An 89173-nucleotide genomic window follows, 5' to 3' on the forward strand; every position below is an offset into this window, starting at 1 on the left:
ATGCACATAACCTAGACTTACGACATAAGCCCGGTCTTGGCTTGTGAGTAAGACGTAGTTATGTAAATTGTCAGTAACTTGGAACGCGTTTAAGAAGAGCGGGAAAGCCTCGAACATAACCTAGACTTACACCACAACTTTTAAAATAGAGCATCAACCGACTTGGTTGATGCTCTATTTTGCTTTTATCATTGACAATTTTTGAACACTATTACATGATTGAGTTACTAAGTTTTTAGAGAGGTAGTTCATGAGAATTTTTCTAGAGATTTTAATTGTCATTATTATTATCAATACTGTTATTGCTACGATTACCGTCTTCCATCGACCCAGAAATATCACTTCTACCTTAGCTTGGTTATTGGCCTTATTCATGTTACCAGTAGTCGGCTTCATTCTTTATGCCTTCTTAGGCCGGGGAATCGCTGAAGAGAATATTTTTGATATTTCCCACCAAGAGCATATCGGTTTAGCGCGAATTAAGCATATGATTTTAAGTGATAATCGTCGAGAAAAACATCAGTATGACCCTAATAGCACCACTCATCGAGCTAAGCTTTTAATTCATTACTTTAACAGTGCCGAAGATGCCCCACTATCCAAACGCAACCGTGTTAAGATTTTTACCGATGGCAAAGAGAAATTTGCAGCACTTTTTGATGATATTCAACGTGCTCAAGAAACGGTACACGTTGAATATTATTCTTTTTTTAACGATGATATTGGTAATGAATTTTTGAATTTATTAACTGAAAAAGCTAAAGAAGGTTTAGAAGTACGCTTAGTTTACGATCCTTGGGGCTCGCCTAAAGCGAATAAACGCTGGTTCAAAGACTTTGAAGCGGCCGGTGGACAAGTTACTTCTTTCATCACTTCCCAAAACCTTATCGCCAAAACGCGACTGAATTATCACTTGCACCGTAAAGTAGTCGTCATTGATGGTTTAATCAGCTGGACTGGTGGCTTTAACGTGGGCGATCAATACTTAGGTCGCAGCGAAAAATTTGGTTATTGGCGTGATACCCACATTCGTATCATTGGCACAGCCTCTTCTTCTCTGCAGGAAAGATTTATTATGGATTGGAATGCATCGATCCGTAACGAAGCTAAAAAAGTGGCTTATAACGACAAATACTTTAAAACGGCAACTTCTGAACTGTCAGAGACAGATAGCGATACTTGCGGCAATAGCAGTATTCAAGTTGTTTCTGATGGTCCAGATACACAAGAAGAAATTTTAAAAGGCGGTACCGTTCGAGCCATCCTCGCCGCTAAAAAATCAATTCTGATCCAAACACCTTACTTAATTCCCGATGAATCCATTATCAACGCTTTAATGGTTGCAGCACGCTCTGGAATCACTATTAAAATTATGATCCCACAGATGCCTGATCATCCCTTCATTTATCGGGCAACACAATATTATGCTAATTTCTTACATCAATTTGGGATTGAACTTTATATTTATAATAACGGCTTTCTTCATGCTAAAACTTTAGTCATTGATGATGAGTTTTGCTCCGTTGGTTCAATGAATCAAGATTTTCGCAGTTATGGCCTAAACTTTGAATGTAATACTTATATTTATGATCGTTCTGTGAGTCATGAATTAACTGAAATTTTCTATCAAGATATGGCTGTTTCCACACTGCTAACAGACGAAATCATTGAAAACCAAGGCCATTGGTTAAAGTTCAAACAATATTTTTCTAGATTACTGTCTCCAATTTTGTAGAAAACATTATAGGATTCATAGTATCTCAATTAATATGAGACGCTATGAATCCTATTTTTAGATCTATTCTAAATCAAACACAATATCCATATCTTTAACAATCGGCGATTCATCCGGGTTTGTTTCCATAATATCAGCCATATAGTGCCACCATTTTTGATTGATCTCAGTTTTAGAGCTTTCCTGCCACTTTTCTGGATCTTTCACTTCTAAATAAGCAATCAATTCGTTTTTATCTTTATCTAAATATATCGAATAGCTGCAAACACCATAATCTTTTAACATCGTTCTCATTTCCGGCCACAATTGACTATGCCGCTTTTTATACTCATCATGCTTGTCTGGATAAATAAACATTTTAAACATTTGCTTCATCATCAACACCACCTTATTTAACCTCTACGGTTTCGATATCTAACATATAACCTACTTTTTTAAAAATATCTGTATTCTTCCCTATAGACATGGCACAGTGATGCGTTGGTGCCAATGCAAACCATTTTTCAAAATACGTATCTGGATCAACCGTAAATTTTACTGGTGTTTGTGTATTCCCAATTTTCATAATTGGACCATCTGTCGAGATGCCTTCACTGATAATTAATTTAAGTTTGCCATCAATAGTTTGTGTTAAACCGAGTGTCGTTATCGGACCTGTTTTGACTTTTGCTTCAACAGATACCCCAGTTCCTTGTTTACCATGATAGACACCTAATCCTCTTAATTTAGGCTTGCCTTCCGCAATATCTAAATGAAATGGTCCATCATGCCCCAACAAAATTGTGCCATCGTTATAATCGGCTACAACAATTTCGCAGAAACTACCCCCTAAACCTAAAATATCACAAATTTTCATCGAAATATCTGTTTTAAGGTCACCTTCACCAGCACAAGGAACATGCTTAGAAGTCAGTAACGAATTTCCTACGATAAAGCCGCTCTGTACTTGTTCGAAATGACTACCCGCTGAACCATGATAATAATAAGTTAGACCGTTTAAATTAAATTTATTGATCAATTTGTCTTGTGCCGAGGCAACCGTGGCAGACCAATCTAATTGTGATTGCGTTGGTTTTTTAGCCAGTTTTTCAGATGGCGAGTCTTCGCTAATCTCAAACATGTCTTGTATTTCATCTAGAGTTTTATTTTTATTATCCTCTGTCACAGATTGCAGTTGCGCATCCAGATCATCCATCTCAAGAACTTCGACATGAACGCCTGTCTGCGCTTGAATCATTGCAAAATCGCTATACATATCTAACATGCCATTATAAGTATTTCCTAAAAATCCTATTCGACTTGCCATCAATGTGCGCTTTACAGTTGCTGCCTTGACCCAATTTTCTATTTCTTGCCATGCTCGCCGAGCCTCCGGACTATCTTTTGTAATTTCATTAGACATAGAAAACTCTGGGTTAGCCGCTAATCCAAGCAGTCCACTAACAACTTTGTAATCTATCCCTGCTCGATTAAAAGCATTACAATATTCCGGTACAGGGCATGCACCACAGTGTGCCAGCCATTCTTCAATCGTCGCTTTTTCGTAATTCACATTAACCGCTGGTTGAAGATTTAAAATAACTACTTTTGCATTACACCGTTGATGTATTGGCAGAATTGAAGCACTGTTACAATATGTTGCTGCGTGGCAAAAGATTAAATCTACTTTATTTTCGTTGAAATAATCACCTGCTTTTTTACCAGCCTCGGGGTTATCAACAATTCCAAAGTTATAGACTTCACCCCATTGTGAAATTTTATCTTCGATAAACGTGCCATAGCCTTTTAATCTGTCATGCAACGTTGGAAATTGACTCCAATAAGCCTCTAACCCGGTTGAATATAAGCCTATTCTTGGTTTTTCATTTTTTTCAAATGCTTTCATCTCTAATTCGCCCCTTCTGCTAACCCGCTTGTCTACTTTCTGATGAATTATATCGTTCTGCTTCAATCTCTTGGATTGACTTCCCTCTTGTTTCCGGTGTCAAAATGGCCCCAATTATTAGTTGAATAACTAAGAAACCTATTAAGATGATACCTGTAAACATAAAGCCCATTGAATCTAGCATTATTGGGAAGACAAGAGAAATTAAGCCTACGCCTGCTCTTACTAGGAAGAAAATAATACCTTGAACTTCTCCTCTATATTCCGTTTTAAATAATTCCACACTCCATAAAGCAAAGAAACATTGCGCACTGAATCCTGCTGAAATACCCCATAAAACGTCAAATATGATTAAAGATGCCCAACCCATTGGCGCAAAGATAAGAACTAACCATGCTGCTACTTGTAGAACACAACCTATTGTAAAAACAATCTTTCTATTCCATACATCCCCTTTTCTAATGAAGATGATATAAGTAAATATTATTGTTAAGAACCAGATCAAAGCATTTAGTAAGTTTGACTCTGTATTGGATAAATGTCCTATTTTCTCAAAAACAAAAGGTAAGAAATAGCCTTGTAAACCGGCAACTAAGGCCCAAGTGACATAAATTCCAGAGCTTAAAATAAAAGCATTACGGTTGGCTTTAATGGTAAAAATCTCGCGTATCGGTGCTCTTTTAAAACCCGCAGCTTTCTCTTTTTCTTTTTGTGCTTCCCAAGCTTTAGATTCCTCTACTCGTTGCTGTAATATCCAAGTGATCAAAGCTACAACAAACAACAAACCAAACATAATTCTGCTACCAAGCAGCCCCAACTGATTCAAGAAAATAGCTAATAAGAAAATCATCATCGGCGCAAACCCCCACGAGAATTGACCCCATCCGATATTGGCACATCGTTTTCCAGCAGGTGCTTGTTCACCGAGATAACTCCAAGACGCAGGTACAACAGCGCCAACTGCTATCCCCGTCAAAATATATCCGCCTAATAACATCTGAAAATTAAGCGATACCGCCACTAGTGCAACCCCAATCATATAGAGGATTAAGTCATATTTGTAAATGAATTTTCTACCATACTTATCCGATAATCGACCACCTATTAAGGCACCAACAGCGGCACCAAAACCGTTCGCACTAACAGCCCCTAATAAACCTAGTGCACTATTATCCAATTGCAAATACTTCTCCCATAAAGTTAAGCCACTAGCACCTGCTACGATAGCTCCTGCATCTAGAAAATTAGATAACGAAATTGCTAAAGTTTCCACTCGCTTACTCGTTTTTACTTCACCCATGCTTCAACACTCCCTTCTATACTAAAAATTGTAACCGCTTCCCAAAAAGAACTCATTAGATGATATGATATATAAATATAACAATATTGTTTTTAAGTCTAATTCTTAAATAGTCAAATCAAATAGTTTTTTCTAACTAAACACTGATCTATTGAGATAATCATCTGATTTTCGATATGATAATAGTGTTGATATTGATGTAAATAATACCTTTATATAATAATCGTGTTTTTAATGGTAATTTAGTGTATTTTTTAATAGATCATGGTAAATATCATTTGAGGAGTTATGATCATGAAAAATTATTGGCAAAAAGCAAGTATGACCGTCAACGATAATTCAATACTTAATTTTGGAACACCTAGTTATGAAGTTGTTAAAAATCTCTTATATATTCAAGAATGTGGCTTTTTTTCAAAAAAAGACAGTTACTTCACTGAACGAAAAGACCTAGACTCTTATTTAATTTTGGTTACTGTCGCTGGTACCGGACAATTGATTTATGATGATGTTAAATATACATTATCAAGAAATACAATTTTCTTTCTCGACTGTCATAAGTATCAGTTCTATAAACCCCTAAAAGACTGGCAATTTTACTTTGTACATATTAATGGCTCCAATCTCCATTATTATTTTGATAGATATTATTATGACAAAACGCCAATAGCCTATATTGAATCTGATGCCTTCATCAATACTTTAAAACTAATCATTAACGATAACTCCTCTGATAACGAAAATGCTTTTATTACAACTTTGATGATTTATGAACTGTTAACCGATTTAATACTGGCTAAACTAAAAACCAAAGCGATTGCAACACCTAAAACCTTGAAGAAGATCCGATATTATTTAGATAATCATTATGCTGAAAAAATTTCATTAGCTGATCTCGTGATCCATTTCAACGTTAGTAAATCCTACATAGAAAAAGGATTTCAAGAATACTTTGAAATCTCTCCGATTAGTTATTTAAATAAAGTTAGGGTTAATAAAGCAAAGGCATTGTTACGAAATACAGATTCACAATTAGATATAATCTCTGAAATTATTGGTGTTAACGATACGAGTTATTTTGTAAAAATATTCAAACGATATACAGGATTAACACCTGCGAAATATCGAAGAAAATGGCGATAAAGTTAATTCCCCCCAAAATTCACCAAGCCAAAATTCTTTCAAAATAAACCATAAGCGTTTATATTAAGGGTCACCATAAGGATCTTGTTTGCAATATTGTCCTCAAACTAGAGGTGCCCTAAAATGAAAAATAAAATTGGCAAGCGGCTCTATAACAGTCTTGTTTTTGTGGATATTAGTTTTTTAGTGGTCATGACTTGGGGCTTATTAATGCGTCCTGATTTTCGTCCCTACCTTAGCCAGCATGCGCCACTAATGATGGTGACTGGCGGTTTTATACTTTTGGCACTTGGCCTATCTTATTTCCAAAACTATTTTTATCCGGATAAAATTATTGAACCCCATCAAAACAAAAGAACCTTCATTGTTCTCAAAGATCACAGCATTAACTACACCTTGAATCCTCAAAGTCTCGGTGGAAAAATAATTTATTTAAGCCTTTTAATTTTAATTTCAATTATTATTATTAAGGAGATACGCTAAACAAAAAGAGCCCAGTCAAAAGTGATTATCCTTTTGACTTAGCTCTTTTTAGATTAGTTTTTTAGCCGTGTTCACTAGAACAAAGCGTGCATCCACGCTATATACTGTCTATAACGCTCCAGGTAAGTTGGCCGACGTATTTATCCGCGTTTGTTTTGGGATCAACACTCAATAAGACGCCGGTGCTACTATTCCATTTTTGGGCAACATTCGTCACTTGCATCTGGTCACTGCTCGTCACGCCGGAATCAATGATCTGTGGTGTACTTAAATCATATTGTTGCCCCACAGCGTTCACATAGATCATTCCATCATCAAAGATAGCGCCTAGATTTGTCCCGAGTAACGGCTGAGTTTCTTGAACTTGAAGCGTCCAAGTGCTATCTTTGCCCCGGCTATCTAAAACTTGAACATCCCAGTCTCCTTGGCGCTGCACAATTTGGGGACTTGCCTTAGACTGAATGGTCCTAAAACTAACATCCTCTGCGGATACATGTAGCGTCCCCCTCAAAGTAATGGTTACCGTTAGTTCATTAGATTTATTATCATTAGTGTCTTTAACGTAGAAAGTCAACGTATTGATGCGTTGAGTTAGCTGTTGCGCCGTTAAATTAATCTGAAAATGTCCTGCAGCATCCGTGGTCAACAAAGTCGCTGGTTCCAGATCTGTCCCGTTTAAATTGGCATAAACCGTGGTGGCCGTATTATTAATAGGATTGCCATTACCATAAGTGGCAACGCCATTGATTGTTGTTCCATTGCCTTCATCCAAAGTGATATCTGTCTTATCTGAAGTGATATTCAAAGATGGCGCAGGTTTAATAATGAAGTCTTGCAGTGTCGTGTCCAAAATATTGGTTGAGCCATCAAAGGCTACATGGGTTTTATCAATAATGATGTCCGACGTTGTATTATTTTTAGCTCGGCCATATAAACGAATTTTAGCCGTAGAGAAGTTTTGGCCGGATATTGGCCCGAGATCCCGTAATGTGCGCGTGAATGCGGTTCCGGCTAATTCTGAAGCTCTAATTGTATCAGTAGTCGTGCTGCCATTATATAAATTGGTATAAATAATCTCGCCGCCAGTGTAAGACATATTCATCGGTAAGGCAATTTTGGCTTTATTATCTAGCCACAAGTCCGAACCACTATCATAAGTTAAGTTATAATCAAAGGCCAACTGATCGCCAGAATTGACGGTCTTATCCGTATCCGTTAACACCTGATTGCCTTGAGACTGATTGGTAATGCTTGTTTTCACTGAGGCCTGTACCATTGATGGAATCGATTCAAAAATCACCATATTCTGTCCCACATAGTTCCCGGTAGACCCCGTAAAGCCCCAAAGTACATTGTTTTCGTTGTCGCTTAAACCAAAGTCTGCTTTATCTAGTTTTGTTGAACGGTTCTTAATACCTGTCTTAGATTCACCCGTGGCCGGATCTTTATCATCCAAATTATAAGTTATTTCAGAAGTTGTTGGATCCCAAACAACCGTTAAATGCGTCCACTTATTACCATTTATAATCGGATTTGTATAGCTGAATTCTTCAAAATTTTTATGCTCCATCGTGTAATAGTATCGTTTTAAAAAAATCAACTCTGTTTCAACATACTGCTTATAAGTCGATGCTTTGCCTGGAAAAGCATCGGCAATATGCTTTCGTACATCATACTGAACATTATCTGCATCAAAAGAGCTATTAAGTGCTTCAGTGAAGCTAAAATAATCTGCTGGTCTGTATATATTAGCAAACGTATCAAATTCAATGGCCCAGCTATTTTGAATTGCCATCCCCGCAATCGTTGCCGGTGAACTCACGCTATTATCCACATCTGCCCCCCAAACCCCCAATGTCTGTCCAGCTTGGGCAATTCCAGCGGCATTTTGACTGATAGCATTAGTTTTGTGCCGATCATTTTGCAGAACAAAGGCTATCCCATCACCGGGAAGTTCTTGGACCGCACTATAGATCCACATGGTCATTGTTTGCTTTTTAGAAAGATCCACATAGTTATTCACACTAGGATTAGACCAAATAGCGCTTAATTGATTTTGAACCGCATCAGTCACTTGAATTACACTGACATTTCTTTCTGCATCATGAATAATTTTACCACTATTGACAGCCTGTCCTGACACATTAGGAAACTGCGCTAATCTAAACAAATCAGAATCTTTAAAATACAAACCCGGTGGTGCAGTGCCTAAAGGATCCGATACGACTGCTGTTTGTGCTGGTTTAGGTTGGGCAAACAGCCCTAAGCCGATAAATAAACAACTAACCATAATAGTTATAACCCTCAAGCCAGAGCGCTGCATAATCCATCCCTCCCAAATAATAATTAAATTACCATAAATAATCAAAATTAACCGTTATAATAATGCATAATGAATTTGTTATAGCATCTATACATAAGTTCAATTACTAAAAAAATGGCCTAGTTTTTAACTTTATTATACTATATATTTTCACAAAGTGCGACTGCAAAAACATCATCATATCATATATATAATTATTTTTAATATAAAATGACAATTAAACAAAGATGTTAATATTGGACTTCATCAAAAAAGGCTAGGCCAAAATGAATTCTTCTGGTCTAGCCGCTTTGGTTCTCTGATAATTATCAATCACTTTTTAAGACATTCACTTAGTCTTTTCTATACTATATGCTGTCGATGACACTCCAAGTGAGCTGTCCTTCATATTTATCCGCATTTGTTTGGGGATGAACACTTAACAATATCCCACTATCATTGGTCCATTTTTGAGAAACGTTGGTCACTTCCAGTAAATCACTACTTGTGGTTTCAGAATCAATAGTTTGTGGTGTGTTCAGATCATATTGCTGGCCCGCAGCGTTAACATAAACCATCCCGTTATCAAGAATAGCCCCTGAAGTTAGTCCGGTTAATGGCTTGGTTTCTTGAACTTGCAGTGTCCAAGTGCTGTCTTTGCCTCGACTGTCCAAAACTTGAACATTCCAATCATCTTGACGTTGAACAATTTGCGTCGTAGGTCTAGATTGAATTGACTTGAAGCTTACATTGTCCCCAGCAGCTACGTGCAACGTTCCCTTTAAAGTGATCGTCGCTGTTAGTTCATTGGATTTATTCTCATTATTATCTTCAACATAAAATGTTAAGGTATTGGTCCGCTGGGTCAACTGCTGCGCCGTTAAATTAATTTGAAAATGACCTGCAGCATCTGTCGTTAAAAGCGTCGCTGAATCCAAATCAGTCCCATTTAAATTCGCATGAACTTTGGTTGTGGCATTATCAACTGTGCTACCGTCCGCATAAGTGGCCGTGCCGGTGATGGTTGTCCCTTCGCCTTCATCTAAAGTAATATCTGTTGTATCTGACGTAATGCTCAAAGCGGGTGCCGCTGTGACAATAAAATCTTGTAACGTCGTATCTAAGATATTTGTTGGTCCAGAAAAATTAGCATGGGTATCATCAACCGTAACGCTGCTTGTTGTATTATTTATAGCTCGACCATATAATTGGATTTTAGCCGTAGAGAAGTTTTGCCCAGAAATCGGGCCAAGATCGCGTAAAGTTCTGGTGAACGTTGATCCGGTGAGCTCTGAGGCATCAATCGTATCGGTGGTGGTATTGCCGTTATAAACGTTAGTATAAATAATTTTGCCACCGGTATATATCATATTTTCTGGCAGTTCAATGGTCGCATCATTGTCATACCACAAGTCAGAACCGCTATCATAGGTTAAGTCGTAGTCAAATGCCAACTGATCCCCTGCATTAACGGTCTTATTTTTAGAAGTTAATACTTGATTGCCTTGAGATTGGTTCGTAATGCTTGTTACAGCACTCGCCTGTACCATGGATGGAATTGATTCAAAAATTACCATTGACTGAGACACACTTTCCCCGGTAGAACCGGTAAAACCCCAAAGTAGGTTATTTTCATTTGTGCCTAACCCAAAGTCGCTCTTAGAAAGCGTCGTTGACCGATTCCCAATCCCTGATTGAGATTCCCCGGTAGCTGCGTCTTTATCGTCCACATTATACGTTACTTTAGAAGTTGTTGGGTCCCAAACAACCGTTAAATGTACCCAGCGGCCGCCATTCATAATCGTACTTGAAGCTGGTATCGTTTGTAAGTTGGTATGGTTCATCGTGTAGAAGAACCGCCGCAGTGGCCAAAGCCCAGTAGATTTCTGGTTATAGGTTGCACCTTTAGCCGGAAAGCCATCCGCAATATGTCTCAATGAAATCCCAGTGTCATAAGAGCTGTTTGGAGAAGCATCTGAAGTTAGTTCTTGATAACCAGGATTCGCATTATTAATATAGCTATCAAATTCAATGGCCCAGCTATTTTGAATCGCTGTAGTGGCTAAGTCCGCTGTAGAACCAACCGACCCATTTGTATCTGACGCCCAAACCCCTAATGTCTGTCCCGCTTGGGCCACACCGCTGGAGTTTTGACTAATCGCACTCATCCCATGACGGTCATTTTGCAGCACAAAGGCCATCCCATCACCGGGATTTTTTTGGCTACCACTGTAAATCCACATCGTCATTGTTTGCTTTTTAGAAAGATCCACATAATTATTCACACTGGGATTAGACCAAACTGCACTTAATTGGTTCTTAACTGCGTCCGTGATTTTGATAACGCTAACTTCCTTATCCGCATCATGAATAATTTCACCACTATTGGTGGCTTGTCCTGAAACGGAAGGAAACTGTGCTAATCTGAATAAATCAGAGTCTTTAAAATATAACCCCTGGGGTGCAGATTCCAAAGCTTGGGTGATACTCGCGCCCTGAATTAGCTTTGGACTGATCACTATTGCTAAGCCTACTAGCAGGCAGCTCATTACAAGTCCCATTAATTTTAATCTAAAACGTTTCATACCTATTCCCCTCATTTAATCATTTAATTTCCATTAAATAACTAAAGCCAACCATATTTGAATCTACAATAACTATATTATAGAATTAATTTGCCTATTTCCTGCCCAATTATACAATATTATTTCAAAGATTACGAACCTTTAGTACCACTTTATTATAGATATTATTATTTATTCAATAAAGTGCACTCACTTTTCTAAATTTGACTTTAATAACCCACACAAAAAGGCTCAACCAAGATGAACACGCTTTGGCTGAGCCTTTTTGTGCGCTATAAATATTAATCCGTTCTCATTACATTTGATTAATATTTTCTACGTTAATTGAAACAGTCTCTGGAATATATTTTTCTAATTCCGCTTGCAAGTTTTCGACTGTCTGATTGAATGTTAATTGCATTTTTTGATGTGTCAGTGTCATAAACACCGCAATGACCCGGCTTTTGCCATCTGGCAAATCAATTGGAATTAACGTAATCTCTGAAAAATTACGATAAGGGACAACTCTTGAGAAAAAGCCCGTACTAATTAGACGTTTTGTGCCAATCCCACCGACACCGTCCATAATCATCACTAAAATAAATGATGACACTGCAATGACGTATGGCCAGTTACTAGCCGCCGGTGTAGCTAAAATCCAAACACTAAAGACAATCCCTAGAATTGGTGTTGATAAGTTATACCGAGCACGAATTGTCAACTGTGACTGCCAATACACACTGTAGATGGCACTGGCAATCATTCCAATATCTAAGATAATAATAAAAACCATAGGGCACCTCCAGTTATCTGTGGCATATTATTAATTACATTATATACTACTATAGCTGATATTACTAAAAAGCAAAGTTTTTATTTATTAACTTAGATTAATTTTTATAATAATCTTTGAATGAGCTTACTTAAGCTGTTTTGGAAGATTTCGTAGCATCTTTAACCTTCGCCGCTAGCTGACTATGTTGTGCCCGTTTTACAAAATCATCAAAAAGCGCTTGATCTTCTTTTTGCTGTGCCGCTAAATTTTCTGGGTGCCATTGCACCGCCACAATTTGATTACCCTGGCTGCTTTCAATCGCTTCGATTATACCATCCGGTGCTTTGGCCGAGATTTTTAACCCTTGGCCCAAAGTCCGCACCGCTTGATGATGTCTAGAATTTACATAAGGATGCTGTCCGACCACAGCTGCTAAGTGGCTGTCCGCTTTGACTTGAACATCGTGGGCGGGTAAATCGCCGGCCAGCGCCTGTGCATGTTGAATATAAGCCGTACTGATTTGCGTATCAATATCTTGATACAAATCGCCGCCCAATCCGATATTGATTAACTGCATCCCTCGACACATTCCAAAAATGGCTTTATTCATTTTTAAAGCTGCTTTAAACATCATCAGCTCAAACGCGTCCCGATTATAAACGGTCAATCCGGTATGGCTATTTTTAGTTTCATTATATAGACTGGGCGTGATATCAAATCCACCAAGAAAGACAACCCCATCTCCCATAGTCATATAATTAGCCACATCATCTTCATCTAAAGTATAAGGAATCGCCATTGGTAGACCACCTGCACGTTGGATGGCATCCACCACCGGCCGCGGTACGAAATCGGCACGTTTAAAATTAATATAATGTGCCGCTTCCATATTAATATCAGCTGGAATTAATATTCTTGGCTTCATCATTAACCATCCTCTCTTCGAAAAATAACGATATAACGTCAATTTACTACAGAACGCTTTAAAATACAATAAGGGTTTCTTACAAAAGGTCAAGCCCTCGCAATCTTCAAAAAATTTTGCTACATTAATGGTTAGTGTTCTTCTTTAGAAAATGTTTTAGCCATTAATGTAACGGTACTTAAGCTCGTTTGCTTGGAAGTACCTGCTAAATAGGTACAAACTTGATAAACTAAGATCTGCTGCCCTAAACGAATTGGCGTTGCTTCTGCGATCAATACCCCTGTTGAAACAGCTGCTAAGTGATGGGTCTGAATATCCAAGCCTACAGCCACACGTTTTGTTTTGCCCAAATAAGCATTGGCCGCCAAGCTCGCTGCCGTTTCTGCCAGCACACAGTTCAGGCCACCATGTAAAATGCCAAAGGGCTGTTTTGTTTTGTCACTAATTGGTAAAGTAATCAAAGTTCGGGCTTCGGTCACTTCAGTTACTTGAATGTCTAAAGCTTCTAAAAGATCCACTAAAATCACTCCTAAAGAGGTTAAAATTATGTCAACTACTGAGTTTAATTGGATAAATGTCAAAGATTATCAAGAAATTATCTTTGAACGCATGGATAAAATTGCCAAAATTACGATGAATCGCCCAGAACATCTTAATGCCTTCACCCCGGTCACCGTACAAGAAATGATTGATGCGTTTAACATCTGCCGCGATGACGCTTCCATTGGCGTTATCATCTTAACTGGTGCCGGCGACAAGGCCTTTTCTTCCGGCGGTGATCAAAGCATTCGTGGTAATGGCGGCTATGTGGGCCCTGATCATATTGCCCGGTTGAACGTTTTAGACTTGCAACACCTTATTCGGATCATTCCTAAGCCAATCATTGCCATGGTTAAAGGCTGGTCTGTTGGTGGCGGTAATATTTTACAACTCGTTTGTGATCTAACCATCGCTGCTGATAATGCCCAATTTGGCCAAACCGGTCCTAAAGTTGGCAGTTTTGACGCCGGCTACGGTTCTGGCTATCTCGCCCGCGTCATCGGTCATAAACGCGCCAAAGAAGTTTGGTTCTTAAATGAATTTTACACCGCCGAAGAAGCTTATAACATGAATTGGATCAATAAAGTTGTCCCATTAGCCGATGTTGAAAAAGTTACTATCGACTGGTGCCGCACTATCTTAAAACGCTCACCAACCGCACTCCGACTCATCAAAGCCGCCATGAACGCCGACACCGATGGCCTAGCCGGCTTACAACAACTAGGCGGAGACGCCACCATGCTCTTTTACACTAGCGACGAAGGTAAGGAAGGCCGGGACGCCTTTAACGAAAAACGCGACCCTAACTTTGACCAATTCCCAAAATTCCCATAAAAATCAGAGCGTGACAAAAGACGGGTTGATTTTGAGCATAGCCTAGACTAACGCCGTGAGCGGTTTTCGCTTACAAGTTAGACGTAGCTAAGCGCAGAAATCAGTCTTTTGGAGCGCGTTTAATAAGAGCGTGAACTAGAGCGGGAAAGCCTCGAGCACTAACCTAGAATCTTGCAGGGTGTCGCCAGACACACAAAAGATTCGTAGTTAGGTAAGAGCTTTGCTCTAGTGAGCGCGTTTAATCAGAGCGTGACAAAAGACGGGTTGATTTTGAGCATAGCCTAGGCTAACGCCGTGAGCGGTTTTCGCTTACAAGTTAGACGTAGCTAGGCGCAGAAATCAGTCTTTTGGAACGCGTTTAATCAGAGCGTGAAAGGACACGGTTTGACAATGCACATAACCTAGACTTTCACCACACTTAACCTTAACAAATACCAATACTGAAAGAAGGGATATTTTGGAAAATTGGCTATTAAAACGCGCCCAATTATCCAGTGACCAACCTGCCCTTTATTTTCAAGATCACACATTAACTTTTAAAGCTCTAGCTAATGAAGTTCAAGAATGGGCTGAAAAACTCAATAATTTAACATTGCAGCCCAAAAGTCCGATTGGTTTAATCGGCACCAACACTAAAACAACTTACTGCCTGATCTTAGCAATTCAACAGCTGGGGCATCCCGTTGCCCTATTCAATTTTAGATTAAGTCCTGCCGAGCTGCTGCAACAAGTCCAAGATGCCCAACCTAGTATTTTATTAGTTGATGATACTTTACCGCAATGGCAAAAATTACCTGGAAGCCTAAGTTATCAAGCTTTGAATCAACAACAGCGGCAAAGCTATCCGCCCATCGCTGAATTTGATAACGAAACCATTGCGGACATTATGTATACTTCAGGTTCCACCGGCCGACCAAAAGGCGTCTTGCAAACCTTTGGCAATCACTTTTATTCCGCCATTGGTACTGGTCTAAACTTCAAATTATCCAGTGACGATGCCTGGATTTGTGCAGTACCGTTATTTCATATCAGCGGACTTTCCATTTTAATGCGCAGTTTGATCTATGGCCTAACCGTTTACTTAGAACCAAAATTTGATGCCCAAAGAATTAATTACCTATTGCAACAAGCTCCCACCACCATCGTTTCCGTTGTCCCTTACATGCTAAAACAACTGCTGGCAACCCTTCCTGAAAGCGCCCACTATCAATCAAAATTTAAAGGACTCTTCTTAGGCGGCGGTCCCATTGATCGCAAAACGCTGGAAATCTGTGAAGCCCGCCAAATTCCAGTAGTGCAATCTTACGGTATGACAGAAACCGCTTCAAACGTCGTGGCCTTAAATTTCAAAGATGCCCCGCAAAAAATTGGTGCTTCAGGTCAAGCATTGTTTCCTGTACAGCTGCGCATCAGCCCTCAAGGTGAAATCCAGCTAAAAAGCCCCACCTTAGCAAAAGGCTATCTCCATCAAACCGCCGCTTTTGAACAAAAATTCACCGCAGATCACTGGTTCAAAACCGGTGATATTGGTGAATTAGACACACAAGGTTTTTTATACGTCAAAGGCCGAGTAGATACGATGTTTATCTCCGGTGGTGAAAATATTTTTCCGAATGAAATTGAAGCAATCTACAGTCATTACCCGGGCATTCAAGAAATTGTCGTCACCCATCAAAAAGACCCAAAATGGGGGGCCATCCCGATCGCATTAATTATTCCTGAAAAAGGCGCCTCGTTAACCGCAAAGGCATTAACTGATTTTGGCCGAGAACAGCTGACCCATTACAAAGTGCCAAAAGCCTTTTATCAATTGACACAATTACCTAAAACCGGTAATGGCAAATTGAATTATGCCGCTTTAAATACACTAGAACTTGTCAAAAGTCAACAATTAAGTTAGCCATCGACTTTCAAAAAAGATAGGAAGATTTAAAAATTTTGACGGTTTTTTAATCTTATTTATGGCATAATAGAATTACAGAGATGTATAGACCCACTAATCTTAATACTTCCTCCCAATATTGTATATAAAGATAAATACATCTCTCCCCCTATTCCCCATAGAGCCAAGGCAGACCCGCCTTGACTCATTTTTTTTTTGTAAAAGAGCGCGAACTGGAGCGGGAAAGCCTCGAGCGTAACCTAGACTTACGACATAAGCCCGGTCTTGGCTTGTGAATAAGGCGTAGTTATGTGAGAGCTTTGCTCCAGTGAGCGCGTTTAAACCAGAGCGTGACCAAAGACGGGTTGATTTTGAGCATAGCCTAGACTAACGCCGTGAGCGGTTTTCGCTCACAAGTTAGACGTAGCTAAGCGCAAAAATCAGTCTTTGGGAACGCGTTTAGAGCGTGAACTAGAGTGGGAAAGCCTCGAGCACTAACCTAGAATCTTGCAGGGTGTCGTTAGACACACAAGAGATTCGTAGTTAGGTGAGAGCTTTGCTCTAGTGAACGCGTTTTAGAACCAGAGCGAGAAACCCACGAGTACTAATCTAAAAAACAACAAAACTTGACGGATCCAATTAATTATGATTTAATGAGAATATTAAATTACGGAAAGGGATTTTAACTATGACTTCATTAAACCTTCATACAACAATGACTCGATTTAGCTTTAACAGCTTTAGATAGCGTCCGTATTGAAGTTTAGATACGGGCGACGTTCAGTTTGTCCGTGTCTGAAGCCATAAGCCAAATCCCATGGCCGACTAGACATGAGCTGTCTAGTTGTGAAGCGCCCAAGGTGCCAACTAGACTCAGTGCTAGTTGGCTTTTTTATTCCCTTAATCGTCTACCTTAGAAAGGACGCCTCGCCATGATGAAACAATCCCTACTCAACCAAACCGATACCGACTATGAAGATACCATCCAAGTTTTGCATACATTAGGTCCTAGCTCCACAGACAGCAGTGCCGCCGCTGAATATTATGTTAAAAATCAAGCACCTGATGCAGAAATCCAACTCCATCACAGTTACGAAGAAATTTTAGCCCATCTTTCAGACTATAGCGGTGAACATCTATTAATTCCGGCCGCTTTCCAATCTCGACAACTCCACGAAACTTGGGGTGACATTCATTACTGCGAATTAAGCACATTAAACCTTTTGACCAGCTTCACAACCCAATTAGACGAATTGCTACTTGTGGAAAATCAAAACGCCACAAATCACATTGCCTACACGCATGCAGCAACAGCGAAGTTATTAACCCAAAATCTTGAAACAGTGACCATCAAAACAGCGGTCAGTAAATATCAAGCCTATCAAAATTACCGTCAAAACCAAGCCCGCTATGTTTTAACCAATGCTAAGAATCTTGAAATGCAGGCCAATGATCAGATCTTAAGAACTTGGCATCCTAAAATGGTCTGGTGCCTTTACGAAATTCTATAAACTTTGTTGTAAAATTGAGCCCAACATATCCTCAAAAACCATCCTGTTATATAATTAAGCTTAACTATCGTTCAGGAGGGAACTATGACACAACTTTATAGCATCTTGATTGGGTATGCTTTTGGGAATCTGATCTCCGCGTACCTTATCTCTCGTTTAAAAACTGGTAAAAGCCCCGCCGAAATCGGTTCTGGCAATCCCGGCACCGCTAATATTGGCGCTCAGTTAGGTAAAAGTTACGGTATCTTAGTTTTAGCCTTAGATCTCTTAAAAACAATTCTCGCTATTATTTTATGCCATTATTTATTTCCAGAATTGGGCCGCTTAGTAATTCTAACTACCGGCTTAGGCGTGACTTTGGGCCACAACTTTCCATTTTGGTTAAAGTTCAAGGGCGGTAAGGGCGTTGCCGTCGCCGTAATTTTAGTCCTACTCTACAACCCACTTTGGGGCCTAGTCGCCCTATTAATCGCCCTAGCCCTGCTGCTCTGGTGCCAATATCTCGCCCTTGGCGGCATCATGATCTTACTTGCGGACACTATTTTAGGCATCTTCTTTTATCCTTTAGAAGCCTGGTTAATCTTATTCGTATTACTGCTCATAATGGTCATTCGCTTTTATAAAGACCTAAAAGACATCAAAAACGGCACCGCAAAAAAAGTCGACCTACTTAAACGATTTAAAAATAGAGCGTAACAAGAGACGGGTGATTTTGAGCATAGCCTAGACTAACGCCGTAAGTGGGCTTCGCTTACAAGTTAGACGTAGCTAAGCGCAGAAATCAGTCTTTTGGAACGCGTTTTAGAGCCAGAGCGTGACAAGCTACGGTTTTGACAATGCACATAACCTAGACTTACGACATAAGCCCGAACTTGGCTTGTGAGTAAGGCGTAGTTATGTAAATTGTCAGTAGCTTGGAACGCGTTTAAGCCAAAACGGGAAAGCTTAACTACAGAAACATATAGAATAATAACAATTATATAAAAAATCGAATAAAGCAAATTAAATAAGTCAATTGAAATTCATTATCAATTGGCTTATTTTTTTGTTATAATCGTTTGTATAAACTACATCCAGGAGGCGATAAAATGTCAAAAACCGTCATTGATCTAAATAAAAGCGTTTACGACCTTGTCACAAATCATCCCGAAGTAGGCGATGTTTTATATAATATAGGACTAGAGGATATTAAAAAGCCTGGTATTTTGAATACAATGGGCCGCTTTATGACAATTCCAAAAGGTGCCGCCATGAAACATGTTGATTTAACTGAAATTGTAACCGCATTAAATAATTTAGGATTCGAGGTCATTAATGATGCCAAATAACGAAGAAATTCATAACAGCGCTTACCGTCAAAAGAAAATCGTTGAAATTTTAAAGATGCTTCATGAAGGTGGTCAATTCGAAGACGCTAAAAAAGTTTTTGATGACACCTTTTCTAGTGTAGACGTCTCTGAAATTACCTCTGCCGAACGCGAACTAATCGCTTCTGGCCTTAATCCAATGGAAATTCAAAATTTGTGTAACGTTCATGCCTCTGTTTTCAAAGGCGCTATTAAAAATGAAGAAAACGGCTCCAAAGCCCAAGAAGCGCCAGGTCATCCTGTTGCAACGATGAAATTAGAAAACATGGTCCTCACTTCTTTGTTGGATAATGAATTACTCCCTGTTCTAAAACGTTGGCAACAGAGTAGCAGCGCTGCTGACGACAACAAAGATATTTTGAATGGTCATGATAAAGCACAAGCAGACCGAGACGATGATTATTTAAAGCGGATTCAAAATGCCTTAAAAGACTTAACAACTATCAAAAACCACTATGCCCGTAAAGAGAATTTGATTTTCCCATTAATGGACAAATATGGCATTACTGCACCACCAAAAGTAATGTGGGGCGTAGATGACGATATTCGTGGCTATATCAAACAAGCTTATGAACTGTCAATGCAAACACCGCCGCCTGATAAATATGAGTTGGAAGCCCTTGTCGAAAAGGCTGATAAAGAAATTAAAGAAATGATCTTCAAGGAAGAAGATATCATGTTGCCAATGGTAGATGAAGTCTTTACGCCTGATGATTGGGGCATGATCGCTAAGGAAAGTAAAGAAACCGGCTATACTTTAATCTCAGAACCTTTACCTTGGCAACCATCCGAAGCCGATCGCGCCGAAGCAGCCAAACGTAAACCTTCAAAAATGGCACAAGAACTTAACGAAATGGCTAAAGCAATGGCCGCAGAAACAATGCCTAAACCCGCTGCCAAACCTGTTGCACAGCGGCCTCAAAAGCCAGTGAACCCCTCAGAAAACCACGTTAAAGATCCTCAAGCAAAAGAACAATTGAGTGCAAAAACCACATTACAAATCGACGAAGACAGTACCGCACAAATTCATTTCCCAACAGGTACTTTGGATTTAACCGAGCTAACCCAAATCCTATCTATTTTACCTGTCGATATCACCTTTGTGGACGATCAAGATATTGTGCGCTGGTTCTCTGACAACGGTGATCGGGTCTTCCCAAGAACTACCGCCGTTATCGGTCGGGCTGTCGTCAACTGCCACCCACCAAAGAGCATGGGTAAAGTCCAAGAAATTCTAGATGACTTCAGAAGTCACAAACGCGATGATGCTGAATTTTGGATCAATCTCCATGGCACACAATTCACCTATATCCGTTACTATGCCATCCGGGACAAAGCTGAAAATTACCTTGGTTGTCTTGAAGTAACCCAAGATGTCACTGGCATTCGAGCTTTGGAAGGTCAAAAAACACTATAGTCTCATCCCTCCCTTTGATTAGCCCCATCTAATCAAAGGGTTTTTATTAATCTCTACAAAATAACCCCACAAAGATTGCAGGCGTTTCACAACTAGCCTAAACTAAAGTTACCTATAATTTAAACGAAAGTTGTGATCTTATCTTATCTATTTTGATTGGCTTAGCCATTGGTGTGGGCTTAACAACCCAGACGAGCATTAACGCCCGGCTGCGGGCAGCTTTTGGGTCCCCTTTTTTGGCATCAACGATCTCCTTTGCCATAGGCACCCTCTTTTTAGCCGGTATCACATTAGGCATGACCCACCATCTACTCTTTGACCCAGCCCTATTCACCACCCAACCGCTTTGGCTCTGGTTAGGCGGCGTTTTAGGTATCATTTATTTAACCGGCAATATTTTATTGTTTCCAAAAATCGGGAGTGTGCAAACTGTCATTTTCCCGATTCTCGGCCAAGTTTTAATGGGCTTATTAATTGATAACTTCGGCTGGTTCAGCGCAACTATGACGCCTTTGACCATCACCCGAGTATTAGGTGCTCTGGGTGTCATTTTAGGTATTTTGATTACCGTTGTTGGCCCCAGCTGGTTTGAACATCGACTGCCTACCCAGACAACCCCAGCAACTAATCTTTGGTTATGGCGCTGTTTTGGAATTTTCACGGGTATGTTAAGTGCGAGTCAGACAGCGATTAATGGCCATTTGGGTAAAATTTTAAACTCACCTTTTCAATCAGCTTTTATTTCATTTTTGGTAGGTACTTTAGCCTTGTGCCTGATATTACTTGTTTTACGACCAAAATTTAATTGGCAGACGGTTAAACAAAAGAATACTTGGTGGATGTGGTTAGGTGGCTGTTTTGGGGCATTATATGTCCTGGGAAATACTTACTTAGCACCAATTATTGGGACGGGCCTGACCGTGGTGGTTGTCTTGACCGGGATGATTGCCGGCAGTCTATTAATTGATAATTTCGGCTGGCTAAACACCCCTAAACGTCCGGTTTCTATCATCCAAATATTAGGATTATTAGTAATGGGATTAGGTATTGTGGCTATTCGTTTATTTTAAGTTAGCGCTAAAAAGCGACTGAATCAAAGTTAATTTTACGGGTTACCCCCTAAAGTTAATTTGATTCAGTCGCTTTTAATTTGGTCGTTTTTTGAAATGCATTCACTAGAGCAAAGCTCTCACGCTCTGGCTTAAACGCGTTCACCAACACTGATTTCTACATATAACTACGTCTTGTTGCTAGTCGCAAGCGACTACCTGCCAAGTCTAGGTTATATTGCGAAATCACCCGTGCTGGTTCACGCTCTGGCTGTTAAACGCGTTCCAAAAGACTGATTTCTGCGCTTAGCTACGTCTAACTCGTAAGCGAAGCCGCTCACAGCGTTAGCCTAGGCTATGCTCAAAATCAACCCGTCTTTTGTCACGCTCTGGCTCATAAACGCGTTCGAGCTTACTGACAACTTACATAACTACGTCTTACTCACAAGCCAAGACCGGGCTTATATCGTAAGTCTAGGTTATGTGCATTGTCACCCGTAAGCTCTCACGCTCTGGCTGTTTCATAGGCTTTTTTGGTTGTTTCATCAAATGCGACTAGTCGGATGGTTTGAACAAATTTTGCTGTTTTTAAAAAATCTGTCATTGCTTGTAAGGCGATGGGGGCGGCTTGGTCTAGTGGGTAGCCGTAAACGCCGGTGCTGATGGATGGGAAATCTACTGAGTTGCAGTGGTGGTTTTCGGCTTCTTCCAAACTATGCCAGTAGCTGTTATACAGTAGCTTGGCTTCGTCTTTATGCCCACCGTACCAGATGGGGCCTGGTGTATGAATGATATACTTCGCTGGTAGCTCAAAGCCTAAAGTTGTTTTAGCTTCACCAGTGGCACAGCCCCCTAATTGATGACAAGCCACATTCAACTTGGGCCCGGCCGCACGATGAATGGCCCCATCTACGCCACCGCCGCCCATTAAAGATGGATTGGCTGCGTTGACGATGGCATCTACTTCACTTTTGGTAATGTCGCCTTGAATAATTTCAATTTTTCCCATGAAAAACCCTCCTATCGACTGGAACTACTTGTACTGCTGCTGCTACTAGATGTGGCACTGCTTGTAGTCGTGGTACCGTTAATCGTGATGTCTGGTGCACTGCCGCCGTAACTTCGGATTTGGTTCATAATATCAATTAACTTCTGTCGCTGGGTTTCTTTATCCGCGTCATTATTTTGATAAGCCGACTTAGTTTTGGTTAATTGCGTATTATATTGGGTCCGTAAATCTGCCAAAATATCAGCTTTTTCACTATTTCGTTCAGATTCAATTTCAGCTTTTTTCTGATTAAATTCAGACTGCCGTTTATTTTCTTTTTCCAAATCCAAAGTTGCTTTTTGGACGTTTAAATCTTTTTGAAGTTGCAAGATCTGCTGGTCAAAATCCCGTTTGGCCGCCATGTGTCGTACTTTTTGATTCTTATAACGAATCCGTTGTAATTGATTCATATAAGTCGTATATTCACTAGCTTTGGCCATCTGACTGGCATCAAACAAGGCAATGGCGTCTTTAACCGCTTGTTCGCGATTTTGTTCTTCTGTCTTAGATAAATGATACACCAATCGGTAGTCTAAGTTATCAATCCGCGTGTCATTTTTTTCAATTTGTGTATTAATGAAATCTTTATTGTCCGCTGCGATAATATCTGCAGGGGTCATTTTTTTAGATTCTTTAGTGGCCACTAAATTATCCCCAGTTTTTTTGATCGTACTAGGCATTTCAAAATCAGTATCGGCTTCCTTTAAATAATCTACCAAGTAAGTCCCGACATTTTTGAATACGGCCATTGGTATTGCTGCTTCCGCACTCGTTAAAGTTTCACTTTTATCGTGGCCAACCCAGGTTGCTACTGTAAAGCTTGGGGTCATCCCTACAAAATACGAATCTTTTGTATTATCTGTTGTCCCAGTTTTGCCCGCGGTATGGCTGTAGTTATCTAATGCGGCGGCTTTACCGGTCCCTTCCGTAATAACGGTCTGCATCGTATTTAACATCATATAACTGGCATTGGCGCTATAAATTGGGACTTTTGTATGGGAGTTTTGATAGATCATCTGCTGATTACTCGTATCATAAATTTCTGTAATATTGGTTGGATGGACAAACTCGCCCGACCGGCTGAAACTGCTGTACGCTGAGGCCATTTCGGTTGTCGTGACACCGTTGGTAAAGCCCCCAATGGCAATGATTGGATTCTTATCTGCTGGTGTTAGCCCAGAAAATTCCATCTTCTGCAATAATTTATAATAACCCGCATCTGGATCACTGGCTGCTAATTTATAAGCCACCGTATTAATAGACTGTGATAACGCTTCACGTAGTGTCACAACCCCTTTATAGCCACTATACCAGTTGGTGATGCTTGAACCTGAAATTGGACTATCTTCAATGGTACTTTGTGGCGTATAACCACGCTCAAAAGCTGGTGCATACGCAATTAATGGCTTCGCCGCTGAACCCGGCTGCCGGTTAGAATAGTAAGCCCGATTGACATAATCATTTTCAGTCGTTCTACCGCCGACCACCGCTAAAATATTGCCGGTGTTATTATCAATGATTGTCATGGATAGCTGCGGCTGTAATTTACCCTCTGCATCCCGGGTTTGATACCCTGTAAAAGCCTTTTCTGCTTGGGCTTGAACTTCATTTTGCAGTTCTTGATTGATGGTGGTTTTAATGGTATAACCCCCATTTAAAATTTGCCCTTGATACGTGCTGTAAGCTTGATTGTAGCTTTGCGTATAAGCTTGTTGGGCTTCATCGGTGTCGAAACCATATTTAAAGACAAATCCGTGGGCCCGCATTAATTCTTCAGTGGCATCATTAATTGCGGACCTCAGCGCATAGTTACCGCTGATATCATTGTTATAAGTAAAATTATGAATCTTTAAACCTAATGTCGTTTTGACACTATCTTTAAATTGTTTTTTTGTGATTAAATTCTGTTGATACAATACCATCAATACCGTGTCTCGCCGTTGTTTGGCAGCTTGGGGATGTAGTAATGGGTCATATAAAACTTGGTTATTAGGTACCCCAATTAATAACGCCAGTTCCGGCAAGGTCAAATCTTTTTGATCTTTAGAAAAATAATACTGGGCAGCACTGCCAATCCCATAACACCCATGACCCAAATAAACATCATTTAAATAGAATTCCAATAATTGATGTTTAGTGAATTTCTTTTCTAACTGCTGGGCAATGACCATCTCTTTTACCTTCCGAGTTGGGGATTGGGTTTGATCCTTTAAGACAACGTTTTTGACCAATTGCTGGGTTAAAGTAGAGCCCCCCTGCACTTGCCGGTAACGTATGAATTGATAAATCCCCCGCAAAATCCCATAAGGATCCACCCCATGATGTTCATAAAAGCGTTTGTCTTCCACCGCTATTAAACCTTTAGTTAAGAGCGGATTAATCTTTTTATAACTAATATACGTCGACTGTGTATGGGTTAGTGTCTTCATAACCGTGCCCGATTGGTCTAAAACTTTTGTCGGCTGTTTTGGATAAAAAGTAGCCTTGGATACGGTCTTGCTTAGGGCAAAACCATCCCCGATCGCCTGTTTATAAGCCGCACCATTAGTATGCCAAAACCAGCCTACGGATAAGACAATTGCCGCATAAATAACGGCTAAAACGATCCAAAAATTCCGCCAGCCATGGTGTTGTTTAACCGGAGGCTGCGTGTTTGCTGTGGTCGGCGCTTTACGTGGTTGTTCTTTTTTCTTACGCAAACAAAAATCCTCCTAAATAACCCCTAGTGTCATACTTTGACTAACGGTGTTTAATAAATTCGTTAATGTCGTACTAGAAACACGGATAATATTTTCACTGCTGATATTGCCGCTAGTAATGAACCCTAACGACTGCCCAGAAGTGACTAAAATTGAATTGTTTAACGCTGGCTGATTTTTGAGCCAGAAGACTGGATCAGCTTCATTAAAGTCTGTTTCCGTATTTGTCTCATCCGCATAAGCCGCAGGTGGGGTCGTAAAGTACGTCCCAAAGTCACTCCCGCTGGTAATAACCCCTGCGTTGGTACTTGAATTTTGAATCAACGCCCGAATGCGATAAGCACCGGTGCTCAAACTATTTGCCAAAACAGTATATTGACTGCCAGAAACCCGGTAAGTTCCATTACTACGTTGGGCTATAAAGAGCGTATCGTTAGCTGTATCCAACACTAAAACACGGCTGGCAGTAATATTTAAGTCCGCCAAAGCATCCGTTAAAGTATCACTGTCGGTGGTCGTCCCGCTGGTTTGCCGGCTACTGCTGGTGCGACTATCTTCTATCGTTACCTTAGCGGGTGTATAGCTTTGGGTTAAAGCCGAGTTCTTTAAGTCTTCTAAAGCTTTTTGATCTGCTTGAGCCTGACTTTCATTTTTTTCTTTTTGCAAGGCACTATAGCCGGCAGTCATTTTTTCAATAGGTTGCCGCCATTTTGCTTTAGTTCGCCGATTTTTTAAAAGCTTATAATAAACATTAGCTTCAGAAACTTGTTCTTGTGTCAGTTGGTCTTTTTCATGCTGAAACGTATAATAAGTATCATTAATAAAGGTACTGCCATCTGTTGTTTGAGCATACCAGACTTGTACCGTATCCAATTTATTTTTCGCTTTTTGATAAACTGTTGGATTTTTTTCTTTCAACAGCGTCTGATCCAGATGGGTCAGCTGCTGGCCGGTAACCGTATCACGATAATAATGCGTTCCGTCCATCAACGCCGCAATGGCTTGTGTCCGCTTTGTGCGCGCTTGATAATCTGCTATAAAATCCGCGGCTTGTTTAGCAGTCGCTGCACTAAATAGCCAATGCCAGCGCGCTTGTTTGGTAATAATCGTTTGTGCGGTCTGTTTTGAAACAGTCGTCTTTAAATAACGTTGCTGATCAACGGTTTTGTATTGCTGATTGATTTGATGGGTGGTGGCTTTGTTGGCGTAAACCCAACCGCCTAAACTTCCCAAGCTAATAATTAGGATGGCAAGCAATATCCAAAAGATAATTTTCTTTTGGTGTTTTAATTTCTGCTGACGCGAGGCACTCTTTTCTTGACGTGTCAGACTTTTAGCTTTGGTTTCCATTATAAAGCAAACTCACTTTCCCAAAGTTCTTGCTGTTATTTATTGTAGTAATTATACCATTTTACAACCAATCTTTTAGATCTACACCGATTTGGCATCAGCGCAAGGTAGATTTTTTACTTGCTTTCCGTTATTAATTATAATACCGTTTATTTTAGAGATATGCGGTCAACTTTTATAAACTTTTGAGGTCTATTTTGAAAAAACATCGTAAACTGATTCTGATATTGAGTACTATCTTTTTGAGCCTAGTCCTTATTTTAAGCTTAGGCTATGCTTTTCGTCGACCAATTTTAAAACAAGCCCAGCACTTTTTAACAGCGCAAACAATTCCATTTAATTGGGTCGTTGATCCAGATAAAGTTGAGAATGGTCTAGAAGTCCCTGCCGTTGATTTAAGTGTATCGCAAATGGATACAGTTAAAAAGAATGCGCTGAAGCTGGTCACGAATCTAAATGACAACTTCAGCGGTAAACAATCAGACTATCTTTTTTTAACCACTAAGCAAGCCAAGCAGTTGGATGATTGGGTCCATGATAAACCCCATCAGTATATTTATAGCATTACACCGGTTTCTTTTGGTAAAAACGCCCGGGGTAACTACGTTTTAGTCAGCGCTAACCGCTACGATGACACTAAAACAATCGTTTCCTATCGTTATCGGGTTTTTTATACTAAAAATCTAATTGTTAAGCCGAACAAAACACAATATGTCGCAACGGTCAAAAATAATGTGCCGCCGAAGTTTTTATTTGAGGATGCTTCTGTTGGGACAGATGGCATTTCAACCGCCACCAACTTCACAGAGCGAATCAAAAATGCCCTCGGCGATGGCAATACTTATACAGCCAACAGCAGCTTAAAGCAATTTAAAGGTTTGGCTCAAGAAATGAACTTGTCCGTTGCCAGTGCCCAAGCATTGCAAAAATATTTAAAAGTTAGCGATACTGACTTTCAAAACACCGTCATTACAGGTTATGAACTCACAGATGTTCCCCGGGTAACCCGATTTTTTATCGTATCCGGCACGAATAAACAAAAAGCTTACTTTACATTAACTTACGATCGAACACAAGAAGGCTTTATTAGCTTTGAAGAAGGTATCCAAGATGCCACTACTCAAAAATAGTGAAAGGACGTACACTATGGCTGAAAAAATCGCTGCAGCTATTAATCAACTGGCCCAATTTTGTGGCCCTAAAGATCTGCCCGCACTGACACAAACCGCTTTACAACAAACTTATGGCTACACCCAAGCCGATGTTTTTGTCTTGTTTGGTGGCAGTATTTTAGCTGGTGGTGATTTATTAGCTCAGGCCATCCAAGCTAAAGTTGCCAAAAAATATATCATTGTAGGCGGTGCCGGTCATACAACGCCTCGGTTGCGGCAACAAATGGCGCCTTATTTACCAAATCAATCACTTGAACAGCTGAGTGAGGCTGAATTATTTTCAGCTTATCTGCAGCAAAAATATCAATTAACTGTGGACTATTTAGAAACAAAGTCTACAAATTGTGGTAATAATATTACTTATTTATTAGCCTTGTTAGCCCAACAGCAACTGCCCCATCAAACGATGATTCTTGCACAAGACGCCAGCATGCAACGGCGTATGGCTGCGGGCTTGCACAAATATGCGCCTGAGGTTCAAATTATAAATTATGCCACTTATCAAGTTCAGGTTCAGACAAAAGCAGATCAGCTCGTTTTTGATCAAATGCCGCTGGGCCTATGGTCTATGTCCGAATACATTACCCTACTCTTAGGTGAAATTCCCCGGTTGCGCAATGATCCTAATGGCTACGGTCCTAAAGGGCAGAACTTCATTGCCCCTGTATCTGTTCCTGCCGCTGTCCAAACTGCTTTTGAAACTTTAGCGGCCGAATTTCCTGATCGTATTCGTCAGGCGAATTCAGCTTATGCCAGTGATTCGAATTAAAAAAACTGTATTGGTCTAAATATTAGACTGATACAGTTTTTTAATTTATAGTTAATGGCTTATCGATCTTCAACAAAGTCTTGAACAATTGACACAAAATTTTGAATCGACTCGTTATATTCATTTTTCCAAACACAATTAATCTTGAAGAAATCTTCGTAGCCTTCTAATTTTACAAATGACAAATTCTTACCATAATAATGTGCTAGATGACCCGCAAATATTGAGATACCTAAACCGCTTTCAACTTTCAGAATAACATTATTTAATGATTCTGTTTCTTCAATGATTGTCGGTGAAATATGATGCGCCTCAAAAATATCTCTAATCGGTTTAAAATCCGGAATAATCAATGTCTGGTCTGCCAATTCTTCTACTTTAACACTTTGCTTTAACCCCAAAGGATTATGATGATCTGTCACCAAATACATATCATCTGTTAAAAAATTAATATTCTTAAATTCCGACATATCTTTCGCAACATATTTCGGTACTAAAGCAATATCAATATTATTATCTTTTAAATTCTTTTTGATTTCAGCTAATGGGTAGTCGGTAATACTGATAGGTACATTCGGATAATTATCCGTAAATTGATGAATGATAATGGGTAACTCGTTTAAAACAGCCGTCCCTAACATCGCAATATTTAACGGTGGCTTATGATTCGTACTAATCGCCTTTGTATCTAAGATTGCTCCTAAAAAACTTTCCGTATAATTACCTAGACGCTGCTGAAAATATTTCCCAGCACTCGTTAACCTTACTGAACGACGATTACGAATAAATAATTTAACTTCCAATTCATCTTCCAAACGAACAATCATTTTACTAAGATTAGGTTGTGTTGTATGCAGTGCCACCGCTGCTTTTGTGAAATTTAAGGTTGAGGCCAAAGTTAAAAACGCCTCAATTTGAACAGTGCTGATATTTGGCAGTTGATTTAATGTACTCATATTTTCATCTTCCTTACTCCAATCAGTAATAGCATAACTTTAAGTTTTACTAAGATTATCGGCTAACACAAAAAGGGGAACGATAGTAATGTACTTGTACTATCGTCCTCCCATTCATAATTCTATCAAACGGTGCAGCGTAAGATATAAAGCCCATCCATGAAGGTATCTACATAAATATAGCCTCGATCATCCACTAGAACATCTTCGGTTACAGCTACTTCCGGCCCAGGTAACAAGGTATGATCTTTGTTATCAAATAATAATTTAGTTGGATCAGGTGGTAAGAAATAGGCAATTTCTTTAGGGATAAATGGATCTGAAACATCATAGATCCGTAACCCCGCCCCAAAATAGCAGCAATAAACTCGATTTGGATCTTGTCCATAAACGTCTTGATTAAAGGCATCAAATAAATTATGTGGCCCAAAAGGTATTCTGACACCATCGACAATGTTAAAATTCTGTCCATGCGTGTAGCCTTCAGGTACTTCAGGATATGGGAAAGTAGAAATTAAACTTGGATGTGCTGGATCTGTAATCTCAGCAATGCCTAATGTATTCATAGGTTGCGTCTTAATTTTTTTGAATAAACCTTCAGTGGCCTCATTAGAGAAATAACGTGGCCGTTCTCCTTCTGTAGAAACAACGACATAAGGCCGGTCTCCCAAAGGTAAAGTAGTGTGTACTGGTGCCCCAGCTGCGCCGCCACCAAATGGTGGATTTAAAGAAAGTTTTCCAATAAGTTTGGGTTGCGTCTTATCCTTAACATCCAGCATAATAAACCCTTTATTTGCGTAAGCGCAATATAAAACATCATCTTTTACAACACAGGCATGTAAGAATGGTGAGGATAGTGCTTCTGCAGAACCATAACGGGCTACTTTACCACCTTTGTCTCCTAAATATTGTTCAGATGACCACCAACGGCCCACTTCTTTAGGGGCAGTAGGCTCACTAATATCGACAATTCTCAAAATAAAGCCATTGTAGCCTTCACAAGCACCGACAACGTAAACAAAGTTACCACCATTATAACAAAAGCGATGAACCCCAGCGCCGCCCTTGCATTCAAATTTAGATAATAATTTAGGGTTCTCTGGATCTGTTTTAACATCCCAGATCATAATGCCCCCCCAAAATGGCAGCCCCGGCTCAGTACCATGAAGTTCTTTCATCGTACCGCCATGGGCTGTGATCATTAGGCCATCTGCAATTTGAATTTTAGGTGTACTTTGCCCATCATGTAATTCTGCATTTAACCAAGGTCCATCCAACCATTTAACATTTCTAGGATGCTTTGGATCGGTAACTTCTACAATGTTCCAACCATTGTGTCTAAATGAGGCTGTATATAAATAATACCGTTCCCCAGATTTTTGCATTGCCATTTGAAATCCTGGCTTATTATTTAGATCATTAAATCCTATTAATTCCGTATTTTTAAAAAGCGGTTCTGTTCTTTGTGTCATTGTTTTGACCTCCTTGCTTATGATTTCAGTATACGTTAAGATTAAAAATACGGAAGAATCGATACAGTTAAGTGCGTCTTAACCTGCAGGTTAAGACGCTGCTGTCATAAGAAGGTAATTCACATAAATCCATTACAAATTGACTATTTTTTATCGGTTGCTCGAACTAAAAGTGTTGCTAAAAGTGCAGAAGAACTCTTTGTTTCAGCCCCGGCCATCAGTAAACAGCTTAATGCCTTAGAACAAAGCTTAGGTGTTACGCTTTTAAACCGATCTAATCGAGGTATGACTTTAACAGCCTCTGGTGCAGAATACTATGAATTTTTCACCAGAATCATGGCCGAATTAGCCGATATTAAACAACGTAACAACTTGGACGAAGCCAATAAACTCACATTTACATTAGGTATTCTGAAGGACTGGGCAATCTACCCACAGCTACAACAGATGGATCAACAGTTACAAGCGATCTATCCAACGATTTCAATTCGCATTCAACCAATGACCCCCAATGAGTTGATGGAAGCTTTAGCCAATAACAAACTTGACGCTGCTTTATGCATCTCTAATGGTATGGTTCAGCGTATCGGTACTAAAAACTACATTCGAGAGATTCGCTTAGGTAGTGTTCAAAAAGGTATTCTTTATGCAGACAGTCTATTTATGCGTGTTCCCACAACGTTTCAAGACTTCTCTGAACAAACAATGTACAGTGTTTCCAATCATTTTAAGGCGATGGCTGTTGAAGAAAACAGTTTGATTTGTAACCATTATGGCTTTCAGCCCGAACTCATCTCCTATGATGATCTAACCCAAGTATTGGCCATGGTCGCGATGGGCAAGGGCTTCACTATCTTAGATGAATGGTCTATCTATCGTTTTGTGCCTGATCTTTGTTACTTGCCGTTAAATTATCATCATGATGTCAGCTTATTTTTGCCTGACCAAATTAATAACGATCTGCTAAATAGTGTCATTTCTATTTTAAAAAAGCAATTTACTTAAAACTGAAACTGGTGTCTTTAGTTGTTTGAATTAACAAAGTACTGTCAGCTGAATACTGCAGTTTTAAATTTCACTAGCGCATAGACTTAATAAGAATTTTCAACCTCAAAAACTAATTACGAAGCAATGCTCATTTTAGATATTAATGGGCACTGCTTTTTTTGATTATATTGTGAAATAATTCTCAAAAAGAATAACTATGATGCTAAAAATGAATTTCTCTTTTATATCAAGCAATGTTACCTTAAATATGCAAGGTGATAAATAGTTTTCTAGCATCTTAAAATTTAATAAATGTCATGTTTGTGAATTAAAACACTTATTTAATAAAAATAATTTACTTTTATTTCGTCGATGGCCATCGCTTTATTAAATAAGTTAATTTTAAAAAACTATTGTCGAATTTGTTTTAAATAACTCTTATTTAGAAAGCGAGCGTTATAAAATGAAAATTTTAGGTCTATCTTTTGGCACAAAAAATGGCACAAACGATTCTTTATGTATTGAAGCCTTAATGGGCGCTAAGGAAACCGGCGCTGACATTGAATTTATTCGCATGTCTACACTAAATATTTTACATTGCACAGGTTGCTGCACCTGTTCCAGAATGCTAACTTCCGGCAAGGGCAATATGTGTATCTTAAATGATGATTTTGATTGGTTACTAGATAAAATGTTGGATGCTGATGGCATTATTATCAGTGACCCTATCTTTGAAGAAGGTGCCTCTGGTTTATTCCATACTTTGATGGATCGCTTTGGACCACGCCTTGATCGTGGCAATAACATTATTAATGATAAGATTGCTGAACAAATTGGCGGTCAAAAAACAGACGATCGTATTTTCCAAGATAAAGTTATTTCTTATATGGGTGTCGGTGGTTCTGATTGGGGGACACGTGTCCAATGTGAGCATGCTATGCATGCACTTGTAGATATGTGGCAAATCATTGATAACAAATGGTTCCCTTGGTCCAAGAGTATCATTATGGACGATGAACACTTAGCTGAAGTCCATCAAGTTGGGGTTAATATTGCCAATGCTGCTGCTGATATCTCCGAAGCCACTTATCAAGGTGAGGCTGGTGTCTGCCCACATTGTCATAACAAACTATTTTATTTGACACCTGGCACAAATGAAGCTGTCTGTGCGCAATGTGGTATCGTTGGTGAACTTAAAATTGAAAACGGTGTCACAAATTTTGTCTTTGCAGATGACCAACTAGATAAAGCGCACGACACATTACCTGGAAAATTCATTCATGGTAACGACATTAAAGACCGTATCGAAGGTGAATTTGTCAAAACGATGAAAACACCGGAGTTCAAAGCCCGTAAAAAAGCTTATAGCCATTTTATTAAAGCCTCTAAACCTGAAAAATCAACCGCAACGATGACTGTATAGGAGGAAGAAAATGAAGTTAAGCAGAAAACAGATTCTTACAATCAATTTGGTCAATAATATTCCACTTGCCGTGGTTATTTCTACAGTTGCACCGCTTGTTGCGCATATCAAAACAAGTCCCGTGAACTGGTTAACAAATGTATTACTTGCTTTCGTGTTTGCATGCTTAATTAGTTTAACGATTCCTATTCCTAGAATAGCTTTTAAAATCCCCTCGCTATTTCATGTTAATCCTAAAAATATTGCTGGTAGACTCATTGCCAACATCCCGATTAACTTCATCTATGTCGTTATTATTGGTTTAGTTTTAAATTTCTATAACGTTCGTGCTGTACCTGATTTCTTATTTGCATTCATCGGTACATTTTTACCACTTTACGTTATTGCTTATATCGTATCTTTAATTACAAATATAATTGCTGAGAAATTAGCTTTTGGTTCTGCAAAACAAACACGTTCCACTGATTTACGCTCTTAATTTAATGAGAATTAGAGAAAAGAGGAAATTACATTGAGTTTTGAATTTCGCCCCATGAGAAGTGTCATTTATGTTGATGTTATTAAAGAAAAATATCGTCCGAAACTATTACATTGGTTATATGGACACCATATTCAAGATAGTATCTCCAAATTTGGACCCTACGTCACAAAATATGCCTTTTATAATGCATTCCCTGTCCCTCCTGAAGGTGAACGCTTCGGCACTCGTCGAATGCAAATGACCGAGCACTATTGGTTGATTAATGAAATGACACCTGAGATGAAAAATAATGCTATCACAGAATACATGCCTAAAGACGTCCTTCGTTGGCAGGGTAATATTCCTGATACAGATGCCGCAGCTGCTGGTAATGTAGATGGTGATACCGGTAGAAGTGCTGGTGGCGCTAATGGCTGTCAACCATTTGTTTTTGCCCATGTTCCGATCAATTGGGAAGAAGATTATAAAGGCGATGGTCGTATGGTTGCAGATGGTCCAAACTATCGTTGGCAATTTGTTATCAAATACCCTGAAAATTTAACTGAAGCAGCTGGTGAAGCTTGGTTCCATGACGAAGTCGTCCCTTATTTTAAAGGTCGGCCTGAAGTTCATCGATTTATGTCTAGTCGAATTATGCAAGATGTTGTCGGCTGTGAATTTGAGCGCTTGGTTGAAATGTGGTTTGACTCTGAAGATGAGTGGTACACCGCGGCAGTGGCCGGTACAACAGCGTTGAAAAAGCCTAGCTGGGCGCAACAAAATCAATTTCCATTTCTAACACCGCAATTTAATATCGTTGGCATGTTCTTACCAGATATCCCAACCAGTGATAATTTAGCTCAGTACCGTGGCTATATTACCATGAGATAAGTTCCGCTTATATAGAGACGGTTGTAATTTTAATTTTAAAACATTAATAATTCACTCGATTCAATACCATAAAGAAATAAGCCGTCAACGCTGGGATTTCCTAATGATCCTAGCCATGCGGCTTATTTATATGAACCTTAAAAGGAGGTTTAAAATGAGAACAAATAGATGGTTTTATACCGCATTAGGTGTCTTTATCTTACTATTCGCCGGTCTTGTTTATGCTTGGAGTGTTTTTGCCAGTTCTTTGAAAGGCTATTTCACACAATGGTCAGCTGCACAGCTTTCCTTAACCTTTACAATTTGTATGATCACTTATTGCATCGCCGGTTTAATTTGTGGTTGGCTAAAGATTAGTGCCCGCGCTAAATTAATCATTTCTGGTCTACTATTCTTCATTGGCTTTTATATGGCAAGTCAGGCCAATAGTTTAATAACGCTTTATATCGGTTATGGTGTTTTAGCAGCTAGTGCTTCTGGCTTTGCTTTTAATACTGTTATGAGTAGCGTCACTAAATTTTTCCCGGATAAACCGGGGTTGATCTCTGGGATTCTATTAATGGGTTTTGGTTTTGGTAGTTTTTTCATTGGTAAAATTTATCAGGCTGTCACACCTGGTGGCGATGGCTTTCGTCAAACCTTTTTCGGTTTTGGTATTTTACTTTTAATTGTAATGGTACTGTGTAGCTTCTTTATCCGAGAACCAAAGCTTGCAGAAATTGACCGTTATCGTTTAACCATCAAAACAACTGCAAAAATAGACACACACGATGTTACACCAAAAGCGATGCTTAAAAATCGCTCATTCCAGTTCTTCTTTGTCTGGGCTACGGTTTTAAGTATGTCCGGTTTAATTCTAATTTCTCAGGCAAGCGCGATTGCCACAGAAGCTAAACCAACTACTAGCGCAGCAGCACTAGCAACAGCTGTTGGTCTAATTTCAATTTTTAATGGTATTGGCCGAGTTTTATCGGGAATTTTATTTGATAAAATAGGCCGATTAAAAACAATGCTTTTGATCAATACCACATTTATGATTGCTGTTACTTTAATCTTCTTAGCTATTTCTAAACACTTATATCCGATCTTAATTGTCAGTTATATTTTTGCCGGTCTGGCCTATGGTGGTATTACACCAACAAATTCTGCTTTTATGAAAGCTAATTTCGGTGAAAAATACTATGCCATCAATCTTTCGATCATAAATATGAACTTGGTTATTTCATCTTTTGGTAGTACTATTTCTGGCTTACTCTATGACAAAACAAATTCTTACTACAGTACTTTGATTTTAATGGCAGGCATTGTCGTTATTGGTTATATCATGAGTTTCCTGAGTAAATCACGTAACCAGCAGTCAACAATATCAGATTCAGAAACTGATTTAGAAACATTCAAAGCAGCTAATCAATCATCATTTTAGGAGGCAATATTATGGTAAGTAAAGTTGGTATTATTGGTCTAGGTAATGTCGGTTCCGCCGTCGCTTTAGCTTTAGTATTGAGAGGCAGCGTTTCTGAATTAGTTTTAATTGATAAAGATGACAAAAAAGCTCGCGCAGAACAATACGATCTCACTGACCAGCAGGCTCTATTAACATCTAATACAAAAATTCTTCGCCAAAATTATAATGATTCGTGGACATTATTAAAAGACTGTGACGTACTTGTCTTTTCACCTGGCGACATTTCAATCTTACAAGCACAATTACAAACAGATAATCCCGACCGCCTCAATGAGTTACGTAGCAGTGCCCAGATCGTTCAAGAAGTAGCACCCAAAATTAATGCTTCAAAATTTAACGGTATTATCCTGAGCATTACAAATCCTTGTGACGTTGTCGTAACTTATCTGCAAGAACTCGTTGATCTACCTAAAAATCATATTTTTGGAACTGGTACAACGTTAGATACAACACGTATGAAGCACGCTGTTAGTGCTTATCTAGATTGTAGTATTCATGACATTGACGGTTATGTCTTGGGAGAACACGGTGAAAGTCAGTTTACTGCTTGGTCTACAGTTCGTGTGGGTGGTATCCCCATGAATGATTTAGCAGCTACTCATCGGATTGATTTAAAAGTGATAGAAGAAAATTCTAGTAAAGGGGCTTGGTATATCATTTCAGGTAAAGGCTTCACTTCTCATGGTATTGGACTCACTGGTGCCACACTTGTAGAAGCTATCTTAAACAATGCCCGTCAAGTTTTCCCACTATCCTCTTATAATACAGATTATCAAACTTACATTGGTCAGCCGACAAGAATTGGTGCTGGTGGTGTTCTTGAAGTCTTACCGCTAACATTATCAGATACGGAACAAGAATTATTTGACCATTCCGCAAAAATCGTCCGTGAGAATCGGTTAAAAATCCCAAGTCTCTTAGCGGTGGATCCTGTATTATGACATCAAAAGTCAGCCTAAAACAAGACATCATCATAAATCTCATCAATAATGTACCTACAGCGTTGGCGATTCCAACCGTAGCGTTTATTGTTTCCAATACCAAAGCAACTGTAACTAATTGGTTCATCAACGTTTTGCTCGCGTTTGTAGTATCTTGTATTGTTTATTTTATTTTTCCTCTAGGTAAAATTGCCATTGCCGTACCTAGTTATTTTCATATCGCACCTAAAAATATTCTAGGTCGGTTAATTGGCAATATTCCAGTAAACTTTATCAATGTCTTAATCATAGGTACCACACTAAATTACTATAATTTACGTCAATTTCCAGAATTCATCTTCTCACTTCTTGCAACAATAGCCCCAATTTATCTCGTTTCTTATTTACTTTCAACCATTACTAATATCTTTGCAGATAAATTGGCCTTTGGAACGACTAATTCTATAACCTAACCCATTCAAAAAACCGATACCCATTTTACAGGTATCGGTTTTTTGATATTTTAATCGCCATTAATTTGATGCATCAATTGCACCATGGATTGTGGCAATTGATAGCGATAATCATGCACATATTTTGAAACTTCCGTATTCAGTCCTTGGCAAACATAGCCATAGGTTTTACCGGTTTGTAAAGCAACACTATATTTTAATAGTATCCCCCGCAAAGCTGGTGTTGCTTTAATCTCCGGATCTCTATACGCGGCACTGACCAGCGCAAAAGTCTCATCCACTTGATTTTTCAATAGTAACGCCCCCGGTGATAGATTCTGGCATATCCCAAAGGCTACTACGTTCTTAAAATAATTACAAGTACTCTTTTTAATTCAATTTTATTAGCCGAAGAACGCTAATAAAACACCGGCAGCGACTGCTGAACCGATCACCCCAGCCACGTTTGGCCCCATCGCATGCATCAACAAATAATTGCTTGGATTAGCCCGCTGTCCTTCTTTTTGAACAACTCGAGCGGCCATTGGTACTGCAGATACCCCAGCAGCCCCGATCATTGGATTAATTTTACCACCGGAGAGTTTGTACATCAGCTTGCCTAATAATACACCAGATGCCGTCCCGATAATAAAGGCTAATAACCCAAGGAAAATAATTTTTAAGGTGACCACGGATAAGAACAAGTCGCCGTCAGCTTTAGCGCCTACGGTGATCCCTAAGAGAATTGTCACAATATACATCAACGTATTTTGCAACGTCTCAGCTAGTCTCGGTACCAATTTTGATTCTCGAATCAAATTGCCTAACATCAAACAACCAATTAACGTTGTGGCACTGGGCACTAACAAGCTGACAAAGATAGTGACTGCAATTGGGAAAATAATTTTTTCTTTATGCTGAACTTCTCGATTGGCCTTCATCTCTACTTTACGTTCTTTTTCTGTCGTTAATAAACGAATAATTGGCGGTTGAATAATCGGTACTAAGGCCATATACGAATACGCCGCCAAGGCAATTGCGGATAATAATTGCGGTGCTAATCGCGTTGTCAAAAAGATTGCAGTTGGCCCATCGGCACCGCCGATAATACCGACAGAAGCGGCTTCTTCTGGTGTCATCCCCAGCACAACCGCTAGGAAAAAGGCTGCAAAGATACCAAATTGTGCGGCACCACCTAAAAGAATTGTTTTCGGATTAGCCAATAAAGGCCCAAAATCCGTGGAAGCTCCTAAACATAAGAAGATTAATGGCGGATATATCCCTAGGTTTGTCCCTTGATATAAATAATATAATAGTCCCCCAGGATTACCATGGGCTGCGGCCCCCATTAAACCAGCCAGTGGCAAGTTAACCAGTAACATCCCAAACGCAATCGGGATCATTAAGTAAGGTTCATAACGTTTACGAATACCTAAATATAAAAACACACAGGCTAGTATGATCATAAAAAAATTGTTAAATGATAAATTCGCTAGGCCTGAGGTTTCTATCATTTGTCCTACAATATCACTCATCAGCGGCCTCCTTAAAGCTTAAGTAACAGCTGGTCAGATTCTACCGATTGTCCTACAGCAACTTGAATGGCCTGCACGACGCCATCTGCAGGTGCCACAATTTCGTTTTCCATTTTCATTGCTTCTAAGACAAGTAAAATTTCACCTTGCTTCACAGCCTGCCCCTCAGTAACTTTAATCGCCAAAACAGTCCCCGCTAATGGGGCATTAACCGCCGTACCGCCTGCTGTTGGCGCTGGTGTTGGCGCTTTAGCCGGAGATGCGTCAGGTTTAGGTGCTGATGCTGGTGTTGGTGCTGGCATCGGTGTATCTGCTGGCAGTTCTTTTAAACTTACTTGATAAACTTGTCCATTCACTTCAATCTCATATCTTTTCATACAAAACGCCTCACAATCTGTCTAAAATTTAATTATTTAATTCGTTTAACGGCAGCGACTTCAAAGCGGCGGCCATCTTTTGCCTCACTGGCTTCTGCTAGAGCTGCTAATACGGCTACTTTCGCCAATGGATCCGTTTCAATCAGTGCTGTATCAGCAGCTGAGTCATTTTTAGCTGGCGGTTCAATCACTGTATTTGATGTTGTTTTTGAGACTTTTGTTCCACCGAACAACTTACCTAATAGCATCATCATCAACATAATGCCTAACAAAATGATAAATACAATTAACATTGAAACCACCGTTAACACGAGCACTTCACTAAGGGAATACTGCATTATAGGCCTCCTTTAATATTGACCGAAGACTTTAATAACTTCGTCGGCTTGGGGCGTTGGCTGATATTTCTGTTCTAGGAATTTCTTGCCCACTTGCGGAAATAGCGCATAAGTCAGCACATCTTCATCCGTTTTTGCCAAAGTTTTGAGCTGCGTCTTTAAACTTTCAAATTCAGCTTCAATATGATCAGCTGGACGGTCCGTAATTACAGGGGCATCCCCAATCAATTGCTGGCGAAAATCCGCGGCAACCGGTACCGGTGACCGACCGTATTCCCCCATGAGATAAGCTTTGATTTCATTAGGTACCATCTGATACCGTTTGCCCGTAACCACGTTCATTACCGCCTGTGTCCCCACCATCTGACTCAATGGCGTGACTAACGGCGGAAAGCCTAAATCTTCGCGAACTTTAGGGACTTCCGCCAAAACAGCATCATATTTATCCAAGGCATTGGCCTGTTTTAATTGGGCATACAAATTGGACAGCATCCCCCCAGGTACTTGATAAATCAAGGCTCTTGGATCGGCTGTTAATACTTTAGGATCAATCAAATCTGCACTTAAATACTTCGGTCGCAAACTTCTAAAATAGTCAGCTGCCTCACCCATTTTGACCAAATCAATGCCCGTATCATACCCGGCTTCATCGAAGTTCAAAACCATCGATTCAGTCGCTGGCTGGCTAGTACCTTCACTCAATGGTGACAATGCGGTATCAATTCTATCCGCACCAGCCGCAATAGCCGCTTGATACGTCAACTGACCGATACCGCTGGTGCAATGCGTATGTACAATAATCGGCAGTGAAATCGTCTGCTTTAAGCGTTGCACTAAAGCGGCACATTTTGGTCCGGTCAAAATACCAGCCATATCCTTAATACAAATTGAATCGGCACCCATCTGCGCCAACGTATTGCCCAATTGCGCATAATAATCCAACGTATGGGCTTCACTAATGGTATAAACAATTGTCAGCTGTGCTTCTTTGCCGGTTTTTTTCACTGCTTTTAAAGCCGCTTCTAGATTACGCGTATCATTCAGTGCATCAAAAATCCGAAAAATATCAATGCCGTTTTCTGCGGACTGTTCAATAAATTTTGTCACCACATCATCCGCATAGTGTCGATAACCTAATAAGTTTTGCCCCCGTAAAAGCATCTGCAGCGGGGTTTTTGTTACATGCTGCTTAATTGTCCGCAGTCGTTGCCAAGGGTCTTCGTCCAAAAAGCGAATACACGCATCAAAGGTGGCCCCGCCCCAACATTCCAATGAAGCGTAGCCGATATCATCCAGCGTATCTAAAATCGGCAACATATCTGCCATTGGCATCCTTGTCGCCATCAAACTTTGATGGGCATCTCTCAAAATTGTTTCTGTAATTCCAATCCGTCTTTGTCCTTCCATAAATCTCACCTCTAATTTTTATAAATTTATTTTCTTGGTACTTTTTTAGTTGCACAAATAGGCCATTACCCAGTTTATGCAATCGCTTACAATAGTATTGTATCATAGTTTCTTGTCTAATCTTGGCCGCCAGTCAAAATGACTAATGTTCAAATAAAAAAGAACCTGCATGCAGACCCAATGTCCACTGCAGATTCTTTTATTTCTATATTATTAAGACAATAATTGATTCATCTCACCGAAGTTATAAACTGAAAATATTTGCGCCGTTACCATGTCTGGTGTTGTGTCATCTGTTTTAATCGTCAAATCGCTGACCTCTTCATAAAAATCAGCACGTTTTTGCGCTAAATCTTGGAAGCCTTGTAAATTCAGATTTTTAGCAATCGGCCGATTGTTATCACCACAAACCCGCCGGTATAAAACTGACGCATCCGCTTGTAAATAAACCACCGGAACAGCACAATTTTTTAACAGCATCCGATTAACGGCTTGTGTCACAACACCGCCACCAGTGGATAAAATAACATTTTGAGCCAAACTCTCTCGTAGAGCTTGCGTCTCCAATTGTCTAAAGCCGATTTCGCCAACTTCTTCAAAAATATCCGGAATACGTTTGCCAGCATCCGCCACAATTTTTTGGTCTAAATCAATCAAATCTAACTGGGTTTTTTGTGCTAATAATTGACCGATCGTTGTTTTACCGGCCCCCATTAAACCTACTAATACCACACTTGCCATTTTATTTTACCCCCACTTTTTCAGTGAATGACACATCGCTTAAAACCCCTTTGGCTAAGTTCAAATCCCGTTCACTGCCAAAAGTAAGCTGTAAAACACCATTAATGTCATCCCGCGTCTCCAACACTTGAATATTCACCAAATTAATTTTTTTCGTTGCTAAGCGTGCTGTAATCGCCGCAATCGAGCCTGAATGATCTGGAATATTGACATAGATGTCAAAAAAGCCTGGTAAACTACCACTATTTTTTTTCGTTTCAATTTTTTCACGGGTTACTTTAGCCGCACTGAAAAAATCATACAACGCCCGGCGATCTTGGTTAGCGATTCGCCATTCTAGCCGTTGAATTTCATTACCATAAGCTTGCAGTAATTCCAAAATTTCAGCACTATTGGTGTCCAAAATATCTGCCCACATATCAGGATCGCTGGAAGCAATCCGGGTCATATCTCTAAAACCACCGGCTGCTAAGCGCAACATATCCGGTGTATCCTTGAAATCATTACGGGCCAAATTCACTAGACCCGCTGCTAAAATATGCGGTACATGACTCAATAAAGCCACCACGTGATCGTGTTGTTTTGGTTCAATTGTCAAGAATTTGGCATTAGTTACTTTTAATAATGCCTTTAGACGCTCAACTTGACTTGATGCGACACCGTCAGCTGGAACAAGTAGGTAAAAAGCACTGCGAAACAAATCCCAATTCGCTGCTAAAACGCCGGATTTGTGGGAACCTGCCATAGGATGGCCGCCGATAAAGGTAATGCCTTTATCAGTTAGTACTTGTGCAGTGGCTAAAATAGCCTGCTTTGTGCTACCTGCGTCGGTCACAATCACATTGTCTTTTAGCGGCAATTCTGCCAATTCACAGATTGTCTGTTGAATTACTTCAACCGGCGTTGCCAATAAAATAACATCTGCTTTAGGGGCTTCTGTGGCTAAATCTTTGCCAATTTTGTTGATGATCCCCATATCTAGTGCTTCGGTTAAATGGGCTGGATCGTAATCCAACCCGATAATAAAGGCCTCCGGATCAAACTTTGAGATTGCATATGCGATTGAACCACCTATTAAGCCTAAACCATTAACTAGAATTTTCATCAGACAAACACCCCTTTGATTGTTTTTTATAAAAAAAGCCCCGATCACAACAATGCGATCGGGACGTCATTAACGCGGTACCACCCAATATTCAGCAAGCTTAACGCCCACTGCACTTTGAATTTAAAATTAAAAATCTAACGCTTCAAGTATTTCACAACTTCGCCCTGCTTGGCTCGCACCCACCGCCAATTCTCTGAACACTAAAACGAATTGTTACTAAATATTAGAATGTAATGAGATTAACATGCTACATTCTAATTGTCAATATTATTTCACCAATAATTTTAATAAGTCGTCATAAAAATCTGGATAAGACACGGCAATGGCTTCTGCCTGTTGCAATGTAAAGTCATCTTTTGTTAATAAAGCCGCCACCATCAGCATCATCGCAATCCGATGATCGCCGTAACTATTTAAAGTGCCTTGAACTTTATGCAATGGCGTTGGGCCGGTGATTATCATACCATCTGGCTTTTCTTCAATCTTGGCCCCCATCTTCGTCAATTCTGTAACAACTGTACTGATCCGGTCGGTTTCTTTAACCCGCAATTCCTCGGCACCGGAAATTTCCGTAACGCCTTGTGCCTGTGTCGCGCATAAAACGACTAGTGGCAATTCATCAATCACGCTGGGAATACTTTCTTTCGTGAGAGTAATCCCCGTTAAATCAGCACTCTTAATTTTTAAATCACCAGTAGGTTCAAAATCTGTTTCTAAATTAGCCACGGAGATATTCCCGTTCATTTGGCCGATAACTTCCAAAAAACCAGTCCGCGTTGGATTCAAACCAACATGGGTTAAGGTCAGGTCACTACCTGCCAATAACGTCGCTGCAGCAACGAAAAAGGCCGCTGATGAAGGATCACCAGGCACAGTTAAGTCTTTACCGGTCAAGGTTTGATTTGGCTGCACGGTTAAAGTTAACCCGTCTTTTTCAAGATGCCCGCCAAAATACTGCAGCATCCGTTCTGTATGATCTCTTGTTGCTAATTTCTCCGTTAAATGACTCGGGCCATCTGCTTGTAGCGCCGCAAAAATCAAAGCGCTTTTTACTTGGGCACTGGCCACCGGGATCGTGTAATCTAATGGTTTCAGATGGGCATTGGCCTGAATCGTCAATGGTAACCGATCGTCTGTTGCTGTGACCTGGGCGCCCATTTCAGCTAAAGGATTCAAAACCCGTCCCATTGGCCGCTGACTCAAAGAATCATCGCCAATAAACGTCATCGCAAAAGGCTGTCGCGCTAATAAACCTAACAATAAGCGTGTAGATGTCCCTGAATTGCCCATATCTAAGTCAGCTTTAGGCGGTTTTAAGCCTTTAAGCCCCACCCCTTGAATGGTAACCGTATCTTCAGTAGTTTCAATGGGTACACCCAATGCTTTGAACACAGCGATTGTATGTAAACAATCTGCTGAAAATAAGAAGTGCTTTGCCGTGGTTGTGCCCTTAGCTAAAGCCCCCAGCATCACCGAACGATGCGAAATACTTTTATCGCCAGGTACCGCACAAGTCCCCTTTAAGACGGCTGGGCCGCTCGTTAATTCTTTGTCCATAACTGCCTAAATCCCCTTAATAATTTTTTAATTCTTCTCGGTAAGCCGCAACTTGCGCCTGCAAACGATCCATGGCATTGGCATCAAACATATCTAAAACAGCCTGCGCAATCGTAATTGCCGTCATTGCCTCCGCAACCGTAGCTGCTGCAGGCACCGCCGTCGTATCTGAACGTTCCACATTAGCCTCATAAGCCTCTTTAGTGTTCACGTCCACACTGCGCAACGGCTTATACAGCGTGGGAATTGGCTTCATCACCGCCGTGATCACAATCGGCATCCCGTTTGTCATCCCGCCTTCAAAGCCGCCTAAATGGTCCGTCTGCCGGTAAAAACCTTTGCCTTGATCATAAAAAATTTCATCCATATCTTCACTGCCAGGATGATTTGCCAACTCAAAACCATCGCCAAAAGCCACCCCTTTGAACGCATTGATGGCAATAATCGCCTGCGCCAAACGGCCGTCTAATTTTTGATCCGCACTCACATAGCTGCCCAGCCCAGCTGGAACACCTGTTACGATCACTTCAACAACGCCGCCTAAAGTATCACCCGCTTTTTTAGCCGCATCAATATTCATTTTAATTTCAGCTTCAGCCGCTGGATCAAAAGTCCGAACTTCACTAGCTTCTGTTACTTTGCGCAACGCCTCTAAATCCGCAAATTCATTTAGTTTTGCTGTATCCGCCTTAACAGACCCCAACTGACGAACAAAACCTAAAACATCAATCCCTAAAGCCTTTAAGAATTGCTTAGCCACGCTCCCTACAGCCACTCGCATCGCCGTTTCTCGAGCACTAGACCGTTCCAAAACATTACGCAAATCTTTGTGCTGATACTTCATACCACCCACAAGATCCGCATGCCCTGGCCGAGGTTTAGTCACCTGTCGAACCGTATTTTCTGCCGTTGCCGGTTCTGTTGGAGACATTACAGACTGCCAATGTGCAAAATCTTTATTTGCCAATTGAATCGTCACCGGTGATCCCAACGTCTTTTGATGTCGAACCCCCGCTGTAATTTGAACCTCATCCGTTTCAATTTGTTGTCTTGCCCCACGACCATAACCTTGCTTGCGCCGCCACATATCATGATTAATCTGATCTATATCAATGGTCAAATTCGCAGGTAACCCCTCAATAACCGCCGTTAGTTGCGGCCCGTGAGATTCCCCAGCAGTAATATAACGCATAAAAAAACCTCCAAAAATTGTTTGTTTTATCATATCACAGAAACAAACAGATACCGAGAAAAAACTGAGAAAATTATTAAAATATTATTAGAGCGCGAACTAGAGCGGTAAAACCGCGAGCACTAACCTAGAATTATGAAATAAGTGCACTTCGCTTATGAATAATTCGTAGTTAGGTGAGCGTTTTGCTCTAGTGAGCGCGTTTTAGATCAGAGCGCAACAAAAGACGGGTTGATTTTGAGCATAGCCTAGGCTAACGCCGTGAGCGGGCTTCGCTTACAAGTTAGACGTAGCTAAGCGCAAAAATCAGTCTTTTGGAGCGCGTTTAGATTAGAGCGTGAACTAGAGCGGGAAAGCCTCGAGCACTAACCTAGGATCTTGCAGGGTGTCGACAGACACACAAAAGATTCGTAGTTAGGTGAGAGCTTTGCTCTAGTGAGCGCGTTTCAAAAAACCAATCCCCAATAAAAACGATATAAACCAGAACTTCACAACTTCGTGACATAAATCAAAAAAGATGCACAGATGTGTCTTTACTTAAAAATAAAAATTTTTGTTCGACCAATAAGCGATAACATGACTCATTTGAAACACCTCTAAAAATCTGTAATACCATGGTTGTACCATTTAAAAAATTGGTCTAACCTATTTTTCTTTTGGTATTAAGCGATAATAAAAATTTGTATAGCTCGGAAAGCCTTATCATTTTGCCCAATCCTTGTTATAATGTGGGTATCTTGTCAAAAGGGGTGTATTATCACGCAAGAGTTGGAAAAGGAATTACTACAGGAAAAGTATCCCACCAAAGAAGCCGTGACAACTGAAATTATTAATTTGAAAGCGATTTTAAGTCTACCGAAAAGTACCGAAGCTTTTATGAGCGACATTCATGGTGAATTTACCGCTTTTGATCACGTTTTAAGAAATGCTTCTGGAAACATCAAGCAAAAAATTGAAGAACTATTTAATGGTCAAATGACACCTAAAACGCAAAAAATCTTTGCCTTTTTAGTGTACTATCCATCTGAACGTCTAAAAATCATTAAATCCACTTTTAACAACAGTGATGATTTAAAGCAATGGTATCTAAATACCTTTGACGACCTCCTAGAACTATTGAAGTATTGCGCTACAAAATACACCCGCTCTAAAGTACGTAAAGCTTTAGCGCCTGAATTTGTTTATATCACTGAAGAACTGCTGTATGGGGATTTTACTACAGAAGACAAGCACAAATACTACGCCCAAATTACAGACGATATTATCAATTTAAACTCCGCAGATCAATTCATCATTACTTTATGCCATACCATTCAAAGATTAGTTGTGGACCATTTACATATGCTGGGGGATATTTATGATCGTGGTCCCGCCCCTGACAAAATCATGGACCGCTTGATGCGTCATCACTCTGTCGATTTACAATGGGGCAATCACGACATTTTGTGGCTCGGTGCCGCGGCTGGTTCCCAACTATGCATTGCGAATCTATTAAGAATTTGCGCTCGTTATGACAACTTATCTATTGTCGAAGATTCCTATGGCATTAATTTAAGACACCTGTCCTTACTAGCTGAAAAATACTATCAAGCGAACCCTGGTTTTGCGCCCAAACTCAATCACCAAACTGATAAACCTTCAAAAGCAGAGTTAGACCAAATCACTAAAATTCACCAGGCCATTGCGATTATTCAATTTAAGCTGGAAGGTCAAGCCATTGACCGCCGCCCTGAATTTAAAATGACCCATCGCAAATTATTGGATAAACTCAATAAAGAGCGGACGGCTATCACACTAAACGGGAAAACTTACCCCATTGTTAACGGTTGCTTCCAAACTGTAGACCCTAAAAATCCTTATCAACTTTGTCCAGAAGAACAAGAAGTCATCGACCAACTGACTAACGCCTTTGTCAATTCCGAAAAACTTCATAAACATATGGATTTCTTCATGAAAAAGGGCAGTATGTATTTGGTTTATAACAATAATCTTCTAGTCCATGGCTGTGTCCCCGTGGATAAGGATGGTAATTTAGAAGGTTTAACTTTAAATGGCCAACTTTATAAAGGCCGCGCTTTATTTGACTTACTGGAACATAATTTACGAGAAAGTTACATTTATTCCAAACAAAACGACGACTTAGCCACTGATTTATTGTGGTATCTTTGGACCGGCCCCGTCTCTCCTTTATTCGGAAAACGGGTCATGTCCACCTTTGAACGGTACTTTATTGAAGATAAGACAGCCCATTTTGAAGAACCGAACAGTTATTACACCTTGCGCCACGAAGCTTGGTTTATTGAAAAGATGCTTCAAGAATTCGGTATCGATCCTAAAGTTGGCCATATTATTAACGGTCACACACCTGTCAAAAAAGGCCGTTCCCCAATTATGGCAGAAGGCAAGATGTTAGTTATCGACGGCGGTTTTTCGAAAGCCTACCAAAAAACGACTGGCATCGGCGGCTACACGTTACTTTATAACTCCTATGGCTTGCAGCTGGTTACACATCAGCCATTCACCACCCGTGCAAATGCCATCGCCCAGCTAACCGATATTGTTTCCACCAAACGGATCGTAGAACAAGAATTGGCCCGTAAAACCGTGGCCGAGACGGATATCGGCACAAAATTAAAACGCCAAGTAAAACAATTGAAAGAACTTTTAGACGATATGTAATGCGGCGCACCCGCATAAAAAAATCATCCCGTAAAAGGATGATTTTTTTGTTTATTTTAAGGCTTTGGCCCCAATGTCATGACGATAAATCAGTGGTGCCGCAATCCGTTGATCAATAAAGTCATAAAGCACTTTTTGACAGTCCGCAATAGTTTCTTGCGTCGTGGCCAACATCAAAACACGACCGCCACTACTCACAAGTTGATGGTCTTTTTCAGTAACGCCAGCATAAGTGATCTGAATGCCTTGATCATTAGTCAAATCTGGAATCAAAATACCTTTTTGTGGCTGTTTTGGATAGCCCTCTGCGGCCACAACAACCCCCAACGTATACGCGGCCGTCTGCCAAGTTACTTCTGGTTGGCGGTTGGCTAATAACGTTTGAATCAAAGTATAAAAATCACTCTTTAATCTAGGCAACAAAATCTGTGTTTCAGGATCTCCTAAACGCATATTGTACTCGATCACCCGTAAGCCCGCACTCGTCAGTACTAAGCCCACATAAATCACACCGGAACAATTTAACCCGTCTTCTAATAAACCGGCCACTGTCGGCTGCATAATTTCTCGATAAGCCTGCTCTGCTAAATCTTTAGGCATTTGTGGCAAAGGACTGTATGCCCCCATGCCGCCGGTGTTCGGTCCTAAATCTTGATCTAACAGCCGTTTATGATCTTGGGACAATGGCAATGGCACAATTTTATCTTGATTCACAAAACACATATAAGAAAACTCTTGGCCTACCAAATAATCTTCAATCACCACTGTTTGCTGAGGATTGCGGTCATAAAGTGCTTGAATAATATTTTGTGCTTCCGTTCGGGTTTTGGCAATAGCCACCCCTTTGCCTGCCGCCAAACCATCTACTTTAATCACAATTGGTGTTGGCTGTTGAACTACAAAACTTAAGGCTTGAACACTATCGTGGAAAGTTTCAGAACTTGCAGTAGGAATATCATGCCGCTGCATAAAGTCTTTGGCAAAAGACTTTGAACTTTCTAATTGCGCGCTGGCTTTTTTAGGCCCAAAAATAACTAGCCCTGCCGCCTGAAAAGCATCTACAATTCCTTTACTTAAAGGTACTTCTGGCCCCACAAAAGTCAAATCAATCGCCTGTTCTTGCGCAAATTCAATTAATGCGTCAAAGGCCATTTCTGAAATGGGCACTTGTGTAATGCCATCTAAAGCCATACCAGGATTACCCGGTGCACAATAAACCGTTGTTACTTGTGGACTTTTTTGAAATTTCTTACAAATTGCATGTTCTCGGCCGCCAGAACCAATCACCAATACTTGCGCCATAACAAACCTCCATGAATTAATGCTTAAAGTGTCGAACACCGGTGAAGACAAGCGCTACGCCCAGCTCATCTGCTTTTTTAATGGAATCTTTATCTTTAATACTACCACCAGGTTCTACAATAGCGGTAATACCATGCTCAGCAGCATAAGCCACACTATCATCCATTGGGAAAAAGGCATCTGATGCCAAAATTGCATTTTTAAATTCAGGCTTACTTTGTGCTTTTTCAATGGCAATTTTTACCGAATCAATTCGATTTTGTTGCCCCGCACCAACCCCTAATGTCCGATCCGCCGTGGTCACCACAATCGCGTTACTCTTGACGTGTTTGACCACAGTTTGGCCAAAACGTAGTGCCGCTAACTGCTCAGGTGTCGGTTGTTTTTGACTCACGACTTCAAAGTCTGCAACGGTTTCTGAAGTTTGATCCCCAGTTTGAATCAAAGCACCACCCATAACCGCAGTGACTTCACGATCAGCGGCTGATTTAGCCTGCGTAAAGTCTAACGTCAATAAGCGTAGATTTTTTTTCTTTGTTTCTAAAATTTCTAAAGCTTCTTTAGAAAAACTTGGCGCAATAATAATTTCTAGGAAAATCCCATGCATTTTTTCAGCAGTTGCCGCATCTACTTCCCGATTTAAGGCAACAATACCGCCAAAAATTGAAATAGGGTCAGAATCATAAGCCTTTTGCCAAGCAGCTAACAAATCAGATCCTTGACCAATACCACAAGGATTCATATGTTTTAAGGCAACAACAGCTGGTTGATCTGTAAATTCGGCAATAATCTGTAAGGCAGCATTGGCATCTCTTAAATTATTATAAGATAGTTCTTTGCCGTGCAATTGTGTCGCATTAGCTAAAGAATAAGGTTGTGCTAAGGGATCTACATAAAAAGCGGCTTGCTGGTGACTATTCTCGCCATAACGCAAGCTTTGCCGTTTTTCGTAAGTCAATGTTAATTTCTCTGGTTCCGGATCAGTCGTGAAATATTGGGCAATCAAGGCATCATAGGCTGCGGTGTGCCGAAAGACCTTAGCGGCCAACTGCAAGCGAAACTCTGGTGTAGCGGTTTGTGTCTGCAAAGCTTCAATGACAGCTTCATAATCTTTAGGATCCACTACTGGTAATACCGCTGCAAAATTTTTAGCAGCAGAACGTAACATAGACGGCCCGCCAATATCAATATTTTCAATGGCTTCAGCTTGTGTTACGCCAGGTTTTTCAATGGTTTCTTTAAAAGGGTACAAATTAACACAAACAAGGTCAATCGTTTCAATGCCTTGTTCGGCCAACATCTGCATATGCGTTGGATTATCGCGTTTGGCTAACAACGCCCCATGAACTGCGGGGTGTAACGTCTTAACCCGGCCGTCCAGCATTTCTGGAAAATGCGTAATTGTTTCAATACTTTTCACCGGGATATCTGCAGCTGCTAAAGCTTTCAGCGTCCCTCCCGTAGAAATTAATTCAAAGTCTAAAGCCACTAATTTTTGGGCAAATTCAACCAGTCCTGTTTTATCTGAGACGCTCAACAAAGCTCTTTTCAAAATTATAAGTCCCCTTTTTTTATTAAATCTGCCAAAACTGCTGGATATAACTGATGTTCCGTTTCATGAATCCGAGCTTCCAACGTTGCCAGTGTATCCTCCGCCAAAATCGGAACCGCCTTTTGGGCAATAATTGGCCCAGAATCTACCGCCGCATCAATATAATGAACGGTGACCCCCGTCGTCTTAACCCCAGCCTTAAAGGCATCTTCAATGCCATGTGCCCCGGGGAAATTCGGCAATAGCGCCGGATGAATATTCAAAATTTTATTGGTATAGGCCCCTAATAAAGTCGGTCCGATGATGCGCATATACCCGGCTAACAAAATTGCCGTCACTTCAGCTTTGGCCAATTGATCTAAAATTGCTTGTTCTGCAGCCGCTTTATTAGGATAAGCTTTAAAATTAATCACAAAAATTGGTACCTTTAGTTCAGCTGCCCGCTGTAAAACTTGGGCATCTTCATGGTCACAAACCAAAAGGCTCACGGTCACCGGCAAGTGCTGCTGTTGAATGGCTTTAGTGAGCGCTACAAAATTCGTCCCGGTTCCAGAAGCAAAAATTGCAATTTTTTTCATTATACCGTTGCCGCCCCCACAAACTCAACTGCCGCCTTTGTCCGGGGTACTACTTTACCCAACGTTACATAAGCTTCTTGAGCCATCTTTAATGTTTCTTCCACCGTTTTAACTTGTGCTGCCGGTACAATTAAGACCATCCCAATACCTAAGTTAAACGTCTGCAGCATATCTTGAGTACTTAATTCACCAAGCGATTGCAGCCATTTAAAAATAGGTGGGACTGTCCAAGCCGTCCAATCAATTTGTGCCGCTAACGTTTCGGGTAAACTCCGCGGTAGATTTTCAACTAAGCCGCCGCCAGTAATATGGGCCGCGCCGCTTAGGCATTTTTGTGTCAGTAATGGTTTTAATGCTGCTGTATAAATTCGAGTTGGTGTTAATAAAGCTGTCTTTAACGGTTGCTTTAATTCTGGAATCACAGCATCTAATTTAAAATCGTGGCTTTTAAACAGAATCTGTCTTACTAATGAAAAACCGTTGGAATGCAGGCCGCTGCTAGGTAGACCAATTAATACATCCCCAGCTTGCACTTTATCCGGTGAGAATAAATCTGCCTTATCGGCCAAACCTACAGCAAAGCCGGCCAAATCATAATGTCCCTTTGCATACATATCCGGCATTTCAGCCGTTTCACCGCCAATTAACGCTAATTGTCCTTTTTGACAGCCCCGCTGAACACCACCAACAATTTTGGCAATTTCATCAGGATCCACATGATGAATGCCTAAATAATCTAAGAAATATAACGGCAAAGCGCCTTGAGCCAAAATATCGTTGACGCACATAGCCACCAAATCTTCCCCAACAGTACCGGATTCTTGAGCTTGAATCCCAATTAAGAGTTTTGTCCCTACCCCATCCGTTCCAGAAACCAAAACGGGCTGTTTTAGCTGTGTTGGCAGTTCATACAACGCCCCAAAGCCACCAATGCCGCTTAAGACATGGGGGTCTTTTTGCTGCGCCGTCATATCGGCAATTTTTGCAGCGGCTTGTTCTCCAGCAAATATATCTACGCCGGCCGCCTTATACGCATCTTTACCCACGGTTAAACCTCCTGTTTTCGTGATTCATGCAGTCGTTTTAATTCAGCTTGTAGTTCACTTTCAAAATCATACAGCGGTGTTGGATAATCACCATTAAAATAGGCCACACATAAGCCGCCATTGGGTGCTTTTGTTTTTAGACCAATGGCTTTGATCAAACTCGCCACACTCAAAAAACCTAATGAATTGGACCCAAAAAACTGATTCATTTCCGCAATATTTTTATGTGCCGCAATTAATTCATCAGTTGTCTGGATATCAATCCCGTAATAACAAGGAAACTTCAGTGCTGGTGAAGCAATCCGTAAATGCACTTCTTTAGCCCCGGCTTCTAATAATAAGCGGACAATATATTTACTGGTGGTGCCCCGGACAATTGAATCATCTACTAAAACGACTTTTTTGCCGGCAACAACGCCCTTAACTGGTGATAATTTCATCCGCACACTGCGTTCTCGCATATCTTGATTGGGTTGAATAAACGTCCGGGCAATATATTGATTTTTCACTAAGCCCATTTCATAAGGAATCCCACTGGCTTCCGCATAACCCGAAGCTGCTGATAATGAAGAATTCGGCACCCCTACAACAATATCCGCCTCAACAGGCTGCTCTTTGGCCAATAGCCGGCCCATTTCTTTGCGGGCATTATGGACATTAACGCCATGAATATCTGAATCCGGCCGTGCAAAATAAATATATTCCATGGAACAGATCGCTAGTTGTGTATCTTTAGTGTAATAATCTACTTTAAACCCGTCATCGTCAATAATAATCAATTCGCCTGGCTGAATATCCCGAATAAATTCAGCGCCTACTGAATTTAAAGCACACGTTTCGCTGGCCACCACATAGGCGCCTGTTTTCATCTGTCCCAGCGCTAACGGCCGCAGTCCATTGGGATCCACAGCCGCATAAAGCTTATCTTCGGTCATTAATAAAAAGGCAAAGCCACCTTTAACCGTCCGCAAAGATTCTTTTAGTTTATCCAAAAAATCAGTATGGGATGAACGACGCAATAAATGAATCAAAATTTCAGTATCTGAAGTGGTATGGAAAATAGCCCCTTCGTTTTCTAAACGCTGCTTTAGGCTATGGGCATTGGTTAAATTACCATTATGCGCTAAAGACATATCCCCATCGGTAAAATGAAACATCAATGGCTGAATATTGTCTAATGTCTTATTGCCAGCCGTACTGTAACGCACATGACCAATCGCCGCCGTCCCGGGTAATTCTTCCAGCCGCTTAGGGTCTTGAAAAACTTTGCTTAATAAGCCCAGCCCTCGGATATTGGTTAAACAACCACTGTCATTTGCGGTAATACCCGCACCTTCTTGCCCCCGGTGTTGTAAACTGTGGAGGCCATAATAAGTGATGTTGCTGGCTTGAGGCTGTCCCCAAATACCAAAAACACCACATTCTTCATTTAAACTTTTTACTTCATTAGGCATGGAATGGTAGCCTCCCAAATTTCTTTGGCCTTAGTTAAATCAATAGTGGTTGTCGCTTGTTCATGGGTTAATTGAATTTCAGGCTGTGCCAAAACTTGGCCTAACAATTGCGCTTTGGTACCCATCGCTGTTTCAAATGCAACTTGATCTTTTGGCGCAACAGTCACGATAAATCGAGATTGGGTTTCAGAAAACAGCCAGCTTAAATCTTGGGACCATTGAATCGCTGCCCCTAAATTTGCTTTAGAATTAAAACTGCTTTCAGCTAATGCAGTTAAAAAACCGCCTTTAGAAATATCATGGACACTTTGGGTTAAACCGGCTTGAATTGTTTTTAGCATCAAGTCTTGATTGGCTTTTTCAACCTCAAGATCAAAGTCAAATAGTTGGCCGCTAATGGCACCAGCTTGCATTTTTTGAATCTCAGAGCCATTAAAACTAGCTGCCGTCGTGCCAACAAGATAAATCAAATCATCAGCATTTTTAAAAGCCAATGTCTGAATATCTTTAGTATCTTTGATTAGGCCCACCATACCGACAACCGGTGTCGGATAAATTGCTTGGCCGTTTGTTTCATTGTATAAAGAAACATTCCCAGAAATCACCGGTGTATCTAAAGCTTTACAAGCATCCGTCAAGCCTAAGCCAGAAGTTTCTAAATCATAAAAATGTTCTGGTTTTTCTGGATTGCCATAGTTTAAGCAGTCCGTCATCGCCAGCGGTTTGGCACCAGCAGCGACTAAATTTCTAGCTGCTTCAGAGACCGCAATTGCCCCGCCTTGTCTTGGATCCAAATAAATATAGCGGGCATTGCCGTCCATTGTCATCGCTAAAGCTTTTTTAGTGCCGCGAATTCGTAAAACAGCCGCATCACTACCAGGTTTAACGACTGTATTTGTCCGAACCTGCGTATCGTAAGTTTCATAAATTGATTTTTTAGACGCAATTGTTGGCTGAGCTAATAATTGATAAAAAACCGCCGGTAAATCCGTTACATCGGGTTGGAATTGAGTAGCTTTTGGCTGTTTTAACCGTTCTGGCAACTGTTTTGGCCGATGATAAACCGGTGCGTCACTAGCCAAAGCATCTGCTGGGACATCCGTGACTAATTGCCCGTGATGATAGAGCCGATATTGCTTAGATTCAGTGACATGGCCAATTTTGACCGCATCTAAGTTATAACGGGCAAAGACATCAAAAATTTCTTGTTCATAGCCTTTGTTTACACAGAGCAGCATCCGTTCTTGAGATTCAGATAACATCATTTCATAAGGCGTCATCTGACTTTCACGTACCGGCACTTTGTCCAAATCCAAAACCATCCCGGTCCCAGCTTTTGAAGCCATTTCAGCAGAAGAAGACACTAAACCGGCGGCGCCCATATCTTGGATCCCCACCAATGCTGTTTTATGTTCCCGAACCACTTCAATACAAGCATCCATCAATAATTTTTCCATAAATGGATCCCCTACTTGAACCGCAGAACGATCACTTTCATTGTCATCACTGAATTCTTCGGATGCAAAAGTTGCCCCATGAATACCATCCCGGCCCGTTTTTGCACCAACATAGATGATACTGTTGTCAAAGCCTTTTGCTTGCCCAACTTGCATATCTTTTTGATCTAAAATACCAACACACATGGCATTTACTAACGGATTACCTTCATAAGTAGTATCAAAACTTGTTTCGCCACCAACAGTTGGTAGCCCAATACAATTGCCATAATCAGCAATCCCTTTGACCACTTGTGAAACTAAATATTTTGTTTTTGCATTATCTAATTCTCCAAAACGCAAACTATCCAAAACGGCGATAGGCTGGGCACCCATTGAAAAAATATCCCGGATGATCCCGCCAACCCCAGTAGCAGCCCCTTCATAAGGCTCTACTGCAGAAGGATGATTATGACTTTCAGCTTTAAAAACGACTGCCTGTCCATCACCGATATTTACGATCCCGGCCCCTTCACCAGGACCTTGCAATACTTGTTTACCAGTCGTGTGGAATTGTTTTAAAACTGGTTTTGAATTTTTATAAGAACAGTGTTCACTCCACATAACCGCAAATAAGCCGGTTTCAGTATAGTTGGGCAACCGTTTTAAAATCTGACAAGCCCGTTGATATTCTTCTTCAGTCATACTCCAAGCAAGATAAGGTTTTTGGTCACGAATTTCTTCGGGTGTCAATTCTGATTTTGTCAGCTCAGTCATTTTAAATTCTCCTTTATTGACGTACTTTAGCAGCCATTGATTCAAATAATGGCAAACCATCCGTATTGCCTAACAGCCACTCTACAGCACGTTCTGGATGTGGCATCATCCCCAAGACATTGCCCGCTTCATTCGTAATGCCCGCAATATCTGCCACACTACCATTGGGATTATCTTGATACGTGAATACAATCTGATGATTCGCCTTTAATTGTGCCAAAGTCGCTTCATCACAGTAATAATTACCTTCACCATGGGCAATCGGCAGACGAATCTCCGTGTTTTGTCCATAAGCAGATGTAAAGGCCGTTTGCGTATTTTCAATTTTTAAAGGGGCATCTTTACAAATAAAATTCAGTGTCTTGTTCTCCCGCAAAGCACCTGGTAACAGGCCGGCTTCCGTTAAAATTTGAAAGCCATTACAAACGCCTAAAACTAAGCCACCGTTATTGGCAAATTCGATAATGGCCGGCATAATCGGCGAAAAACGCGCAATGGCCCCACAGCGTAAATAGTCGCCATATGAAAAGCCGCCGGGAATTAAGACCCCATCAAAGCCAGCCAAAGTGGTAGCCGTATAAGAAACAAGTTCTGCAGTTTCACCTAATTGATCGGTCACCGCATAATACATATCTTCATCGCAATTAGAGCCGGGGAAAACGATCACTGCAAAGCGCATTATTGAACCTCCAATGCTTCAATCTCATAACGATAAGTTTCCATATTGACGTTCACTAATAATTGATCACAGATTGCTTGCACCGTACTTTCAACAGTAGCTGCATCTGCTTCAAGTTTTAATTCAAAATACTTACCCATCGTTACATCCGTCACAGTTTCATAGTTTAACCGGTGTAACGCCGACTTAATGGATTCACCTTTAGGATCTAAAATGGAAGGTTTATAAGTTACATAAATTTTAGCGATGTACATCAGCGTTCTCCTTATCTTGGATGCGTTTTAAGACCTCTTCATAAGCTGGGATCAAATCGCCCAACCCTTTACGGAAAATATCTTTGTCTAATGACATATGGGTTGTCTGATCCACTAAACGGGCAGTATCTGGTGAAATTTCATCCGCCAGCAAAATTTGATTATTTTCATCTAGACCAAATTCCAATTTAAAATCAACTAACGTCAGCTTTAAGGCTTTAAAAAATGGAATTAACGCTTCATTGACTTGTAAAGCTTTAGCTTTTAATTCTGCAATCTGTTCTGCTGATGCAATCTTTAAAGCAATAATTTGCGCATCATTGATGAAAGGATCATCTAAGGCGTCACTCTTGTAATAAAATTCCACAATTGGGGCTTCAAAGCGCATCAAGTGGGGCACATCAAATTTTGTTTCAAAATGGCCAGATGCTAAATTGCGAACAACCACTTCTAAAGGAATAATTTTGACTTTTTTTAATAATTGCTCGGTTTCAGAAATTTGGTCTACAAAATGTGAGGCAATACCTTGTGTTTTTAAGTAACCAAAAATATGACTGGTGATTTGATTGTTTAAAGCACCTTTATGATCAATTTCAACTTTCTTCTTACCATTTAACGCAGTGGCTTGATCAATATATTCTGCTAACACTAAGTTAGGATCGTCCGTTGCGTACATCTTTTTAGCTTTGCCTTCGTAAAGTAGTCCTCTTTTATTCAAAATAGCCCTCCTGATTTTCGAAATCTGTTGCTTCTTGGATCAATGCTGCTAAATCTGGTCCTAAAATTGTGACATGCCCTAATTTACGCAAATCACGAATTTCGGCTTTGCCATAATCATGGAAATGCCAATTTGGCCGTTGCGCTAATGCTTGCCGCGCCCGAGACAATTCATCCCCCAGCAAATTAAACATCACTGCTGGCTGATTTTGCTGAATTTCTGGAATAGGTAAGCCGCAAATACTACGGATATGCGCTTCAAATTGGGAAATATTACAAGCTTCAATACTATAATGCCCTGAGTTGTGAGGCCGAGGTGCCAATTCATTCACCAAAACCGTGCCCTGGGCGGTTACAAAACATTCAATCCCTAAAACACCCGCTAAATCTAAGCCATCCGCAATAGCCATCGCAAAAACCTGTACCTTTTGGGCCACCACATCTGACAACCGGGCTGGTGCAATACTTGTTTGTAAAATATGCGCCCGATGCTGATTTTCGACTACTGGAAATACTCGAATATCTTGGTTGGCGGTTTGGGTTACCATAACTGAAACTTCTTTTTCAAAATCAACCCGGCCTTCTAAAATACATGGTGTTTGTGCATATAGGGCCGCACCGGCAGCAAAATCAGCTGGCGTATTAATATCTACTTGGCCATGACCGTCATAGCCGCCTTCCGTTGTTTTCAAAATCGCTGGTAAGCCCACTGTTTGAACTGCTGCGGTAAAGCTTGCTGCATCGGTTACGGCTGCAAATGGCGCAGTTTTAATGCCATGATCTCGTAAAAAGTTTTTTTCATTCAGTCGATTACCAGTGATTTCTAGCAATTTCACCCCTTGCGGCAATTGCTGTTTGTTGAGCTGTGCTAAAGTTTTAGTGGAGACATTTTCAAATTCATAAGTTAAAACGTCACTTTTTTGAATCAGCGTATCCATTGCGGCTTGATCGTCATAATCTGCCACAATTTGAAAATCACTGACTTGTCCCGCCGGTGATTGAGGCGTTGGATCCAAGACCCCGACTTTATAACCCATACTTTTAGCGCTTAAGGCCATCATCTGTCCTAACTGACCGCCACCGATGATCCCAATTGTTGCTGGCGGTAAAATTGCTGTTCGTTTAGTCAAGTGCATCACTGCTTTCTCTAGAGGCTTGCGCCTGTGCTGCTCTGAAGGCGGTCAAAGCATGTTGTAATGTCTGATCTTCGATAGCCAAAATTTCTGCTGCCAATAAGGCGGCATTCTTGGCGCCGGCTTCACCGATCGCCACGGTTGCTACTGGAACCCCGCCTGGCATTTGGACAATAGATAGTAAAGAATCGATCCCGTTTAATGTTCGTGTTTTAACTGGGACACCGATCACCGGTAAGGTTGTCTTAGCCGCAATCATACCTGGCAAATGTGCAGCACCGCCAGCGCCTGCAATAATGACTTTTAAGCCATTTTCACGAGCTGTTTCCGCAAAATGAAACATTTCATCTGGCATTCGGTGGGCAGAAATCACTTGTTTCGTGTAACCGACGCCTAATGCTGTCAGTTGGTCAGCTGCCGCTTTCATTGTGCTCCAATCGGATTTTGAACCCATAACTAACGCAACGTTTTCCACTATTTTGTCTCCTTCGTTCGTTAAAATTTATCTTTAGTGTAACCAGCGGCATTTTAAATGTCAATACTAAAAACATATATTCTAATCATAATTTTATTTATCGTTCGTATTTAAAGTTTTGTTTTTGTAAGGCTTACGAATTAATATAGTGTACAATTAAGGCATAACTATAGGAGGCCATTTGATGAAAACTATTTTGATCGCTGATGACAATCCAGATTTGCTGCAGCTCGTAGACACCCAGCTCAATGCCGCCGGTTATCGCACAAAAACCGCCAGGGATGGTCAAGAAGCCGAAACGTTGGCTTTAACCCAACCTATTGATTTAGCGATTTTAGATGTGATGATGCCTAAAAAAGATGGCTTTGCCGTGACGGAAGCTATCCGCCAAGCTAAAAACATCCCCATTTTAATTCTGACAGCTAAAAGCGATATTTTTGATAAACAGCAAGGTTATACGGCCGGTGCTGATGATTATTTAACCAAACCCTTCGACATTCGTGAGCTGCAATTCAAAATACAAGCCCTCTTTCGCCGCTATGCCCCCACCAATACCGCCATCATTCAAGTAGGCGATTTACTTTTAGATACAAATAATTACAGCCTACAGCAAGGGCTCCAGGAACTATTTTTACCCCGCAAAGAATTTGAGATTTTGGCTTTATTAGCCCGTCATCCAAATCAAATCTTTGATCGTGAATCTATTTTGCTGCAAGTTTGGGGCCCAGATTATACCGGGACTGACCGCACAATTGATGTGCACATTAAACGCTTACGCGACCACCTTATTCAAGATGAGACCACTGCAATTACTACGGTCCGCGGTTTAGGCTATCGCCTTGAGGTACGCCAATGATTTTTAAACGTAGCTTATCCCATAAAGTTGTCCTTTGGATCAGTGGTATTTTATGTTTCAGCTGTCTTATTGGTTTTTTAGGGGGTAATCAGTACTATCACCAGCAATTAAAGCCTAAAAATGACGCTAAAATTACCGCCATGGCTAAAAACATTCAACATTTCTATCAGCAGCTGCCTCAAAATCAACGCCAAGCCTACTTAAACAGCGTGGCGCAAACGGGTTACGATTTTGCGGTCTATACTGACGGTCAAGTCCACTATTATGGCAGTCCTTTTCGTATCACCCAATTAACCCAATCCGCTCGGGCAACGGTCGCCCAAAATAAAATTTATCATGGGATTAAGCACTATCAAAAAGGCCCCTTTGTCACTGGCTTTTTTGCGAATGATCTAAATAATACGGTGGGCATCCAGTTGAATCCCCACCAGCAATTATTTATCCGGGCCAATCCGAATGCCCAGTTTGGCGAATTACGCAGTTACATGTTGGTAATTGGGCTAATCACTGTAACTTTAGGGGCTTTTTTACTCGTCTTAACGGCGCAAAAACGGTTAGTTAGACCCTTAAAACGGTTGACTCAAGCTACTCAAAAGGTCGCAGCCGGGAATTACCACACAAATCTAACAGCGGTTACAAATCAAGATGAAATTGGCCGACTTACCGAGAGTTTTCAAAAAATGACCCAGCAATTAGCTGAAGTTGAAAAAAGCCGAAATGAGTTTGTGGCCAACGTATCCCACGATTTACAGTCCCCATTAACGGCTTTAAAAGGCTATGCTGATCAGCTGCAAGCGCCAACTTTACCGCCACAGCAACAACAGCGCTATTTGCAGATTATTCAGCAAGAAACAACCCGGTTAGCTGAACTTACTAAAGAACTGCTACTTTTATCAACGCTAGACCAAGAGCACACTTTAGATTTTCAACAGACGCTGGCTTTAGACCAACAATTAAAAGCAGCGATCAAAGCCTTTTCATTTCAATTGGATCAAAAAGCCCTTTTTGTCGCTGCACAATTGCCGCCGGTCACTGTCGTGGGGAATCAGGAGCTGTTATTTCAAGTTTGGCAGAACTTATTAACCAATAGCATTCGTTATGCTCCAGAAGCTTCTGATCTTAAACTGACCTTAACTCAAACTAAAACGACGGCCACAATTACGTTGACTAACTTTGGGCCGCCGATTGACCCCGAGGTTCAGCAGCATTTATTTGAACGCTTTTATCAAGGGGATACAACCCGCCAAGCTCGAGACCATCATGGTTTAGGCCTGGCGATTGCTTATAAAATTGTTCAGCTGCATCATGGGACGTTGACCGTTGCCAGCACCCAAGCTGATGGGACAACTTTTAAAGTGCAATTACCCTTAAAATGACTTTGTAATATTTTGTTTATATTCAGTTAACATTCCGCCTTTATAGTTAATGTTGAAAGTTAAGTCATTACTTAACGACATTATTATTGAGGGGGAATTTTTTATGTTTCTCGCTATTAGAGAGTTAAAACATCAAAAACTACGTTATGGCTTAATCAGCCTAATTATTTTTTTAATCGTCTTTTTAGTCCTATTTATTACTGGCCTGACCAATGGTTTAGCCAGTGATAACGGGGCAGCCATCAACCAAGGCCAGTCCACTGCTTATGTTTTGGAAAAAGGCGCCCAAAATCGCTTTAATCGCTCCACAATTACCGCCGCTCAGGCTAAAGAAATTAAGCGCGATTTAGGCAATGGGACACCGATTGCTGTCAGTCAGACAACGGTTCAAAAATCAAAGACAAGTACTAAAAAAACAGATATTGCGTATTTTGCACTCAACGCCAGCGCCGATTTTAATTTAACCGCGACGAACGGTCAGAAATTAACTCAGCAAACTGGCAATGGCGTCTTGGTCAGTGATAAATTACAGGCTGAAGGCTACCAGGTGGGCCGTTCTATCACGGATACGACTTCCGGTAAAAGTTTCAAAATTAAAGGGTTCATCAAAAATCAAACTTATGCCCATACACCCGTGATTTATTTATCCGTCAAACAATGGCAGGCCATTACACCGCAAGCGGCAATGAATTTGACTTATAATACTGTGGCCACTACTAGCACGAAGGCTTTAACGGTCAGTGGTTTTAATAAGGTCCCAAAACAAACCATGATTCAAAATATTCCTGGCTATTCCGCTGAAACAGGTTCTTTAACGATGATGATTGCCTTTTTATATATTATTTCTGTCGTTGTTCTAGCCGTATTCTTCTATGTTTTGACCATTCAAAAACTACAAGAGTTTGGGACTTTAAAGGCGATTGGGACGGCCACTGGTTATTTAGGTCGGCATTTGATTTATGAAATCGGTCTAATCACGCTTTTGGCCATTGCTATCAGCAGTTTGCTGATTATACTGTTAGGTCAAGTCATGCCAACGAGTATGCCGTTTATTATTAATGGCGCAACACTGGGCGTCACGGCCGCCATCTTTATTGTCGTTGCTATTTTAAGTTCTTTAATTTCGCTGGTGAAGATCTCTAAAGTAGATCCTGTCAGCGCCATCGGAGGTCAAGTCTAATGGTCACAACTTTAAAACCAAGTTTAGCTTTAACAGATATTACCAAATACTATCAAGATGGGCCCAATCGAATTGAAGTGTTAAAATCGACTTCACTAGCCGTTGGCCCAGGTGAGTTCGCAGCCATTATTGGGCCTAGCGGTGCGGGAAAAAGTACTTTGCTATCCATTGCCGGCACTTTATTAAGTCCTTCTAGCGGTAAAATTGAACTCGCCGATACTGACGTGACAACAATGCCCGCCAAAGATCGGACAAAATTACGGCTGCAAAAAGTCGGTTTTATTTTCCAAAATTCGGAGTTGATTCCTTATTTAACCGTGAAGGATCAATTAAAATATGTAACAAAACTTGCCAAACGGCCAACCTCTGAAGCAGAAATCTTGGCCTTGCTGAATCATCTCGGATTAAGTCACCGTTTAAAGAACTTTCCCAATCAATTATCCGGTGGCGAACGCCAAAGAGTGGCGATTGCCCGTGCTTTTATCAATAATCCCGATCTGATCTTAGCGGATGAACCCACAGCTAGTCTGGATTCTAAGCGGGGCCATGAAGTGGTGGCGATGATCGCCCAAGAAGTCCATGAGGTTCAAAAGGCAGCGGTTATGGTCACCCATGATGAACGGGTATTGGACTTAGTGGATCAAGTTTACCGGATCGAAGACGGTCAGCTTAAAAAAATCTAACTTTGACGATAATATTCATAAATATATCGTTAATTCTCTATAAAAATTAAATTTTCCCACAACAAAGACTTGTTATCTTAAGTAATGTAATTAAGATAACAAGTCTTTTTAGATAGATTTTGCCAGAAAGGAGTCCTTTGAATGCGTTATTTACCAATGATTATCATTTTTATTCCGATTCTTTTTTTCACAGTTCGGGCTAATTTAGCCTCCCGGTCGATCTACCAACGTATTTCATTGATCAGTATCGCCGTTTACTTAATCTTCATTGATTATTTTTGTTTCACTCCGTCTTACTTAAGCAGTGCGAATTTCGCCACCTTGCATCCCGTCTGGATCGGTTTGGCCCCTACAAATTCTATCCCCTTTGCTGGCGGTATCGGGGCCGACTTCTTTTTAAATATTTTGATGACCGTTCCGCTAGGTATCTATTTGGGCCTATTTGCCAAAAATACAAATTTAAAACAAAGCTTACAGTTAGGCCTGTTAACCGGTTTAACGATCGAATCGGCACAATTTATCGCTGATCAAGTTGTGGATTTGAAACGCTGGGTCGATATCAATGACATCATCACCAACTGCCTAGGGGTTATTGTGGGTTATCTCATCTTTAAACTTGTTGCCCGCTTATTACCCAAACTTGTGCAGACTTTTGCCGTACGGCTCAACTAAAAGAGATTGAATCTATTAAAAAAGACTGGTAAGTTAAGGATAATAACTTAATCTATCAGTTTTTTTGATTTTAAATTTGAGGTGTTTTATATGGCTTTTTATGAAATTGAAAACAATCAATCAACCCAAGGTACGGCATTGTTTCAAGAAGTCACTTTAAAAGCCACCAGCAAAGGTAACCCATTTGCTAGTGGCCAGCTCGTCACACAAACTAAAACTGTGCCCTTTAAAATCTGGGATGCCAGTGATCAAACGATTTTGTTTAACAATAAGATCGTCAACTTTTCTGGCCAACGCAATGATTATCAAGGTAATCTGCAATTTATTTTGGACGAAAAAAGTCTGCATTTAGCTGCAGATCAAGATCTAACCGCTTATTTACCTAGCTCTTATTGGGATACCGAAACGCTAAAAAAGACTATGCGTCATTTTATTCATAAAATTACAGATCCTGATTACAATAAAATTGTGACCGATCTTTATACACAAGCCGCTCATGATATCGTAGATCCTTTATATCACATGCCTGCAGCCATTGCGATGCACCACGCTTTTATTGGAGGGTTGTATACCCATACCTTATCCATGGCGTTTACCGCCGAAGGTTTGTTGGAAAAAACGATTTATGGCACAACGATTAACGAAAGTTTACTCTATGCGGGTATTTTACTCCATGATCTAGGCAAGGCTTACGCCTATACCGATAGTCACAGTCATGAAGCGAGCCCCGCCGGTCAGTTATTGGAACATGTGGCCATTATTGACGGCTTATTAGTCAGTGAAGGCGTTACAGTTTTTAAATTGTCCTACGGTGATTTATTAAAAAATCAAAAATTCTTATTACTGCGGCATTTAGTGTTGTCCCATCATGGGCGTTTAGAATGGGGGTCCCCCGTGAAACCAGCAACGCCTGAAGCCATTTTGTTACATCAATTAGATTTAATGGATTCTAGAATGGAAATGATGCGTGAGGTTCACGAAGACCAGGAACCTAATAGCTTTAGTGACAAAATCTTCGGTTTGGATGGTGTGAGATTATATCGTGACGACCAATAATTTTCTATTAAAATATAGCCCTTATTTTATTTATTTAATCGGCTTAAATATTTACTTTATCCGCCGCTTAGGCCGTCAAACGAAGGCCCGCCAAATCATTGTCTTATTAGCCGGCTTTCTTTACTTCGCCGTTTTAGGGCTTTTATGCCTCGTACCTCAACCCAATTTGAGTCTCGCGGGCTTTACGAAAATGACGCCGATTTGGGTCGGTCCTGTGCCAACCAATCCCATCCCCTTTCGCGGTATCGGTACGGATTTCTACTTAAATATTTTATTAACCTTGCCCCTTGGTTTATGGGCCCCGTTAACCCGTTCAAAGTTCCGTTTTAAAACGAGCTTGGCCTTGGGCTTTGGTATTGGTCTGGGTATTGAAAGCTTGCAATTTATTTTGGATTGGTTGCTAAAGCTTAACCGCTGGGTCGACATCAATGATGTTTTAATGAATGCCTTAGGTGTTATAATAGGATGGCTGATTTTTAAAGCTTGGGGTAAACTCTGGCCGAATCAGCGCCAAAAATTTAAGTTGAATAGGTAACGATATGCAGAAGAAAATTTTTAAATTAGGCCAAGTTTTTTTGGTGAGTGCACTGAGCTATTACATCGTCTTTTTCTCATCTTTTAATACGTTTCAAGAAGCCCAGCCATTTTTTGGTTTCTTATTTGGCCTCCAAATACTGACCTTTATTTTTGTAATTGGCTTTTATTTACTGTTGTTAAGCTTAACCAATCGAAATTGGCTGAGTACCACTTTAATTTTGCTGTTAGCGGTGATTTTTGGCTTTGTAAATCATACAAAATTAACCTTGCGAAATGAGCCGTTTTTACCCAGCGATTTAGGCATGATTACTTCTTTACCCGAATTGATTCATATGATCACACTCAAAGCTTTATTGTTAATTATTTTAGCCGTTATTGCCATCACTGGCCTTTGTTTGCTTGTTTTTCGCAAGCAGCGGTTAAAATTCTTTAATACCCGCCGCAGCCGCTGGCGCACTTTGGCGGTAGCTTTACTACTATGCGGCGGTTTTTTCTCCATCAGTAATTCTAAAAGTCCAGTACATAATCTAGGCTTAGCTTTAAATAATGACCCGCTTTATTGGGATCCAGTTTGGGGTGTCAAACGTAATGGTCCGATTTTAAATTTTGTAAATTACTTGAATAGCGACATAATGACTGAACCGAGCCATTATTCTAAAAAAACGATGCTTGCTTTACAAAAACGCTATCAAAAAAAGGCTCAGACCACTAACAAAACCCGGCAAACTTTAAAAAATACCGATGTTGTCTTGATCTTAAGCGAAAGTTTTAGTGATCCGACAAAAGTCCCTGGCATCACCTTAAATCAAGATCCAATGCCTTATACGCGGCAGCTTTTAGCTGAAAATCCTAGTGGGACGATGATTAGTAACGGTTACGGCGGTGGGACTGCCAATATGGAATTTCAAGCATTAACCGGCCTATCCATGGGTAATTTCGCACCATCTTTAATCACGCCTTATACCCAACTCGTCTCCAAACTAAACACCGTACACACTTTTAATAATGATTTCACCCAAAGTATCGCCTTACATCCTTATAACGGTGGCCTATACAATCGCCATGCGGTACTTAAAAAGTTTGGCTTTTCAAAATTTTATACCCAAGATGGCCCGGATTATTTCCCGTACAAAGACGTTGTTCAAAATAACCCTTATGTTTCTGACCAAGCCACCTATCAAGCCACCTTAGATCAAATTAACGCCAATCAAAGCGGCAGTACTTTTTATCATGTCCTCACAATGCAAAATCATATGCCTTACTTAAAGAAATATTACCCTGACAATCCTTTCAAAGTTAGCGGTGATCTGAGCACCAGTGAAAAAAGCCAAATCGAAACTTATGCAAATGGCGTGAATCTCACTGATCAAGCCAACCGTTATTTTTTAACGGCTTTGCAAAAAGTCAAAAAAAATGTGATCGTCATTTTTTATGGCGATCACCTACCGGGCATTTATAGTCATGTAAATTTTAAGAAGTACGGCGTTCAAATGCACGAAACCCCGTATTTCATCTGGTCTAATCATGCCACGCTGACGAAAGCAAAGGCGCCTAGTACTTTGGGGCCTTACAGCTTTGAAAGCACGTTGGCAAATGTCGCCAATACAAAAGTCAGTGGTTATACGGCTTTATTAACACAAGTTACCAACCAACTGCCGATCATCACTACAAATATGTTAAGCAGCGGTGATCCTAACAATGTGAAGACCAATACCCAATTAGTCACAGCCACGACTAAAAAACTCGTACGTTCTAAAGACTTAACTGCGAAACAGAAAAAATTGCTGCAAGATTATCGTTTAGTCCAATACGATTTAACCGCTGGCCAGCATTATTTAAGCACCGCCTTCACAAAGCCATAAGTGTTTGAAAAGTCTGTTGTAGTGGCCTAAAATCTGCTGTAAAATCTAAAACCTGTTTTGTAGGCCCTTGTTGTCGCAAATTAGCGATGTCTTCGTGTAAAGTTTCAACCGTCGTTGGTTGAATGAAGGTACACGGCTGCAGCCAAGTTTCATAGAGATGTTTTAACTTATAATCTAAATTATCTAAAAATAAACACGGTGTCTGGGTCAAATAACAAAAAATTAAGCCGTGCAGCCGATCCGTAATGACCAACTCACTTTGCGCAAAGCACCATAAAAGCTGCTGCAACGCACCTTGAAATTGCGCTGGCTGATAATTTGTTAATACCGTATCCAGTTTGGTCACTGTTAAATCTGGGCTGTTCGCTAATTCTACTTCTAAATTAGCGGTCAGCCTTTTTTCTTTGTCCTGCCGTAAAGCTAAAGTGACTTTACCTGACTGCCGCTGTAGCTTTGCTTGGGCCACACTGGCTTTTAGCTGATGGTCTGCTAGGACAATATCTGGCGTCAACAATACGTTGCTCAAACCGAATTTTGTTTTTAAAAAATTATAACTTGTCCGATCTCTGGCGGCCATCGTTAAATTAGGGTGCTGATTATAAATACGTTGTGCCCGCCGTAACAGTCGCTCACCTTGAGGTGTCTCTGAAAAATAAGCGGACTGCGGCAGTATCACAATCGGATTTTTTGGAAATTTTTGCACAATAAACTGCCGCTCATACTCCCAATGCGGCCATAAATCACCTAAATTACCACCGCCTTGAAAGACCAAAATATCTTTTGGGGTCAATACGCGCGCCATTTGACGATAATCTGCGGGCTGGCCGTCTGTATAGAGCTCTTCTAGTTCATACGCTGGACAGTGATGTGCCAGCCATTGTCGCTGTTCAAAGGCGATGGCGAAGTCCCCTAAATTTGGACTATGCCGGGCACTTTGTAAAATAAAAATTTTGCGGTTAGCCGTAGCGCTAAAACGCCGCCGACTGGGCCGATAATAATCTAGCCATAATTTTTGTTGGGGCTTTAATTGGGCACCCAGCCAAGATTTAAAAGACATTGCCATCTCACTCAGTCCCTCTAAATTTCAGTTTGACAAAACGATACAGTAACTGTAACACTTGCCGATTCCAATACAAAGCAAATAAACCGACGCAACCACTCATTATTAAACTCAGCCAAAATTGGTCCGACCAGTGGTAAAGACAAAACAACTGTAGCAAAATAAGGCCATGATTACCAATTAGATTTTTTAAATCCATTTGATTTGTAACGAACTTTTTAGTATCAAAATAGCGGATCAGCCACAAACAAAAGAAACTGATCATCGCACTAAAACCAGCGCCATTTAGCCCAAAGCGCGGGACTAAAATAAAATTACCTAAGACATTAATTCCTGCCGCAATAATCGTCGTTGTAAATACACCAAATGTCTTTTTTGCTGCAATATAATACTGACCATAAAAGCTGGCAAAACTTGTATAAACAACCGTCAGCAGTAAAAATGGCACGGTCCGCCAAGCACTTTGATAACTATCACTTACTAATAACCAAATTAACGGCCGTAAGCCAACGATCAGCCAACTTGTGCCAAGTAATAAACAACTGGAATAAACAGCAAAGATATTTTTATAAAAAGCCGTGCTGTCTTCTGAACCGTAAGTTTCAATCGCTGATAACTGCCAAGCTTGGAAAAAAACCGAGTTGACAACGGATAGAATCATTGGAATTTTATTAGCCACCGCAAACAGACCATTGGCCGCTTGACCTAAGAAATACAAAATAAAATAGCGATTAATCATATTGGTCGTCCACCAAGCCGTCGCATTAGGCATCAATGGCACACTATACCGCAGCATTGTTTTTAACTTAGCCCAACTGAAGTAGCGCCATTTGATTTGACGATGAATTTTTTCGATAACGGCTAGATAGATAACTGAAGTCAAATTCGCTAAAATCATCGCTTGGAAAAAACCAGCGGCCCCTAAACGTAACCCCCATAAAAACCAAATATTTAAGCCTGCTGTCAATAGCGTTAAGATGATCCCATTAGCCGCATACAGCCGGACATGATTAATCGCTTTAATATATTGCGCCAGCAGATTTTGAAAACTCTGAATAATCAAAATCAGGACTAAGGCCCGCAAATAAGGCCAGTCACTGACTTGGGCAATTCCAAAACCAATTAAGGCGACCCCGATAGCACTGACAACGGTCAAGAAAAAACCACAAGTCAAAATAACTTCTGGCTGTTGATCCTGATCCATAATAAAGCGCAAAACCGCATCAAAGACGCTTAATGAGATGACGGGCAGTAATAAGCTGACCGTTGTCTGCACCAGATCCGTAATCCCATAATCACTTTGCGCTAAAGTGTATGTATAAAGTGGCAGCATAAAAAATGAAATAAATTTACTGCCAAAACTCCCAACGGCAAAAATAATTGAGTTGTTGACTAAACGCCGATATTTATCCATGGGCCACGCCAAATTTCACACGCAACCACAGTTGGCGCCAGAGACCATATTGGCGCTGCACCATAAGCTGGGATAGTAATCGATATTTGCGAAACTTTGCCATCGGGTAATGCCGTAACAAAATCGCCAAAACAAACTGGTAGCTTTTTAACTCCTCAAAAAATGCCGCTTGCTTAAGTTCGCCAGCCATATAGGCATCATGGGCCTTATTCGTTAAATAAAAACAGCCTTGCATCAAATATTGGTCAATTAGCGGCTTGTTTGGATAACTGCGGCGGATACCTTGGGCAAATGCTAAATTAGCCCGTTGCAACTGCTGCCGCGACAAGGGGGTCATCCGACCGGAAATAGAATCTGCCCGTGAACGGTAAATATAAAGGGGCCGCGCCAAATAATAAATACGATTCGCTGCTAGAATGACTTTATACGTTGTGGCCACATCTTCAAAATTCTGCTGCGGCGGAAAGCTAATCCGCTGTTGCCGTAATAAAGCCGTTTTTACTAAATACGCCGTGGCATAATGATTAAAAGCTCGCGTTAACAAACCTGTGATCATCGCTTGCGGCGTATATAAGCCTTGATAATTATGGTGGTAAAACGGTGTTAGCTGCGTCTGCGTTAAATTCAAGCGATCATAAAAAACCACATCGACTTGCGGACTCATTTGCGCCCGGGTTTCTGCCAGCGCCGTTATTTGTAAATAATCATCACTATCTAAAAATAAACAATATTGGCCTTTTGCCTGGGCTAACCCAAAATTGCGACTGCAAGACAGGCCTTGATTTTGCCGGTGATAAACGCGAAACCGCTGATCAACAGCGGCCCAAGTATCACAAATTCGGCCGGAATCATCGGTAGACCCATCATCAATTAACAACGCCTCAAAGTTTGTATACGTTTGAGCACTCAAACTGTGTAAACAATCGGTTAAATAAGGCGCCACATTATAAATCGGTACAATCACTGAAATCAATTGGGTCACTCTGATCACCTCTAGTTACGTTGTGCCATTTCATGAAAAATAGACACTAAGCGTTCAAAATATGCTGGTCGATAAAACCGTTCAATACTTCGTTTAATGGCTAATGAATCCGAGAAATCGGTTTGGCGGTCCACAAACAGCTGTACTTTCTGGGTAAATGCCGCCGTATCCTTCAATGGAATTAAATAGCCATTTAGGCCTGATTGGATAATCTCTGCCGGCCCCACGGGACAATCATAAGCCACACATGGTACGCCGTAACTCATCGCCTCTAACAATACTAAAGCCAAGCCCTCATAATTAGAGCTCAATACTAAGACATCTGCTTTAGGCATCACGCGCCAAGGATCAATGACTTGACCATGCCAGATGACTTTATCTTGTAATTTTAACTTTTTGCCATAAGCTTTCATTGCTGCCAAATCTGGCCCATCACCATAAATATCTAATTGAAAAGCCCCCGTTAATGCGGCACAAGTATCTAACAGCCCCATAATATTTTTGGCGGTGTTCTCCATCCGCCCCACATAAACTAGGCGGACTGGCTCAGTACCGGCACTTTTAGGTAAGGTTGTTTTTTGTTCCGCTACAGGATCTAACGCAACAAAAATCCGATCTTCTGAAACACCTAACGTCTGTAGTTGTTGCGAAATGCCTTCACTAACAGCTAAATGATAATCTGCTGAAGGAATTGCTTTATACCCAGAACGGGAGAATAAGTTGGTATGAATCCAACTGACAACGATATAAGAACGCTTAAAGCGCCGTTTCAAATAAGTTAAAAATTTTAAATTTCGCGTATTAACCACTAAGACAATTCCTGCCAGCTGTTGGCTTAGTTTGAATAAAGATCTTGCTTTTTGTAATTTATTTTTAGCAGGCACTCGATGAATGGTCACACTGGGACTGATCTGTAGCAACCAGCGATCATCTGAAATTTCATCTACCATAAAGTAAAAATTAATTTTATAGCCCCGTTGGCTTAACCCATTGGCAAAATCGACAATAACGCGTTCTGTTCCACCAATACCACCGAGATGCCCCGCCACGATATTGAGTTGCATTTCATCACCTACGCTTCAAATTGACTTTTTTCAGGAAACTTTTGTGCCAAAGCAGCCGCTAAACAGGCTGTTTTAGCTGAAAAATCAACAACTTCATCATCATTAATGCAAAGGAGTTTATGTTTTGTATTCTGAAAGTCCGCTGTATGATTTAGGATGTCATTTAATGATACCATAGCTGCTTGATCATAGCGCCCTGGCGCAAACCGACCGGTACAAATATTCCATTCTTTAACTAAATATTGATTACATTCATTTTTAGGCTGTCGAAAAGTATCCTGGCATGTCTGAGTCATTTCTTGAGGCACTGCTTGCCAGACGGCTTCAAAGGTGCTTTTTAAATGGGGTAGCGCGGTATGTGTTAATACAAATCCTTCAAAGCCACCCCGATGCAGCCATGTTCCCAAATTACTGATCAGTCTCAGCCCATAAAGCGGGCTTAAAAACTGGCCTAAATTTGCCTTTAAAACTTGAAATTTATTAAAATGCTGATTCAAAACAATTAAATTATTTAAAAGCAGATGGTCAAACGTACTTTGCGGCATAATCGGCCGAAAAATAGCTGCGTATCTTGGTAAACCAGCGGTATTAAAAAAGAAATTTGGGGTCAGCGGCGCATTGATAAAAAGGTCATCATTAAATAAAACAAAATGCTCTGCTAAAGCCGGTATTCTATGAAGATTTAGTTCAATCGTATTGCTATTAAACGTTGGTAGGTATTCTTCTGGAATGAACGCTCGATGGTCAATCACTGTAACTTTGGGGGATGCCTGATTTAAAAATGGTGGTACTTGGCCATTCGTTAAAAGAAAAATATGATTCACCCATGGCGTATAACGCTCCACTGCCCGAAACCAGTAAGCCAACGTCCCATAATCGCGAAAGCGGGCCACTTGTGAGTAGCCAGTTGGCTCTAGCGCCTTTTGTTGCGCTAATATCTTAGGATCATGACCATCAATCCAAGGCAGCACAAAATCTATTTTCATTTTTGGCCTCCTCTGCATTACCGGTTACGATACCAATTATAACGGTCCCAAAAAAAGCGCAGCCCATCAACGCCAAAATATTGTAAGATCTGTACGCTAATTTTCGTGCGTTTGGCAACTCTTGGGCCTAGGAGTGTCTGTTTACGTTGTAAAATCGTTTGGCGCAATTGCAGCTGTAACGTTTTAACCGCAGTATCATTTTGCGGGCCGTTGAAAGACTTAGTTAAAACACTAATATAAGCATAGGTTAACCTTTGTGCTGCAGCGATCTTTAAGTCGGGATAAACTTGTAAAATACCTTGAATCATTAATTTCGTTGCCGTTAAATAATCTAACTGATGCGCATCAAAAGTGGTGGTTGTAATAGATTGCGGTCGAATTATATAGTGGTACTGTACTTTATTGCCATAAGCGACTTTTTGCGCTTTCAGCACGAGTTCAAAAGTGGTGGCTGTATCTTCAAAAAGCTGGCCCACAGGATAAGTGACCGCTTGAAATAAGCTATGATGATAAAGCTTACCCCAAGACGACACATCAAAGTGCTGTTGGTATAATAAATTTTCTAAAAAATTATGACTGGTCACCGCACCGGTAGCTGCGTTCACTGTAAAAGCAGGTCGGCTTTTTTGACCGCGAACCACTTGATGATTGCAAGTTGCTAACAAACAAGCATGTTTTTGAGTTAAACCATATAAATAAGCGACATAATCCGGGGTAATTTGATCATCGGCATCCACAAAGGTCAACCAAGTACCCGTGGCGGTAGCAATTCCTTGATTCCGTGCAGCGGACAGGCCTTGATTGTCCTGATGTACCACATAAATCGGCAATTCCTGATGACTGGCCTGCCAACGATCACAAAGCGCTCCACTGCCATCTGTAGAACCATCATCAATCAAAATAACTTCTAAATTTGGATAAGTCTGCTGCCGAATCATTCGAAATAAGGCTCGTAGTGTACTGTAATTATTATAAATTGGTACAATTAAACTGACGCTGTTCATCACAAAGCCCCTTTCCGGTTATGAATTCTGGATCTGTTCTAATGCCCGACTAAAACGTTTAAAAAATGCGGTTGCATTAAATTGTTGGCTTGTCTGCTGGACTAATTCGGACTCAAAAGTAAGGGTGCCGGCTACAAAACATTGCAATAACTGACCGAGTGCTGCTGCATCGTTAAGGTCATATAAACGGCCATTTGCAGGTGTAATGATGTCGCTAGGACCCGTCGGACAGTCACTGCTGATCACTGGGATACCACGGCTGATCGCTTCCAATAAAACCATTGGAAAACCTTCGTATTTAGAGGTTAGAACTAAACAATCTATGGCGGTCAATTTTGACCAAGGTTGCGCCTGCCAACCTAAAAAAGTCACTTTTTGGCTTAAACCATGACGCTTAAAAAATGCTTGAGCGACAACTAAATCCGGCCCATCCCCCACAACTGTTAAGCGCCAATCACCGGCTAAGTGCGCTAAAGTTTCAAATAAAATATGAAGCTGTTTTTGCCCTTGCCATAAAATTCGACCGATATAGGCAAAATGGACTTGCGGGGTAAGCGCCGGTAATTGTAATGGCTGTTGTTCAGGCCCTGGATTAAAGACCAAATAAGTCTGTGCCGCCGAAATACCAGCTGCAATGAATTGCTGTTGAATCCCTGTACTAATACATAAATGGCCCTGCGCCCAATGCAAACTGTGCTGATTAATGGCAGGATTATCCGCTAATGAAAAATGCAGCCAAGAAATTAACTTTGCCCGTCGATGTGTTAAACGCTGCCAAATTGCAGCTAATTTTAACAACCGTGTACTCATACAAATTACAATATCTGGTTGATTTTGCTGCAGCTGTTTAAACGTCTGCATAACGCCTCTTACTTGACGTAACGGCTTAAATGTTGTGGTTTTTTTTAACTTAAATTCAGCGGGCCATTGTGTTTTTAAAAAAGCGGGCTCTTGAATGCCTTGCGTCAAACCATAGGTGAGCACCCAACCTTCAGGCACCGGATAATCTTGAATTAACGCGGTTAAAACGGTCTCCATGCCCCCTTTTCCTGACAAATAAGGGATTAAAATCATTACTTTTGTTGTCATATCACAGCCCCCGTTCTTGCTGGACTAGCGGCTTAGGTTCTAAAACCTTATAGCGTGCACTTAAACTCAGTGCTAACCATGAAAAATTTATGGTTAAGACAAATTGCTGAAACTCCATTAATCCAGAGACTGCAAAAACGAAACAGACTGCTAGCAAGCCATAATATTGGCGTCGTATCAAATACCGCAACAGCCGCTGCATCAGCCACAAAAAGACAATCGTTGTCACTAAGCCATAGGTCACTAGCATGTGCATGTACTGATTATCTAAGGTAGACCAAATACTCGTTTGTGTATCCACTATGGCTTGATTGGCGTGGGGCCAAAGTTTAACGCCGTAAATTCTTAAATAAGCCGCTGCCAATTCAATACGGCCGGACAAAACTTGATTTAACCAAATGGCCAAACCTTGTTGTGACCGATAAAGATAAATTAAGTAAATTGAACTTAAAAAAGCCCAAGTATAACTCTGGGTTATTACCCAAGACAGGCCTTTAAAACGTTGTAATAGCTGTTGAGTTTTAGACCAGCAACATAAAGGATAAATTACTAAAAATAGCCCATAACTTAAAAGTGCCGTCCGCGAACCACTATAACGAAAAACCAGCAGCATTATCGGAAGCGTTAAGATTACCGGGCCAATTTTTTTACGGGCAACATAAAGCCATTGCATGCAAATTGACCCTAAAACCGCTCCGAATTGATTGGGGTGGCTGAAACCAAATGCAAACCGCTTATTTAAGGTCATCCCCAATCGGTCTGCAGTCAGCAAATAATTGTTTTCAATAAATCCCCGCGTGCTTAAAAAATAAAGGAGTAAAACCGCCCCAATTTTTAAATAAAGATCAAATTTCAAAAATTGACGTAACCCTGATTCGTTATAGGGCAAAGCAATTAACAATACCGTTAACAACAATATATATAGCTCTCGACCTACATACCAATACCCTATCGCTAAAAGTAACAGTCCCGCTTGCCACAACAATGTCTGTAGCTGTTGCGGTCGCAAAATAATTAAAAAAGCAAACAGGATAACCTCAACTAACAAAAGCGGTAGACGGACCGTACTGCTAATTGGCAGTTCCCGAAAAGTACTCATCATTAAAAAATAATATGAAAAAATAAATATAGCGTAAACAAGCTTTGCTATATTTATAATTTCCGGATTATCATCTACTGCTAAATGACTACTTTTAACCATGAACACCGCCACTTTCATTATAAATTTAGGCAAGCAACTTCAGATTTTAGTCGGCTTTAGTTGCCCGTTAAACATTAGCGGCGAGCTTACGTGCTAAAAACTGCGGTCCTTTTTTCAGCCAATGTTGTGATTCCGTGCATAAAAATGGAATCTCTGTATATTTCTGCTGCGTTGTTTTTAACCAAACATCCAGCAATAATTCACTGATAAAACCATAAACACGACGTTCGTAAGGGGTATAAGTCGCAATATCTAATTGGGCTTCAATCTTGAATAAAATATCAAACAACCAACCAGAATAAGCTTGAAATTGCGACTGTTTCATCACAAACATATTAAACATATGTGCGGATGTCTGCTGCATCTGCCAGTCAAACGCCCTTAAATACGCCGGGTAATCTCGACTGATAATTAATCGCGCCAAGTCTAAGCCTGTTTGATGATGCGCATGAATATAATGGGATCGGTTAGTTTCAACATAATAATGACGGCGCTTAGGCACAATAACCGCTGTTGTCTGGAATAATGTCTCTAAGGCATCTTGTGTCAATAATCGCTGATTGATAGCCCCATGCCGCTGATCCCCTTGAAAATAGCGGCGATAATGAACTAAGCCCACCGCATCTGCTGTATTTAAATTTTGCCAAGCCCAATATTGTGCTGTGAGTTCACTATACGTGGCATTTTTAACCGAAATATTGCGGCCAGTATCATCCCCGATGTAAGGCACCTCCAGTAAAGGGTGTAGCGCTTTACCAACAAATATCGGCAAATACGGTGCCCTTTCTGGCATTGGGTAAAGTTTATGCGTCGCTGTCAAAATTTTAATTTCCATCCTACATCCCCCCAACAATCAAAGCCACGCTTATTAATAAGCGCCATCCTTTTTAAAAATACTGATGATATTTTTAAAAACAATTTGTAAATCTAAACGGAAGCAAGCATGGTCGACATAGTAAAGTTCATAATTCACACGATAAGGATAAGGAATATTGCTGCGGCCATGGGCTTGCCAATAGCCCATGGCCCCGGGGGTTACCGACAAAAAAGTCTCCGCCTGATCCCCGTATTCTTCAAGTTCTGCTTCAATCACTGGCCGCGGCCCTACAAGAGACATCTCACCCTTTAAAATATTAATAAATTGCGGGAGTTCATCAATTGAGCGCTGTCTTAACATCCGACCTAATTTTGTAATTCTTGGATCCTCCTCAGGATTCAATTTATAGTTATTCAAAACATATTTCTGATAGAGCGCCGAGTCAGACTGCAAAATTTCATCCGCATTCACAACCATTGACCGGAATTTATAAATTTGAAAAATCTTGCCATTTCTACCGACACGAGGCTGCTTATAAAACATGGGGCCATGATTATCTCCAATCCGGTAGCAGCAAAATAAAACGATAAAGAAAGGGACTAAAACGGTTAACGCTAACAACGATAAAATAATATCTAACACACGTTTAATTACTTGATAAAGCCAACTAATTTCATGTTTTTGCCGCAGCTCAGTCACTGTGGTCAAAGTATATTGGTCTATAACTTCTTTTTTTTCCATTTCTCTTCCTCCCTTGAGAAACGACTCAGAATAGCCAAAAACGTTGATATTTTTTTACAATTTTAAAAGGTGCGATCGTTACGGGATCCCCATTCACAATATGTAATGCATTTTGTTGATAATCTGTAACACATTGTGGGGCGTGTTGTTGTAGTTTTTGAAAAGCTTGACGCATATAAAAGCTGCGCCCGTTTAGCTGATGAGCATCTGATGCAAAACAATGGCCTAACCCAGCTTCAATGAAACGCCGAGTCAATCGCTGTGTTTTCTTCCCAAAAACACCGACATAACTGCCTGCTGTCAACTGACTTAAACAGCCCGCTTGGACCAATTGATATAACAAGGCAGGGTCGGCTTGAATGCCCAAATTTCGTTCTGGATGTACAATTACTGGCCGAATTTGTTGGGCTAATAACGTATCCACCATCTGCCAAGTGTAAGTTGGGATCGCGTCATAAGGTAATTCCAGCAATAAATAGCGTCCGGTATTATCCGCAAATAAAATTTTATCTTGCTGAATTTCGGTTAATAATGCCCCACTTAAATGCACTTCTTGACCCGGAAAAACCGTCAAGGGAATTTGTGCTTGCTGTAATGCTTTTTGAAATAGCTGCGTTTGCAAACAGACTTTTTGCCGGGGATTATCATAGACGCCGTTTAGATGATGTGGGGTTAATAAACTGTACCCAATGCCCTCTTTTACGGCGGCTTTTGCCAGAGTCAGCGCTTGAGCCAGTGTTTTGGGGCCATCATCAACCCCTGGTAATAAATGACAATGTAGATCTATCAGTTGCATTACGAATCGCTGCCGTAGTAGCCGCCATAATACTTATCTTCAGTACTGTTGACCCGATTCATAACGACGCCCAAAATTTTGGCGTGCACATTTTCTAAAGCAGCTTTTGCTTGTACGACACTATTTTTTAAAGCAATCCCCTGGGGGACAACTAAAACCGTACCATCTACTTTTGTACCCATAATTTGAGCATCACTGACGACACCCACTGGCGGAACGTCAAAGATGACAAAATCAAAGTTTTGTTTTAAATCTGCAATGACTTGATTCATCCGCGAAGTATTTAAAAGTTCTGATGGGTTTGGCGGTATTGGTCCCGATGGCATGACATAAAGATTTTCAACCATCGTCGCCTGCATTGTGGCGGTGTAATCCAACGTATTGTCCGTCGTCAGTAAAGACGTCAAGCCATATTGATTCGATAGCTGAAAAGTTTTGTGTACGGTTGGTCGTCTTAAATCCGCATCCACTAACAACGTACTCTGTCCTTGATTCGCCCAAGTCACGGCCAAATTCGCACTAACCGTCGACTTCCCTTCAGATTTTTTAGCAGAAGTAATCATAATCACGGTCAATTTCTGAGCCACTTGGGAAAATTGAATATTTGTTCGAATGGTCCGAAACTGTTCGGAAATTGTTGCCGTCGGTTCTAAGATCGTCACTAGCTGTACCCCACTTAACGGCTGCTGTTTGGTAACTTTTGCACACATTTCAACCACCCCCCTTTTTTAATACTTAGCCTTGAATCCGTTTGGCTGTACGGCTTTTTTCAGTTTTGGCCGTTTTTGGTACTTGGCGCTTTGTACTTTCTGGAATTTCAAAAACTAACCCTAAATTAGGTAAATCCAATGTTTCTGAAATAAACTGGACATCTTTGACGGTCTTATCAAAGTATTCCCGTAAAATTGCCAGCAATAAGCCTATCAGAAAACCACCTACAAGCCCCACGGCCAAATTCTTTTTTAAACTCGGTGAGACCACCCGGTGATCGGTTTTTGCTTTGGAGATAATGGAAATATTATTTACACTCATGATCTTGCCGATTTTCTTTTTAAAAACTTCAACCGTTTCATTAGCTATATCCGCAGCTAAATATGGATTTTTAGCCCGCACATCTACTGAAAAAACTTGTGAATTTTCTTTATTAGAAATCGTAATCATTTTTTGTAACTGCTGAACATTGCCTGTAAAATCACCCTTGGCTCTTAAATTCTGAACCACATCATCTAAAATAATAGGATTGCGAATAATATCTTTATACGTATTAATCATTTGAATGTCTGTCTGAATTTGATTGGCCTGCACAACAGTATTGCTTTGCTTACGGTTCACCAGTACTTGCGCTGAGGCTTGATACTGCGGTGTCATTAAAAAATAGGTGCCCGCCCAAACGCCGCCGGTAATCAGCAGCGTTATCAAGCCGACCAATCGAAAATGTTTTTTTAAAATCACTAAAATACGTTCAATGCTGATTACCGTATTCATTTCCATAAACTCACCCCCCCAACCGCTGCTTGCGTTTAAGCTCGCTGCTCAAAGTGGCCACCAAGCCTAAAACTAAACTTAATAATCCTGCAATCACAAATAGCCAAGTGATTGCTTGCAAATAAGTCGTCACAAATTGATATAAGCCTTGGGTTTTAATCGCTAAACGCGGAATAATTCGACTGTAAATTAAGGCGACCGGCCCAATAATTAACATTAGACCATTGGCTAATAAAGCATAGGCCAAATAGCGCCACAAGCGATGATTAAAATGCAATATCCGCCAGAGACTAAAAATTAAAATAAGTCCTAAGACCGCTACCCCAATCAAGGTTAATAATAAATAGCGCTGTACTTGTCGAACATTGCGGCCAATTTGATTCAAATAAGGGATTTGAATACTGTTGGTGTAGCGGTTAACAGCTTGATCTATTAATTGATCAACCGCCTTCTTCTGGGCTTTTGTTAACGTTAGATCCGCTTTTTTTTCATAAGCCGTCAGCTTTGTTTCTAGTGCTTGCCGAACTTTAGGTGCTGGCAATTTAATCCCGGCACCGGCATAAGCTCGATCCACAAAATAGGCCACATCTTGCGTCACAACTTTTTTTGTGGGTACTGATTTAAAAACTGTTTTTGGGACGCCTGAGCCAAGACCAAGATTTACAATGGCCGTGTTCGCAGATTTTGTAACATAAGTCACATATCCTGAACGCCGTAGCTGAAGTTTCGTAAAGTCTGGCTGCATTACCGTCATCCGGACGATACAAAGCGTACTAATAACAAATAGGCAAAACGTTAATAGAAATGTGAGTATCAAAGTGCCTAAATGTTTCAAAGTTCGTCCAGACATGGCGTTACTCCCCTATAAATTTAATTTTGGTCCTGAAACTAAAGTGCCATAAACCGCTAAACGCTGTGCCGTATAGCCAATTGTTGTGGTGGGATAACAAGTGTACAAAATCACTTTATAAGCACCACTCAGATCAAATGCTTGGCCATCGTTATAGGCCACTACTTTTTTAGCCGTTATTTCATACTTATATGTCCCGTAGTTGGTCTCAATCACGATAGTTTGTCCCAATTTGACTTGGCTGAGAGCCGCCATGGCCGTTGTATTATGGCCAGCAATCAACGTTGTGCCAGCACCGCCGGGAAAACGGCTGCCATTAAACATCCCTGCGCCTTTAGCTAACTGTGCATTGCCATCGCCGTAATATAAAGGCTGCTGCAAATCTACAGCTGGCACTTGCAACCGCCCAAACAATTGCCCATAACTGGGCAAAACCTGCTGTTTAACAGCTGCTTTTTGCGCTGTCTGCTGCTTAGCAGATTTAAAAACATCCGTTGCAGCTGCTGTTTTAAAACTTGGCGGTCGATCTAAGGTAATCAAAGTTATCGTGCTACTGATAAAATTTAAAAACGGTCGTGCTGCCACATAAAAAAGCCCATAGCCTAAACCTAAAAATAACAAAGGTATATAAACGTATCGCCAAAACCGCCGTGCTTTTTTCATCAGTCTGTCGTCCGTTGGTATTTCCGAGTTAAATAAAAACCACCGGCTAATAAACTCAAAATAAGCCCTAAAGCAATGATTGTTGTCCCATAAGAGACACCTGTTTGTTTCACAATCGTTGTTGCCCCATTACTCCCCGTTGTTGACGCCGGTTCATAAATTACTTTGCCTTGCTTATCGGTAATTGTCGGCGCAATATTACTGTCGGTAGCATTAGCGGTCGCTGTTGATGTCTCGTCAGCGACATTGCTATCTGTCGTATCACTTGACCCATTCGCATCACCTTGGCCAAATGTCACGGTTAAACTCAACTGTTTTGCAGCATGGTAAACCGTTTGGCGCAACGCTTCTTTTTTACTAGCTGATAATCTCTGTCCTACTTCTGAGTAACTCGTGGCGCTAGGGGCATAAACATCAATGATCTCGCGTGCGTGATTGATATCCGCATTCACCGCATCTGCTTGTGCTTGCGTAATTGTTGTTTGCGCACTATTCACATAATTTCGAGCTTGATTCAAGTCTGCGTCATTAATTTGTAACTTGCCGTTATTTGCCCCTTTTTCCAAGTTCGTAATAATTGATTGTCCCGGATTAGTAGTTGTCTCTGCCTGTACCGAATTTGTCAAACGTGCTAGACCAATAAGTGATAAAACGAGTGCTGCGAAGCTAATTAATAATTTTTTCACAATATATTATCCTCCCAATGCAGATTTTTTAACTATCCTCATAATAACAAAAAAAGCCATGGTACTTTTATCAACTATTAAAAGGATTCTTATCATATTTTGGTATATTCGATGAATTTCCCGGGAAATTCACCTTTTAAATTTTAGCCAAAAAAAAATAAGCGGCCTCAATTTTACATTTGAGGTCACTTATCTCGTATTTTCACGTGATCGTTACAATTTATTTTTACTCCATCACTTCATGGACTTTTAAATTTAACGGTTCCACGCCTAATTCTTGCCACTGTGTATAAATTTGGTTTCTGGCACTATCCGTTGCAATTACCGCAATCCCGCAGTCACCACCGCCAGCGCCAGATGTTTTAGCAGCGCCGCCATTGACTTCGGCCACATCACACATTTGCTTTAATAAAGGTGTTTCAATCGAAACTTGGCTAAAATCACTAAGCGTTTGTAAAATATGCCGATTCATCGTAATCTGTGTCTGAATGCCTTGCATATCACCGGCTTTAAAACTTTGAATCAGCTGATCCACACAAGCTTTAGAGGCCTGTAAAAAGGTTTCATACGCTGCATGATTTGTGGCGGTGGCAATCGTGATTTTATCAACTAACTGCGATGTTGATGCTGGTGAGCCGCTCCAGCCGATTAAAAGCTCTAATCCCTCAGGCGGTGTCAAAATTTCGATCGCTAAGCCCGGCCAAGGCATGTTTAATAAAGCGCTTAAAGTACTGGTATGCCGCTGCGCTGAAAGCCAATCATGATTAAATGACCGATAAGCAATCCAGCCACCATAAACACTGGCCGCAATGTCACCTAAAGAGCCATTGCCTTGCATATCTAAATGGGCAATCGCCGCTAACTTATAGATTTGATCCTTAGTTAAGGTCAAATCATAAAAACGGCATAAGGCTTTAATCGTTCCAACGGTCACTGCTGCCGAACTGCCTAGTCCGTATTTTCGACCATCTTTAGAATCCAGCTGTGAATTGATTTTTAGATTAAACAGCTTTAAAGCCTTACCTTGTTCCCGCGCATATTGTTCTGTAAAACGAATGGCTGATAAAATATAATGAAACGGATTATCCCGATTATCAAAAACTAATTCATCGCCATGACGCCGCCAATAAAGGGAGTTCTCCTGATATTGTTTCGATTCAATTCGTCCGAAACCTTGGCTTTCAGCGATTGACACAGTCACAAATTGATCTAAAGCAACAATGACGGCAGGAAAACTTGGTTCCACGACAGCATATTCGCCAGCAATATAAAGCTTTCCAGGTGCTTTAACCGTTATCAAAATAAATACCTTCTTCTATCTAAAATTAAGCTCTTTCATCTTAATAAAGAACTTGTTCACTTATTTTGTAAATTTTGATTCAGTGTCTGTTACGATAAACGAAACTGAACCAAACAATCCTCAGTATATCTTAGCAGTTAAATTCTTTAAATATCAAGATTTTAACGGGAAACTCCAGAGAAATTATTGAAAATTTAAGGATATTTTACATTGTAAAAAAACAGTATTTGACGCTGACCATGCCGTAATTCTATACTGAACCTATGTCGTACTGATTGCTAAAAACCAACTTAATTATGAATTATTCAAAAAATGGAGGACAATCATGTTAAAAAAAGACGGTCATACCCATACGGAATTTTGTCCCCACGGTGCCGGGGATGATGTGGAATTAATGATTCAAAAAGCCATTCAATTTGGTTTTCAAGAATACAGTATTACAGAACATGCGCCTTTGCCACCGGAATTCCACCAAGACTATCAAGGCAGTACTAGCGGAATTGAAGAAGCTGCCATGTCGCTGACAGATTTACCGGCTTATTTCAAAAAATGCCAAAAACTGCAGGCCAAATATCGGTCTCAATTAAAGATTAATATCGGCTTTGAATTAGATTTTTTACCTAGCCAACTTGCTTGGACGAAAGATTTTTGGGCTGAATACGGGGCCCAAACAACGGATAACGTCTTATCTATCCATTTTTTGAAGGGGTTAAATGATAAATATTGGTGTGTCGATAATACGATTGAAGAATATCAAACTGGTTTACTGACGCCAATTCAAGATGCGCAGTTGCTTTACGGCCAATACTTAGACGCGTTAAAAACTGCCGTCACTACAAACTTTGGCCCTTATGCGCCCAAACGATTAGGCCATTTAACGTTGATCAAAAAATTCCAAGACGCCTTGCATTTGCCGACGACCTTTGATGCTAATAACTTAACAAAATTAACCGCCCTTTTGACGGCTGTTCAAAAAAATAATTTTGCCTTAGATTTAAATACTGCTGGCCTTTATAAAACTTACTGTAATGAAACCTATCCCGATCCTCAGACCATTCAAAAAGCTTATGACATGGGCATCCCCTTGGTTTATGGTTCAGATGCCCATAGCGTTTCAGCTGTTGGCGGCGGCTATCATCAAGTTGCCCAATATTTAAATTAATACTTGACAATTTTCAGAATCATATTATACTAACCTTATTCTCATAAAACGTTAATAAAATGAAGTAGTGATTAGAAAAAGTAAATTAAGCGTGATGCCAAGAGAGTTCCGTAGCTGCGAAGGAACCATCAAGCTAATTGAACACACATCTATGAACTTGACGATTGAAATTAGTAGGTCGCCACGCAGCAATTGCGTTATCATAGCTACTCTAGACTGTTAAGGCTCTTTGACCTAGACTTAGTCTTCAGTAGTGTGAGGTTTACATCGTGAGGTGTAAACAAAATTGAGGTGGGACCGTAATTAAGTGAAGTTAATTGCCCTCGAAAACATAAGTTTATGTTTTCGAGGGCTTTTTTTTTGAAATTAAATTAAGAATGGAGGTCATTAGCCATGTCCAACAAGCAATTACCAACGGGCACCCGAGATGAATTCGGCACAATTGCCATGGTTAAAGAACAAGTCACACAAACAATTCAAACAAATCTTAAAAATCGGGGTTTTCAAAAAATCATCACGCCTTTATTAGAATATCGTGACGTTTTTAAACCACTAGCGAAACAAACTTATCAACCTTATCAATTGATCGATGAGCATGGCGATACTTTAGTTCTACGGCCAGACATGACCTTGCCCGTTGCCCGGGTGATGAGCGCAACGGGCATCGACACGCCGGTAAAATGGTATTACAGCGGTGATATTTTCCGAGTTAAACGGCGACTATCCGGCAGCTATAATCAAGTGACTCAAGCCGGCTTAGAAATTATCGGTTATGCCTCTTTAAAAGCCGAATGGGAATGTTTGATCACCGCCAGTGAAATTTGTCAGCAGCTGGCTATTCCTGATCTCACCATCGAACTTAGCGATGCGCAATTTGTAGCTAAGGTTTTAAATGTCTTACCGATCAATGATTTAATGCAGCAAAATTTAAAAACTGCCTTATTTGCGAAAGATCTAACCCATTATGCCAAGCTCATTCAACCTTTAAAAAATGATCGTTTTTATCCCTTCTTAGAAGCTTGGCCTTGGTTATTCGGTGATTTTGAAGCCGTATTACAGCAATTAACCACCTTGCCGCAACAACCAGCGCTACAAAATATCATCGGTGACTTAAAAAAGACCAAAAACTTCTTACAACAGCATTTTCCTACATTAACCGTCACTTTAGATCTCAGCGTTGAGTCCCCGCAAGAATATTATACCGGAATGGTTTTTAAAGCTTACAGCCAAGCGGCCAATGATTACCTCTTCAGCGGTGGTCGTTACGACCAGTTATTGTCCAACTTCCAACAAACCATTCAACCGGCAGTAGGTCTCGCCTTTGATATTGATGCCATTGTGGCCCAGCAAGCTTTACAGCAGCCACCGGTAAAAACATTGATTTACTTTGAGCCGGAACAATGGGCAGATGCCCAAGCGCTACAAGCCAACATCCCTAACAGCAGCCTTTGTTTAACGGATAGTTCTAAAGCCGCCCAGCGGATCGCTGAACAGCAAGCTGCGAAACTTATTGATTTAACAGAAAGGCAGGCCTAACTTATGACTTTAAAAATTGCACTCACGAAAGGTCGGACCGAAAAACAAGTCCTGCCACTCCTAGAGGCTAGCGGTATTGATTGCAGTGCGATCCGTAACAAAGGCCGCCAGTTGATCTTTAACGAAGATCCGGATTTTCATTTCATTTTGGCAAAAGGCCCTGATGTGGCAACTTACTTAGACCGCAGTGCCGTGGATATCGGCATCGTTGGTTCCGATATTTTAGCTGAGCAACAAAATACCCAATATGACATGCTGGATTTAAAAACGGGCCAATGTCGGTTCGCACTGGCATCCACACCAGATTTTAACCCTAACCAAACTAAACGTAAAATTATCGCTACTAAATACCCTAATATTACACAAAGTTACTTCGAACGCATCGGAGAAGATGTGGAAATCATCAAAATTGAAGGTTCCGTGGAATTAGCCCCCCTAGTTGGTCTCGCCGATGCCATTGTGGATCTTGTGGAAACAGGGTCTACCTTAAGGGAAAACAATTTAAGAATTTATACCGAATTACAACCGATTTCGACACATTTGGTGGTCAACCGGCTGGCTTTAAAACAAAAACGTTCAGAAATCTTTCAACTCAGTGCGAATCTAAAACGTGCCCAACAATTGGAGGTCTAATCAATGCAAATTATCCAAGATACTTATGAAAAACTCAGTGCGCAAGTCACCCAACGGCAAAACCAAGCCGCCAACAATCCTACTGTGGAAGCAACCGTTGCCCAAATCATTGCGGATGTCCGTCAAAACGGTGATGCTGCACTAAAAACTTATACTCAAAAATTTGACAACGTCACCTTAGATGACTTTCGAGTACCACAAAGCGTGATTGACGAAGCTTATGATAACTGTCCAAAAGATCTATTAGACGCTTTAAAGTTAGCCCAGAAAAATATTACTTCTTACCACGAAAAAGAAGTTACTTATGGCTTTATGGATGCCGAACAACCTGGCGTCGTCCGCGGTCAAAAAGTTTTACCTTTAGCCGCTGTTGGCCTCTACGTTCCCGGTGGTACTGCCGCGTATCCTTCAACGATTTTAATGAGTGCCATCCCGGCTAAAATTGCCGGCGTTGCCAAGATCGTCATGGTTACCCCCCCGCAACCAGAAGGCATTAATCCCGCCGTTTTAACTGCCGCTAAACTTGTTGGCATTGACGCCATCTATCAAATCGGCGGTGCGCAAGCCGTTGCCGCTTTGGCTTACGGGACAAACCAAATTCCACAAGTTGATAAAATTATGGGTCCTGGTAATATCTTCGTCGCTATTGCTAAAAAACAAGTCTTCGGTCAAGTTGACATTGATATGATTGCCGGCCCTTCAGAAATTGGCATTATCGCTGACGAAAATGCTGATCCTAAAAAAATAGCAGCTGACCTGCTCTCTCAAGCAGAACATGACAAACTCGCCCGACCAATGCTCGTAACCACCAGCCTAGCGATCGCCCAAGCTACCAGCCAAGCCGTTGATGACCAGTTAACCACCTTACCGCGTCAAGAAATCGCCCAAGCTGCCGTAGATAATCAAGGCTTCATTGCCGTCGTAGATAACTTAGATCAAGCCTTTGATCTGATGAATCAAATCGCCCCTGAACATTTAGAAATTCAAGTTGACGAACCAATGACTTACTTGAATCAAATTCAAAATGCCGGCTCCGTCTTCTTGGGCGCCAACGCCTCTGAACCTTTAGGCGACTATCTCGCCGGTCCAAACCACATCTTACCAACCGCCGGCACCGCCCGCTTCTTCTCCCCACTAGGCGTTGATGACTTCGTTAAACGCATCCAATACGTCCAATACACCAAAAACGCCCTAGCCAAAGAAGAAAAAGCCATCACCAAACTCGCCCGAATTGAAGGCCTAGAAGGACACGCAAGAGCCATAGAAAGCAGATTTTAGACCAGAGCGTGACCAAAGACGGGTTGATTTTGAGCATAGCCTAGGCTAACGCCGTGAGCGGTTTTCGCTTACAAGTTAGACGTAGCTAAGC

Annotated in this window: 83 protein-coding genes and 1 other annotated feature; of the genes, 32 read left to right on the top strand and 51 right to left on the bottom strand. The window is 40.7% G+C overall.

Annotation, left to right across the window (positions count from 1 at the left end):
* Positions 1 to 250: 250 nt before the first annotated feature.
* A complete protein-coding gene (cls, locus tag EKM93_RS08925) occupies positions 251 to 1735 on the top strand; it encodes a cardiolipin synthase (RefSeq protein ID WP_125715103.1) in 1485 nt (494 codons plus the stop codon).
* 63 nt (positions 1736 to 1798) lie between these two features.
* On the opposite strand, the gene rhaM is transcribed toward cls, so the two are convergent.
* The 3 genes from rhaM to EKM93_RS08940 are packed head-to-tail and all read right to left on the bottom strand — an operon-like array spanning position 1799 to position 4920.
* Positions 1799 to 2113, bottom strand: a complete 315-nt coding sequence (rhaM, locus tag EKM93_RS08930; protein WP_125715105.1) for an L-rhamnose mutarotase — start codon at positions 2111 to 2113, stop codon at positions 1799 to 1801.
* 10 nt (positions 2114 to 2123) lie between these two features.
* Positions 2124 to 3620 carry an L-fucose/L-arabinose isomerase family protein gene (locus EKM93_RS08935; protein WP_125715107.1) on the bottom strand — a complete coding sequence of 499 codons (1497 nt, stop codon included), beginning with the start codon at positions 3618 to 3620 and terminating at the stop codon, positions 2124 to 2126.
* Between the two features lie 19 nt (positions 3621 to 3639).
* Positions 3640 to 4920 carry an MFS transporter gene (locus EKM93_RS08940; RefSeq protein ID WP_125715109.1) on the bottom strand — a complete coding sequence of 427 codons (1281 nt, stop codon included), beginning with the start codon at positions 4918 to 4920 and terminating at the stop codon, positions 3640 to 3642.
* A gap of 294 nt (positions 4921 to 5214) precedes the next feature.
* Here EKM93_RS08940 and EKM93_RS08945 point away from each other — a divergent pair, with 294 nt between their 5' ends.
* Both EKM93_RS08945 and EKM93_RS08950 read left to right on the top strand, forming a co-directional pair.
* The gene (locus tag EKM93_RS08945) at positions 5215 to 6063 is read left to right on the top strand and encodes an AraC family transcriptional regulator (protein ID WP_164507048.1); all 849 of its coding nucleotides are present in this window, start codon (positions 5215 to 5217) and stop codon (positions 6061 to 6063) included.
* A gap of 123 nt (positions 6064 to 6186) precedes the next feature.
* The gene (locus EKM93_RS08950; protein WP_125715113.1) at positions 6187 to 6546 is read left to right on the top strand and encodes a hypothetical protein; all 360 of its coding nucleotides are present in this window, start codon (positions 6187 to 6189) and stop codon (positions 6544 to 6546) included.
* 97 nt (positions 6547 to 6643) lie between these two features.
* On the opposite strand, the gene EKM93_RS08955 is transcribed toward EKM93_RS08950, so the two are convergent.
* The 5 genes from EKM93_RS08955 to EKM93_RS08975 all read right to left on the bottom strand — a co-directional run bounded on the left by EKM93_RS08955 (position 6644) and on the right by EKM93_RS08975 (position 13630).
* The gene (locus EKM93_RS08955) at positions 6644 to 8836 is read right to left on the bottom strand and encodes an L-type lectin family protein (protein WP_125715115.1); all 2193 of its coding nucleotides are present in this window, start codon (positions 8834 to 8836) and stop codon (positions 6644 to 6646) included.
* Between the two features lie 380 nt (positions 8837 to 9216).
* The gene (locus EKM93_RS08960; protein WP_125715117.1) at positions 9217 to 11433 is read right to left on the bottom strand and encodes an L-type lectin family protein; all 2217 of its coding nucleotides are present in this window, start codon (positions 11431 to 11433) and stop codon (positions 9217 to 9219) included.
* 295 nt (positions 11434 to 11728) lie between these two features.
* On the bottom strand, positions 11729 to 12205 hold the full coding sequence (locus EKM93_RS08965) for a hypothetical protein (protein WP_125715119.1): 477 nt from the start codon (positions 12203 to 12205) through the stop codon (positions 11729 to 11731).
* Between the two features lie 130 nt (positions 12206 to 12335).
* Complete coding sequence (locus tag EKM93_RS08970; protein WP_125715255.1) at positions 12336 to 13112, bottom strand: gamma-glutamyl-gamma-aminobutyrate hydrolase family protein; 777 nt, start codon at positions 13110 to 13112, stop codon at positions 12336 to 12338.
* A gap of 131 nt (positions 13113 to 13243) precedes the next feature.
* Entirely contained in the window at positions 13244 to 13630 is a 387-nt protein-coding gene (locus tag EKM93_RS08975; RefSeq protein ID WP_125715121.1) for a PaaI family thioesterase, read from the bottom strand.
* A gap of 28 nt (positions 13631 to 13658) precedes the next feature.
* Between EKM93_RS08975 and menB the strand changes: the two genes are divergently transcribed.
* The 6 genes from menB to EKM93_RS09005 all read left to right on the top strand — a co-directional run bounded on the left by menB (position 13659) and on the right by EKM93_RS09005 (position 20663).
* Positions 13659 to 14486 carry a 1,4-dihydroxy-2-naphthoyl-CoA synthase gene (gene menB / locus EKM93_RS08980; protein WP_125715123.1) on the top strand — a complete coding sequence of 276 codons (828 nt, stop codon included), beginning with the start codon at positions 13659 to 13661 and terminating at the stop codon, positions 14484 to 14486.
* Positions 14487 to 14943: 457 nt separating this feature from the next.
* Entirely contained in the window at positions 14944 to 16386 is a 1443-nt protein-coding gene (locus tag EKM93_RS08985; RefSeq protein WP_125715125.1) for an o-succinylbenzoate--CoA ligase, read from the top strand.
* 914 nt (positions 16387 to 17300) lie between these two features.
* A complete protein-coding gene (locus tag EKM93_RS08990) occupies positions 17301 to 17879 on the top strand; it encodes an amino acid biosynthesis protein (protein WP_225423678.1) in 579 nt (192 codons plus the stop codon).
* Between the two features lie 84 nt (positions 17880 to 17963).
* The gene (locus tag EKM93_RS08995; RefSeq protein WP_125715127.1) at positions 17964 to 18575 is read left to right on the top strand and encodes a glycerol-3-phosphate acyltransferase; all 612 of its coding nucleotides are present in this window, start codon (positions 17964 to 17966) and stop codon (positions 18573 to 18575) included.
* Positions 18576 to 18967: 392 nt separating this feature from the next.
* Complete coding sequence (locus EKM93_RS09000; protein WP_125715129.1) at positions 18968 to 19207, top strand: DUF1858 domain-containing protein; 240 nt, start codon at positions 18968 to 18970, stop codon at positions 19205 to 19207.
* A complete protein-coding gene (locus EKM93_RS09005; protein WP_376923097.1) occupies positions 19197 to 20663 on the top strand; it encodes a DUF438 domain-containing protein in 1467 nt (488 codons plus the stop codon). Before EKM93_RS09000 ends, EKM93_RS09005 begins: the two co-directional genes overlap by 11 nt.
* Positions 20664 to 20775: 112 nt before the next feature.
* On the opposite strand, the gene EKM93_RS13655 is transcribed toward EKM93_RS09005, so the two are convergent.
* Complete coding sequence (locus EKM93_RS13655) at positions 20776 to 20925, bottom strand: hypothetical protein (protein WP_225423683.1); 150 nt, start codon at positions 20923 to 20925, stop codon at positions 20776 to 20778.
* Between EKM93_RS13655 and EKM93_RS09010 the strand changes: the two genes are divergently transcribed.
* On the top strand, positions 20861 to 21733 hold the full coding sequence (locus tag EKM93_RS09010; protein ID WP_225423680.1) for a DMT family transporter: 873 nt from the start codon (positions 20861 to 20863) through the stop codon (positions 21731 to 21733). The genes EKM93_RS13655 and EKM93_RS09010 overlap by 65 nt on opposite strands.
* 484 nt (positions 21734 to 22217) lie before the next feature.
* Here EKM93_RS09010 and EKM93_RS09015 read toward each other — a convergent pair whose 3' ends face one another.
* Genes EKM93_RS09015 through EKM93_RS09025 form a run of 3 tightly spaced genes read right to left on the bottom strand, consistent with a single transcriptional unit; the run spans position 22218 to position 26809 of the window.
* The gene (locus EKM93_RS09015) at positions 22218 to 22721 is read right to left on the bottom strand and encodes an O-acetyl-ADP-ribose deacetylase (protein ID WP_125715133.1); all 504 of its coding nucleotides are present in this window, start codon (positions 22719 to 22721) and stop codon (positions 22218 to 22220) included.
* 11 nt (positions 22722 to 22732) lie between these two features.
* The gene (locus EKM93_RS09020; protein WP_125715135.1) at positions 22733 to 25459 is read right to left on the bottom strand and encodes a transglycosylase domain-containing protein; all 2727 of its coding nucleotides are present in this window, start codon (positions 25457 to 25459) and stop codon (positions 22733 to 22735) included.
* A 12-nt stretch (positions 25460 to 25471) separates the two neighbouring features.
* Positions 25472 to 26809, bottom strand: coding sequence for a hypothetical protein (locus EKM93_RS09025; protein WP_125715137.1), 1338 nt, complete (start codon positions 26807 to 26809; stop codon positions 25472 to 25474).
* Between the two features lie 197 nt (positions 26810 to 27006).
* On the opposite strand from EKM93_RS09025, the gene EKM93_RS09030 reads away from it, so the two are divergent.
* Together EKM93_RS09030 and EKM93_RS09035 are read left to right on the top strand one after the other, a co-directional pair.
* Positions 27007 to 27939, top strand: coding sequence for a hypothetical protein (locus tag EKM93_RS09030; protein ID WP_125715139.1), 933 nt, complete (start codon positions 27007 to 27009; stop codon positions 27937 to 27939).
* A gap of 16 nt (positions 27940 to 27955) precedes the next feature.
* A complete protein-coding gene (locus EKM93_RS09035; RefSeq protein ID WP_125715141.1) occupies positions 27956 to 28750 on the top strand; it encodes an ElyC/SanA/YdcF family protein in 795 nt (264 codons plus the stop codon).
* Positions 28751 to 28809: 59 nt separating this feature from the next.
* Here the strand turns inward: EKM93_RS09035 and EKM93_RS09040 are convergent, their stop codons facing one another.
* Both EKM93_RS09040 and EKM93_RS09045 read right to left on the bottom strand, forming a co-directional pair.
* Positions 28810 to 29706: a LysR family transcriptional regulator gene (locus EKM93_RS09040; protein ID WP_125715143.1), complete on the bottom strand. Its 897-nt coding sequence runs from the start codon at positions 29704 to 29706 to the stop codon at positions 28810 to 28812.
* Between the two features lie 125 nt (positions 29707 to 29831).
* Positions 29832 to 31178: an LVIVD repeat-containing protein gene (locus EKM93_RS09045; RefSeq protein ID WP_125715145.1), complete on the bottom strand. Its 1347-nt coding sequence runs from the start codon at positions 31176 to 31178 to the stop codon at positions 29832 to 29834.
* 138 nt (positions 31179 to 31316) lie between these two features.
* Between EKM93_RS09045 and EKM93_RS09050 the strand changes: the two genes are divergently transcribed.
* From EKM93_RS09050 to EKM93_RS09080, 7 genes are all read left to right on the top strand, one after another.
* Entirely contained in the window at positions 31317 to 32183 is an 867-nt protein-coding gene (locus EKM93_RS09050; protein ID WP_225423681.1) for a LysR family transcriptional regulator, read from the top strand.
* Positions 32184 to 32628: 445 nt separating this feature from the next.
* Positions 32629 to 33588, top strand: coding sequence for an NAD(P)H-dependent oxidoreductase (locus tag EKM93_RS09055; protein WP_125715147.1), 960 nt, complete (start codon positions 32629 to 32631; stop codon positions 33586 to 33588).
* Positions 33589 to 33598: 10 nt separating this feature from the next.
* Entirely contained in the window at positions 33599 to 34066 is a 468-nt protein-coding gene (locus EKM93_RS09060; RefSeq protein ID WP_125715149.1) for a hypothetical protein, read from the top strand.
* Positions 34067 to 34099: 33 nt separating this feature from the next.
* A complete protein-coding gene (locus EKM93_RS09065) occupies positions 34100 to 34939 on the top strand; it encodes an acetyl-CoA hydrolase (protein WP_125715151.1) in 840 nt (279 codons plus the stop codon).
* 154 nt (positions 34940 to 35093) lie between these two features.
* Complete coding sequence (locus EKM93_RS09070; protein WP_125715153.1) at positions 35094 to 36362, top strand: MFS transporter; 1269 nt, start codon at positions 35094 to 35096, stop codon at positions 36360 to 36362.
* 11 nt (positions 36363 to 36373) lie between these two features.
* Entirely contained in the window at positions 36374 to 37345 is a 972-nt protein-coding gene (locus EKM93_RS09075) for a lactate/malate family dehydrogenase (protein ID WP_125715155.1), read from the top strand.
* Positions 37342 to 37797 (top strand): hypothetical protein, encoded by a 456-nt coding sequence (locus tag EKM93_RS09080; protein WP_125715156.1) that lies wholly within the window; start codon positions 37342 to 37344, stop codon positions 37795 to 37797. Before EKM93_RS09075 ends, EKM93_RS09080 begins: the two co-directional genes overlap by 4 nt.
* A gap of 50 nt (positions 37798 to 37847) precedes the next feature.
* On the opposite strand, the gene EKM93_RS09085 is transcribed toward EKM93_RS09080, so the two are convergent.
* From EKM93_RS09085 to aroC, 9 genes are all read right to left on the bottom strand, one after another.
* Entirely contained in the window at positions 37848 to 38090 is a 243-nt protein-coding gene (locus tag EKM93_RS09085) for a bacteriocin immunity protein (protein ID WP_164507049.1), read from the bottom strand.
* A gap of 90 nt (positions 38091 to 38180) precedes the next feature.
* Positions 38181 to 39311 (bottom strand): sodium ion-translocating decarboxylase subunit beta, encoded by a 1131-nt coding sequence (locus EKM93_RS09090; protein WP_125715160.1) that lies wholly within the window; start codon positions 39309 to 39311, stop codon positions 38181 to 38183.
* 11 nt (positions 39312 to 39322) lie between these two features.
* A complete protein-coding gene (locus EKM93_RS09095) occupies positions 39323 to 39688 on the bottom strand; it encodes a biotin/lipoyl-containing protein (RefSeq protein ID WP_125715162.1) in 366 nt (121 codons plus the stop codon).
* A gap of 32 nt (positions 39689 to 39720) precedes the next feature.
* Positions 39721 to 40026 (bottom strand): OadG family transporter subunit, encoded by a 306-nt coding sequence (locus EKM93_RS09100; protein WP_125715164.1) that lies wholly within the window; start codon positions 40024 to 40026, stop codon positions 39721 to 39723.
* A gap of 12 nt (positions 40027 to 40038) precedes the next feature.
* Positions 40039 to 41433 carry an oxaloacetate decarboxylase subunit alpha gene (locus EKM93_RS09105; protein WP_125715165.1) on the bottom strand — a complete coding sequence of 465 codons (1395 nt, stop codon included), beginning with the start codon at positions 41431 to 41433 and terminating at the stop codon, positions 40039 to 40041.
* A 213-nt stretch (positions 41434 to 41646) separates the two neighbouring features.
* Positions 41647 to 42174 (bottom strand): shikimate kinase, encoded by a 528-nt coding sequence (locus EKM93_RS09110; RefSeq protein ID WP_125715167.1) that lies wholly within the window; start codon positions 42172 to 42174, stop codon positions 41647 to 41649.
* A 1-nt stretch (position 42175) separates the two neighbouring features.
* Positions 42176 to 43279: a prephenate dehydrogenase gene (locus EKM93_RS09115; RefSeq protein ID WP_125715169.1), complete on the bottom strand. Its 1104-nt coding sequence runs from the start codon at positions 43277 to 43279 to the stop codon at positions 42176 to 42178.
* Between the two features lie 270 nt (positions 43280 to 43549).
* A complete protein-coding gene (aroA, locus tag EKM93_RS09120) occupies positions 43550 to 44839 on the bottom strand; it encodes a 3-phosphoshikimate 1-carboxyvinyltransferase (protein WP_125715171.1) in 1290 nt (429 codons plus the stop codon).
* A gap of 16 nt (positions 44840 to 44855) precedes the next feature.
* A complete protein-coding gene (gene aroC / locus EKM93_RS09125; protein WP_125715173.1) occupies positions 44856 to 46031 on the bottom strand; it encodes a chorismate synthase in 1176 nt (391 codons plus the stop codon).
* 768 nt (positions 46032 to 46799) lie between these two features.
* Here aroC and EKM93_RS09130 point away from each other — a divergent pair.
* On the top strand, positions 46800 to 48710 hold the full coding sequence (locus EKM93_RS09130; protein ID WP_376923094.1) for a fructose-1,6-bisphosphatase: 1911 nt from the start codon (positions 46800 to 46802) through the stop codon (positions 48708 to 48710).
* 51 nt (positions 48711 to 48761) lie between these two features.
* Here the strand turns inward: EKM93_RS09130 and purD are convergent, their stop codons facing one another.
* From purD to purE, 11 genes are read right to left on the bottom strand one after another with little or no spacing between them, the layout of a single operon-like run.
* On the bottom strand, positions 48762 to 50012 hold the full coding sequence (purD, locus tag EKM93_RS09135) for a phosphoribosylamine--glycine ligase (protein ID WP_125715177.1): 1251 nt from the start codon (positions 50010 to 50012) through the stop codon (positions 48762 to 48764).
* 16 nt (positions 50013 to 50028) lie between these two features.
* Positions 50029 to 51564, bottom strand: coding sequence for a bifunctional phosphoribosylaminoimidazolecarboxamide formyltransferase/IMP cyclohydrolase (purH, locus tag EKM93_RS09140; protein WP_191988493.1), 1536 nt, complete (start codon positions 51562 to 51564; stop codon positions 50029 to 50031).
* Between the two features lie 2 nt (positions 51565 to 51566).
* The gene (gene purN, locus EKM93_RS09145; protein WP_125715181.1) at positions 51567 to 52142 is read right to left on the bottom strand and encodes a phosphoribosylglycinamide formyltransferase; all 576 of its coding nucleotides are present in this window, start codon (positions 52140 to 52142) and stop codon (positions 51567 to 51569) included.
* Positions 52142 to 53188 carry a phosphoribosylformylglycinamidine cyclo-ligase gene (gene purM, locus EKM93_RS09150; RefSeq protein ID WP_125715183.1) on the bottom strand — a complete coding sequence of 349 codons (1047 nt, stop codon included), beginning with the start codon at positions 53186 to 53188 and terminating at the stop codon, positions 52142 to 52144. Before purM ends, purN begins: the two co-directional genes overlap by 1 nt.
* Before the next feature lie 2 nt (positions 53189 to 53190).
* Complete coding sequence (gene purF, locus EKM93_RS09155; protein WP_125715185.1) at positions 53191 to 54642, bottom strand: amidophosphoribosyltransferase; 1452 nt, start codon at positions 54640 to 54642, stop codon at positions 53191 to 53193.
* On the bottom strand, positions 54627 to 56855 hold the full coding sequence (purL, locus tag EKM93_RS09160) for a phosphoribosylformylglycinamidine synthase subunit PurL (protein WP_125715187.1): 2229 nt from the start codon (positions 56853 to 56855) through the stop codon (positions 54627 to 54629). The genes purF and purL overlap by 16 nt, the downstream gene beginning before the upstream one ends.
* Before the next feature lie 13 nt (positions 56856 to 56868).
* Positions 56869 to 57534, bottom strand: coding sequence for a phosphoribosylformylglycinamidine synthase subunit PurQ (purQ, locus tag EKM93_RS09165; protein WP_125715189.1), 666 nt, complete (start codon positions 57532 to 57534; stop codon positions 56869 to 56871).
* Positions 57534 to 57788: a phosphoribosylformylglycinamidine synthase subunit PurS gene (purS, locus tag EKM93_RS09170; RefSeq protein WP_125715191.1), complete on the bottom strand. Its 255-nt coding sequence runs from the start codon at positions 57786 to 57788 to the stop codon at positions 57534 to 57536. Before purS ends, purQ begins: the two co-directional genes overlap by 1 nt.
* Positions 57775 to 58506 (bottom strand): phosphoribosylaminoimidazolesuccinocarboxamide synthase, encoded by a 732-nt coding sequence (gene purC / locus EKM93_RS09175; protein ID WP_125715193.1) that lies wholly within the window; start codon positions 58504 to 58506, stop codon positions 57775 to 57777. The genes purS and purC overlap by 14 nt, the downstream gene beginning before the upstream one ends.
* Entirely contained in the window at positions 58499 to 59641 is a 1143-nt protein-coding gene (purK, locus tag EKM93_RS09180) for a 5-(carboxyamino)imidazole ribonucleotide synthase (RefSeq protein WP_125715195.1), read from the bottom strand. The genes purC and purK overlap by 8 nt, the downstream gene beginning before the upstream one ends.
* Complete coding sequence (gene purE, locus EKM93_RS09185; protein ID WP_376923098.1) at positions 59628 to 60092, bottom strand: 5-(carboxyamino)imidazole ribonucleotide mutase; 465 nt, start codon at positions 60090 to 60092, stop codon at positions 59628 to 59630. The genes purK and purE overlap by 14 nt, the downstream gene beginning before the upstream one ends.
* A gap of 205 nt (positions 60093 to 60297) precedes the next feature.
* On the opposite strand from purE, the gene EKM93_RS09190 reads away from it, so the two are divergent.
* The 8 genes from EKM93_RS09190 (at position 60298) to EKM93_RS09225 (ending at position 68335) form a co-directional block, all read left to right on the top strand.
* Positions 60298 to 60969: a response regulator transcription factor gene (locus EKM93_RS09190; RefSeq protein WP_125715199.1), complete on the top strand. Its 672-nt coding sequence runs from the start codon at positions 60298 to 60300 to the stop codon at positions 60967 to 60969.
* Entirely contained in the window at positions 60966 to 62345 is a 1380-nt protein-coding gene (locus EKM93_RS09195) for a sensor histidine kinase (RefSeq protein ID WP_125715201.1), read from the top strand. The genes EKM93_RS09190 and EKM93_RS09195 overlap by 4 nt, the downstream gene beginning before the upstream one ends.
* A gap of 103 nt (positions 62346 to 62448) precedes the next feature.
* Positions 62449 to 63525, top strand: a complete 1077-nt coding sequence (locus EKM93_RS09200) for an ABC transporter permease (protein WP_125715203.1) — start codon at positions 62449 to 62451, stop codon at positions 63523 to 63525.
* A complete protein-coding gene (locus EKM93_RS09205) occupies positions 63525 to 64208 on the top strand; it encodes an ABC transporter ATP-binding protein (RefSeq protein WP_125715205.1) in 684 nt (227 codons plus the stop codon). The genes EKM93_RS09200 and EKM93_RS09205 overlap by 1 nt, the downstream gene beginning before the upstream one ends.
* Before the next feature lie 141 nt (positions 64209 to 64349).
* On the top strand, positions 64350 to 64880 hold the full coding sequence (locus tag EKM93_RS09210) for a VanZ family protein (RefSeq protein WP_125715207.1): 531 nt from the start codon (positions 64350 to 64352) through the stop codon (positions 64878 to 64880).
* Positions 64881 to 64970: 90 nt separating this feature from the next.
* Positions 64971 to 65936, top strand: a complete 966-nt coding sequence (locus EKM93_RS09215; RefSeq protein ID WP_125715209.1) for a 3'-5' exoribonuclease YhaM family protein — start codon at positions 64971 to 64973, stop codon at positions 65934 to 65936.
* Positions 65923 to 66471 (top strand): VanZ family protein, encoded by a 549-nt coding sequence (locus EKM93_RS09220; protein WP_125715210.1) that lies wholly within the window; start codon positions 65923 to 65925, stop codon positions 66469 to 66471. The genes EKM93_RS09215 and EKM93_RS09220 overlap by 14 nt, the downstream gene beginning before the upstream one ends.
* Positions 66472 to 66475: 4 nt before the next feature.
* Entirely contained in the window at positions 66476 to 68335 is a 1860-nt protein-coding gene (locus tag EKM93_RS09225; protein WP_125715212.1) for an LTA synthase family protein, read from the top strand.
* Here EKM93_RS09225 and EKM93_RS09230 read toward each other — a convergent pair.
* The 17 genes from EKM93_RS09230 to EKM93_RS09310 all read right to left on the bottom strand — a co-directional run bounded on the left by EKM93_RS09230 (position 68322) and on the right by EKM93_RS09310 (position 84473).
* On the bottom strand, positions 68322 to 69398 hold the full coding sequence (locus EKM93_RS09230) for a polysaccharide pyruvyl transferase family protein (RefSeq protein ID WP_125715214.1): 1077 nt from the start codon (positions 69396 to 69398) through the stop codon (positions 68322 to 68324). The genes EKM93_RS09225 and EKM93_RS09230 overlap by 14 nt on opposite strands.
* 1 nt (position 69399) lies before the next feature.
* Positions 69400 to 70809, bottom strand: coding sequence for a lipopolysaccharide biosynthesis protein (locus tag EKM93_RS09235; protein ID WP_125715216.1), 1410 nt, complete (start codon positions 70807 to 70809; stop codon positions 69400 to 69402).
* Entirely contained in the window at positions 70802 to 71791 is a 990-nt protein-coding gene (locus tag EKM93_RS09240; RefSeq protein ID WP_164507050.1) for a glycosyltransferase family 2 protein, read from the bottom strand. The genes EKM93_RS09235 and EKM93_RS09240 overlap by 8 nt, the downstream gene beginning before the upstream one ends.
* Positions 71792 to 71802: 11 nt before the next feature.
* Positions 71803 to 72855, bottom strand: a complete 1053-nt coding sequence (locus EKM93_RS09245) for a glycosyltransferase (protein WP_125715220.1) — start codon at positions 72853 to 72855, stop codon at positions 71803 to 71805.
* Between the two features lie 8 nt (positions 72856 to 72863).
* Positions 72864 to 73841 carry a capsular biosynthesis protein gene (locus EKM93_RS09250; protein WP_164507051.1) on the bottom strand — a complete coding sequence of 326 codons (978 nt, stop codon included), beginning with the start codon at positions 73839 to 73841 and terminating at the stop codon, positions 72864 to 72866.
* A 17-nt stretch (positions 73842 to 73858) separates the two neighbouring features.
* Complete coding sequence (locus tag EKM93_RS09255; RefSeq protein ID WP_125715224.1) at positions 73859 to 74845, bottom strand: glycosyltransferase; 987 nt, start codon at positions 74843 to 74845, stop codon at positions 73859 to 73861.
* Positions 74846 to 74863: 18 nt separating this feature from the next.
* Entirely contained in the window at positions 74864 to 75934 is a 1071-nt protein-coding gene (locus EKM93_RS09260; RefSeq protein WP_125715226.1) for a glycosyltransferase, read from the bottom strand.
* Position 75935: 1 nt separating this feature from the next.
* Positions 75936 to 77135, bottom strand: coding sequence for an O-antigen ligase family protein (locus tag EKM93_RS09265; protein ID WP_164507052.1), 1200 nt, complete (start codon positions 77133 to 77135; stop codon positions 75936 to 75938).
* A gap of 67 nt (positions 77136 to 77202) precedes the next feature.
* Positions 77203 to 77970, bottom strand: coding sequence for a DUF4422 domain-containing protein (locus tag EKM93_RS09270; protein WP_125715229.1), 768 nt, complete (start codon positions 77968 to 77970; stop codon positions 77203 to 77205).
* Positions 77971 to 78003: 33 nt separating this feature from the next.
* Positions 78004 to 78693: a sugar transferase gene (locus tag EKM93_RS09275; protein WP_125715231.1), complete on the bottom strand. Its 690-nt coding sequence runs from the start codon at positions 78691 to 78693 to the stop codon at positions 78004 to 78006.
* A 25-nt stretch (positions 78694 to 78718) separates the two neighbouring features.
* Positions 78719 to 79489: a tyrosine-protein phosphatase gene (locus tag EKM93_RS09280; RefSeq protein ID WP_125715233.1), complete on the bottom strand. Its 771-nt coding sequence runs from the start codon at positions 79487 to 79489 to the stop codon at positions 78719 to 78721.
* Positions 79489 to 80199: a CpsD/CapB family tyrosine-protein kinase gene (locus tag EKM93_RS09285; protein WP_125715235.1), complete on the bottom strand. Its 711-nt coding sequence runs from the start codon at positions 80197 to 80199 to the stop codon at positions 79489 to 79491. Before EKM93_RS09285 ends, EKM93_RS09280 begins: the two co-directional genes overlap by 1 nt.
* Positions 80200 to 80224: 25 nt before the next feature.
* Positions 80225 to 80980: a YveK family protein gene (locus tag EKM93_RS09290; protein WP_125715237.1), complete on the bottom strand. Its 756-nt coding sequence runs from the start codon at positions 80978 to 80980 to the stop codon at positions 80225 to 80227.
* 4 nt (positions 80981 to 80984) lie between these two features.
* Positions 80985 to 81824: a hypothetical protein gene (locus EKM93_RS09295; RefSeq protein ID WP_125715239.1), complete on the bottom strand. Its 840-nt coding sequence runs from the start codon at positions 81822 to 81824 to the stop codon at positions 80985 to 80987.
* A gap of 12 nt (positions 81825 to 81836) precedes the next feature.
* A complete protein-coding gene (locus tag EKM93_RS09300; RefSeq protein WP_125715241.1) occupies positions 81837 to 82487 on the bottom strand; it encodes a class D sortase in 651 nt (216 codons plus the stop codon).
* The gene (locus EKM93_RS09305) at positions 82487 to 83173 is read right to left on the bottom strand and encodes a hypothetical protein (protein WP_125715243.1); all 687 of its coding nucleotides are present in this window, start codon (positions 83171 to 83173) and stop codon (positions 82487 to 82489) included. The genes EKM93_RS09300 and EKM93_RS09305 overlap by 1 nt, the downstream gene beginning before the upstream one ends.
* Positions 83174 to 83399: 226 nt before the next feature.
* Positions 83400 to 84473 carry a phosphomevalonate kinase gene (locus EKM93_RS09310; RefSeq protein WP_125715245.1) on the bottom strand — a complete coding sequence of 358 codons (1074 nt, stop codon included), beginning with the start codon at positions 84471 to 84473 and terminating at the stop codon, positions 83400 to 83402.
* Positions 84474 to 84798: 325 nt separating this feature from the next.
* Here EKM93_RS09310 and hisJ point away from each other — a divergent pair, with 325 nt between their 5' ends.
* From hisJ to hisD, 4 genes are all read left to right on the top strand, one after another.
* On the top strand, positions 84799 to 85635 hold the full coding sequence (gene hisJ, locus EKM93_RS09315) for a histidinol-phosphatase HisJ (RefSeq protein WP_125715247.1): 837 nt from the start codon (positions 84799 to 84801) through the stop codon (positions 85633 to 85635).
* A gap of 58 nt (positions 85636 to 85693) precedes the next feature.
* Positions 85694 to 85963, top strand: a binding site (T-box leader).
* Between the two features lie 65 nt (positions 85964 to 86028).
* Positions 86029 to 87171, top strand: coding sequence for an ATP phosphoribosyltransferase regulatory subunit (locus EKM93_RS09320; protein WP_125715249.1), 1143 nt, complete (start codon positions 86029 to 86031; stop codon positions 87169 to 87171).
* Positions 87172 to 87174: 3 nt separating this feature from the next.
* Positions 87175 to 87804 (top strand): ATP phosphoribosyltransferase, encoded by a 630-nt coding sequence (hisG, locus tag EKM93_RS09325; RefSeq protein ID WP_125715251.1) that lies wholly within the window; start codon positions 87175 to 87177, stop codon positions 87802 to 87804.
* A gap of 3 nt (positions 87805 to 87807) precedes the next feature.
* Entirely contained in the window at positions 87808 to 89082 is a 1275-nt protein-coding gene (hisD, locus tag EKM93_RS09330) for a histidinol dehydrogenase (protein WP_125715253.1), read from the top strand.
* Positions 89083 to 89173: the final 91 nt, after the last annotated feature.

Source organism: Agrilactobacillus yilanensis, from assembly GCF_003946725.1.
In the GTDB taxonomy this organism is placed as follows: domain Bacteria; phylum Bacillota; class Bacilli; order Lactobacillales; family Lactobacillaceae; genus Agrilactobacillus; species Agrilactobacillus yilanensis.

Bases quoted from the DNA above. Each gene is read 5' to 3' on its own strand.
- EKM93_RS09250 (WP_164507051.1), bottom strand. From the start codon at position 73,841: ATGAAAATAGATTTTGTGCTGCCTTGGATTGATGGTCATGATCCTAAG.
- EKM93_RS09205 (WP_125715205.1), top strand. From the start codon at position 63,525: ATGGTCACAACTTTAAAACCAAGTTTAGCTTTAACAGATATTACCAAA.
- EKM93_RS09255 (WP_125715224.1), bottom strand. From the start codon at position 74,845: ATGAACAGCGTCAGTTTAATTGTACCAATTTATAATAATTACAGTACA.
- EKM93_RS09300 (WP_125715241.1), bottom strand. From the start codon at position 82,487: ATGAAAAAAGCACGGCGGTTTTGGCGATACGTTTATATACCTTTGTTA.
- EKM93_RS09025 (WP_125715137.1), bottom strand. From the start codon at position 26,809: ATGGAAACCAAAGCTAAAAGTCTGACACGTCAAGAAAAGAGTGCCTCG.
- EKM93_RS08965 (WP_125715119.1), bottom strand. From the start codon at position 12,205: ATGGTTTTTATTATTATCTTAGATATTGGAATGATTGCCAGTGCCATC.
- EKM93_RS13655 (WP_225423683.1), bottom strand. From the start codon at position 20,925: ATGGCAAAGGAGATCGTTGATGCCAAAAAAGGGGACCCAAAAGCTGCC.
- EKM93_RS09295 (WP_125715239.1), bottom strand. From the start codon at position 81,824: ATGTCTGGACGAACTTTGAAACATTTAGGCACTTTGATACTCACATTT.
- purS (WP_125715191.1), bottom strand. From the start codon at position 57,788: ATGTACATCGCTAAAATTTATGTAACTTATAAACCTTCCATTTTAGAT.
- purN (WP_125715181.1), bottom strand. From the start codon at position 52,142: ATGAAAAAAATTGCAATTTTTGCTTCTGGAACCGGGACGAATTTTGTA.
- purL (WP_125715187.1), bottom strand. From the start codon at position 56,855: ATGACTGAGCTGACAAAATCAGAATTGACACCCGAAGAAATTCGTGAC.
- EKM93_RS09000 (WP_125715129.1), top strand. From the start codon at position 18,968: ATGTCAAAAACCGTCATTGATCTAAATAAAAGCGTTTACGACCTTGTC.
- EKM93_RS09060 (WP_125715149.1), top strand. From the start codon at position 33,599: ATGAAGTTAAGCAGAAAACAGATTCTTACAATCAATTTGGTCAATAAT.
- EKM93_RS08935 (WP_125715107.1), bottom strand. From the start codon at position 3,620: ATGAAAGCATTTGAAAAAAATGAAAAACCAAGAATAGGCTTATATTCA.
- EKM93_RS08995 (WP_125715127.1), top strand. From the start codon at position 17,964: ATGACACAACTTTATAGCATCTTGATTGGGTATGCTTTTGGGAATCTG.
- aroA (WP_125715171.1), bottom strand. From the start codon at position 44,839: ATGGACAAAGAATTAACGAGCGGCCCAGCCGTCTTAAAGGGGACTTGT.
- EKM93_RS09005 (WP_376923097.1), top strand. From the start codon at position 19,197: ATGCCAAATAACGAAGAAATTCATAACAGCGCTTACCGTCAAAAGAAA.
- EKM93_RS09110 (WP_125715167.1), bottom strand. From the start codon at position 42,174: ATGGCAAGTGTGGTATTAGTAGGTTTAATGGGGGCCGGTAAAACAACG.
- EKM93_RS09075 (WP_125715155.1), top strand. From the start codon at position 36,374: ATGGTAAGTAAAGTTGGTATTATTGGTCTAGGTAATGTCGGTTCCGCC.
- EKM93_RS09225 (WP_125715212.1), top strand. From the start codon at position 66,476: ATGCAGAAGAAAATTTTTAAATTAGGCCAAGTTTTTTTGGTGAGTGCA.
- EKM93_RS08945 (WP_164507048.1), top strand. From the start codon at position 5,215: ATGAAAAATTATTGGCAAAAAGCAAGTATGACCGTCAACGATAATTCA.
- EKM93_RS09090 (WP_125715160.1), bottom strand. From the start codon at position 39,311: ATGAGTGATATTGTAGGACAAATGATAGAAACCTCAGGCCTAGCGAAT.
- EKM93_RS09080 (WP_125715156.1), top strand. From the start codon at position 37,342: ATGACATCAAAAGTCAGCCTAAAACAAGACATCATCATAAATCTCATC.
- EKM93_RS09055 (WP_125715147.1), top strand. From the start codon at position 32,629: ATGAAAATTTTAGGTCTATCTTTTGGCACAAAAAATGGCACAAACGAT.
- EKM93_RS09260 (WP_125715226.1), bottom strand. From the start codon at position 75,934: ATGACAACAAAAGTAATGATTTTAATCCCTTATTTGTCAGGAAAAGGG.
- EKM93_RS09280 (WP_125715233.1), bottom strand. From the start codon at position 79,489: ATGCAACTGATAGATCTACATTGTCATTTATTACCAGGGGTTGATGAT.
- EKM93_RS09200 (WP_125715203.1), top strand. From the start codon at position 62,449: ATGTTTCTCGCTATTAGAGAGTTAAAACATCAAAAACTACGTTATGGC.
- purD (WP_125715177.1), bottom strand. From the start codon at position 50,012: ATGGCGCAAGTATTGGTGATTGGTTCTGGCGGCCGAGAACATGCAATT.
- hisD (WP_125715253.1), top strand. From the start codon at position 87,808: ATGCAAATTATCCAAGATACTTATGAAAAACTCAGTGCGCAAGTCACC.
- EKM93_RS08960 (WP_125715117.1), bottom strand. From the start codon at position 11,433: ATGAAACGTTTTAGATTAAAATTAATGGGACTTGTAATGAGCTGCCTG.
- EKM93_RS09235 (WP_125715216.1), bottom strand. From the start codon at position 70,809: ATGGATAAATATCGGCGTTTAGTCAACAACTCAATTATTTTTGCCGTT.
- EKM93_RS09210 (WP_125715207.1), top strand. From the start codon at position 64,350: ATGCGTTATTTACCAATGATTATCATTTTTATTCCGATTCTTTTTTTC.
- EKM93_RS09105 (WP_125715165.1), bottom strand. From the start codon at position 41,433: ATGGAAGGACAAAGACGGATTGGAATTACAGAAACAATTTTGAGAGAT.
- EKM93_RS09045 (WP_125715145.1), bottom strand. From the start codon at position 31,178: ATGACACAAAGAACAGAACCGCTTTTTAAAAATACGGAATTAATAGGA.
- purK (WP_125715195.1), bottom strand. From the start codon at position 59,641: ATGCACTTGACTAAACGAACAGCAATTTTACCGCCAGCAACAATTGGG.
- EKM93_RS09115 (WP_125715169.1), bottom strand. From the start codon at position 43,279: ATGAAAATTCTAGTTAATGGTTTAGGCTTAATAGGTGGTTCAATCGCA.
- EKM93_RS09015 (WP_125715133.1), bottom strand. From the start codon at position 22,721: ATGGGAAAAATTGAAATTATTCAAGGCGACATTACCAAAAGTGAAGTA.
- EKM93_RS09070 (WP_125715153.1), top strand. From the start codon at position 35,094: ATGAGAACAAATAGATGGTTTTATACCGCATTAGGTGTCTTTATCTTA.
- EKM93_RS08950 (WP_125715113.1), top strand. From the start codon at position 6,187: ATGAAAAATAAAATTGGCAAGCGGCTCTATAACAGTCTTGTTTTTGTG.
- purQ (WP_125715189.1), bottom strand. From the start codon at position 57,534: ATGCGCTTTGCAGTGATCGTTTTCCCCGGCTCTAATTGCGATGAAGAT.
- EKM93_RS09270 (WP_125715229.1), bottom strand. From the start codon at position 77,970: ATGGAAATTAAAATTTTGACAGCGACGCATAAACTTTACCCAATGCCA.
- EKM93_RS09290 (WP_125715237.1), bottom strand. From the start codon at position 80,980: ATGGAAATGAATACGGTAATCAGCATTGAACGTATTTTAGTGATTTTA.
- purE (WP_376923098.1), bottom strand. From the start codon at position 60,092: ATGGGTTCAAAATCCGATTGGAGCACAATGAAAGCGGCAGCTGACCAA.
- hisJ (WP_125715247.1), top strand. From the start codon at position 84,799: ATGTTAAAAAAAGACGGTCATACCCATACGGAATTTTGTCCCCACGGT.
- EKM93_RS09040 (WP_125715143.1), bottom strand. From the start codon at position 29,706: ATGAGTACATTAAATCAACTGCCAAATATCAGCACTGTTCAAATTGAG.
- rhaM (WP_125715105.1), bottom strand. From the start codon at position 2,113: ATGATGAAGCAAATGTTTAAAATGTTTATTTATCCAGACAAGCATGAT.
- EKM93_RS09265 (WP_164507052.1), bottom strand. From the start codon at position 77,135: ATGGTTAAAAGTAGTCATTTAGCAGTAGATGATAATCCGGAAATTATA.
- aroC (WP_125715173.1), bottom strand. From the start codon at position 46,031: ATGCGTTATATTACTGCTGGGGAATCTCACGGGCCGCAACTAACGGCG.
- hisG (WP_125715251.1), top strand. From the start codon at position 87,175: ATGACTTTAAAAATTGCACTCACGAAAGGTCGGACCGAAAAACAAGTC.
- EKM93_RS09195 (WP_125715201.1), top strand. From the start codon at position 60,966: ATGATTTTTAAACGTAGCTTATCCCATAAAGTTGTCCTTTGGATCAGT.
- EKM93_RS08955 (WP_125715115.1), bottom strand. From the start codon at position 8,836: ATGGTTAGTTGTTTATTTATCGGCTTAGGGCTGTTTGCCCAACCTAAA.
- EKM93_RS09035 (WP_125715141.1), top strand. From the start codon at position 27,956: ATGGCTGAAAAAATCGCTGCAGCTATTAATCAACTGGCCCAATTTTGT.
- EKM93_RS08940 (WP_125715109.1), bottom strand. From the start codon at position 4,920: ATGGGTGAAGTAAAAACGAGTAAGCGAGTGGAAACTTTAGCAATTTCG.
- EKM93_RS09320 (WP_125715249.1), top strand. From the start codon at position 86,029: ATGTCCAACAAGCAATTACCAACGGGCACCCGAGATGAATTCGGCACA.
- EKM93_RS09230 (WP_125715214.1), bottom strand. From the start codon at position 69,398: ATGGCAATGTCTTTTAAATCTTGGCTGGGTGCCCAATTAAAGCCCCAA.
- EKM93_RS09285 (WP_125715235.1), bottom strand. From the start codon at position 80,199: ATGTGTGCAAAAGTTACCAAACAGCAGCCGTTAAGTGGGGTACAGCTA.
- menB (WP_125715123.1), top strand. From the start codon at position 13,659: ATGTCAACTACTGAGTTTAATTGGATAAATGTCAAAGATTATCAAGAA.
- purF (WP_125715185.1), bottom strand. From the start codon at position 54,642: ATGCCTAATGAAGTAAAAAGTTTAAATGAAGAATGTGGTGTTTTTGGT.
- EKM93_RS09215 (WP_125715209.1), top strand. From the start codon at position 64,971: ATGGCTTTTTATGAAATTGAAAACAATCAATCAACCCAAGGTACGGCA.
- EKM93_RS09095 (WP_125715162.1), bottom strand. From the start codon at position 39,688: ATGAAAAGATATGAGATTGAAGTGAATGGACAAGTTTATCAAGTAAGT.
- EKM93_RS09190 (WP_125715199.1), top strand. From the start codon at position 60,298: ATGAAAACTATTTTGATCGCTGATGACAATCCAGATTTGCTGCAGCTC.
- EKM93_RS09275 (WP_125715231.1), bottom strand. From the start codon at position 78,693: ATGGAAAAAAAAGAAGTTATAGACCAATATACTTTGACCACAGTGACT.
- cls (WP_125715103.1), top strand. From the start codon at position 251: ATGAGAATTTTTCTAGAGATTTTAATTGTCATTATTATTATCAATACT.
- EKM93_RS08970 (WP_125715255.1), bottom strand. From the start codon at position 13,112: ATGAAGCCAAGAATATTAATTCCAGCTGATATTAATATGGAAGCGGCA.
- EKM93_RS09245 (WP_125715220.1), bottom strand. From the start codon at position 72,855: ATGCAACTCAATATCGTGGCGGGGCATCTCGGTGGTATTGGTGGAACA.
- EKM93_RS08990 (WP_225423678.1), top strand. From the start codon at position 17,301: ATGATGAAACAATCCCTACTCAACCAAACCGATACCGACTATGAAGAT.
- EKM93_RS09100 (WP_125715164.1), bottom strand. From the start codon at position 40,026: ATGCAGTATTCCCTTAGTGAAGTGCTCGTGTTAACGGTGGTTTCAATG.